This window comes from Flavobacterium sp. Sd200 (genome assembly GCF_009826935.1).
In the GTDB taxonomy this organism is placed as follows: domain Bacteria; phylum Bacteroidota; class Bacteroidia; order Flavobacteriales; family Flavobacteriaceae; genus Flavobacterium.
On the sequence record NZ_WUMN01000006.1, the window covers coordinates 115,344 to 222,211 of the forward strand.

Annotated in this window: 88 protein-coding genes and 2 tRNA genes (1 of these 90 only partly in view); 44 read left to right on the top strand and 46 right to left on the bottom strand. The window is 40.0% G+C overall.

Annotation, left to right across the window (positions count from 1 at the left end; translation table 11 throughout):
• The 3 genes from rnr to GR160_RS15475 all read left to right on the top strand — a co-directional run.
• Positions 1-827, top strand: partial view of a ribonuclease R gene (gene rnr / locus GR160_RS15465; RefSeq protein ID WP_160750795.1) — the 3' end only. The gene continues 1,360 nt to the left of window position 1, outside the view; only the last 827 of its 2,187 coding nucleotides appear in the window; its start codon lies off the left edge, out of view; its stop codon occupies positions 825-827.
• Positions 828-903: 76 nt separating this feature from the next.
• The gene (locus GR160_RS15470; protein ID WP_160750796.1) at positions 904-1,572 is read left to right on the top strand and encodes a head GIN domain-containing protein; all 669 of its coding nucleotides are present in this window, start codon (positions 904-906) and stop codon (positions 1,570-1,572) included.
• Between the two features lie 53 nt (positions 1,573-1,625).
• On the top strand, positions 1,626-2,306 hold the full coding sequence (locus GR160_RS15475; RefSeq protein WP_160750797.1) for a LysE family translocator: 681 nt from the start codon (positions 1,626-1,628) through the stop codon (positions 2,304-2,306).
• A gap of 59 nt (positions 2,307-2,365) precedes the next feature.
• Here GR160_RS15475 and GR160_RS15480 read toward each other — a convergent pair.
• Together GR160_RS15480 and folB are read right to left on the bottom strand one after the other, a co-directional pair.
• Positions 2,366-2,436, bottom strand: a tRNA-Cys gene (locus tag GR160_RS15480).
• Between the two features lie 76 nt (positions 2,437-2,512).
• Positions 2,513-2,872, bottom strand: coding sequence for a dihydroneopterin aldolase (gene folB / locus GR160_RS15485; protein WP_160750798.1), 360 nt, complete (start codon positions 2,870-2,872; stop codon positions 2,513-2,515).
• Between the two features lie 151 nt (positions 2,873-3,023).
• Here folB and GR160_RS15490 point away from each other — a divergent pair, with 151 nt between their 5' ends.
• The 7 genes from GR160_RS15490 (at position 3,024) to GR160_RS15520 (ending at position 10,698) form a co-directional block, all read left to right on the top strand.
• Entirely contained in the window at positions 3,024-4,298 is a 1,275-nt protein-coding gene (locus tag GR160_RS15490; protein ID WP_160750799.1) for a hypothetical protein, read from the top strand.
• 27 nt (positions 4,299-4,325) lie between these two features.
• Entirely contained in the window at positions 4,326-5,576 is a 1,251-nt protein-coding gene (locus GR160_RS15495) for a hypothetical protein (RefSeq protein WP_160750800.1), read from the top strand.
• Positions 5,577-5,738: 162 nt separating this feature from the next.
• Positions 5,739-7,424 (top strand): glutamine--tRNA ligase/YqeY domain fusion protein, encoded by a 1,686-nt coding sequence (locus GR160_RS15500; protein WP_160750801.1) that lies wholly within the window; start codon positions 5,739-5,741, stop codon positions 7,422-7,424.
• Between the two features lie 321 nt (positions 7,425-7,745).
• On the top strand, positions 7,746-9,407 hold the full coding sequence (locus tag GR160_RS15505) for a family 43 glycosylhydrolase (protein ID WP_160750802.1): 1,662 nt from the start codon (positions 7,746-7,748) through the stop codon (positions 9,405-9,407).
• A 335-nt stretch (positions 9,408-9,742) separates the two neighbouring features.
• Complete coding sequence (locus tag GR160_RS15510) at positions 9,743-10,084, top strand: YtxH domain-containing protein (protein WP_160750803.1); 342 nt, start codon at positions 9,743-9,745, stop codon at positions 10,082-10,084.
• 17 nt (positions 10,085-10,101) lie between these two features.
• Positions 10,102-10,455, top strand: coding sequence for a competence protein (locus tag GR160_RS15515; RefSeq protein WP_160750804.1), 354 nt, complete (start codon positions 10,102-10,104; stop codon positions 10,453-10,455).
• Between the two features lie 3 nt (positions 10,456-10,458).
• A complete protein-coding gene (locus GR160_RS15520; RefSeq protein WP_160750805.1) occupies positions 10,459-10,698 on the top strand; it encodes a DUF6327 family protein in 240 nt (79 codons plus the stop codon).
• Positions 10,699-10,752: 54 nt separating this feature from the next.
• On the opposite strand, the gene GR160_RS15525 is transcribed toward GR160_RS15520, so the two are convergent.
• The 3 genes from GR160_RS15525 to gltX form a co-directional block, all read right to left on the bottom strand.
• A complete protein-coding gene (locus tag GR160_RS15525) occupies positions 10,753-11,049 on the bottom strand; it encodes an EF-hand domain-containing protein (RefSeq protein WP_160750883.1) in 297 nt (98 codons plus the stop codon).
• Between the two features lie 154 nt (positions 11,050-11,203).
• Complete coding sequence (locus GR160_RS15530; protein WP_160750806.1) at positions 11,204-12,199, bottom strand: SPFH domain-containing protein; 996 nt, start codon at positions 12,197-12,199, stop codon at positions 11,204-11,206.
• Between the two features lie 83 nt (positions 12,200-12,282).
• Positions 12,283-13,791: a glutamate--tRNA ligase gene (gene gltX / locus GR160_RS15535; RefSeq protein ID WP_160750807.1), complete on the bottom strand. Its 1,509-nt coding sequence runs from the start codon at positions 13,789-13,791 to the stop codon at positions 12,283-12,285.
• Positions 13,792-14,016: 225 nt separating this feature from the next.
• On the opposite strand from gltX, the gene GR160_RS15540 reads away from it, so the two are divergent.
• The 9 genes from GR160_RS15540 to GR160_RS15580 all read left to right on the top strand — a co-directional run bounded on the left by GR160_RS15540 (position 14,017) and on the right by GR160_RS15580 (position 25,542).
• The gene (locus tag GR160_RS15540; RefSeq protein ID WP_160750808.1) at positions 14,017-17,394 is read left to right on the top strand and encodes a DUF4175 family protein; all 3,378 of its coding nucleotides are present in this window, start codon (positions 14,017-14,019) and stop codon (positions 17,392-17,394) included.
• Positions 17,387-17,806: an rRNA maturation RNase YbeY gene (gene ybeY / locus GR160_RS15545; protein WP_160750809.1), complete on the top strand. Its 420-nt coding sequence runs from the start codon at positions 17,387-17,389 to the stop codon at positions 17,804-17,806. Before GR160_RS15540 ends, ybeY begins: the two co-directional genes overlap by 8 nt.
• Positions 17,807-17,931: 125 nt before the next feature.
• Positions 17,932-19,803 (top strand): tRNA uridine-5-carboxymethylaminomethyl(34) synthesis enzyme MnmG, encoded by a 1,872-nt coding sequence (gene mnmG / locus GR160_RS15550; RefSeq protein ID WP_160750810.1) that lies wholly within the window; start codon positions 17,932-17,934, stop codon positions 19,801-19,803.
• A gap of 104 nt (positions 19,804-19,907) precedes the next feature.
• Complete coding sequence (locus GR160_RS15555; protein WP_237421236.1) at positions 19,908-20,324, top strand: hypothetical protein; 417 nt, start codon at positions 19,908-19,910, stop codon at positions 20,322-20,324.
• Positions 20,324-21,178, top strand: coding sequence for a bifunctional 2-polyprenyl-6-hydroxyphenol methylase/3-demethylubiquinol 3-O-methyltransferase UbiG (locus GR160_RS15560; RefSeq protein WP_160750812.1), 855 nt, complete (start codon positions 20,324-20,326; stop codon positions 21,176-21,178). The genes GR160_RS15555 and GR160_RS15560 overlap by 1 nt, the downstream gene beginning before the upstream one ends.
• A gap of 230 nt (positions 21,179-21,408) precedes the next feature.
• Positions 21,409-21,996: an OmpH family outer membrane protein gene (locus GR160_RS15565; RefSeq protein WP_160750813.1), complete on the top strand. Its 588-nt coding sequence runs from the start codon at positions 21,409-21,411 to the stop codon at positions 21,994-21,996.
• A 107-nt stretch (positions 21,997-22,103) separates the two neighbouring features.
• Positions 22,104-24,377, top strand: a complete 2,274-nt coding sequence (locus tag GR160_RS15570; protein ID WP_160750814.1) for a helix-turn-helix domain-containing protein — start codon at positions 22,104-22,106, stop codon at positions 24,375-24,377.
• A gap of 181 nt (positions 24,378-24,558) precedes the next feature.
• Positions 24,559-24,804: an FUSC family protein gene (locus GR160_RS15575; protein WP_160750815.1), complete on the top strand. Its 246-nt coding sequence runs from the start codon at positions 24,559-24,561 to the stop codon at positions 24,802-24,804.
• Positions 24,805-24,807: 3 nt separating this feature from the next.
• The gene (locus GR160_RS15580) at positions 24,808-25,542 is read left to right on the top strand and encodes a DUF3667 domain-containing protein (RefSeq protein WP_160750816.1); all 735 of its coding nucleotides are present in this window, start codon (positions 24,808-24,810) and stop codon (positions 25,540-25,542) included.
• Between the two features lie 26 nt (positions 25,543-25,568).
• Here the strand turns inward: GR160_RS15580 and GR160_RS15585 are convergent, their stop codons facing one another.
• Both GR160_RS15585 and yiaA read right to left on the bottom strand, forming a co-directional pair.
• Positions 25,569-26,999 carry a hypothetical protein gene (locus GR160_RS15585; protein WP_160750817.1) on the bottom strand — a complete coding sequence of 477 codons (1,431 nt, stop codon included), beginning with the start codon at positions 26,997-26,999 and terminating at the stop codon, positions 25,569-25,571.
• A gap of 160 nt (positions 27,000-27,159) precedes the next feature.
• Complete coding sequence (gene yiaA / locus GR160_RS15590) at positions 27,160-27,621, bottom strand: inner membrane protein YiaA (RefSeq protein WP_160750818.1); 462 nt, start codon at positions 27,619-27,621, stop codon at positions 27,160-27,162.
• 131 nt (positions 27,622-27,752) lie between these two features.
• On the opposite strand from yiaA, the gene GR160_RS15595 reads away from it, so the two are divergent.
• The gene (locus GR160_RS15595; RefSeq protein ID WP_160750819.1) at positions 27,753-29,237 is read left to right on the top strand and encodes a hypothetical protein; all 1,485 of its coding nucleotides are present in this window, start codon (positions 27,753-27,755) and stop codon (positions 29,235-29,237) included.
• 3 nt (positions 29,238-29,240) lie between these two features.
• Here the strand turns inward: GR160_RS15595 and GR160_RS15600 are convergent, their stop codons facing one another.
• The 4 genes from GR160_RS15600 to GR160_RS15615 all read right to left on the bottom strand — a co-directional run bounded on the left by GR160_RS15600 (position 29,241) and on the right by GR160_RS15615 (position 33,881).
• Positions 29,241-30,335 (bottom strand): MBL fold metallo-hydrolase, encoded by a 1,095-nt coding sequence (locus GR160_RS15600; RefSeq protein WP_160750820.1) that lies wholly within the window; start codon positions 30,333-30,335, stop codon positions 29,241-29,243.
• Positions 30,336-30,478: 143 nt separating this feature from the next.
• Entirely contained in the window at positions 30,479-32,617 is a 2,139-nt protein-coding gene (locus tag GR160_RS15605; RefSeq protein WP_160750821.1) for a M12 family metallo-peptidase, read from the bottom strand.
• A gap of 163 nt (positions 32,618-32,780) precedes the next feature.
• Positions 32,781-33,443 (bottom strand): aspartate kinase, encoded by a 663-nt coding sequence (locus GR160_RS15610; protein WP_160750822.1) that lies wholly within the window; start codon positions 33,441-33,443, stop codon positions 32,781-32,783.
• A gap of 78 nt (positions 33,444-33,521) precedes the next feature.
• Positions 33,522-33,881 carry a YraN family protein gene (locus GR160_RS15615; protein ID WP_160750823.1) on the bottom strand — a complete coding sequence of 120 codons (360 nt, stop codon included), beginning with the start codon at positions 33,879-33,881 and terminating at the stop codon, positions 33,522-33,524.
• 107 nt (positions 33,882-33,988) lie between these two features.
• On the opposite strand from GR160_RS15615, the gene GR160_RS15620 reads away from it, so the two are divergent.
• Positions 33,989-34,450, top strand: coding sequence for an SRPBCC domain-containing protein (locus tag GR160_RS15620; RefSeq protein ID WP_160750824.1), 462 nt, complete (start codon positions 33,989-33,991; stop codon positions 34,448-34,450).
• A gap of 1 nt (position 34,451) precedes the next feature.
• Here the strand turns inward: GR160_RS15620 and GR160_RS15625 are convergent, their stop codons facing one another.
• On the bottom strand, positions 34,452-35,411 hold the full coding sequence (locus tag GR160_RS15625; RefSeq protein ID WP_160750825.1) for an LD-carboxypeptidase: 960 nt from the start codon (positions 35,409-35,411) through the stop codon (positions 34,452-34,454).
• A gap of 180 nt (positions 35,412-35,591) precedes the next feature.
• Here GR160_RS15625 and GR160_RS15630 point away from each other — a divergent pair, with 180 nt between their 5' ends.
• The 5 genes from GR160_RS15630 (at position 35,592) to GR160_RS15650 (ending at position 42,555) form a co-directional block, all read left to right on the top strand.
• Positions 35,592-37,184, top strand: coding sequence for a T9SS type A sorting domain-containing protein (locus GR160_RS15630; RefSeq protein WP_160750826.1), 1,593 nt, complete (start codon positions 35,592-35,594; stop codon positions 37,182-37,184).
• Positions 37,185-37,330: 146 nt separating this feature from the next.
• Positions 37,331-39,463, top strand: coding sequence for a methionine--tRNA ligase (gene metG / locus GR160_RS15635; protein WP_160750827.1), 2,133 nt, complete (start codon positions 37,331-37,333; stop codon positions 39,461-39,463).
• A 111-nt stretch (positions 39,464-39,574) separates the two neighbouring features.
• Positions 39,575-40,954 carry a hypothetical protein gene (locus GR160_RS15640; protein WP_160750828.1) on the top strand — a complete coding sequence of 460 codons (1,380 nt, stop codon included), beginning with the start codon at positions 39,575-39,577 and terminating at the stop codon, positions 40,952-40,954.
• 56 nt (positions 40,955-41,010) lie between these two features.
• Complete coding sequence (locus GR160_RS15645) at positions 41,011-41,646, top strand: chloramphenicol acetyltransferase (protein ID WP_160750829.1); 636 nt, start codon at positions 41,011-41,013, stop codon at positions 41,644-41,646.
• Positions 41,647-41,652: 6 nt separating this feature from the next.
• Complete coding sequence (locus GR160_RS15650) at positions 41,653-42,555, top strand: histone deacetylase (protein WP_160750830.1); 903 nt, start codon at positions 41,653-41,655, stop codon at positions 42,553-42,555.
• Between the two features lie 57 nt (positions 42,556-42,612).
• On the opposite strand, the gene GR160_RS15655 is transcribed toward GR160_RS15650, so the two are convergent.
• Both GR160_RS15655 and GR160_RS15660 read right to left on the bottom strand, forming a co-directional pair.
• Positions 42,613-43,596, bottom strand: coding sequence for a YpdA family putative bacillithiol disulfide reductase (locus tag GR160_RS15655; RefSeq protein ID WP_160750831.1), 984 nt, complete (start codon positions 43,594-43,596; stop codon positions 42,613-42,615).
• Positions 43,587-44,057 carry a CYTH domain-containing protein gene (locus tag GR160_RS15660; RefSeq protein ID WP_160750832.1) on the bottom strand — a complete coding sequence of 157 codons (471 nt, stop codon included), beginning with the start codon at positions 44,055-44,057 and terminating at the stop codon, positions 43,587-43,589. Before GR160_RS15660 ends, GR160_RS15655 begins: the two co-directional genes overlap by 10 nt.
• Positions 44,058-44,147: 90 nt before the next feature.
• On the opposite strand from GR160_RS15660, the gene GR160_RS15665 reads away from it, so the two are divergent.
• From GR160_RS15665 to GR160_RS15685, 5 genes are all read left to right on the top strand, one after another.
• Entirely contained in the window at positions 44,148-44,864 is a 717-nt protein-coding gene (locus tag GR160_RS15665; protein ID WP_160750833.1) for a hypothetical protein, read from the top strand.
• A gap of 111 nt (positions 44,865-44,975) precedes the next feature.
• On the top strand, positions 44,976-47,015 hold the full coding sequence (locus GR160_RS15670; RefSeq protein WP_160750834.1) for a site-specific recombinase: 2,040 nt from the start codon (positions 44,976-44,978) through the stop codon (positions 47,013-47,015).
• A gap of 295 nt (positions 47,016-47,310) precedes the next feature.
• Positions 47,311-48,009, top strand: coding sequence for a hypothetical protein (locus tag GR160_RS15675; protein ID WP_160750835.1), 699 nt, complete (start codon positions 47,311-47,313; stop codon positions 48,007-48,009).
• Positions 48,010-48,038: 29 nt separating this feature from the next.
• Positions 48,039-51,365, top strand: coding sequence for a transcription-repair coupling factor (mfd, locus tag GR160_RS15680; protein WP_370519229.1), 3,327 nt, complete (start codon positions 48,039-48,041; stop codon positions 51,363-51,365).
• Between the two features lie 240 nt (positions 51,366-51,605).
• On the top strand, positions 51,606-52,040 hold the full coding sequence (locus GR160_RS15685; protein ID WP_160750837.1) for a VOC family protein: 435 nt from the start codon (positions 51,606-51,608) through the stop codon (positions 52,038-52,040).
• Positions 52,041-52,150: 110 nt separating this feature from the next.
• Here the strand turns inward: GR160_RS15685 and GR160_RS15690 are convergent, their stop codons facing one another.
• From GR160_RS15690 to GR160_RS15755, 14 genes are all read right to left on the bottom strand, one after another.
• Positions 52,151-53,791: a S41 family peptidase gene (locus GR160_RS15690; RefSeq protein WP_160750838.1), complete on the bottom strand. Its 1,641-nt coding sequence runs from the start codon at positions 53,789-53,791 to the stop codon at positions 52,151-52,153.
• On the bottom strand, positions 53,784-54,632 hold the full coding sequence (locus tag GR160_RS15695; RefSeq protein WP_160750839.1) for a DUF4349 domain-containing protein: 849 nt from the start codon (positions 54,630-54,632) through the stop codon (positions 53,784-53,786). Before GR160_RS15695 ends, GR160_RS15690 begins: the two co-directional genes overlap by 8 nt.
• Before the next feature lie 67 nt (positions 54,633-54,699).
• Entirely contained in the window at positions 54,700-55,086 is a 387-nt protein-coding gene (rnpA, locus tag GR160_RS15700) for a ribonuclease P protein component (protein ID WP_160750840.1), read from the bottom strand.
• A gap of 98 nt (positions 55,087-55,184) precedes the next feature.
• Positions 55,185-56,582, bottom strand: a complete 1,398-nt coding sequence (locus GR160_RS15705; RefSeq protein WP_160750841.1) for an HmuY family protein — start codon at positions 56,580-56,582, stop codon at positions 55,185-55,187.
• Between the two features lie 10 nt (positions 56,583-56,592).
• Entirely contained in the window at positions 56,593-58,737 is a 2,145-nt protein-coding gene (locus GR160_RS15710; protein WP_160750842.1) for a TonB-dependent siderophore receptor, read from the bottom strand.
• A gap of 213 nt (positions 58,738-58,950) precedes the next feature.
• Positions 58,951-60,267: a Fe-S cluster assembly protein SufD gene (sufD, locus tag GR160_RS15715; protein ID WP_160750843.1), complete on the bottom strand. Its 1,317-nt coding sequence runs from the start codon at positions 60,265-60,267 to the stop codon at positions 58,951-58,953.
• Between the two features lie 51 nt (positions 60,268-60,318).
• Complete coding sequence (locus GR160_RS15720) at positions 60,319-60,681, bottom strand: four helix bundle protein (RefSeq protein WP_160750844.1); 363 nt, start codon at positions 60,679-60,681, stop codon at positions 60,319-60,321.
• A 44-nt stretch (positions 60,682-60,725) separates the two neighbouring features.
• Positions 60,726-61,472, bottom strand: a complete 747-nt coding sequence (gene sufC / locus GR160_RS15725) for a Fe-S cluster assembly ATPase SufC (RefSeq protein ID WP_160750845.1) — start codon at positions 61,470-61,472, stop codon at positions 60,726-60,728.
• 44 nt (positions 61,473-61,516) lie between these two features.
• The gene (locus tag GR160_RS15730; RefSeq protein ID WP_160750846.1) at positions 61,517-61,864 is read right to left on the bottom strand and encodes a four helix bundle protein; all 348 of its coding nucleotides are present in this window, start codon (positions 61,862-61,864) and stop codon (positions 61,517-61,519) included.
• 41 nt (positions 61,865-61,905) lie between these two features.
• Positions 61,906-63,354 (bottom strand): Fe-S cluster assembly protein SufB, encoded by a 1,449-nt coding sequence (gene sufB, locus GR160_RS15735; protein ID WP_160750847.1) that lies wholly within the window; start codon positions 63,352-63,354, stop codon positions 61,906-61,908.
• A gap of 30 nt (positions 63,355-63,384) precedes the next feature.
• Positions 63,385-63,756: a four helix bundle protein gene (locus GR160_RS15740; RefSeq protein ID WP_160750848.1), complete on the bottom strand. Its 372-nt coding sequence runs from the start codon at positions 63,754-63,756 to the stop codon at positions 63,385-63,387.
• Between the two features lie 38 nt (positions 63,757-63,794).
• The gene (locus GR160_RS15745; RefSeq protein ID WP_160750849.1) at positions 63,795-64,124 is read right to left on the bottom strand and encodes an iron-sulfur cluster assembly accessory protein; all 330 of its coding nucleotides are present in this window, start codon (positions 64,122-64,124) and stop codon (positions 63,795-63,797) included.
• Between the two features lie 206 nt (positions 64,125-64,330).
• Positions 64,331-65,113: an alpha/beta fold hydrolase gene (locus GR160_RS15750; protein ID WP_160750850.1), complete on the bottom strand. Its 783-nt coding sequence runs from the start codon at positions 65,111-65,113 to the stop codon at positions 64,331-64,333.
• Between the two features lie 86 nt (positions 65,114-65,199).
• The gene (locus tag GR160_RS15755; protein ID WP_160750851.1) at positions 65,200-65,799 is read right to left on the bottom strand and encodes an FMN-dependent NADH-azoreductase; all 600 of its coding nucleotides are present in this window, start codon (positions 65,797-65,799) and stop codon (positions 65,200-65,202) included.
• A 106-nt stretch (positions 65,800-65,905) separates the two neighbouring features.
• Here GR160_RS15755 and GR160_RS15760 point away from each other — a divergent pair, with 106 nt between their 5' ends.
• From GR160_RS15760 to dcm, 4 genes are all read left to right on the top strand, one after another.
• Positions 65,906-66,274 (top strand): helix-turn-helix domain-containing protein, encoded by a 369-nt coding sequence (locus GR160_RS15760; RefSeq protein ID WP_202390801.1) that lies wholly within the window; start codon positions 65,906-65,908, stop codon positions 66,272-66,274.
• Positions 66,275-66,375: 101 nt separating this feature from the next.
• The gene (locus GR160_RS15765; protein ID WP_160750852.1) at positions 66,376-67,203 is read left to right on the top strand and encodes an HAEPLYID family protein; all 828 of its coding nucleotides are present in this window, start codon (positions 66,376-66,378) and stop codon (positions 67,201-67,203) included.
• Positions 67,191-67,697, top strand: a complete 507-nt coding sequence (locus GR160_RS15770) for a very short patch repair endonuclease (RefSeq protein ID WP_237421237.1) — start codon at positions 67,191-67,193, stop codon at positions 67,695-67,697. Before GR160_RS15765 ends, GR160_RS15770 begins: the two co-directional genes overlap by 13 nt.
• Before the next feature lie 64 nt (positions 67,698-67,761).
• Complete coding sequence (gene dcm / locus GR160_RS15775; RefSeq protein ID WP_160750853.1) at positions 67,762-69,030, top strand: DNA (cytosine-5-)-methyltransferase; 1,269 nt, start codon at positions 67,762-67,764, stop codon at positions 69,028-69,030.
• Here the strand turns inward: dcm and GR160_RS15780 are convergent.
• Positions 68,976-69,701: a PmeII family type II restriction endonuclease gene (locus GR160_RS15780; RefSeq protein WP_160750854.1), complete on the bottom strand. Its 726-nt coding sequence runs from the start codon at positions 69,699-69,701 to the stop codon at positions 68,976-68,978. The two genes, dcm and GR160_RS15780, sit on opposite strands and share 55 nt — an antisense overlap.
• Positions 69,702-69,878: 177 nt before the next feature.
• Here GR160_RS15780 and GR160_RS15785 point away from each other — a divergent pair, with 177 nt between their 5' ends.
• Complete coding sequence (locus GR160_RS15785; RefSeq protein WP_160750855.1) at positions 69,879-70,076, top strand: hypothetical protein; 198 nt, start codon at positions 69,879-69,881, stop codon at positions 70,074-70,076.
• On the opposite strand, the gene GR160_RS15790 is transcribed toward GR160_RS15785, so the two are convergent.
• Complete coding sequence (locus GR160_RS15790; RefSeq protein ID WP_160750856.1) at positions 70,077-70,316, bottom strand: hypothetical protein; 240 nt, start codon at positions 70,314-70,316, stop codon at positions 70,077-70,079.
• Between the two features lie 283 nt (positions 70,317-70,599).
• Here GR160_RS15790 and GR160_RS15795 point away from each other — a divergent pair, with 283 nt between their 5' ends.
• Positions 70,600-71,949 (top strand): ammonium transporter, encoded by a 1,350-nt coding sequence (locus tag GR160_RS15795; protein ID WP_160750857.1) that lies wholly within the window; start codon positions 70,600-70,602, stop codon positions 71,947-71,949.
• 69 nt (positions 71,950-72,018) lie between these two features.
• Here GR160_RS15795 and GR160_RS15800 read toward each other — a convergent pair whose 3' ends face one another.
• Both GR160_RS15800 and GR160_RS15805 read right to left on the bottom strand, forming a co-directional pair.
• Entirely contained in the window at positions 72,019-73,317 is a 1,299-nt protein-coding gene (locus GR160_RS15800; protein ID WP_160750858.1) for a 3-coathanger stack domain-containing protein, read from the bottom strand.
• Between the two features lie 28 nt (positions 73,318-73,345).
• On the bottom strand, positions 73,346-74,383 hold the full coding sequence (locus tag GR160_RS15805) for a DUF3450 domain-containing protein (RefSeq protein ID WP_160750859.1): 1,038 nt from the start codon (positions 74,381-74,383) through the stop codon (positions 73,346-73,348).
• 107 nt (positions 74,384-74,490) lie between these two features.
• Between GR160_RS15805 and GR160_RS15810 the strand changes: the two genes are divergently transcribed.
• Complete coding sequence (locus tag GR160_RS15810) at positions 74,491-75,009, top strand: nuclear transport factor 2 family protein (RefSeq protein ID WP_160750860.1); 519 nt, start codon at positions 74,491-74,493, stop codon at positions 75,007-75,009.
• 97 nt (positions 75,010-75,106) lie between these two features.
• Here GR160_RS15810 and GR160_RS15815 read toward each other — a convergent pair whose 3' ends face one another.
• The 9 genes from GR160_RS15815 to dinB form a co-directional block, all read right to left on the bottom strand.
• Entirely contained in the window at positions 75,107-76,042 is a 936-nt protein-coding gene (locus GR160_RS15815; RefSeq protein WP_160750861.1) for an L-threonine 3-dehydrogenase, read from the bottom strand.
• A gap of 146 nt (positions 76,043-76,188) precedes the next feature.
• The gene (locus GR160_RS15820; RefSeq protein WP_160750862.1) at positions 76,189-76,848 is read right to left on the bottom strand and encodes an NAD(P)H-binding protein; all 660 of its coding nucleotides are present in this window, start codon (positions 76,846-76,848) and stop codon (positions 76,189-76,191) included.
• A 178-nt stretch (positions 76,849-77,026) separates the two neighbouring features.
• Positions 77,027-77,440 (bottom strand): response regulator, encoded by a 414-nt coding sequence (locus GR160_RS15825; protein WP_160750863.1) that lies wholly within the window; start codon positions 77,438-77,440, stop codon positions 77,027-77,029.
• Positions 77,441-77,634: 194 nt separating this feature from the next.
• Complete coding sequence (locus GR160_RS15830) at positions 77,635-78,384, bottom strand: LytTR family DNA-binding domain-containing protein (RefSeq protein WP_160750864.1); 750 nt, start codon at positions 78,382-78,384, stop codon at positions 77,635-77,637.
• Between the two features lie 16 nt (positions 78,385-78,400).
• Positions 78,401-78,718: an Hpt domain-containing protein gene (locus GR160_RS15835; protein ID WP_160750865.1), complete on the bottom strand. Its 318-nt coding sequence runs from the start codon at positions 78,716-78,718 to the stop codon at positions 78,401-78,403.
• Between the two features lie 64 nt (positions 78,719-78,782).
• Complete coding sequence (locus GR160_RS15840) at positions 78,783-80,705, bottom strand: PAS domain S-box protein (RefSeq protein ID WP_160750866.1); 1,923 nt, start codon at positions 80,703-80,705, stop codon at positions 78,783-78,785.
• Positions 80,706-80,709: 4 nt separating this feature from the next.
• Positions 80,710-81,252: a heme NO-binding domain-containing protein gene (locus GR160_RS15845; RefSeq protein ID WP_160750867.1), complete on the bottom strand. Its 543-nt coding sequence runs from the start codon at positions 81,250-81,252 to the stop codon at positions 80,710-80,712.
• 18 nt (positions 81,253-81,270) lie between these two features.
• Positions 81,271-81,684: a response regulator gene (locus GR160_RS15850; RefSeq protein ID WP_160750868.1), complete on the bottom strand. Its 414-nt coding sequence runs from the start codon at positions 81,682-81,684 to the stop codon at positions 81,271-81,273.
• Between the two features lie 539 nt (positions 81,685-82,223).
• Entirely contained in the window at positions 82,224-83,309 is a 1,086-nt protein-coding gene (dinB, locus tag GR160_RS15855) for a DNA polymerase IV (protein WP_160750869.1), read from the bottom strand.
• 108 nt (positions 83,310-83,417) lie between these two features.
• On the opposite strand from dinB, the gene GR160_RS15860 reads away from it, so the two are divergent.
• Positions 83,418-85,988: a glycosyl hydrolase 115 family protein gene (locus GR160_RS15860; protein WP_202390802.1), complete on the top strand. Its 2,571-nt coding sequence runs from the start codon at positions 83,418-83,420 to the stop codon at positions 85,986-85,988.
• Positions 85,989-86,735: 747 nt separating this feature from the next.
• Here the strand turns inward: GR160_RS15860 and lepA are convergent.
• The 3 genes from lepA to GR160_RS15875 form a co-directional block, all read right to left on the bottom strand.
• Positions 86,736-88,532 (bottom strand): translation elongation factor 4, encoded by a 1,797-nt coding sequence (gene lepA / locus GR160_RS15865; RefSeq protein ID WP_160750870.1) that lies wholly within the window; start codon positions 88,530-88,532, stop codon positions 86,736-86,738.
• Between the two features lie 186 nt (positions 88,533-88,718).
• On the bottom strand, positions 88,719-93,293 hold the full coding sequence (locus GR160_RS15870) for a GEVED domain-containing protein (RefSeq protein WP_160750871.1): 4,575 nt from the start codon (positions 93,291-93,293) through the stop codon (positions 88,719-88,721).
• A 370-nt stretch (positions 93,294-93,663) separates the two neighbouring features.
• The gene (locus tag GR160_RS15875; protein ID WP_160750872.1) at positions 93,664-98,877 is read right to left on the bottom strand and encodes a GEVED domain-containing protein; all 5,214 of its coding nucleotides are present in this window, start codon (positions 98,875-98,877) and stop codon (positions 93,664-93,666) included.
• Positions 98,878-99,308: 431 nt separating this feature from the next.
• Between GR160_RS15875 and GR160_RS15880 the strand changes: the two genes are divergently transcribed.
• From GR160_RS15880 to GR160_RS15895, 4 genes are all read left to right on the top strand, one after another.
• Entirely contained in the window at positions 99,309-100,874 is a 1,566-nt protein-coding gene (locus GR160_RS15880) for a hypothetical protein (protein WP_160750873.1), read from the top strand.
• Positions 100,875-101,238: 364 nt separating this feature from the next.
• Positions 101,239-101,892, top strand: coding sequence for an HD domain-containing protein (locus tag GR160_RS15885; RefSeq protein ID WP_160750874.1), 654 nt, complete (start codon positions 101,239-101,241; stop codon positions 101,890-101,892).
• Between the two features lie 371 nt (positions 101,893-102,263).
• The gene (locus GR160_RS15890; protein ID WP_160750875.1) at positions 102,264-102,917 is read left to right on the top strand and encodes a metal-dependent transcriptional regulator; all 654 of its coding nucleotides are present in this window, start codon (positions 102,264-102,266) and stop codon (positions 102,915-102,917) included.
• A gap of 2 nt (positions 102,918-102,919) precedes the next feature.
• Entirely contained in the window at positions 102,920-104,800 is a 1,881-nt protein-coding gene (locus tag GR160_RS15895) for an Nramp family divalent metal transporter (RefSeq protein ID WP_160750876.1), read from the top strand.
• An 81-nt stretch (positions 104,801-104,881) separates the two neighbouring features.
• Here GR160_RS15895 and GR160_RS15900 read toward each other — a convergent pair whose 3' ends face one another.
• Complete coding sequence (locus GR160_RS15900; RefSeq protein WP_160750877.1) at positions 104,882-105,493, bottom strand: 50S ribosomal protein L25/general stress protein Ctc; 612 nt, start codon at positions 105,491-105,493, stop codon at positions 104,882-104,884.
• Positions 105,494-105,527: 34 nt separating this feature from the next.
• The gene (locus GR160_RS15905; protein WP_160750878.1) at positions 105,528-106,469 is read right to left on the bottom strand and encodes a ribose-phosphate pyrophosphokinase; all 942 of its coding nucleotides are present in this window, start codon (positions 106,467-106,469) and stop codon (positions 105,528-105,530) included.
• A 157-nt stretch (positions 106,470-106,626) separates the two neighbouring features.
• Between GR160_RS15905 and GR160_RS15910 the strand changes: the two genes are divergently transcribed.
• Positions 106,627-106,706 (top strand) — tRNA-Leu (locus GR160_RS15910).
• Positions 106,707-106,868 lie beyond the last annotated feature (162 nt).

Sequence of the window (106,868 nt, forward strand, 5' to 3'; positions counted from 1 at the left end):
GGGTGTACTTTAAAGTGGCTAAGGATGCCAACCACCTTATTGAAGAATTTATGTTATTGGCTAACCGAAAGGTTGCCGAATTTATTGGTAAGCAAAGACCTGAAAAAACCTTTGTGTACCGTATTCATGATGAGCCGGATCAGGATAAGCTAATCAATATGCAAACGGTTATTGCTAAGTTTGGCTATAAAATAGATTTAAGGTCTAAAGGAGATATATCTAAATCGTTGAATAGCTTATTATCTGATGTTCAGGGAAAAAAAGAGCAAAACCTTGTAGATACTCTTGCCATACGTACTATGAGCAAGGCCAAATATAGTACAGACAATATTGGCCACTATGGCCTTGCTTTTGATTACTATTCGCATTTTACATCGCCCATTCGCCGTTATCCGGATGTTATGGCGCACAGGTTGTTACAGCATTATCTTGATGGCGGTACATCTGCAGATAAGGATGTTTACGAGGAGCAGTGTTCTCATTCTTCTACCATGGAAGCCCTTGCTGCCAATGCCGAGCGAGACAGCATTAAATACATGCAGGTTAAGTATATGCTCGATCATAAAGATGAAGAGTTCCTTGGAGTAATATCTGGTGTTACAGAGTGGGGTATTTATGTAGAGATCGTATCTAACAAATGTGAAGGTATGTGCCGCATACGCGAAATTAAGGACGACTACTACACCTTTGATGAAAAACAATATGCACTGGTAGGCGAGGTTAGCAAAAACCTGCTGCAGCTAGGTGATGAAGTATTTGTAAAGGTAAAAAATGCTGACTTGGTTAAAAAGCAGCTTGACTTTACTTTTTTAAGAAAGAACGCGTAGTACTGTAACAAATGGCATGGTTTTTATGTCTTTTTAAAAGTTAAGATCATCAAACAATCATAAATAAAACCAAATCATGAAAAAAGTAATTCTATTAGCCTTTTTAGGCATAAGTCAGTTTATATCGGCACAGGTAACTAAAAATATTGGAGATTTTACTACTATAAGAGTGTTCGACAAAATAAGTGTAACACTCGAAAAATCTACAGAAAATAAGATAGTTATTAAAGGAACCAAGGCCAATGATGTAGAGGTATTGACAAAAAATAATGAACTTACTGTGCGAATGAAATTCTCTAAACTATTACAGGGAGAGAATATCGAAGCAGTGGTTTATTACAAAAATATAGACCAGGTAGAAGCCAGTGAGGGTTCTTATGTAGGATCGGCCGATACTTTTACAGCAACATCTTTTGAAGCTTACAGCAAAGAGGGAGCGATTATCAAGCTTATTCTTGACGTGAAAAAATTAAAGTCTAAGGCTACATCTGGCAGTACATTACAGCTTAGCGGAAAGGCTACCAACCACGACAACAGTGTACTATCTGGCGGTAGTTTAAAAGCTAAGGAGCTGATTACAGAGCAAACAACGGTTAGTATTAGTGCCGGTGGAGATGCGTCTGTTTATGCGTCTGATTTTGTTGATGCACGCACAAAAGCCGGAGGAACCATAAACATTTACGGAAGCCCTAAGCAGGTTAATCAAAAAACGCTTGCCGGTGGAAGCATTAACCTTAAAGGTTAACAATTTTTTAAAATTAGATTATAAATGGTAACTTGCCACATTAATTTTAGTTAATGTTACAGGATATTTTAAGTGCCATACCGTTAGGTTTTTTTTTAAGCATTATGCCCGGCGCTGTTTTTTTTGTGCTGCTGGAAACCAGTGTGCTTAAAGGCTTTAAAGCGGCTATAGCCTTTGATCTGGGTGCTATAACATCTGATGTTGTTTTTATACTTATAGCCTATTTTAGCAGCTATCAGGTGCTAAATAAAATAAAAGATGAGCCTGCCTTATTTATATTTGGCGGGCTCATTATGTTAGTATATGGGTTTATTTCGCTTATAAGCGTTACCAGAGCCTCTAAAAAGCAATTGGTGGGCAATGCTGCCAAAGACATTTTAAAAAGAGATTACTTTAGCCTGTTTGCAAAGGGTTTCCTGCTTAATTTTATAAACATTGGGGTATTGGCCTTCTGGCTCGGTATTATTATTACCTGGGGCCCTAAATTAGATATGAACCCACACCGCATGATTACTTTTTTTACAGCAGTGGTAATAGCCTATTTTGTGGTAGACCTTGGCAAGATAATGCTGGCAAAACAGCTTAGAAGCAAACTTACAAGCAACAATATTGTAAAAATTAAAAAAGGTATAAACCTTATAATAATTGTTTTTGGGGTGGTGCTTTTATTGCAGGGAATTTTTCCTGAAGAGGTTAATAAAACCATAGATAAAATAGAACATCCTGTAAAATAGCAATTTGCATTTAAGGGATATAAAAAAAGCTATCAGATTTCTGATAGCTTTTTTTGTTGAGGCATCTAGCGGATTCGAACCGCTGTAGCAGGTTTTGCAGACCTGAGCCTAGCCACTCGGCCAAGATGCCCTTTATTACGGTTGGCAAATTTACATATATTTTACACTAACACAAGAAAAAAATGTATAAAGTATAAAATATTAGCCTATGTGCGGTATTCTTCTACCTCGATAGCTACTGAGGCTACATCGCCGCCTATAGGTGGGTTTATCTTGGCTACCGATAACTTTATACGCGAAACTTCGGGCAGTTCTGCAAAGGTTCTTACTACAATGCGCTGGGCCACATGTTCTAACAGTTTAGAGCGTATTGCCATTTCTTCCATAACAATTTTATTGAGGTGTACATAATCTACAGTATCGGCCAGCTCATCGGTTTGCATCGATTTTCTAAGGTCGGCTTTAATTTCAAGGTCTACTCTGTAGTCGCTTCCAATTTTACTTTCTTCTACTAAGCAGCCGTGGTATGAAAAAGTGCGGATATTCTTAAGTTTTATGGTTCCCATAGTGTTTTAATTTCAAGTGTAAAAGTAGCTTTTTTAGTTCTCAATTGATTTTAATTCTAATGATTTAAAACCTCAATTTTTTTAAATGTTAAAATTTAATATTCTTTTGTAGTTTTGGCACTTTTAAAAACACCACTTAAGTTTATTACATATGCCAACAATTCAGCATCAAATTAAGAATGCCTTATTTGTTTTTTGTTTCTTTTTTTCTGTTTCCTTAACCGCTCAGGTTACTTTTATGAAAGGAAACTTTGTTAACAGCCAGAATGTAAAAGTAGAATGTCTTATTAAGAATTATGACTGGAATAATTATCCATCAGAAATTGAATATAAGCTTAATGACAGTGAGGTAGTAGAGAAAATATACACTGCTCAGCTACAATCTTTTTATATTTATGAAACCCCTCATTATTATAAAAAATATGATGTAGCCTCAATACCGCAACAACCTGGTGGTTATAGTTTAAAATCAGGTTTACAACTACTTAAAGTTTTACTAGAGGGTAAAGTTTCACTTCTTAGAAATACTGATGATGTTTACTTTTTAGGTGTCGAAGATCAATCACCAATACCTCTAATAAACTATAAATACATAAACGATCAAACACAAAGAGTTGAAAGGAATAATAGTTTTCGCTTAGAACTGCTGAATAATCTTAAATGCCATACTATAACATCTGACGATATCAGAAAGGTTAGTTATGGTGAGAAAGATCTGGTAAAAATAGTTTCTCTTTACAATGCTTGTGTTAATTCTGAATCTAAAAATTACACATCCAAAAAAGCTAAAGCGGAATTTAATATTAAATTGGTTGGTGGTGTAAATTTATATACGACTAATCTTGATCTAAAATTTATTTCACCACGTAACGCTGACAGGATGGTAGATTTATCAGATGAAATTACTTTACAGAGTGGTTCCGAAAGTAATTTTGTTGCGGGATTTGAGGCGGAAGTTCGCTTACCCTTTAATCATAAAAAATGGGCATTGTTTATTGTTCCTACTTACAATAAGCAAAAGGGATTTACGGTTTATCAACCATTATCCCACCTTTTTTCAGCAAACAACTATGAAACGGGTTATAGAGGTGATGTAATTTTTAATGGCTATTCTTATATAGAGATACCTCTTGGTTTAAGACGTTATTTTTACCTCAATAAAAATTCTTTGATTAATCTTAATCTATCATATGGGTTATCTGTAACTGCGGGTTCAGATCCGAGTATTACCGTTAACTGGAATGAAAATTCTGTTAGGTTATTACATGAAGATACAACAAGTAACAGCTCTTTACTTAGAATTGGTGCAGGGTATACTTTTAAAGATAAATATACTTTAGGAGTTAATTATTATGCCATCAAGTCACTATCAAAGAGTAATACAAACGGTTCTTTATCAGTTATTTTAGGTTACAAAATTTTATAAATAATATTAAACCAATAATAAAACACCATGAAAAAAACGTTCTTATTTTTATCCTTTCTTTTAAGTATGGTAGCAACCGCCCAAGTTACTTTTATGAAAGGAAACTTTGTTAACAGCCAGAATGTAAAAGTAGAATGTCTTATTAAGAATTATGACTGGAATAATTATCCATCAGAAATTGAATATAAGCTTAATGATAGTGACGTAGTAGAGAAAATATACACTGCCCAGCTACAATCTTTTTATATTTATGAAACATCGCATTTTTACAAAAAGTATGATGTGCCTGCCATACCACAACAGCCAGGCGATTTTATTTTAAAATCAGGTTTACAACTACTTAAAGTTTTGGTTGAAGGAAAAATATCGTTGTTAAAAAATAATGACGATGTTTATTTACTTGAAACCGAAGGTATATTAGTTCCGTTATTGCATTATAAATACATTAGCCGTTCTACTAATATTGCTGAAGAGAACAACAGCTATCGTTTAGAATTATTTAATAGGCTTAAGTGCGAGGGTATTGAGCCGGAAAGTATTCGGAAGGTAAGTTACACCCAAAAAAGCCTTACAAAGCTTGTAAACAATTATAATGCATGCGCTGAAGGTACATCAAAAGATTTTACTGAAAATAAAACCAAAGCAGAATTAAACTTTAAGATTATTGCAGGGATGAATTTTTATACACCTGAAGTCGATGCCATACTATTCGCAGACAGGACAGAAACTCAACCTGAAATTGATGACGCAGTGAGCAAAAAGGGACAATCAAAAAGCAATTTTGCGGTTGGGTTTGAAGCTGAAGTTAAACTTCCTTTTAACCATAAAAAATGGGCATTATTTATTGCCCCTACATACAACAAGCAGGAAGCTTTTTCTGTAAATGCTTCTAAAAGTTTTGGTGGATATCCATCTCAATATTACTTAAATTGGGGATATAAAGGTATAATTGATGTAAGTGAATATTCATACATTGAAGTTCCAATAGGTATAAGACGCTATTTTTATTTAGGGAAAAATTCTTTATTAAACCTAAATTTAGCTTACGGAGTATCATTAGGTGTTGGTGATAATGCAAATGCTGAATATATTAGAAATGAAAATACTAGAAATGTGAGATATGATGATAATGTCACAGGCTTTTCTTTGCTAAGGCTTGGTGCCGGATATACTTACAAAAGATATAACTTAGGAGTTAACTATTATGTTGTTAAGTTTTTGGGAGCAAGTAAAGCAAATGGCTCAGTATCCGTAATGTTAGGATATAAAATATTATAAGCAGTTAATCACCAATTTTAAAACGGTCTTTAAACCTTTAAAAGTTTATAGACCGTTTTTTATTTTTAGAATGTATGCTTTATTAACTTTCTACTTTATAACTTTCCACTTTACAGACTTTACCACTATTTAATTACCTTTGCAATCTTACTTAAATAAGCTATGTTAACCGAAGAGCGATCACTGAATTTTATTGAGCAGATCATAGAAGAAGATCTTGCCAACGGCTTTCCAAAAGACAAATTACGTTTCCGTTTTCCGCCGGAACCAAACGGTTACCTGCACATAGGTCATGCCAGTTCCATATGCCTTAATTTTGGGCTTGGACTGCGTTACAATGCACCTGTAAACCTGCGTTTTGACGACACTAACCCTGCCAAAGAAGAGCAGGAATATGTTGATGCTATTAAACGCGATGTAGAGTGGCTGGGTTACAAGTGGGCTGAAGAACGTTATGCATCTGATTATTTTCAGGAGCTGTATGACTGGGCTATAGAATTTATAAGGAAAGGTAAAGCTTATGTAGACAGCCAGAGCAGCGAAGACATGGCCAAACAAAAAGGAACTCCGAGCCAGCCGGGTACACATAGCCCGTACAGGGACCGTTCGGTTGAAGAGAACCTTGACCTTTTTGAGAAAATGAAAAAAGGCGAATTTGCCGAAGGTACGCATGTGCTTAGGGCTAAGATAGATATGGCAAGTGGCAACATGCTTATGCGCGATCCTATTATGTATCGCATACTGCACAAGCACCACCACCGCACGGCTAACAACTGGTTTATATATCCTATGTATGATTGGGCCCATGGCGAAAGCGACTATCTTGAGCAGGTATCGCATTCATTGTGTACGCTTGAGTTTGCCATGCACAGAGAGCTGTACGACTGGTTTTTAGACCAGATATATGACAATAATATTACGCGTCCTAAACAACGCGAATTTGCCCGTCGTAATCTTAGCCATACTGTAGTGAGTAAACGTAAACTATTGCAGTTGGTGCAGGAAAACTATGTTACCGGATGGGATGACCCACGCATGAGCACCATTAGCGGAATGAGGAGGAGAGGCTATACGCCGGCTGCCATTCGTAACTTTGCCGATACTATTGGTATTGCAAAACGCCTTAATCTTATAGATGTTTCGTTATTAGAGTTTTGCGTTCGCGAAGATCTTAATAAAACTGCCCCGCGCGTAATGGCGGTTCTTGATCCGGTTAAGCTTGTAATTACAAACTATCCTGAAGGTAAGGAAGAATGGCTTGAAGCAGAGAACAATCCTGAAGATGAAAGTGCGGGAAATCGTGAAGTACCTTTTAGTCGTGAGCTGTACATTGAGCGTGAAGACTTTATGGAGAATGCTAACAGCAAATATTTCCGTTTAACGCTTGGTAAAGAAGTTAGGCTTAAAAATGCTTATATTATTAAAGGTGAAAGTGTTGTAAAAGATGCCGATGGAAACATTACCGAAATACATGCTACGTATGATACCGACAGTAAGAGCGGCAGCGGAACTGAAGCGAGCCTTCGCAAAATAAAAGGCACCATTCACTGGGTATCTATACCACATGCCATAAAAGCAGAAGTAAGGATATATGACAGGCTGTTTACACACGAAAACCCTGATGGCGATAAAGAGGTAGACTTTAAAGAATATATTAACCCTGATTCTTTAAAAGTAATTACCGGATATTTAGAGCCAAGCCTTAAGAGTGCTGAGGCAGGGGAGAGGTTTCAATTTCAGCGACTTGGATATTTTTGCGTTGACAGAGATACCAATGCAGAGCAAATTGTATTCAATAAAACTGTTGGCCTTAGAGATACCTGGGCAAAAGTTGAAAATAAAGAATAATTACTTCTTACATATTTATCTTAAAACTCCCGAAAATACTCGGGAGTTTTTTATTTATATAATGTATTGATAATATTTATTTTAAAATATTATCGAATAATGTTTTTTGTATTATATAATTTATTAATTTCACAAATGTAAAATATACACTTATTAGTGTGTTTTTATGATGATATAAAAATGAAGAGGTTGTTTTAATGACGATTTGAGTAGTTGTAATACCCATTGCCCCTCAATTATCCCATTTATTGCCCGAATGTCTTTCCTTTTCCCAAAGAAGGAATTTTTGAGTCTTGAATGTAAACCAAACTTTTTTATATTATGAATTCTACATTTTACACCATCCGCAGGGCTATTAATGCCTTTATTTATTGTTTATTACTTTCGGCTACAGCCGTTTGGGCACAACCGGGAATACACGATCCATCAAGTACGGTGCGCAATAACGACGGGCGCTACTGGCACTTTGCTACAGGCAATGGCATTTATGCCATATCATCTAGTTCTACTAATTTTTCGAGTTGGCAAACCGAGAATACTGTATTTCCCGTAGGCACATGGCCCAGCTGGATTGCCAACTATGTTACAGGATTCCAGGGGCATTTCTGGGCTCCGGAAGTTATTAAAATGGGCAGTACTTACTACTGTTATTACTCCTGCGCAGGTACAGGTGCACCGGCTGCTATAGGGCTTGCGACAGCCTCAAACCTTGCCGGACCATGGACAGATAAAGGCATGATAGTGGCAGCGAATAATGCCATAGATCCTTCTATTTTAATAGATGGTTCTAATATGTATATGACTTACGGAAACTGGCAAACAGGTATAGACCTTATACAATTAAACCCAAGTAATGGTCTACGGCAGGGCACCAGCCGCTGGGATATTGTGGCAGGGCAGGTAGAGGCACCTTTTATAATGAAAAGGGGCAGTTATTACTACATGTTCTTTCAGCGTGGGTTGTGTTGTAGTGGCGTAAACTCTGGCTATTATACTCAGGTTGGTCGTGCTACGAGCGTTACAGGGCCTTATTATGACCAAAACGGCATAAGCCTTATGAGTGATGGAGGTACTACATTTTTACCTAATAAAAATGGCCGTTACATAGGCCCGGGGCATATTGGATATGGTGAATCTACCTTGAGTTATCACTTTTATGACGGTAATGATAATGGTGTTGCCAAGCTTATGACTACTTCTTTAGGTTGGAGTAACGATTGGCCTGTGGCAGGAACGGCAAGCCAGATCGTACCTAATGGAACTTATAGGTTAAGACACCGTGTATCGGGCAGATATCTTGACAATCTTGGTGCTACGACCGATGGTGCACAGGTGGTACAATGGGATAACAGCCCCTCATTAAACCAACGCTGGGTAATAACTTATTCTGGTAGCGGCTATTTTAAATTAAAGGCTGTTACGGGTGGCAAATACCTTGATAATGTAAATGCTACGGCCGATGGCAGTCCTGTTGCACAGTGGACCAGCAGCCCTTCTTACAATCAGCAATGGGCTATTTCGGCAGCAGGACCATACTATAAAATAACCAACCGTTCTAATGGTAAATGTGTAGATAGTGGAGGACTTACTGCCAACGGTTCGGTATTGCAGTTTTGGTACAGTAATACGAGTATTAACCAACAATGGGAACTCGAATATGTTAGCAATTCTACAGCAAGGATGGCAGGAACTATGGAAGTTGAGGAGCTGGAAGAAGAATCTTCAATTGATCGTTTTTATGGCTCTCCAAACCCTGTAAACGGTTCTTCGTTCGAGCTTGTGGCCTATAACAAAATGGCATCAGATGTAAAAATATCTATAGTCAATATATCAGGCCAGATTGTTTATAATAAAGATATGGGCAGGCAGCAGGCAGGCGAATTTAAACACAGTATAAATGTGTCTTCATTAAGTGCAGGTGTGTACATTGTAACTATGAACAGCGGAGGCGGACCCAAAAGCTTCAAGCTGATCAAAAATTAGGACTTTCTTCATTTTTTATTTTGTGTATAGAACTTTCTTATGGTTAGCTTATTTTAACCATAGGAAAGTTTATTATTTATAATAATTATAGTTTTTTTATTTTTTATAGTTGATTACTATTAAAAGTGACCTCTATAAATTGTTTCTTATCAATTATTTTTTTGTAGGAATACAAATCCTTATCTAATACTTCAAAACCCTGTAAAAACAGCTTATTTTAAATTTCACATTCTTTGGCTTTGAATTAACTACACCTTAACATCCTACAAATGTTAAAAAGCCTTACCTTTATGTTTATAAAGAAAAAAAGATTATTAATTTTAAAAATTATAGTTATGGCTGGTAAAACAGGAACCGTAGTAGCAGTACTTGCAGGTGCTGCAATTGGAGCTGCATTAGGAATTTTATTTGCGCCAGACGAAGGTGCTAAAACACGCAAAAAAATTAAAGACTCTGCAACAAATAAAGCAGACGAGATCAAAGATAAGATCGCTGAGCTTACTGAAACAGTAAAAAGCAAATTTAGCGGTACTAAGCATGATCTTGAAAGTGGCCTTGATAATTTGGTAGCTAACGTTGAAGACAAAGCTGACGATATTATTGCTACACTGGAAAAGAAACTTGAAGCACTTAAAAAAGGTGCTAAGCAAACAGTAAAAGATACTGCTGAGGCTTAATATATAAACTATTGCTCATGGCATTTGAAGAACTAAAAGAAAACGCAGAAGACCTTAAAAACGAGGCCAAAAGGCTTATAGATGCTAATGTAGCCTACTATAAACTTTGGGGCTTTAAGCTGGCTATGAAGTCTACAGCTATGATGCTCAAACTTTTCCTGCTGGCCACCATGCTCATTATCGTTACTTTGTTCTTGTCTATTGCCCTGGCATTAGCCTTTGGTTACTGGTTTGATAATTTTGCTTACGGCTTTTTAACCGTTGGTTTTATTTATCTTATACTTGCAATTGTGGTGTACAAAGTTCAGGACAAAATTATTGAAGGCCCTATGCTTGCTCAATTTTCGAGGATATTTTTAAAAAAATACTAAACTATGGCTACCACTAAGATATACAAGTCTTTTGACGAGATAAATAAGGAACTGGAAATACTGAAGGTAGAGAAAGACCTGGCCTATGCACGTTTTAAACGCGACCTTGAAGAAACTAAAGAAAGCCTGCAACCTGGTAACCTGATAGGGGAGACTCCTAAAAAGGTATTGAGTGTGCTGAGTACTTTTAGTGGTCCTTTAAAAAGTGCTGCCCTGACTTTTTTATTTAAAAAGTTATTTTAATTGCACATATTCAAAAGAAGAAGTAAGGCTGCCTGAATGGGCAGCCTTAGTTTTTTATTTTCTGTTCTGTTTTCTTTCGCTTCTGCGTTTTTCTCTAAAAGCTTTAAGTTCATCTTTGTCAATAAACTTGTCTTTGTTGGTGTCAATTTCAGCAAAGTTTTCTTTTAGTCTGCCGCGTTGTGCTTTTTCTACTTCTGCTTCGCTAAGCTTTCCATCGGCATCTGTATCAAGAGCCTTAAACATTTGTTCAGGATCCTGTCTTGGCCTTTCCTGTTTGCCTTCCTGTGCAAAGCTTTGCGCTGTTGTAAATATGCCTGCAAGCATAAATACCATTAACCATTTTTTGTTCATAACGTTTAGTTTTTAATTTACAGGTAAGACTTTAGTGAACATAAAAGGTTTAAAGCCAATGCTATATTTAACAAAAATGAGCTATCCATTTACAGATAGCCCATTGTTTTTAATTGTAAAATAAGATTTTTTAATAGAGAGAAGTTAAATAAAATTAATCATTACGTTCTCCATCTTTGTTGTAATCCGCATCCGGGTTTTGATAGTATTTTCTTTCCTGATCCGGTTTATTGTTTTTCTTCTTGGCATCTTTAATAGCCTCTCCCACCTGGTTAGATGCTGTAAACGATGCCACCATGTTGTTTAGCATATCGCTTCCTGCTTGTGGCGAGTTTGGTAACAGTATAAGGTTAGAGTTAGTATCTGCACCAATGGCCTGCAATGTATCATAATGTTGTGTAACCACAATAAGTGCTGATGCTTCCTGGCTGTTTATGCCAACATTATTAAGTACTTCTACACTTTCTACAAGACCACGGGCAATTTCACGTCGCTGATCTGCAATACCCTGGCCCTGAAGTTTTTTACTTTCTGCTTCAGCCTCTGCTTTTTTAACAATGCGAATGCGTTGTGCCTCTGCCTCAAACTCTGCCGCCGATTTTTCCCTATCGGCAGCATTAATACGGTTCATAGCATTTTTAACCTGTGGATCCGGGTCAATATCTGTTATTAGTGTGTTTATAATGTCATAGCCATAGGTAGTCATAGCTTCGTTAAGCTCGCGTTTAACAGCAATTGCTATATCATCTTTACGCTCAAAAACATCATCCAGTTTAAGCTTAGGTACTTCCGCTCTTACCACATCAAACACATAGCTGGTTATCTGGTCGTGCGGATATTCCAGTTTGTAAAAAGCATCATATACATTGGTTTGAATAACCTTAAACTGTACCGATACCTTCATTTTTACAAACACATTTTCTTTGGTCTTGGTTTCTATAATAACATCCAACTGTTGTATTTTAAGGTTTATCCTGCCTGCAATTTTATCTATAACAGGTATTTTAAGGCTAAGTCCTGCATGACGTATGCCCTGAAATTTGCCAAAACGTTCTACAATTACTGCACTTTGCTGCTTTACGGTAAAAAATGAGGAAAGAAAAATAAATACTCCAAAAAACAGGAGTACATAAATAAAAATTGATCCCATGGTTAATTGTTTTTTATTGATTAGGGGTAAGATACAAATTTTTGTTACATAAAAAAACCTCCCGGTTAGGGGAGGTTTAAATCTTAAAGCGTTTGGACTGCTTTATTTATACGACTAATGGTTTCTTCTTTACCTATCAGTTCCATAATGTCAAACAGGTGTGGGCCTTTTAAAGAGCCTACAAGGCTTATTCTTAGCGGTTGCATTACTTTACCCATGCCAACACCTTTTTCCTCAATCCAGGCCTTTACAACGCTTTCTGTATTGGCAGATGTAAAGTCTAAGGTATTTTCTAAAACAACAGTTAGCTCTTTCAGTAGTTCATTGGTTTCAGGCTTCCAGTTTTTAAGGGCTTTTTCGTCATATTCTGCCGGAGCCACAAAAAAGTAATCGCTTAAATCCCAAAGTTCGCTTGCAAATGTTGCGCGTTCTTTTACCAAACCTACAACTTTGGTAATAGTTTCAATAGACTTGTTTATACCTTTTTGAAGCAGGATGTGCGACAGCTGTGTTGCAAGTGTTGCATTATCCTGGCGGCCAAAATACTGGTGGTTGAACCATTTGTTCTTTTCAGGATCAAATTTAGCTCCGGCTTTATGCACACGCTCCAGGTCAAAAATGTTAACAAGTTCATCAAGTGTAAACAACTCCTGGTCAGTGCCCGGATTCCATCCTAACAAGGCAAGGAAATTAACCACAGCTTCGGGCAAAAAGCCCTGTTCGCGATATCCCATAGATTTTGTACCGTCGGGGTTTGTCCACTCTAACGGGAACACCGGGAAACCAAGCTTATCGCCATCGCGTTTAGAAAGCTTACCGTTGCCTACAGGTTTAAGTATTAGTGGAAGGTGGGCAAACTTAGGGGCTTCCCAACCAAAGGCTTTATACAACAGTTCGTGCAGCGGCATAGAAGGTAACCATTCCTCACCACGAATAACATGGCTGGTTTCCATTAAATGGTCGTCTACAATATTAGCAAGGTGGTAGGTAGGCATGCCATCGCTTTTAAACAACACCTTATCGTCTAAAAGATTGGTGTCAAACTTAATATCACCACGAATAATGTCGTGAAGGAACAACGTTTCGCCAACAGGTATTTTAAAACGGATAACATATTCTTCGCCATTGGCAATGCGTTGTGCGGTTTCTTCAGCAGGAATGTTAAGCGAATTATCTAATGTTCCACGATTGGCATGGTTATAAATAAACGTTTTTCCGGCGGCTTCTTCGGTTTTGCGAAGCTCATCTAAAGCTTCGGCTGTATCAAACGCATAATACGCCCAACCGCTGTTAATAAGCTGCTGTGCATACTGTACATAAATTTCTTTACGTTCGCTCTGGCGGTACGGGCCAAACTTTTCGTTCTTTCCCACGCCTTCATCAAACGGAATGCCGCACCAGTTAAGCGCTTCAATTATATATTCTTCTGCACCGGCAACGTAGCGGTTTTGGTCGGTATCCTCTATACGCAGGTAAAAGGTACCGCCATGTTTTTTGGCAAATAAATAATTAAACAAGGCTGTTCTTACACCGCCTATGTGTAAAGGCCCTGTGGGGCTGGGTGCAAAACGCACGCGAACTGGCTTAGACATGCTCATAAATTTTAATAGTACAAAGATAGCGGTTTAATAATTTGGAAATTTGATAATTTGAAAATGTGACAATTCGTTATTGTAGCTCTAAAACCAAGAACCAAGAACTATCAACTGACAACCAATAACATTATCAACAATGTGGCATAATATTTTACGTTTATCCTATCAATAGAATTTGTATTTTTATCGGTTATTAACAACATTCGCTATTTTATAAACATTTTGGAAGCAAAAAATATCATATACGCCAAGCTGGAGAGCTTTATAAAGAAGTATTATACCAACGAGCTTATTAAAGGTAGCCTCTTTTTTGTGGCCATTGGCCTGCTGTATTTTATAGCCACTACGCTGGTAGAATATTTTTTATGGCTGCCTACTAAAGGCAGGGTTGCCCTTTTTTGGGTATTTATAGGTGTTGAGCTTTTTTTACTCTTCAGGTTTATACTGTTCCCGGTGTTCAAATTATTCAAGCTGCAAAAGGGGATTGATTACAAACAGGCATCGGCTATTATTGGCAGTCACTTTAGCGAAGTGGGAGATAAGCTGACTAATTTTTTACAGTTATCTGCAGCTACAGAGCAGTCAGAACTATTACTGGCTTCTATAGACCAAAAGGCAAACAACCTGCAACCAATACCGTTTAGCAATGCGGTTAATTTTAAAAAGAATTTAAAATTTGTTCCCTATGCTGCTGTACCGTTACTACTGATTTTGTTTTTCCTTATAAGCGGTAACTCGGCTGTACTCACTAAAAGTTTCGATAGGGTAGTGCATTATGATACGCACTTTGCACCGCCTGCTCCATTTGAATTTATCATTACAAATAAATCGCTCATGGCGCAGCAGGATACTGATTTTTTACTTGAGGTGCATACTCAGGGAAGTGTAGTGCCAGAGAATGCCATGATAACTATTGGGGAAGAGAATTATTATTTAGAGAATGTAAAGCCGGGTGTTTTTCAGTACCGTTTTGAAAAGCCCACAAAAGATATTTCTTTTCAGTTAAAGGCTAACGAAGTTACTTCCCAGCCTTATGAACTGGATGTTGTTGCTGTACCTACCATTGCTAATTTTGAAATGTTGTTGCAATTCCCGTCTTATCTTGGCCGTAAAGCAGAAGTTGTACAGGGAACAGGTAATGCCATAGTGCCTGAGGGTACTAAAGTGACCTGGAAAGTAAACGCCCTTGCCACTAAAAATATACAATGGAGCAGTAATGGGGCGGTTACTTCGTTCACATCTGACGAAAATGTGTTTACAGTATCTAAAAATATAATTCAAAACACAGATTATCAAATTATTACCTCTAATGATAAGGTAAAAAACCACGAAAAACTGCAATATCAGATAAATACCATCAAAGACCAGTACCCAACCATTACTGTTGAGAACGCACCCGACAGTTTAAAGCTTAAAAAGGACATTATTCTTGGGCAGGTTTCAGACGATTACGGTTTGACAAAACTACAGGTGGTGTATTATCCGCAGGATAACCCTGATGCTGCCAAGCGTGGAACATTAGCAATTAAAAAGCAGGCTTACGATAGGTTTTACTATTCGTTTCCTACAGGCTTATCCATTCAGGAGGGTGTCAACTACGAATATTATTTTGAGGTTTTTGATAATGATGCCGTGCACAATTATAAGAGTGCAAAGTCGTCTGTTTTTTCTCATAGAGAACTTACTGCCGATGAAAAACAGGATAATGTTTTACAGGAGCAGAACAGCAACATCAACAGCTTAGAAAAGTCAATCAAAAATCAGGAGAAGCAAAACAGCGAATTAGACAAGCTTCAAAAAATGGGTAAAGAGAAGACCAATCTTGATTTTAAAGACCAGAAGAAAATTCAGGATTTCATTAACCGCCAAAAGCAGCAGGATGAAATGATGAAGGAATATTCTAAAAAACTTCAGGATAACCTGGAGCAGTTTAATCCTGAAAAGAAAGATGAGTTTAAAGAGGAACTGATGCAGCGCCTTGAAAAGAATGAAAAGGAGGCAGAGAAAAACCAAAAACTTTTAGACCAGTTAAAGGAACTTACCAATAAACTTAAAGAGGAGGAGCTGTTTGATAAGGTAGACCAATTTAAACAGCAAAGCAAAAACAGCACTAAAAACCTGGAGCAGCTGGTAGAACTTACCAAGCGTTTTTATGTTGAGAAGAAAGCAGAACAGGTTGCCGAAAAATTAGAAAAGCTTTCCGAAAAGCAGGAGCAGCTTTCTGAAAATAAAGACAACAATGCTCAAAAGCAGGATGCCATAAACAAGGAGTTTGACAAGCTGCAGGATGAGATGCGTGAGCTGGATAAGCAAAACAAGGAACTTAAAAAGCCTATGGATATTCCTGTTGATGAGAAGCAGGAGAAGAGTATAGATGAAGATATGAACAAAGCCGAAGAAGAATTGAGCAAACCCGGTGACGATAAAAATAAGCAGAGCAAGGCCAAACCCAAACAAAAAAGTGCTGCCCAAAAGATGAAGCAAATGGGCGAGAAGATGCAAATGCAAATGGAGGGTGGCGAGCAGGAACAGCTTGAAGAAGATGTAAAGATGCTTCGACAGATACTGGATAACCTTTTGGCTTATTCATTTTCTCAGGAAGATGTTATGAAACAGTTTAAAGGTTCGAATACCCGCGCTGCAAATTTTGCCAAATATTTGAAAAGACAACAGGATCTTAAACTACAATTTGGTCATGTAGACGACAGCCTTTTTGCCATGTCTTTGCGTAACCCAAAAATATCTGAAAATATTACAAAGGAAGTTGGCAATGTACACTATTATGTAGACAAAGCATTGTCTGACCTTGCCGATAATGTGGTGCCAAGAGGGGTCAGCAATCAGCAATATGCCATTACCTCTGCTAATAAACTTGCCGATTTTTTAAGTGATGCACTTAACAATATGCAAATGGAAATGAATATGTCTGGATCAGGTTCGGGTAAAGGTAAAGGCAAAAGTCAGGGTAGTGATGTGCAACTTTCAGATATAATTAAAAAGCAGGAAGGCTTATCTAAAAAGATGCAGGAAGGTATGAAAGGCAAGAAGCCGGGTGAAGGCAAAGAAGGAAGCCAGAGTGGCGAGGGTCAAGGTGAAGGAGAAGGCCAGGGCAAGGACGGTAAAGGTCAGAAGTCAGGCGGAAAACAAAAAGGCGGTCAACAAGGCGAAGGTGATGGACAGGATGGTGAAGGTGATGCCGGAGAATTGCTTGAAATTTATAAAGAGCAGCAAAAGCTAAGGGAGCAGTTACAACAAATGCTTGATAAGAAAGGTATGGGCGGTAATGGGCAGGCTGCAGCAAGACAAATGAAGGAAATAGAAAAGCAGTTGTTGAATAAAGGTTTCCGTAATGAGACCATGCAGAAGATGCTAAACTTAAAACAGGAGTTGCTAAAGCTTGATAAAGCGATGCAGCAGCAAGGCGAGGAAAACAAAAGACAAAGTCAAACTAATAAAAAGGACTTTAATAATACGACAAACGAATTGCCTGCTTCTTTAAAAGAATATTTAAACAGCGTAGAGATTTTGAACAGACAAACACTACCTTTGCGCCCTAATTTTAATCAAAAGGTTCAAACCTATTTTAGAAAAGATGATTGAGTTTAATTACGAGACCGATTTTGAGCTTAGCAACGAAGTAAAGTATGCTGAATGGTTGGGTGAAGTTATAGACAGTGAAGATAAAACGGAAGGGGAGATCAATTATATTTTTTGCGATGATGAGTATCTTTTGCAAAAAAATATAGAGTTTTTAAACCACGATACACTTACCGATATTATCAGTTTTGACTATACAATGGGAAATCTTATAAGTGGTGATATATTTATCTCTATAGAGCGTGTTAAAGAAAATGCTGCTGATTTTAGAGTAGCATTTGAAGAAGAATTAAAGCGTGTTATGTGCCATGGTATTTTGCACTATTGTGGATATAAAGACAAGACTCAAGAAGACGAGCAATTGATGCGTGCAAAAGAGGAAGAAAAGATTGCTTTGTTCCACGTGGAACCTTAAACAGTTTTTTATCCACTCAAAACGTTCCACGTGAAACATAAGTTTATTTAATATTTATGTTCCACGTGAAACAAAGTAAAAAAAATAAATAATACGTTCCACGTGGAACGTTAGAAAGGAATACAATGTTCAACGAAGTTTATGATGTAATTGTGGTGGGCGCAGGGCACGCAGGCAGCGAAGCTGCTGCGGCAGCCGCAAACATGGGCTCCAAAACACTTTTGGTTACCATGAGTCTGCAAAACATAGCCCAAATGTCGTGCAACCCTGCAATGGGTGGTATAGCGAAGGGGCAAATTGTGCGTGAAATTGATGCCCTTGGCGGATATTCGGGTATTGTGAGTGACAAGACGGCGATTCAATTCAGGATGCTTAACAAGAGTAAAGGTCCTGCAATGTGGAGCCCACGCGTGCAAAGCGATCGCATGCGTTTTGCTGAAGAGTGGCGCTTAATGCTGGAGCGCACTCCAAATTTGGATTTTTATCAGGAAATGGTTTCGGGTATTCTTATCCAAAATGATAAAATTGTTGGTGTCCGTACGTCGTTGGGAATCGAGATCAAGGCCAAGGCTGTAGTGCTGACCAACGGAACTTTTTTGAATGGTTTGATCCATATTGGGGAAAAACAATTTGGAGGAGGCAGGGCAGGCGAGGGTGCTGCCTATGGAATTACCGAAGACCTGGTTCGTGCAGGTTTTACTTCAGGCAGGATGAAAACCGGAACACCACCGCGCGTAGACGGGCGCTCGCTTGATTATTCTAAGATGATAGAACAGCCAGGAGACGAAAACCCTGATAAGTTTTCTTATATGGATATCACGCAGCCGCTAAAGCATCAGCGTTCGTGCCACATGACATACACTTCGCTCGATGTACACGATATTTTAAGAGAAGGCTTTGATCGTTCACCTATGTTCAACGGGCGAATTAAAAGCCTAGGTCCACGCTACTGCCCATCTATCGAAGATAAAATTAACCGTTTTGCAGATAAAGACAGGCATCAGCTTTTTGTAGAGCCTGAAGGATGGGATACTGTTGAGGTGTATGTAAATGGTTTCTCCACATCACTTCCGGAAGATGTACAGTTTAAAGCACTGCGTTCTGTGGCTGGTTTCGAGAACGTAAAATTCTTCCGTCCCGGCTATGCTATAGAGTACGATTATTTTCCACCTACGCAATTAAAGCATACGCTTGAAACAAAACTCGTAGACGGATTGTTTTTTGCAGGGCAGATAAACGGAACTACAGGCTATGAAGAAGCAGCATCGCAGGGATTGATGGCAGGGATTAATGCCAGTCTTAAAGTTCAGGACAAAGATCCTTTTATATTAAAACGTAGTGAAGCTTACATAGGCGTTTTAATAGATGACCTTATTACAAAAGGAACCGAGGAACCATACCGCATGTTTACGTCGCGCGCAGAGTACCGTACCTTATTACGCCAGGATAATGCTGATTTCAGGTTAACACCAATGGCTCATGAAATTGGACTTGCTAAAGAAGAACGCCTGCGTCGTATGGAAAAGAAACGCGATGAGAGCGATGCCTTTGTAAATTTCTTTAAAGAAACAAGTGTTACCGTTGCTGAGGCAAACCCAATACTGGAAGCTAAAGAATCTGCACCAATGCAACAGCCCGATAAAATGTTTAAAGTTTTCTCGCGACCTCAAATAGAGTTGGAGGATATTTTGAAGTTTGATAAAGTTAAGGAATATGTTTCTGAACATAATTTGGACAGAGAAGTTATAGAGCAGGCAGAGATTCAGGTAAAATACTCCGGTTATATTGAAAAGGAAAAAAATAATGCCGATAAATTAAACAGGCTTGAAGACATCAGGATCCCTGAAAACTATGATTATGATAAAATCAAATCATTATCGTATGAAGCCCGTGAAAAGATGAAAAAAATACGTCCGGTTACCATTTCTCAGGCATCGCGTATCAGTGGAGTATCGCCTAGCGATATTTCAGTACTTTTAATACACATGGGCCGATGAGAATGTTTCACGTGGAACCCAAATTAAAAACCCTTCTACAAGGGTTTTTGGTGTTTATAGGTATTACTGTTTTAATGGTGTCTTGTATAAAACCACAACACACAGTGGAAATTGAAGATTATGTGTTGCTAGAAAATGGTAAACCTGTTTTAGGAAAAGAAAACGGCTTAACAGCATTTATGTTTGAAAATAATTTGCGTAAGATACCTTTTCAGCAGTTTATTGCAGAAAAATATAATTTGGGTAACTATGTTGATGTAAGCTATGATGTAACTGTTGAAGGGTACAGGTTTAAAGTTTTTTTATATGAGAATGCTGAAGTTGAAAAATATTTTAATACTTCTCAGTTTATGGTTACCATGAACGAAACGGAGCCAAATATTAAAGGAAGTACTGCAAAATTTATCGCATTGTCGGTTATCAATAACACCAACGAAGACTGCCTTGCAGAAGGTTCGCTGTTTCAGCAAATCGCAATTAAATATCTTAAAAGTTTAAAAGACGAATATTACAGTTTATAATGAACAGCAAAAGCCAAACGGTCTATCTTACCGTAAAAGATCATTCTGTTTCACATGAAACATTTGAATTATTGCTTGATGAAGATCTACAACTGCTTAAAACGCATCCACAGCCAGCACCCAATGCTATAGGCCGTTATTATGAAAGTGACGATTATATTTCGCATACCGATGGTAAGCGTTCATTATTTGAAAAACTTTATCATACAGTAAAACAAAAGGCATTAAGAGATAAGATCAGGCTTATACAAGGATTTAAACCCGAAAAAGGTAATTTATTGGATATAGGTGCCGGCACCGGAGATTTTTTGGTAGAGGCTAAAAATAGTGGCTGGAAAATTATGGGTATAGAACCCAGTGAAAAAGCTAAAACAATTGCAGTAAACAAAGGAATTCGTTTTGCCGAGGGTTTACAGTCTATAGAGAGCCATAGCCAGGATGTAATAACTATGTGGCATGTTTTGGAACACGTTCCGGATGTAGACGCTCAGATAAAGGAGTTGAAGCGAATTTTAAAACCTGACGGTGTGCTTATTGTGGCTGTTCCTAATTTTAAAAGTTATGATGCACAATATTATGGTGTTTATTGGGCGGCTTATGACGTTCCAAGACATTTATGGCATTTTAGCAAAACGTCTATAAAAAAACTTTTTGCGGCACAAAAAATGAATTTAATAAAAGTACTGCCCATGAAATTTGACAGTTTTTATGTAAGCCTTCTTTCTGAAAAATATAAAAACGGGAAAATGAATTTTATAGGCGGATTCCTGACCGGATTAAAGAGCAATCTTAAGGCAGCTAAAAATATGGAATATTCATCGCACATTTATGTCATAAAAAACGCTAAAAACTAATTTAAGGCGTTTTATTGGTGTTTTTCGCTTGTAAATATGCTGTTGGGTAGCCATTTTTAAAAGATGTCTTAAATCGCTTTATTTTGAGTCGGTTTTAATTTAGATTATTTATCGCTTGATATGTATTGATAAGAAAAATTTATAAAGCTAAAAACCTAAAATAAAACTCTGTTTTGGTAGGTTGAGAGGAATTATTACATTTACAAAAATTTTAAACAGAAAATCAGGAAATGAAAAAATCATTAGTAATACTTGGGTTTGCATTTGCACTATTATCATGTAATAACGATAAGGCAACAACTGCCTCAGGTTTTAAGACAGCTTATGTAGATACACAAAAGCTAATGGAAAAATCAGAAGAGATAAAAGACCTTGATGATAAAAGAAAAGTTAAGACTGAAGAAATGGGTCGTGAACTTGACGAAAAAGTACAGCAATTAAAACTTGACTATGCAAGTGCACAGGGCGAGGCTAACGCTAAAGGGCCACAATGGGCTCAACTTAAAGCTCAGGAGTTACAGAAAAGAGAGCGTGAACTTGGCATGCTTCAGGAGTCTATGGCTAAGCAGTTACAGGACGAATTTGGTGTTAAAAGAGATACCGTTGTAAGCCAGATCAAGAAGGTTATTAAAGAATTCGGTAAGAAAAAAGGCTATGATTATGTGTATGGAACAGGCGATGCTGCCAGTATTTTATATGCAAAAGACAGCTATGATGTTACTGAAGAGATACTTAAAGAACTAAACGATAAGTTTAAAGGATCGGCTAAGGCAGAACCTGCAAAAGAAGATACGGCTAAAGCTGAAGAGAAAAAATAATCCGGCTTACAGACATAAAATGATGCTTCCCGTAAAAAGGAAGCATTTTTTTTGGCTATACTTGTCTATATAATTAATAATCAGTACTTTAAATATAATTAACTGATATGCAGGAAGTTACACCAGCAGCGCAGTTTGCCCTCAAATTTATCAATCAAACTAACCGTTCAGTTTTCCTTACAGGCAAAGCAGGGACAGGCAAAACCACGCTGCTTAAAGAGATCATTAAAACCACCCACAAAAATGTTGTGGTGGTGGCTCCTACAGGCATAGCCGCTTTAAATGCAGGTGGGGTGACCATACACTCTATGTTCCAATTGCCGTTTGGAGGCTTTTTACCAACGCACAGCCAACCTCCGCATATCTCTGATTACGTGAAGTTTGAGACCAAAGATAGCCTTCGAAGGCATTTTAATATGCGTGCCGAAAAAAAATCGGTTATCCTCAATATGGAATTGCTGGTAATAGACGAGGTGAGTATGCTGCGTGCCGATTTGCTTGATGCGATTGATTATATGCTTCGTACGGTTCGCCGTAAAAACGAGGCTTTTGGAGGCGTTCAGGTACTTTATATTGGCGATTTGCTGCAGCTTCCGCCAGTGGTGCGCAATGAGGAATGGGAGGTACTGAAGCATCATTACAGGGGCAAATTCTTCTTCCATTCGCAGGTGGTGCAGCAGCATCCTCCCGTGTATATAGAGCTTGACAAAATTTACCGTCAAACCGATTCCCGTTTTATAAATGTACTCAACAATTTGAGAAACAACATTATAACTTCGGATGACCTTAAAGTGCTCAATGAGTTTGTAAATCCTGCATTCGACCTAAATGTAAATCCCGGATACATTACGCTAACCACGCACAATGCAAAGGCCGATAATATGAATGCCAATTCTTTACAGGACCTAAAAGGTAAAGAATACAGCTACTTGCCTGATATAGTAGATGATTTTCCTGAAAAGATGTATCCGGTAGAGCCTGTGTTAAAACTTAAAGTTGGTGCTCAGGTAATGTTCATTAAAAACGACCTTTCGCCCGAAAAGAAATATTTTAACGGAAAGATTGGCATTGTTAAGTCATTGTCAGACGGTGAGATAATGGTGCATTTTCCAGAAGAGGGCGTTACAATCGAGGCCACAAAATATGAATGGCAAAACGTGCGCTATCAGGTAGACGAACTTACTAAAGAAATAAAAGAGGAGGTTTTGGGCACCTTTGTGCACTATCCGCTCAAACTTGCCTGGGCCATTACAGTACACAAAAGCCAGGGTCTGACGTTTGACAAAGCTGTGCTCGATGTATCGCAGGTTTTTATGCCGGGACAGGCGTATGTGGCTTTATCGCGTTTGCGTTCGTTAGAAGGCCTCGTATTGCTTTCTGCGATGCGTATGAACGGCATTAGCAACGATGCTGACGTTATGGACTATGCCAGCGGACAGGGCGGAGAAGATGAAATGGTAAGGTCGCTGGAACGTGAAACGCTAAATTTTGTATGCAATTTTTTAAAGGAAAGTTTCTCATGGGGTGCGCTGGCCGCACAGTGGCAACGCCATAAAATGAGCTATCTACAGGATGGGGAGAAGGCACTGAAGCAACGGTACCGTGAATGGGCTGCCAAGCAGGAAGACATTATACACAAACAACTCGATGCTTCGGGCAAGTTTATCAGGCAGTTAGATGCGCTTTTTAGCCGTGAGCCTGCCGACCTGAAATTTATACACGAGCGAGTTACGGCTGCGGTTAATTATTTTTTTCCGGCTATGGACAGCATGGCTACCAGCCTGTACAGCAAGATAGAAGAGGTTAGGAGGCTTAAACGGGCGCGTGCTTTTTTTGAAGAATTGAGCGAACTGGAAGAAATGCAGACTGCCGTGATACTTCGGCTTTACAAGGCTACAAAAATTGTAGAAGTGGTAATGGCAGGGGAGGAGATTACCCGTGACAGCCTTATTACCAAACAGATGCTGGATTATAAATCTGATAAAATAGATGCCATTAGGGAGATAATGAAACTCAACCCGGTTACCATTATTGAAGATGACGACGATGATTTTGAGCATTATGCGTCCAAAAAGAAAAAAACTGCAGCTCCTAAAAAGTCTACATTACAGGAAACTTTTGAGCTTTGGGAGCAAAAGCTGTCAGTTAAACAGATAGCCGAACAAAGGAAACTGACCGAGGCAACCATTTTGAGCCACTTTGCAGGCCTTATACAGGGCGGAAAGCTAAATGTTGAAGATGTGTTGCCGGAAGAAAAAATAACAGCGCTAACCGAAGCTTTTAAAGGTTTTGAGGGCGACTCGCTCAAGGAGCTCAAAGAAAAGTATGGCGAAGCCTTTACCTGGGGCGAACTGAGGATATTTAAGGCAACGGTGGAGTAGGGGTTAGATTGAAAAATTCTTTGGAATATCTTTACAACGTGTGGGATTTTGTTCGACCAATTACCGATTTTGATGTGCTTTTTTTCTGGGTTGATCTATTACTTTCTTATGAAAGTATGGTACTAAAATAAAATATGCTAAATTTCCGGACAAAAATAAAACATTAAAAATTTTACAGTAAATGGAACTAAGAGAGATGACCGATGAACAACTACTAAAGGAAGAAAAAGAACTGAGATCATTCTCTATCATGAATGCCTTTCTTATCGGGTTTTTATTATCGATCATCTTTATCAGTATTTACTATAGCGCCTACGGTGTGGGCTTTGTAATAGCTCTTTTCCTGATATATAGATTGGTGAAAGATCCCAAGAATAAAAGGGCTAAAGAACTCAAAGCGATACTGAAAGAACGAAATTTAAAATAGGGAATGGAAGTAAATTGTCAAAACTGCGGATATGCCGTTACCGGGAATTATTGTGCTGACTGCGGGCATAGTCAGGAACTGAAAAGAATTGACAAAAATTATGCATTTGAAGAGTTTTTAAACATCGTTGGTTTTGAGAAAGGCTTTATTTTTACCTGTAAAGAGCTGCTCATAAATCCCGGGGCAACAATCCGGGAATACATAAATAAAAACAGGCAACGGGTAACCAAACCTATTACTTTCCTGTTCCTCACTTCGGTAATCTATACCCTGATCTCTCAATACTTTAAAACGGAAAATCCTTATGCCGATATGGCTCAGGCAGTCTATGGAGATTCGAGTTTAAACAGTATAATGAATTGGGTTCAGGATAATTATGGCTATGCCAATTTATTAATGATCTTGCCGATTACATTATGGGCCAAGTTGTTTTTTAAAAGATACAAATACAATTTTTATGAAACCTTTGTAGTCATTTCTTTCGTAATGGCCTTCGGGATGCTGCTCTTTTCTGTAGAGCCGGTGCTTAACAGGTTTTTTACTGATACCTTTATGCTTAACGAAACGATTACCATTTGTTTGGTAATGCTCTATGTTAGTTGGGCAATAGGGCAATTTTATGAAAGGAAATTAAGCAATTACGTTAAAGGTTTTTGTGCTTATTTTTTTGGTTTTCTAACCTTCCAAATTGTAATGGTTTTGATTGGAATAACTTATGATGTAGTGGTTGGGAGATAGAGAGATTATTTTAGGGATAAACTACTCTATGGTTTAAACTTACGGAATGCCTGTATCATTTCGTAGATGCCGAAGGCGATAACTATTTTGCCGAGGATAAATATGAGCCAGCCTATTGTATTTGTATTGTCGATATAATCTCTGCCGGTCGCTAAAGGATTATAAAAATCTGTAACAAGCAGAAACCTGAAATAGCCTGAACAAAAGGTTTTCCATTCAGATAGGTCCGGAATGAGCATATAATTTTCGGAGATAAAGAACAAGCTGTAAAATAACCATCCGTTAACAAGAGTAAAAAATAATGCTCTGCGCCAGCTGTGGTCAAAGCCTGTTACAAGCCAAGTAGAACCTAAAATAAATTTATCTTTTCCGTCTTTCCAGTTCCATTTTAGTTCTCTATAGTAAGCTTCCATTTCATAAGCTCTAAAACGGTTATAATCTATTTTGTTATCAGTTTTTTGGAGCTCTTGTTTGATTGTTCTTAATGAGATCCGATCGCATTTACGTATATCTTTAATTTCTAATCCGTCAAAATATGTAATCTTATTTAATATATTTCTGTGCAAGATAAATGTATCAACAGAAGTATTTGAAAAAGACACGTTTTGCTCGAATTTTGATAATTTAAAGTTTAGGTTTTTTACTCTTGCATATTCAAAATTTGCTCTTTCACTAAAATTACATTCATAAAAGGATAAATCTCCTATATGATAATTATTCATGTTATAAAAACTAACGGCTCCTTTAAAATCACATTGATTAAAGTTTGCATACTCATAGAAATTTACATTTTCAAAATTTACTTCTGAGAAAACATTCTCTGAAAATACGTTAACATTGTAAAAAGTTACAGTAAAATATTTACTTTTCGGAATAAAAACACTCCTGAAAAAATATGTTTTTTCGTTGAAAAGATTGTTCTCAAATACAGCGTTTGTAATCCACAAATTTTGAAACGATTGTGAGCGATAAGATTTTTTTGGTTCTTTAGTGCCTAAAATATTGTTTTTAAAAATAAAATAAGGCCCAATATGATTTATGTTAAAGAAATCAAATGATTCAAAATCACAATTTTCAATTTGAATTTTTATATCTAGTGGATTCTCCTTTCTTTTTCCATCGTTGGTAAATACGAAGCTGCTAATCTTTACTTTTCTCCTTTCATTACCATCAATATAGAGACCATCTAATGAATTTATATTGCTAAATGACAATCTATTTAATGAACAATTTGTGATTCTGATTTGGCCAAAAAAATTACAGTTACTGAATTCTATAGACACATTGTTTTCATTGTCAGTTATATGTAGAATTACTACTTTAAATTTACAATTTATAAATGAGATGTCTTTTGTCAATCTTTTTAATTCAATTTCTGGGATATCAATAATACTATTATTTATCACTCCGTACGTTTGAATATGATTAATTAAAATTTCTATCTGCTGATAAACCATGATTTGGAAATAATTTAAGCCTTAAATCTACAAAAAATCCCCACCCATCGTAATTCGTAATTTGCAATTCGTCATTTGCAATTCGTCATTAACTTCAAATAGCGAAACCCCACAGCTACACGAAGGCAACCATGAGGAATCCGCTAAGGGTTTATGTGTTTTATTCCTTTAGGTCTCGGGTATTTTTTTGTACGGCTATGGCAGCAAAAAGGCTCAATGTAAACGACATACCGAAAAATCCTTTTTCGCTAAGCAGTAAATCGGCATTCCAAAGCCCTACCACCAGCAAGGCTACCGATGCCAGTGTGGTAAACCAGCTTATGCCATAATACAGGTCGGTTACCGGTATGCCTTCCATCCTGTCCCTTACGCTTTTTTGTACGGATATTACAGAGAATAACCCAAAAAGCAGTATAGTAAAATAATAGCCTTTTTCGTTAAGCATCATTTCGGCATTAAAAAGCCCTATGCAATAGGCTACTGCACCTATTAGCAATGCTGCCCAGGACGCACCCACAAAGGCACCGGATGGTTTTATTGGGCCATTGCCTCTATTGTTTTTTTCAGTTTCTTTTACTGTTGGTTTACTTTCGTTTGATTCAAATGGTTTTAGCGGTTCCATAATTTTTGATTGTTTAATTATTATGAGGCAAATCTCCGCCAAAAAGTATAGCCATAAAAACCAATATTCATACAAAACTGACGATATAAAATGTAATTTTATATCTTTATTTCTTTCTAAAATAAAAGGATATGAATGCGGTAAGCGAAGTTATTGGTTTAATGAATTTATCTGATAAAAAGGATTTTGAAAACTACATTAAACAAAAAAATAAGCGAAATGATACTCAAAACCTAAAATTGTTCAGATTACTTGAAACTGACGATATAAATACCATAAATAAAATTTACGGCACCAATAATGCTGCCTACCATGCGCTAAACAAGCGGTTGTATGACAACCTGGTTTCTTTTATGGCCAACCGCACGTTTGTTAATGCTACCGGAGAAGCACATGAGGTACTGCGCCTGTTAGTAGTAAGCCGATTTTTTTTAGAGCACAAACTAACAAAGGCTGCCTTTAAGTGTCTTGCCAAGGCAGAAGCTAAAGCTAACGACTTGGGGCATTTTAGCCTGCTTAACGAAATTTATCATACCCAAATACAGTTTTCACACCTCGAACCGCTTGTAAATCTTGAGGCACTTATAGAAAAATTTACAGCTAACGCTGCAAACATGCAAAAGGAAGAAAAGCTTAATATGGCCTATGCCCTGCTAAGGAACGAGCTGGCCGATGTTATGTATAAAGGCAAAGTAATTGTTTTTAAAGATCTTATAAAGAGTACCCTTAAGAGGCTTACTATCTCTTTAAAAGATGTGCTTACGTTTAAATCACTGTATCAAATGCTGTATATAGCTAACGAATATGCGTCTTTAAACAGCAACTTTGCCATGATAGAACCTTTTGTACAAAAGAGCTATAGCTTTATTGCTGCAAGGCAGGATACGGCAGGCAACCAATTGTATTACCACATTTACATTTTGTATTTTATGGCTAATATTCACTTCCGCAACCGCAGGTTCGCCGAAAGTGAAGCCGTATTGCAAACCATGCACGAACAAATGCGGGAGCAAAACGGCAGGTATTATTCACTTTTCTGCCTGCGCTATTTTCTCATACTATCGCTCACTAAAAATTACGGGGGTTACCCAATTGAGGCTCTTTCGATTGCCCAAAAAGCACTAAAAGATCATGGCAACAAAGCCGATGCGAGCGATGTGCACGACATTCGCCTGGCCATTATTGTTTTTTGCCTCTTGCAGGAAGACCGGACGGTTAGCCAATACATGAAGGATTATAAACATACCGACAGTTGGTATGAAAAAAAACTGGGAATGCTTTATGCCATTCGCAGATGCCTTGTAGAAATACTTATGCATATTCAGTTTGAAAATACCGAACTTGCCCTTTCGCGCATTAAAAGTTTTAAGCGGCGTTATAAAAAATACCTCAACAACGTAAATGAGGCTCGTGTAATGGATTATGTGTTGCTTTTGGAACACTATGTGCTGAAACCCGAAATTACGGCTACAACACGTTTTAAACAGGCTTTAGAGGCATTGTTGCATACGCCGGCTCAGGAAGATATTTTTGTGTTGAGTTTTATTGGCTGGCTTAAGGCACGTTTTACTAAAAAAACACCCTATGATGAAACGCTCATCCTCATGAATTCATGAACGTTATTCTAAACCCTCCCACCAATGGTCATATTTTTTTCCGATGGCATTTAGGTTTACTTTTTCGCCTATCATTGGGGTAGTGGTTGGCATGTTTTGTTTTTCGGCTTCTTTGGTAACACGTTTTATGGGTTCGTCCCAGCTGTGCACACTTAACGAAAATTTGGCCCAATGCACCGGCATCAGGTTTTGCGCCTTAAGATCCTGTGCGGCAGTAACCACCTCTTCGGGCATCATGTGTATGTATTTCCAGTATTCGTTATATTGGCCGCATTCCAACAATGCAAGATCAAAAGGGCCAAAAGCATTGCCTATAGCTTTAAAATGCGTGTCGTAGCCGGAGTCTCCGCCTAAAAACATTTTAAATGATGGTGTTTGAAGTACAAAAGACACCCATAGCGCAGTATTACGTTTTAATCCGCGGCCCGAAAAGTGCCTGCCCGGAGTAATGTTCACTACAAAACCGTTGTCTAAAACCAGTTCATCGTGCCAGTTGCCTTCCTTTATAATTTTAGGGTCATAGCCCCAGCGTTCTAAATGTTCGCCTGTACCTAAACCCGTAATTACCTTTTTTACTTTGGTTTTTAGCTTAAGCACAGTTTCATAGTCAAGATGGTCCCAATGATCGTGCGTAATGAACAGGTAATCAATTTCAGGAAGATCGTCTGTTGTATAGGCATCAGATCCGGCAAAGGCCTTTGTAGTAAAACTTATGGGAGATGCGCTACCGCTAAAAACAGGGTCTACCAGCATGGTTTTGCCGTCGGCCTGAATAAAGTAAGACGAATGCCCAAACCATACCAATATGTTTTCGTTAGGGTTAAGATTTTTGAGATCTGTTTTTACAGATGGCAACGGGTTTTTAGGCGCGTTGGTTTTGCTCTTTCCAAAAAAGAATTTGGTAAATACTTTGTAGTAAGTGGCTCCCTCGGCAAGATCGGGTGTAAAGTGCTCATTTTGAAATTGCCCATCTTTATAATTCGATGCCTGTTGTATTTTACTGAGCCTGCCTGCACCGGGTTTACGGCCAAATTTTGGGTGGTATAAAAAAAGGGTTACGCTAACAGCTATAACCACAAGTACAATAAGAAACCTCATGGAGTTGAATAAATATCTTACAAAGGTATGCAAAATTCATGCCGCCATACTTAAACGTGCTCCTATACAAAAAGTTAGTGTATGCTAAAACAAAAAAAGCAGGTCTTGTAGACCTGCTTTTTTAATTTGGATTTAGAACAAAATTATTGTTTTACTATCCTGAAATGTGCTGTTTTAGTACCGTTAGTAACTTTAAACAGATAAATGCCGTTAGCAAAAGATGCAATGTTAGCATCTGCAGTAGTGCCGCTCACCTTTTTATCCATTAGTAACTGACCTGCCAGATTGTAAACAGTTATACCGGTTATACCCTCTGTAGATGATACAGTTACATTATTGTTTGTCGGGTTAGGATAATACTCTAAGTTAGCAAAAGTACTATCTTTTAAGCCCGCAGTGCTACAGGTTACAGTTGCGCTCCAACCTTCTCTTACAGTACCTTGGTCTGATATAAACTCAAACGTAAGCGATCTGTCCGCTGCTGTGCTTGTAAACGGACCAGGGATTTCTGTACCGCTGTAAGAACCGATAAGCGGAGATGAAGTGTTAGGGCCGTTATAAACACTTAGTATATCAAAGCCTGACTCTGTATTAAAAGTATTAAAGGTAACTGTATATACTTCGTTGGCATTTTCCGGTTTAAGTGTGCGTATTACGCGCTGGCTGTCACGATAGTTCTCTGATGCACCTCCCGTATCATAGAATACAGCACCTGAACACCAATCGGCAGAAGTTGCTGCATTAAATACCAAAGCCTCTCCCTGCATTCCGGTATCACACAATGGCCTTATACCAAACCTGTAGTAAGTGTTTGGGGTTAGGTTCTCTATAGTTATAGAGTTTGTATCTACCCTCCTGTAATTTATCGGCGTGCCGTTTACACTGGTGTTGGCAACCTGCCAAGGGCCGTTTCCTGTGTCTTCCCATGTTAGTGTTACCGATGTTAAAGTACTGCTTACCGCTACAGAAGTCACAGTATTTATACAGGTAGTAATACAGTCTGTACCAAGGCATCGGGATGCGTTTATATGAGCAAGTATTCTTGCAAGAGGTTGAGGTCCAAATCCATTGGTAAAATTGATCCCTGCGCTCACAAGATGGCAATAGCTCATTATAGTTCCACTTGTTGGTATTGGCCCTACTGCACAGTTGCCCTCTACAAAACCTGCTGTTGTACCACAACCGTCTATTGAAGTGTTATTTCCATTCCAGTAACAACCGTGCGTGTGAGGAGATCCAAACACGTGGCCAAGTTCGTGAGTTATTACCTGAACCGTCCATGAATATGAAGGCACACTACTAAAACTCATGTTAACATCGCTAAAACTCATGTTTCTGGCAGTACATATACTCCCGATGCCTCCGGCAACCCCACCAAGGCCACCGCCGTTTGTAGTAATAAACTGGGCTACATCGGCATCAAAAACAGGACGTCTTACAATAAAGGCCTCCAGATAATCGGAAGAGCTTGATCCGGTGTAACCATCTTCTTCTGTCCACACAAATACAGATCGTAATGCTGTAGTAATACCATCATTAGCAAAAAGTGTTTGCGAGTTGTTAAATATAGATGTAATCCAGTTTGTAGCATTTTCAACACTCGAGTTGTTAGCTATATAGGCATCATAATCAAGTTCAAAATATAATGTCACACAACGCTCGCTAAGTGCGTCCTGCGGCATACGCGCATGGTTGTCAGGAAGTTCGTCACCGTCAGAAATTCCACATGAAAAATCAAAAGGAACCGTAAGCTGGGCATCGCTGTAAACAATATAATCAGATACGTTACCTGCTTTTTGCAATTTGCCTACTACAAGGTTATTAAGCTCTGCAGAAGATATTATACCGTTCATTTCTGAGTTAAAGAAGTTAAACGAGGCCAAAGAGTTAGTATCTCCGTTTATGATACCACGATAGAATACTCCTTTTACCTGAGCGGCATTTAATTGTTTATCAGTATCTACATGGAAATCATTGGTAGTGATTTCTACACGATAAAGCAAAACGTTTATAGTATTCCCATCATAAGGAATTCCAAGTTCAATGTAAGGATACTTGTTTGCAACAATGTTTTGAAGCACACGCTCGTTTAATGTGGCAAATGTTGCATTATTAACTACAGATGCGGCTTTGCTGTCAATAGTGTTAGAAACAGTAAGTGGCTCTACCCTTTTAAAGGGGGTTTTAGCCTCTGTAAGTTCGTTTACACGGGCGGCTATTTTTTGTTGCCCGTAAAAAGACATAGCACTTAGCAATGCTATTAGAAGAGTAATTTTTTTCATGAATAAAAAGGTAATTTAAAACTAAAACGCATAGTATGTTTATGTATTGTTAAACAATGTTACAAAAAATGATGGTTAACAGCATTTTAAAAATGCCTGTATAACTTATATTTTAAAATTTAACCTGCCGAAACCTTTATAGATGATGCGGCAGGTAAACTATTTAGTTAAGACTTTTAAGGTCTTTTATAACTTTAAATGCAAGGTCTACTTCCTGCTCGCTTACCAGTATGGTAAATTCAAAAGAGGTAGATATAACTTCTACAATAATTATGCCCTCCCAGGCAAGCCTTTGGAAAATATAGTAATAAACCCCCGGAGTAGATATATTATCTTTAGGCAGTTTTACTGTTATAGAGGCTAAGTTGTTGTTGCGCTCTATAAGTTTTTCATCGGCAAAAAGACGGTCAACCACATTGCTCATGGTATTGCTAACCACAATATTGGTTTCGTTTACACCTCTTGATGAGGTATAAAAAACATCGGGGTTGGCATTAATGCTTGTAATAAGCTCTGCCTGTTTGTTAAGGATAGTGTCAGAAACGGCAAAAGTATAATCAGTAAGGGATGATCTTACGGTTATTTCGCCAATAGCTTTTAAAACTTTAACAATCTTGTGGTTAACCCTGAAATCAAGGTCTTCGCTAAGTCTTTTTAAAGACATAACAACAGCTCCCTGCTTTACATCTTTGCCCAGTTCCTGTTCCAGTTCGGGCATCATGTTGCGGGCAAGCGACGTAAGGTTAATAATTCCCTGCGAAAGGGCGCTCAGTAAAAATGGCTTGGTTTTAATGTAGTGCTCTACTACACTCGAAATCGTTTTCATGCTAAATAGTTGTGTTTGTTGTTGTTCTGTGGGAAGCAAATATAACACAATTCAACAAATTGTTAAATATTTAACAATTTAAAAATGATAAAAAGCGTCTTCAAGATGCTCAATATCATAACTGTCCCCGTTTTTCTGCACGGCTATAATATCAAACCGTGCTTCAATATCAAGGTCATTTATAATAATGTACTCATTTACAGCCTTAACCAGCAATTGTATTTTTTTTGGTTTTACAAAATCCTGTGGGAGGCCAAAATCAGCCGTAGAGCGTGTTTTAACCTCTACAATTGCAAGTATATTGTCTTTTTGGGCAATAATGTCTATTTCTGCTTTTTGATATACCCAATTTGTTTCGAGCACATCATACCCTGCCTTTTCTAAAAAAGCAACAGCCAGTTCTTCGCCAAGTTTGCCTAAATCGTTATGTTCTGCCATTGTTTGATAAGTAGCGCATCTAAGTTAAACTATTTTTAAACAGCATGGCAGATATTTTGAATGGGGCAATATTTTGTAAATTTGAATATAACCAACACATCACAATTATGGATGCACTTATAGCCAAAGCCGCCCTGCAAATAAATAAACCTATAGACAAAGTTTTTGAAGCTGTTATAAACCCCAACATAATGGCTAATTATTTTATATCTAAAGGATCAGGCAGGATGGAGCAGGGGCAAACCCTGCAATGGAGTTTCCCGGAGTTTGAAGGCAGTTTTCCTGTGCGTGTGGGTGCTGTTGAGCCTAACCAAAAAATTGTTTTTTACTGGGATCATGAGGGTAATGAGCACGAGGTAACATTAATTTTTAAAGCTTACAAACAGTCTACAGTGATAAAGATAACTGAAAGCAGCGAACCTGTTACCGAGGGCGGACTTGCATGGGCTATTGGCAACACCGAAGGCTGGGCAGGATTTTTATTGTGTATGAAAGCCTGGCTGGAATATGGCATACACCTGCGCCCAGGTGCTTATGACTGGCGTTTTGATGCAAATGCCAATATATAACCTAATTAAAAGTTACTTTAGTTCCGGTCGAAGATACCGCAAGTGTTACCTGCCTGCCAAAAACCAGTGTACGGTTGTCCTGAATATGCCCGGCCGGGAAGTTAAAGCAAATGGGTATGTTGTATTCTTTTGTAATATCCTGAATTATCTGCAATGCATCGTGCCCCCACGGAATGTCGTTGTCGCGCATTTTGCTCATCGCACCAACAATAATGCCCTTTACATTTTTAAAATAGTCGTTGCGTTTAAGGTTCATCATCATACGATCTATGTGATACAGATATTCATCCAGATCTTCAATAAAAATTATTTTGCCTTTATAATCTGCCTCAGATGCGCTTCCCATAATGCTGTACAATACTGAAAGATTGCCGCCTACCAGCTCTCCTGTTGCCGTTCCTGTTTTATTGTAAGCATGTGCAGGCAGCGAGTAGCTTAGTTTTTCTCCAAACAATGCTTTTCTAAAACTCTCAATAGCCTCGGGTGTAGCCCGTGCAACACTAATGCTTACCAAAGCATGCATAGTGGCAATATCCATGTTGTTAATATGGCTGTGCAACACGGTGGCATCGCTAAAGCCTATAAACCATTTAGGTTTCTTTTTAAATTTTGTAAAGTTAAGTCGGTCAACAATTCGCACGGTGCCATAACCGCCCTTAGCACACCAAATGGCTTTTATTTTTGGGTCGTCCAGCATTTCCTGCAAATCGGTGGCGCGCTGCCAGTCCTGTCCGGCCAGTTGGTTGTTGTCCAGCCCAATTGTTTTACCCACCACAACATTAAGTCCCCAGCTTTTAAGCAATTTTATAGCAGGCTCTATAGGACCGTCGCTCACTTTGCGGGCTGTGGCTAATATGCCTATAGTGTCGCCCTTTTTTAAATAAGGCGGTATTTTGAGGGTAGATTGTGCCCCAGCCTGTGTTATTACAAGCAAAAAAGCCATTGTAACTAAAAACCGCATTTGTTTATGCATTGTATTATATCTTCTCAGGAACAAACATAATCATTTCTTACTTTATGCGTATATCCTCATAAAATTATAAATCAAATCACATAAAAAATGTGTTAAATCGTTGTAGCCCTATTTATTCAATGTGATTAAATGTTATATTGTAAGCTATAAATATTAACAATAAACATTATGAAAAATCTTTACGCTATTGTTTTTATGCTGGCACTGCTATTAGGGCACGAGGCAAATTCGCAATGCATCAGCCCGCCTCCGCCATCTGATGTTGTTGCAGAATCTACCTCAATATGTCTTACCGGAACAGTAGAGTTGTCTTTAAGTACAGGCTATAATGCATCTTATACTTACCAATGGCAAAACTCGCCTAATGGCGGTCAGTTTTTTGATATTGCCGGGCAAACAGGGCCTACACTTAGCAGGGCTCATAATGGAATTGCCTGGTACAGGTGTACCATTAGGTGTAACGGCGCAGGACAGCCTACCTATAGCTCATCTGTAAGGATAGAGGCTTCGGGAGAACCATGCAGCGGCATAGCCTGCGAAACTGCACCCGAAATGGCCACTGTTTTAGCAACATCGACATCTGTTTGCAGTGGTACAAATGTTCAGCTTAGTTTAAGCACCACATACAATAATGGCGAACTGATACAATGGCAATATGCAGGTTTTAATGGCTTTTTTATAAATATTGATGGAGCTACTAATCCTACACATACTGTAAATGTAAGCGAAACGTTTGTTTACAGGGCGGTTATTACCTGTGCGGCAGGCAATCTATCTACTACTACAGAAGCTGTGGAAATAGCCATTTCTAATGTGCCTCCGGTTTTGGCAGATGTAATGCCTGTATTTTGTTCGTCTTCTGTGGTTAACAGCCTTAACAGTGCACTGCAAGCTACAGATAATCCTGTTTTATGGTACGAAACTCCAACAATTAATACCCCACTCAATGGAAACGAGCTGTTAGTAAATAATATGACTTATTATGCGGCACAGGTGGTTGATGGGTGTGAAAGTATCATCAGGACGCCAGTTACTGTAACATTTACCGAAATTGCACTGCCTGCATTTGCAGATGTAAATGCCTGCGGAAATTATATACTTCCCGACTTGGATTTAGGAGATTATTACACACTTCCAGATGGTGGCGGAACAATGATACCTGCAGGGACAGTTATACAGGTAGATACAACAGTGTATGTGTACGTTAGTGCACAGGGCTGTAGCGCACAGCAGAGTTTCACAATAGATATTTCTGACATTCCGCCACCACCTACAGGAGCTACAGACCAAACCATGACATCGCCGCAAGGTGTTGTGGCAAGGGTGCTACACATACATGTTACCGGCACTAACGTGCAATGGTATGAATCTGCCGAAGATGCACAGGCAGGTATAAATGCGCTCGACCCGGAAACACCGCTTATTGATGGTGCTACCTATTATGCCACACAAACAATAAATGGATGTGCCAGTACCCGTATACATGCTGTATCTGTAACGGTTGTTGTATTAGGTACTAACGATTTCGATACTTTCCAGTTTAGTACTTATCCTAATCCGGTTACCGATGTTTTAAATATTTCGGGTAACAGTAATATTACATCGGTTAAAGTGCTTACACTTTTAGGCCAGGAGCTCATAAACCTTAAAGTAAATACGACCAATGCGGTTGTAAATATGGGCAGCCTTGCCAATGGCACTTATCTTGTAAATGTCGAAGCCGCTAATGGCACTAAAACAGCAAGAGTTGTAAAAAAATAATCAGTTCAAATAATTTTATTATATCCCGGCTTTGTTATGCAGCCGGGATTTTTTTATGCAATTCATTTAACAAATAGGCTTTTTGCGCAGCGAAAATTATTAGCGTAATATTTCGTACTTTTGCCTGTAAAATCAATACGCAAACAATGTCACAAAACCCAAAACGCTATACAGTTACTGCTGCACTGCCTTATACTAACGGTCCTATACACATTGGGCACCTTGCAGGTGTGTATGTACCCGGAGATATTTACTCACGCTACCTTAGATTGCAGGGGCGCGATGTTGCCTTTATTTGCGGAAGCGACGAGCACGGTGTAGCCATATCTATGAAGGCTAAAAAAGAGGGCATTACCCCGCAGGAAGTAATTGATAAATACCATGCGATAATCAAACAGAGCTTTGAAGATTTTGGGATATCTTTTGATAATTATTCGCGCACCTCTGCAAAGGTGCACCATGATACAGCATCGGCATTCTTTAAAAAAATGTATGATGCAGGCCAGTTTATAGAAGAAGTAACCGAGCAGCTTTATGATGCAGAGGCAAACCAGTTCCTTGCCGATCGTTTTGTTATTGGCACCTGTCCTAAATGTGCTAACGAAGAGGCTTATGGAGACCAGTGCGAGCGCTGTGGAACATCGCTTAACGCAACCGACCTTATAAACCCTAAGAGTACCATTACCGGAAGCACGCCGGTATTAAAAAGCACCAAACACTGGTTTTTGCCTTTAGACCAGTATGATGCATTTCTTCGCGAATGGATATTGGAAGGCCACAAGAACGACTGGAAACCAAACGTTTTTGGTCAGGTAAAATCGTGGTTAGACGATGGGCTTAAACCCCGTGCCGTTACGCGCGACCTTGATTGGGGTATTCCTGTACCTGTAGAGGGAGCAGAAGGTAAAGTACTCTACGTTTGGTTTGATGCGCCTATTGGTTATATATCGTCTACCAAAGAATGGGCTGCGCGAGAAGGAAAGGATTGGGAACCATACTGGAAAAGCGATGACACTAAGCTGGTGCACTTTATAGGTAAAGACAATATTGTGTTCCATTGTGTAATATTCCCTGCCATGCTTAAAGCAGAGGGCAGCTACATTTTGCCCGATAACGTTCCGGCAAACGAGTTCCTTAACCTTGAAGGCAACAAGCTTTCTACATCTAAAAACTGGGCGGTGTGGTTGCACGAATATTTACAGGATTTCCCGGATCAGCAGGATGTACTGCGCTACTCTCTTACCGCCACAGCACCGGAAACGAAGGATAACGATTTTACATGGAAAGATTTTCAGGCACGCAACAACAACGAACTGGTTGCCATTTTTGGTAACTTTATAAACCGTGTGGTTGTGCTTACCAATAAATATTACAACGGAGTAGTGCCCCAGCCTAATGCTTTTAGCGCTGTAGATGAGGCTACGCTGACCGAAATGCGTGCCTACCCTGCCGTGATTGCAAGTTCTATAGAGCGCTACCGCTTTAGGGAAGCCCTTACCGAACTTATGAACCTTGCGCGCCTAGGCAACAAGTATCTTGCCGACGAGGAGCCTTGGAAAATGATCAAAACCGATGAGGAGCGCGTAAAAACCCAGATGTATGTAGCCCTGCAAATAGCGGCTGCATTGGCAGTATTGAGCGAACCTTTCCTGCCGTTTACTGCGGCTAAGCTTAAAGGTATTTTAAAGCTGGATGAAAGACCGGAATCGGTTATAACATTAGGTATTGTTGATGAGACATTAAGCGCTAACGATGCCAAAGTTTCGCACAAAACTGTGTGGGACGATGTTGCTGTTAAACACGAACTTTTACCTGCCAACCACCTGATAGGCCAGGCCGAACTGTTGTTTGCTAAAATTGAAGATGAAGAAATTCAGAAACAGATAGATAAGCTGGAAGCTACCAAAACTGCTAACCTGGCCGCTACCAAAACTGCTGAGCCTCAAAAAGAGCTTATACAGTATGACGACTTTGCCAAAATGGATATCCGTACGGGTACTATTCTTGAAGCCGAAAAAATGCCAAAAGCAAATAAGCTTTTAGTACTTAAGGTAGACACAGGCATTGATGTGCGCACTATTGTGAGCGGCATTGCCGAAAGCTTTAAGCCCGAAGAAATTATTGGCAGGCGCGTTAGCGTACTGGTTAACCTTGCCCCCCGCAACCTGCGTGGTGTAGAAAGCCAGGGAATGATACTTATGACCCAAAATGCCGAAGGCAAACTGGTGTTTATTAACCCGGATGCTGAGGGCGTTGATAACGGTGTAGTGATTAGTTAATAATAATACTATTAAAATAAGAAATGCGTGATTTAGTCTAAATCACGCATTTCTTATTTTAGGTTTTTTCTGGCTCAAAAATTGCTAACTTAAACTAAAAATTAGCGGGCTATGATCCTTAAAAAAATACTTCCTTTATTCGTGTTTATCCACAGCGTGGTGTTTGGTCAAAGTTTACTGTCTGAACATAACCTCGACCTTAAAAGAGGGGAGATGTATCATGAGATACTGACAGCACCAAAGGCCAGTGCCCGTGGGCTTACGGTTTTTGCTGCAGATAAAATAACACTAACGGCCCTGCGCTACACCAGTGTGCTGTATTATGCCGATAGTCTTGTGGCAGACAGGCCTGATATTTATGAGTATAACCAAATGGCAGGCTATAGTTATAGTGCAAATGGACAACCGTCTGTATACTGGGTAGGCCGCGATTACAAAAAAATACAGGAAGTTTATTTCGATTTTGAGACGAAAAAGGTAAGTGATTATTTTTATGAACTTCCGTTTAAGGACGAAGAGATACTGACGACCTTTAGCGAAAACAATTCATTTTATATAGTTACATTGCCCAAGCTTGGCTCTAGGTTAAAGTTTTATATTTTTAACGAGGGCAAATATATACAGCGCACGCTTGATTTCTCTAAATTCAATTTTACCGATGCAAAAGACAGGCCAATAAGTTTTAACAGGCTGCTGGAAAGCTATCCACTGCAAAAAACAGATGAGAACAGTTACATGCAGTTGCCCGATGTTGCTGCAAAGTTAAAGTTTTATGTCAGCAACAAAGCCATTGTTTTTACATTCGACCAAAATCCGGCGTTTACACAAATAATTTCCATAGATACCGATACATTTACTATTGCAGAGAAAAAAGTTTCTCAAACAGCCTTAAATGATGCTAAAACAAATTCTTTTATGCTGTATGGGCAGCTCTATCAGCTTGCACTCAATAAAGACGAACTGGTGCTCTCATGTACCGGGCTCGATTCTGTTTCGCAAACAAAGATCTTAAAGGTTGAGGCAGAGGAGGCCATTGCATTTAAAAACTCGCCTTTATTGTTACAAACTGATAGGCAGATCGAGATCAAGGATACTAAAAAATTTCTCCGCAGGGCCAACAGCGGCAATGCCGCAATATCGGTTTACAGAACTCCAAATGACTTGCTTGTTGTGGCAGGTGCTGTGCGCTATATAGCTTCTTCCGGATATATAATGGGCTTGAGTGATGCAGGCATAGACCCGTCCGACATGTTTCCTCCCGAGGTGCAAACGGTTTATTTTGAAAGTCTTTTTGATGATGGTTTTGTTCATAAAGATGTACCCCAGCAAAGACTTGCCGCTGATTATATGGGACAGTTTATGGCACAAAATGAGCGCAGTATATCATTTCAAAGTATTTTTAAGTACGATTATTATTATGTTTTGGGTTTTTATGATGCCCGCCAAAAGAAATATGTCCTGTTGAGGTTTGAAGACGATTTTGTGAGATAAGAGCCCGTTCGTTTTTTTAGCAATGGTTACCTTTGCAGGATTAATTTTTGAAACAAATGCCTGTTAAACTAAACCTTGATACCTGGCCACGTAAAGAACACTTTGAATTTTTCAGTAAATTCGACGAGCCTTTTTTTGGGCTTGTAGCCACTGTAGATGTTACTAAAGCCTACATTGCAGCTAAGCAAAAAGGGATTCCGTTTTTTATTTATTACCTGCATAAAACACTGATGGCGGTTAACAGTATAGAGGCATTTAGATATCGAATTGCCAACAATGAGGTCGTGGTGCATGATGTTGTAGATGTATCGTCTACCATAATGCGCGAGGATAAAAGTTTTGGTTTTTCATACATTCCTTTTAAAGAAGATATTAATCTTTTTACAGACGTAGCCCAAACTGAAATAGAGCGTGTGCGAAATACCCCGGGGCTTTTTACCCGAACGTTCGAACACGATAACCTTATCCATTTTTCGGCATTACCGTGGGTGGATTTTACCTCGCTGTCGCATGCGCGCAGTTTTACTTTTCCTGATAGTTGCCCTAAAATATCAGTAGGTAAAGTAACTATAGAAGAGAATGGAAACCGTAAAATGCCGGTATCGGTACATGTGCATCACGGGCTTATGGATGGTTACCATGTTGGGCTTTTTTATGAGGCACTGCAACAGGCTATGGATAGTGAAATATAGTTGACAATGCTTCCCATAGCTTACCACCCCATATACAAACACCCGTTGCCGGAAGGGCATCGTTTCCCTATGCTCAAATATGAGTTGCTGCCACAGCAGTTACTGCACGAAGGCATTGTTACTACACAGGATTTTTACACGCCCGCCCTGCCCGATATGCAGCATATAATGGCAGTGCACCATAAAAACTATGTAGACGATTTACTCAACCTTACACTAGACCCCCGGGCAGCACGAAAAACAGGATTTCCGTTAACGGCGGAGTTGGTAGAGCGTGAACTGCGTATTGCCCAAGGAACCATTTGGGGTAGCGAAGTGGCACTGCAAACAGGCATTGCCTTTAATATTGCAGGCGGAACCCACCATGCCTACAGCACCCACGGCGAAGCCTTTTGCCTGCTTAACGACCAAGCCATTGCTGCACAATATCTGCTTGATAATAAACTTGCAAAGAAAATATTGATAGTAGACCTTGATGTGCATCAGGGCAATGGCACTGCCGAAATATTTGCACGAAACAATGCGGTGTTTACCTTTTCTATACACGGTAAAACCAACTATCCGTTTAAAAAAGAAGTGTCTGACCTTGATATTGCCCTACCAGATAACACCGGGGATGACGAATATCTAAGTATTCTGGGCGATAGGTTGCCTAAACTTATTGATACTCAAAAACCCGACTTTGTTTTTTACCTGAGCGGTGTAGACATACTTGATACCGATAAATTGGGCAAGTTGGGTTGCAGTATTAATGGCTGCAAAGAGCGCGATGCCATAGTTTTAAGCCTGTGCCACAAGCTGGGCATACCCGTGCAGTGCAGCATGGGCGGCGGCTACAGCCCCGATATTAAAACCATAATAGAGGCACACACCAACACCTATAGGGTTGCCGCAGGAATATATCCATAGTTATTCAGTCAAATACCCAACAAACACCTAACACTCAACACCCATTACCCAAATACCTTAGACCTGTTTAGAAAGAATATCGGTAACTATCATCCCTGCATGAACGCGGGAGTTTTCTATAAACCATTTGTGGGTTTCCATACCACCGCAAACCACGCCTGCCAAATACAATCCGGCAACGTTAGTTTCCATGCTTTTGGGGTTGTATTGTGGGGTGCAAAGCAGGTCATCGCTAACAGCAATGCCTGATTTTTTAAGGAAATCAATATCAGGACGGTAGCCCGTCAGGGCCAGCACAAAATCATTTTCTATTGTAACTGTGCCGTTTGGTGTAAATATTTCCACCTCATTTTCACGTATTTCAGTTATCGAAGAATAAAAATACGCTTTAATGCTACCCTCGGCAATGCGGTTCTCAATATCGGGTTTTACCCAATATTTTACCCGATCGTTTATCTGGTCTTTTCTAATAACCATAGTAACCTCAGCTCCCTTGCGCCAGCATTCCAGTGCCGCATCTACCGATGAGTTATTGGCTCCCACCACCACCACTTTTCTAAAAGCATACTCATGTGCTTCCTGATAGTAGTGGCGCACCTTGGGCAGGTTTTCGCCAGGAACATCCATATAAACCGGAATGTCATAAAATCCGGTGGCAATAACCACGTTATTGGCACTATACCATCCTTTGTCAGAGTGTATTATAAAAAATCCGGACTCCTGTTTGTTTATAGAAAGCACTTTTTCGCTCAATTTTATGTTGAGGTTAAAGTGCCTCTGTATGTTGCGATAATATTCTAATGCCTCCTGGCGGCCGGGTTTTGGGGCAATACAGTTAAACGGAATGTTGCCAATTTCCAGCTTTTCGGCAGTAGAAAAAAACGTCATGTACAGCGGGTAGTTAAACAGGCTGTTTACCAACGCGCCTTTTTCGAGTATTAAGTAGCTCAGGCCTTTTTGCTGCGCTTCTATTGCACAGGCCATGCCAATGGGGCCGCCGCCTACAATTATAACGTCAAATAAAGTATCTTTTACTGCCATGTGTTGTAAGGGTTTCGGCTAAGGTAGGCATTGTAGTAACGTTCGCTTCCGGTTACTTCTTCGCCCAGCCACAGGGGTTTTTCAAAAGCTTCATTTTCTTCAGCCAGCTCCACCTCGGCAATAACAAGTCCGGCGTTGTCGCCAAAAAACTCATCCACTTCAAATATGTGGTTGCCTGCTTTAACCTCGTAGCGAATTTTGTCAATAGCGCCTTTTTCGCATAAGGCTAAAAGCTGTTCTGCATCAGCAACGGTTATTTCTTTTTCCCACTCCATACGGCTGGTGCCGCTCTCGTTGCTTTTGCCTTTTATGGTTAAAAATCCCTGTTCGCCTTTAATGCGCACACGCACCGTGCGCTCCGGAACCGAACTTAAATAGCCCTGCACTATGCGTTTTTGCACAAAAGCTTCGTGTTTGTAATTATCGTTAAGCACTAAAAACTTGCGTTCTGTCTCTATCATTGTGTACTAAAAAATGTAGTGGCAAGTTACGGAATTGTGTGGAGGGATTTTGTATTTTTAGCCAGTAAATTCTATATACCGGGTTTAAAAATGAAAAAGTACTTTTTCGATTATTTTGCTAAATGGTGGTATAGTGCAATCGGATTTCTATTGTCATTTTTTATTTTCATAATTGCACTAACAATCATTCGGCGAGAACTTTTTTTCGAGGCCAGTATAGGATTGATAACAGCATCAATCCTATCTGTTTTTATTTCAGCTATTGTACAACTTTTTAAGAGAAATTGGCTTATAAGTATAGTACAAATTATTGCTGCTATTATCATATTTAATTCACTTTCATTTTTTCTTCTTTATTTATCAGAGGATTTTTATGCTAATGGGTTAGAATTGCCTACTGATGTTAAATTAGAAAAACCAATAGATTTTAAAAATGGTATAGAGGATGAAATTGCCCTTCAAAATTCACGCCCTTATAATTTAAAGTTTGTGCTTGTTAATTCTTTTCAGCCAGGTATCTATAAATATTACTTTTGGTTCAAACCCAAAGAAAAAGGCACTGTATATCTCAAAGCTTTTGAGATCACTCAAAATGATCCACTTTCAGCCGAACGGTTAAAACAACGATCTGCTATTAAAGTAGATAAAGGATTATATAAAGTATATGATCAGGAATTTACCATTTACGAAGGAGATTGGGGACAACCTTATGGCGCAAGAATTGAAGTGTGGTTTAAGCCAGCAAGCGGTAAGGGCGATTATAAGTTGCTTCAAAAAAATTATAAAATTGAAGGTTGGATGCGATGAAGGCTGTGTATATAGATTGTTCCCCCTCCCAAACCTATATTAAAATAGCACCATTGTACTGCTAACTAAACTTCAATTTGTATTTTTACACTGTAACCCCGATATTGCCCCATGAAGTTTAGTAAAACCAAAGCTGTTATTACCCTGTCCGATTTCTTCAAACTTAATTTTGACGAGAACAGCCTTTGGGAATATAAAGCCGATGATACCGACCTGCTGACGGAACTTGTGGCGTTTTTTCGCCCGCGCGATGTTAATGCCGTGCCACAGGTTAGCCTTAAAGAGCTATTGCAACTGCTTACCGAAAATGATCGCTATTGCAATGGGCTGTCGTTATACTTAAAAGGAATTTTAAGCGATAAAAAATTCAGCCATATACTTACTGATGCCGGTATATTGACCGATGCCGTTTTTTTCTTCGAAGTACGCAAGAGGCTGTTTGCTAAACTATTGCCGGACCAGCCATTAAAAGATACTTTGGAGTATGTTCTTAACCAGGTGTTTTATGTAAAGACAGATCCCGTTTGGATAAACACCATTCCGCAGGAACAACTCGAAGAACTTTTCGATTTGCTGAAATTCCGAACCCTGTATGATTCTGCCGAAAGCAACAGTCCGCTTGCCGAACTGGTCTTTGCCATAGAGGTTCTTATAAACCGTATTACAGGCCGTGCGCTGGAGAGCGAGGTTATACAAATGGTGCCCGAATATGAAAACCTCGAAAGCCCGTTCCTTGCCCTGCAAAAAGAATTTGCTGCCATGTCGCAAAAGCTTTTGGAAGAAAACCGCAAATATGTATCGCCAAATGATATTGGTTACCGCCAGCTGCTTGTGCTGCGTGGTCAGTGTGCCGATTATGTAAAGGCAGCCTTTAAGAACAGTGAAAAATATGGTATATCTATCCGCGTAAATCAAAGCCTGCTTCGCATCCGCCAGCAGCTCGACCGTATTGCCGTGCTGCTTCCGCTGCTGGTTATAGACGAAACCGATGGTGCAAAAAAAGATACCATATCGCTGGCTTTCAATCTTATTACCTACAACTGCGATAAAAACAATGTTCGCAAACTGATAAACGAGAGTACACAGCTTATATCTTACGAAATTACACAGCATACCGCCGACACGGGCGAGCACTACATTACCAAAGACCGTAAAGAGTATTTCCGGATGTTTTGGAATGCTTCCGGTGGCGGTATTATAGTGGGCATATTGTGTATTATAAAAGTGCTGCTCTCTAAAATAGATACCAGCGCCTTTGGGCATGCGTTTTATTACAGCATGAACTATGCATTTGGTTTTATTGCCATATATGTGCTTGGATTTACACTGGCTACCAAACAGCCTGCCATGACGGCATCGGCACTGGTGCGTGCCCTCGAAAAAAGCCGCAAAATGCAGCAGGAAGGGGAGGAGGAAGGCCACCTTTCGTTCGCGATATTCTTTGCGCGTGTATTCCGTTCGCAGTTTATTGCCTTTGTGGGTAACGTTATTGTGGCCTTTCCGGTGTCTTTGCTGGGCATTTGGGCCATAGACAGGATCTTTAACTACAATATAGCTCTTACAAAGTGGTTCCATTTAATGGAAGACCTTAGCCCCGTGCATTCGCCGGCTATATTCCATTCTGCTATAGCAGGGGTATTCCTGTTCCTTTCGGGCATTATTGCGGGCAGTGTTGCCAACCGCGATAAATACCGCCATGTGTACTATCGCATACAGGAACACCCGTTGCTTAAAAAAAGTTTTGGGCGCATAAAGGCGCAAAAGTTTGCCAAACTGTATGAGCAAAAATATGCAGGTGTGGTGTCTAACTTTTGGTTTGGGGTTTTTATGGGCAGCACGGCATCTATAGGTTTCTTTTTAGGGCTGGATCTCGACATTCGTCACATTACCTTTGCCAGCGGCAACCTTGCTCTTGGGCTGTATGGTGCTAACTACAATGTTTCTACCGATATGATCGTGTGGGGAATAATAGGTATTGGCGTAATAGGCCTGGTTAACTTTTTGGTTAGTTTTGGCTTGTCTATGGGACTGGCATTCCGTTCCCGAAATATTCCGCTGTCCGAACTTCGGCCAATATCAAAAGCCATATGGTCGTATTTTAAGAAAAAGCCGGGTTCGTTTTTCTTTCCAAATTTCAGGGCTGCCAAATAATGCGCTGCGGCGGTTGCAATTTTCCAAATACATTTGCAGGCAAATGCATAATATGCGTTTTATAGAAATTTAGACACGAATTACACTAATTTTCACAAATTTCGGAATGTTAGATTAATGAGATTTTAAAAATCAATTAGAAGCAGATTACTATTAGGCAATTTGTGTAATTGCTTCGCCAGTTCGCATACGATCGGGACATGGCTAAAATTTATGGTTTGTTTATCCTGAATACATTTACAGGCTGTAAAACTTTGGCTTGAGATTTGTAAATTTGCTCTGCAATTATAAGAAAATGAAATACTTTAAAATACTGTTTTTTGTGGGTATGGCTTTGTGTGTTTTATCATGCGGTAACGATGAAGAACAGCGCATTGCCGAGACAAAGCGTGCTAAAAAACAAAACGATTCGATCATAAAAGTCATCAGCGATAACTGGAGGTTTGATGTGCCTGCCCCAACACAAAAAGTGGCAGAGCGCATAACCAGTTGGAACGAATGGGCACAATTTAATACAGAGTTGCGCCAGAAACCCGCGGGTACTGCAAAAAATGCCTATCTGCAAAAAACCAAAACACTGGTTAAAAGAGCCGATTTGCTAAAGAATAACATTCCTATGTTTTTTAATAAACCGCAGGTGCGCAGCCGTATGGGAGTACTTATTACCAAAATAAAATCGCTGTACACCTACATGAGCATTGAGACTATTCCGGCTAAAAAGGTAATTGCCATTATTGGCGAAATTACCCACGAAATGGATGCCCTGCAAAACCAGCTCGACGAGATAGTGCGCATTAGCGAAATACCTAAAGAACAGGGTGAGGAAGAAATGCTTCGCGCGCTCGACACTACCCGCATGGCCAACCCCGATGCTATGATGCCAAAATTAGACCAGCCACAGGACAACGAACCCAAACCGTGGCAAAAACCCGCTCCCACACAGCCGCAGGCGTCACCTGCCGGAAATGGGACATCTATTAAACAAAAAAATTGAAAAACGAAATATTACACATATACGGGCAACTGCCCAAGGTTAAACAAATTGCGGCTGCATTGCACACCCGCGAAGGCAAGTTTCATCTAAAAGGGTTGTTGGGTTCGTCATTGTCGTTCGTTGCCGACCCGCTTTTCCGCGAAAGCGAACTGCCTTTTTTACTTATTTTTAAAGATAAGGAAGAGGCAGCCTATTACCTTAACGACCTGGAGCAGATGGTAGGGCAGGAAGATGTATTGTTTTATCCGGGATCTTTCCGTCGTCCATACCAGATAGAAGATACCGATAATGCCAGCGTATTGCTTCGTGCAGAGGTGCTTAACCGAATTAACTCGCGTAAAAAGCCTGCCATTATAGTATCGTATCCCGAAGCCATTTTTGAGAAAGTGGTTACCCGAAAAGAACTCGACAAAAACACCCTAAAAATTGCGGTTAACGACCAGGTTTCTATCGACTTTATTAACGAGGTATTGTTTGAATACGAGTTCAGGAGGGTAGATTTTGTTACCGAACCGGGCGAATTTTCGGTTCGTGGGGGAATTGTGGATGTATTCTCTTTCAGTAATGATAACCCCTACCGCATAGAGTTTTTTGGCAACGAGGTAGACAGCATCCGTACGTTTGATGTAGCCTCGCAGCTGTCGTTAGAAATAAAGAAAAAAATATCGGTAATACCTAATGTAGAGAACAAAACGCTTAACGAAAAGCGCGAAAGCTTTTTAGACTACATTAGCGACCGCACCGTGATTTTCATCCAGAATACTGAGGCGTTATTATCTCAGCTCGATGTGATGTTTGGCAAGGCCGTTGAAGCTTTTGATAAACTGAGCAAAGACATTAAGCACGCTACCCCCGATGAGCTTTTTGTAAACCAGCAGGCTTTTGTAAAAAAAGCACTCGATTTTACCGTGGTGGAGCTGGGCACCAAGGCCATTTTCAGGACACAAAAAGAGTTTGAGTTTTATATACAGCCGCAGCCGTCGTTCAATAAACAGTTCGACCTGCTGCTCAACAACCTGAGTGACAACCACAGCAACGGCTACAAGAACTATATTTTTTGTGCCAATGAGGCGCAGGCATCGCGCTTTCATGATATTTTTGAAAGCCTTGACGAAGCCAGTCACGAAAACATACGCAAACAGTACAAAACCATTGTTTTCCCTATCTATGAAGGGTTTATAGACGAGGAGAACAGGATGGTTTGCTATACAGACCACCAGATTTTTGAGCGCTACCACAAATTCAGCATCAAAAACGGGTATTCTAAAAAGCAGACAATTACGCTTAAAGAGCTTAACTCGCTTTCGGTAGGCGACTATGTTACGCACATAGACCATGGTATAGGCAAGTTTGGTGGTTTGCAGAAAATTCAGGTTGAGGGCAAAACGCAGGAGGCCATAAAGCTGGTGTATGCCGATAATGATATAGTGTATGTAAGCATACACTCGCTGCACAAAATATCTAAATACAACGGTAAAGACGGTGCACCACCCAAAATATACAAGTTGGGTAGCGGTGCCTGGAAAGCTCTTAAGCAAAAAACCAAGGCACGGGTTAAGCACATTGCGTTTAACCTTATTCAGCTCTATGCCAAGCGCAGGCTGGAAAAAGGCTATAAATATGCACCCGATAGCTATTTGCAGGCCGAGCTGGAATCGTCTTTTATTTATGAAGATACGCCGGATCAAATGACCGCCACCCGAGATGTAAAGCAGGACATGGAAAGCGACCGCCCTATGGATCGCCTGGTGTGTGGCGACGTGGGCTTTGGCAAGACTGAAGTAGCCATACGTGCTGCCTTTAAAGCAGTAGACAACGGCAAGCAGGTGGCGGTGTTAGTACCTACAACCATACTGGCATTTCAACATTATAAAACATTCAGGGAGCGACTAAAAGACATGCCGGTAACGGTGAGCTACCTTAACCGTTTCCGTACGGCAAAACAAAAATCAGAAACGCTTGCGCAGCTTGCGGAGGGCAAGGTAGACATACTTATAGGCACGCACCAGCTGGTTAACAAAAGTGTTCAGTTTAAAGACCTGGGGCTGCTGATTGTAGACGAAGAGCAAAAGTTTGGCGTAAACGTAAAAGACAAGCTTAAAACCATAGCACATAATATTGACACGCTAACGCTAACGGCAACGCCTATACCCAGAACGTTGCAGTTTTCGCTTATGGCCGCGCGCGACCTTAGTGTTATTACCACTCCGCCGCCTAACCGCTACCCTATAGAGAGCCAGGTGGTAGGCTTTAACGAAGAGGTTATTCGTGATGCTATAGCTTACGAAATCCAGCGCAACGGGCAGGTATATTTTATACACAACCGTATAGAGAATATTAAAGAAGTAGCCGGCATGATACAGCGCCTGGTGCCGCATGCGCGTGTGGGCATAGGCCACGGGCAGATGGACGGTAAAAAGCTGGAAGAGCTAATGTTGTCATTTATGGAGGGTGATTTTGATGTGCTTGTTGCTACAACCATTATAGAAAGCGGACTCGATGTGCCTAATGCCAACACGATATTCATAAACAATGCCAATAACTTCGGGTTATCCGACCTGCACCAAATGCGTGGGCGCGTGGGGCGTAGCAACAAAAAGGCATTTTGTTATTTTATTACCCCGCCTTACAGTGCCATGACCGAAGAGGCACGCAAGCGCATACAGGCACTGGAGCAGTTTAGCGAACTGGGCAGCGGCTTTAATATCGCCATGAAAGACCTTGAAATTCGGGGAGCCGGAGACTTATTGGGTGGCGAGCAGAGCGGTTTTATCAATGAGATAGGTTTTGAAACCTACCAAAAGATAATGAACGAAGCCATAGACGAGCTTAAAGAAAATGAGTTTAAAGACCTGTATGAAGACGAGGCTGGCGATACCGAAAAAGAGTATGTAAAAGACCTGCAAATTGATACCGATTTTGAACTGTTGTTCCCCGATGAGTATGTAAACAGCGTTACCGAACGCCTCAACCTGTATAACGACCTCGCTGCCGTTAAAAACGAAGAAGAGCTTGTTGCCTTTGAAAATAAACTAATCGACCGTTTTGGTCCACTGCCTAAACCTGCACAGGCGCTAATGATAAGTATGCGCATTAAATGGCTGGCCACTAAAATGGGTATTGAGAAACTGGTGCTGAAACAGGGCAAAATGGTAGGCTATTTTGTGTCAGACCAGCAGTCGGATTACTACCAGTCGGCCGGGTTCAGGAATGTGCTTAAGTTTGTACAGCAATACCCTATGCTAAGCAAAATGAAAGAAAAACAAACCAAGAACGGCCTGCGCCTGCTGCTTACTTTTGAGAACATTAAAACGGTTAAAAAAGCTTACGATACTTTGCTGATGGTGTTTGAGTAGGGTTTAGTTTACAGTCGCAGTTTTCAGTTTTCAGGTGTTTGAGAGGAGGAACGACAAAGCAATCTAAGTCTATTATTTTCTATATAAATAAACCTAAAAGGTTGAAAAACCTTTCAGGTTGGCAAACGCACCGATTTATGGTCGTCTTCCTGCAAGGTCTTGAAGACCTTGCAGGTATAAATCTGAAAATCGGTTTTATATTTTTTGTAGTTTTATACAAACAAATCTAAAAACAAAACAATGGCACATTTAAATCCTTACATCCACTTTAATGGCAATGCCGAAGAAGCCTTTACGTTTTACAAATCGGTATTTGGCGGTGAGTTTGCGGCAGTAGTACGCTACAAAGATTTCCCAAACCCCGAGTTTCCTATATATGAAAAAGAAGAGAACAAAATAATCCATATTTCTTTGCCAATAAGTGCTACCAGTGTATTTATGGGCAGTGATGTACCCGATATGCTGGGACAGGTAAACGAGGAAGAAAATCGCAGTAAAATTTCGATAAGTGCAGAAAGTAGGGAAGAAGCCGATAAATTATACAACGGCCTTTCTGCAGGAGGAAAGGTAGAAATGCCTATTGGCGACAGCCCATGGGGGTCTTATTTTGCAATGTTCCGCGATAAATACGGCATTGAATGGATGATAGATTTCGATCCAAGACAGCACGGTTAAAAAACACGCCGGATTTCTAACCACGAAATAATAGAAAAAGCCACGAACTACAATTGTAATCCGTGGCTTTCTTATTTTATACAGCCTGAAACCGTGACCATGACTGTAAACTATTTCTTAGAAAGGATTTTGGTGTACTCTGCACTATTGTTTAGCAGGGCAACGGCTTTCTTAATTTCGCTGTTGCTCGTGGTATAATATTTATACAAACCTTCTTTATACTGGTAGCGTTTTATAAGCTCATCGGTAATAAGCTGTTTTATTTCCTGCTTGTGGGCAGTAAGTTCTTTCTCCTCGCTTCTTTGCAGGGCTGTTAAAAGCGTTTGGCACTCGGTTGCTATACTGGCATCCACTTTCTCTTTTTTAGCCACTTCAAGCGTCTCTTTTAAAGATTTCTCAGTTTCGGTATCAAACTCGAACTTCTCTTTTTTCAGGTACGCTTTAAATGCTTCAAAATCGGCATCGCTAATGTTTGGTATCGTTGTTCCCAAATTAGGGTTTTTGTAATAGTAGGTAGTGGCATAATTAAATATACCGTCTTTGCGAACAAGCGCATCGGCAATGGCACTTTGCTTACTTTCTTCAAGCTCCACATCGGGTAAAATACCCCCACCGTCATAAACTGTGCGACCGTTGCGGGTTTTAAACGCGTTATAGTTTTTCTTGTCTATGCGAATGGCTTTACCGTCGGCATCTTTGTGGGTATAGTCCAGTGCCTGTATGCCACGCCCTGACGGGGTATAGTAGCGCGAAATAGTTACTTTTACCTGTGTGCCATACGTCAGGTCCAGCGGACGCTGTACAAGCCCTTTGCCAAAGCTTCTGCTGCCCACAACAACGGCACGATCTAGATCCTGCAGGGCACCGCTCACGATCTCTGACGCTGATGCACTGTGACCGTCTACCAATACCACCAACGGAATATCCGTATCTACAGGGCTTTTAGGGGTTTTGTAAGTATTGTTATACTTATCGTTCTTAGATTTTGTGGTTACGATGGTCTCGCCCTCTTTTACAAAAAGGTTGCACACATTTACAGCCTCGTGCAGCAAACCTCCCGGATTGCCGCGCAAATCGAGTATAATATTCTTTGCGCCTTTGTCTTTAAGCTCTATTAATGCAGCTTTGGTTTCGCTCGATGCCTTGGTGTTAAACTGCGATAGTACTATATAGCCCGTATTGTTGCCCACAAGCGCATAATAAGGTACTGCCTTTACATCTACCTCGCTAAGCACTATTTGTGCCGGAGAAGTCTTCCCCTGACGTGTAAACTGTATATCTACCTTGGTGTTCTTGCTGCCTTTTAGGAGTTCGCCTGCATCTTCTTTAAAATCGGCCAGCAAAACATCGCCAATTTTAATAATTTCGTCGCCTGCTTTAAGTCCGGCTTTATCGGCAGGATAGTCTTTATACACCTCTTTTATAATAAGTTTTCCCTCTTTACGGGTAATAAGTGCGCCTATGCCTGTATATTCGCCTGTATTGTTAATTTTAAACTTGGCAACATCCTGCTCGTTAAAATAAACGGTGTAAGGGTCAAGGTCCTCAAGCATGCTCTTAATGGCTTTGTCCATAAGCTGCCCAGGGTTGGTTTCGTCTACATAGTTAGTATTAACGGTTTTATAGAGCGTGGTAAAAATTTCTATTTGCTTTGCTATTTCAAAAAAATCATCTTTAAAGCTTGCGCCCACAAACAGGAATCCCACAGCCACCGCCGGAACCACATATTTTTTCTTTACTGTTTTAAGCATTGGTATTTCTTTTCTTTTTAATTTTTTTACGAATGACGATGAACACAATTACGAAAATAAGGATAAATGGCCAAATGTATAGCAACTCTAACAGGAAAGTTGAAAGCGAATTGAAGCCTGATTTTATGGCATTGCCCATTTTAGAACCGTAAGAAACCGTAGTGCCGCCTCCTGTCTCTATATGTTTATAGAACACAAGATGTATAGTGCTCATCGCTACACGGCTTTTTATGTATCTCAACCTGCCTTCCTGTGATTCTATTTCTTCTCTCAGTTCTGATATCTGTTTTTCAATTTCGAGCATTTCCGATACTTTGTTCGCCTTTTTAAGTAACTCAAAATATCGCGCCTCCAATACTTTTTTTGCTTTAAGGCGTGCCTCGGTATCTATATATTCTTCGGTTACATCTTCACTGGATATTTCCTTTTCGTCAAAATGCTTAACTCCTGTGCTTATGTTGGCTATAAAATCTTCAAACCTGGCCGATGGAACACGCAATGTAAGGGTGCGGCTCAGGGCATAATTATCTCTTGTTTCGCTGTCGCTTTGTATTTGCCCTTTATATTTAGTTACAGCTTCTTTTACTTTTAAGGCTGTCGCTTCAAGATCATCGGTTTCAAACCTGAGATTACCATTCTTAATAATCTGCTGAGGTATGGTTATCTGCTCTGCATCTGTTGACTGATCAGAGGAATTATCTTCGAGAGGTTTAAACTTTACTTCTTCAACTATTGCTGCCGGAACTTCGCTAATAGCCATTTCTGAAGTTGATTCCTTGGCTTCTTCTTTGCACGATAAAACAGAAAGGGCAAGAATTAATGTATAAAACGTTGTTTTCATGGTGGTTGGGTTATACAACAACAACGTTAAATAATTGGGCGGTAGTATGTGTGTAAAGAATAATAATTTACAGCCCTTCCTGCGCTATAAATTTTTCAAAAAGCAATATGGTTTTAGCCGTAATTTCTTCATGAGTCAGCCTGTCTTTTGTTTGGTAAAAAAACATAAAGGCATAAGGTTTATCAAGCTTATCGGCTAGGATATGCTTATGGTGGCGGTATGCCTCGCGCAGTTGGCGTTTGAAGTAGTTGCGATCGTGTGCGCGCTTAAAATATTTTTTGGATACCGAAACCCCCATTTGTAGTTTACCTTCAATATCTGCGTCTTCCAAAGGCATATACACCAACCGTAACGGATATTTTGATACCGATTTTCCTTCGGTAAACAAATGTCCTATGGTGGTGCGGCTTTTAAGTTTTTCGGCTTTAGGGTATGTAAATCTTTTCGGTTCCATAAAGCTGCAAAGGTACAGGTTTTAAACAAAAAAAATCCCGGCAGTTAAAACACACACCTGCCGGGACAAATAAAACAAAAACTAACTTACAAAAACTACTATTGCAACAGAGCGTACTCAAAAGTAGGGTTGCCCCTTTCGCCCTGCTGGCTTAGCATTGCCGTAAAACGCAGCTTGTATATGTTGCCTGCTGCATCCTGTATTATATAAAACCTGTCGGTATATAGCTGTACCGGTACTACGTTGCGCCAGTTGGCACCTATTATTCTTTGATCCTGCTGTATTTCAGTTTTAAGCCTGCTGTCATCAGGAACGAGGTTTGCCCTTGTAAAGTCGTTATAGCTTACTTCACTTGTTCTTACTTCATAAGCCCTTGTGCCACCTTTAGCATTGGTAAGTACAAAATCAGAGTAAAAGTAAGACCCTGCACCTTCTATTATGTTGGTAAAGGTTGTAAAATTAAGATCCCATGAGGCTTTTGCAGGTTCTACATCTACAGTGGCTCCATTAGTCAGATTAAAGAACGTAAAATTATAGGCTTCATCTTTAGTAATGGCAACTTCGCTGTGTGTGGTAGATGCAAGATCGGCATATTGTAATGTGTACCCATTACCATTTTTAAGTACGCGGATTTTTTTCCATCCTCTTGGTGTACCTGCAACGTTTACACCACCGCCCAAAACAGGCACTGTTGGAACGTTCATGCCCAGGTTTACCAAATATACTTTGTTGTCGGCTTCGTTATCGCTAACCTCTGTAATTGCAGTTTGCTCAATAAAACCGTTAGGGTTATCTATATAAACCGTATTTGCAGGATCGAATGTACCAATAGCTACCGCAGCATTTGAAGTTTGAGGCAAATCTATGTTGGTAGTATTAAGAGCTTTTACAGCCATACCGATCGATCCGTTTATAACCACCCTGAATTTATCGCCTGAATAGAATCCAAGATCCCATGCAGCTCTGTGCGATGTTTTATACTCGCCCGAACTAAGGTCAAAATAAGCCTGGTTGGTTTGGTTAGAACCGCCAATTACAGGGCTTGCCTGCCCTCCTGTAGAAGGCATTTCGTTAAAGTTTAGCGTAATATTTTTATTGCCGGTAATTTCTACGTCGGCAATCGATATCTGATCGATTGTAAATACTACATTTTTAATTTCGCCCTCAACAGCATCGGCCAGTTTGTTAAAATCAAACTGTATTGCATATTCTCCTTTGCTAAATGGAAGTGTAAATGTGCCGCTCTCTGCCGCAACACTGGTTGTAAAATCGGTTCCGTAAACAACATTTTCTGTTGTATAGCTAATGGTTACAAAACCATTGTTCGGAGCACCGTTGTTAAACAATACCTTTACAGGCGTAACATTTTCCTGTATGTTTACAGCATCTGCCGCAAACGAAACCCCACGACGGTAAAAACCTTTATCGTCGTCTTCGCTACATGATATTGCAAAAAATGTGGTAGCCAGTACAAAGAGTAAAACTAATTTTTTCATGTCTGTACTTTTATAAGTTTAAGTTATAAGCCAGTCTAACAAAATAAGAACGACCGTATGCTTTATTAATAACATCGCTTCCTCCGCCGTGGCCCATAGTAGCCCCCTGGGTTAAAGAACTGCGTGTGTTTGTAATATCCAGTATGTTTCGGGCACCAACGGTAACCTCAAGCGTTTTTTTCAGGAATCTTTTTCTTACTGTGGCATCCATCCAGCTAAAAGAGTTAATTCTTGTTACTGCAAATATTGAATTATTGTTCTCATCTACAGTTTCTAACATTATAGGCTCCCTGCCGTTAAGTTTATAGAATAGCGAGAAATCAGTATCCCATTTAGGCACAACATAATTTAGGCTGCTGTTTAACTGAAAGGCCCATAAAAATGAATCGTCTGAAGTTACAGAACCGTTGCTCTTTTTTTGTGATGTACTTACTAAAGCAGCGCCTAATTTAAACGACAGGTTGTTATATTCAAACTGATGGCTTGTATTAAAGTTCAGCATTTTAAAGCTATCCGTATTTATATATTTGCTACGAAGTGGTGTAAAGCTTATTTGCACAAGGCTAATCCTATCAGTAACATCAATGTAGGTAGTCATTAAACTGTTAGTCATTTTTAAACCCGAAGCAAAATCAGTAGTTTTTTTAAGGTTTAGATCTATCGATATACTTTCTTCCGGCACGAGGTCTTCATTACCCTGAACATCATGGTTAGCATCTACCATGTAGGTATAAAGCTCGTCAAAATTTGGTGAACGGTATGATTTGCCTAACGATGTACGGGCTTCTATACCATGATCAAACAGGTAGCGAAGACCAACCGATGCGGCATATTGGTTGTCAAATTTATTCTGGAACGAATATCGTGCCCCGGCACGACCTGAAAAGCGCTCTGTAAAAGCGGTTTCAAGGGCGCTGTAAACATCATAGTTGCTTAGTGTGGCATTTCTGTCAACAGGCTGGTTGTCTTCATCTTTAAATATGCCTGTAGCGGCAGATGCAAAACCTTTTTCGTTTACAAGTTCATAACCCACCTGCAGGTTATATTTCTTGTTGTTGAGTATGTTGCTAAGACTACCGGTGCTGTAAAGTATTTCGGTACTTTGGTAGGTAAGTCTCTCATTATCTGCCTCGCGATGCTCTTCTATAAAATACCTGTAATTTTCAAAATCACGATTCTGTTTTTGATATGATGCAGATATGTTGAATGTTATATCGTTAACCAAATGCCCTGATGAATTTAAATGATGGTATTGCCTTTCGGTAATGTAACGTCTGTCGTTGCCAAATGGTTTTGGCTGAAAAGGATAATTCGGACTCAGGTTGACAATAGTATCATACGAATCTATATTTTCATGAAAATAGTCAAATTTATAGAAAGCGCGAACCCTGTTTTTCTTATAAGTAATCATACCGTTGCCCACATACTGCTCTTTTGGTCGCCATCTGTAGCCACGATCTCCTGTAACAGTAGAGTGTTCTCCTCCCATATCGTCTACAAAGCCTGCAAAATCGTTGCGGTTACCACCAACAGATACAAACCAGTTTTCTGATATATTGTGCGATATTTTTAATGACTGAATGTGTCTGCCCCTGTCGTCAAGATTATATTCGCTCCCTACAGTTTCTTCCTGCAAAGCGGCATCTATTTCCCACTTGTGCTTTGTAGCTTTTTTTGTAATGATGTTTATAATACCCGAAACAGCATTGGCACCATGTGTTACACCCATAGAACCCTCAATTATTTCTATCTGTTCAATATCATCGAGGTTTATTTGTGTAAGGTCGATATTGTTGCCAACACCGGTATCACTCACTAATGGTACATTATCAACAAGGATCTTAAGATACTGGCCGTCTAATCCAAACATAGACACTGTAGAGCGTCCTTGTCCTGTATCCTGGGTAACATTAATGTTGAGGTTGAAGTTTAAAAGATCGGCCATGTTATTAGCCGCCTGTCTTTCTATATCATCACGGGTAATTACTTTTACATTAAAAACTGATTTCCTTATAGATTGCGGTTCCGGTTGTCCGGTTACTACCACTTCATCAAGTTTTGTAGCGTGAATGGTGTCTTTGATTTTATCCTGCGAAACAGCACTTATTGTACATAGTGATGCCAGGCAGATAAATGATTTCGCTTGTTTGAGCATTATTAAACAACTTAGATTTATTCTAAATTGCAAAGCTAAGCTCCATGTTTTAGATATGCAAATTATTTACATTAATTCTAAATAAGAATTCATGTTAATAATTTTCATCGTGAGCTAGTTTAATAAACCTTAATGATTTGAAAAAGATATTAAGCAGACATAAAAAAACTGCCCCTAAAAAGAGGCAGTTTAAAAATATATCTTGTTTGAGGCTTATAGATCGAAACCTATATTTACTCCAAGTTTAGACGCTATAAGTTTGGTAATTCGGGCTTTAAGCTCCGGTATCCTGATGCTTTCTATAACCTCATTGCTAAAGGCATACATAAGCAATGCTTTTGCTTCTTTTTTAGGAATACCACGGCTTTGCATGTAGAACATGGCGCTTTCGTCAAGCTGGCCCACAGTACAACCGTGCGAACATTTAACATCGTCGGCAAATATCTCTAACTGCGGTTTTGCATTTATAGTTGCCTTCTCACTTATCAATATGTTGTTGTTTTGCTGGAAAGCATCGGTTTTTTGCGCTTCTTTCTCAACATATATCTTGCCGTTAAATACTCCTGTTGAATTACCGTCAAAAATACCTTTGTAGTTTTGGTGGCTTTCGCAGTTTGGCGAGGCATGCTGCACCAGCGTATAGTGGTCTACGTGCTGCTTATCGCCTATGAGGGTAATGCCTTTCAGCGTGCTTTCAATACGCTCGCCTTGGTGGTAAAAATTAAGGTTGTTCCTTGTAATGTTACCTCCAAACGAAAAAGTGTGCACAGATGCGTTGCTTTTGCCTTTTTGAGCTATATAGGTATTGTCTACCAGGTTTGCTGTTTGCTGGTCGTTCTGTATCTTATAGTAATCTACAATGGCACTTTCAGCCGCAAATATTTCAGTAACGCTGTTGGTAAGTACCGGATTGCTGTTAAGGCTTTGATGCCTTTCTATAATTTGCACTTGTGCATTTTCACCAACAATAACAAGATTGCGCGGCTGTACCATAAGGGCAGATTCGTTTCCGGTAGAAAAATACATTATTTCTACAGGTTTATCTGCTACCTTATTTTTTGGAATGTTAATAAAAGCACCCTCAATTGCAAATGCAGTGTTTAATGATGTAAGGCTTTCGTCTTTATTGGCAATTTTATTGAAGTATGCATCTATAACCTCTTTATACTTTGGTTTTGTAAGTGCCGACGACATTAGGCATATGTCCTGCCCGTCGTGAGTAGTTGACGATAGAAACGAACTGAAAATGCCATCAATAAACACCAGCTTGTAGGTGTCTATTTCGTGTAAAAAATATTTTTTTACATCGGCATAGTTCAGCACTGTGTCGTTTTTAGGGAACACTGTGTAATCGTTTTTAAGTACCGCATTTAACGATGTATACTTCCAGGCCTCTTCTTTTTTTGTAGGGAAGCCTTTATTTTCAAAATTCTTAAATGCCTCGGTGCGTATGTTATGCAGGTCTGCATTAACATCAATGCGCTCCTCAAAAGCCATAAAAGAAGATAATAGTTTTTCTTTTAAATCCATTACATCAGTCTAAAGTTTTAAAGTCTAAAGTCATAAAGGACTTAGCAAACTTTACTTATTAAGATATTTTATAAAACCGCTTAGCAGTCTCGATATTTCTGTTACTTCAGAAAGTAATTCATGGAAAACTTCCTGAGATATATAATTTAAATCCAATGCCAAGTACAATTGCGAACGAACTTCTGCCGCTGAACCTTTAGCTATATAAAGAAAATGTATAAATTCTTTATCTGTATTCCGCTCAAAACCCTCGGCAATGTTAGACGATATAGAAACAGAGCACCGCCTTATCTGTCTTGCCAGGTCAAAGTCTTTTCTGAGTGCTTCAGTATCAGTTATAAGATAAATTCTTTTATTAAGTACCCTGGCTCTTTGCCACGAATTAATTTCCTCGAAAGAATTAAATTTACCCATTTAATAACTTTATGACTTTCGACCTTTGACTTTAAGACAAATATTTAGTTCTCCGATTTAATCCAGTCGTAGCCTTTTTCCTCAAGTTCGTAGGCAAGTTCTTTACCGCCTGATTTTACTATTTTACCGTTGTAAAGTACGTGAACAAAATCCGGTACAATATAGTCAAGAAGCCTTTGATAGTGCGTAATCACAATAACGGCATTGTCTTCGTTACGCAGTTTGTTTACACCATTAGCCACAATACGAAGTGCATCAATGTCAAGACCTGAGTCAGTCTCGTCAAGAATAGCCACTTTAGGCTCCAGCATGGCCATCTGGAAAATTTCGTTACGTTTTTTCTCGCCACCCGAAAAACCCTCGTTAAGCGAACGCGAAAGGAACTTGCGGTCTATTTCTAAAAGTTCGCTTTTTTCGCGAATTAGCTTTAGCATTTCATTCGCCGGCATTTCTTCAAGACCGTTAGCTTTGCGGCTTTCATTAATGGCGGTTTTCATGAAGTTGGTTACCGATACTCCCGGTATCTCTACAGGATACTGGAATGACAGAAACACACCTTTGTGTGCTCTTTCTTCAGGAGCAAGTTCGCCGATGTCTTCGCCTTCAAGGATAATTTCGCCATCGGTTACCTCATAATTCTCATTACCGGCAATAACCGACGATAACGTACTTTTACCCGAACCGTTAGGTCCCATTATGGCATGAACTTCTCCGGCTTTAACCTCAAGGTTGATGCCTTTTAATATGTCTTTGTCTTCTACGCGTGCGTGTAGGTTTTTTATTGATAACATTAATTTGGAAATTTGTTAATTTGGAAATTTGAAAATTCCTGTACTTACTTTTGTTTTGATGTTATAATTATTTTATTCGCAATCCTTGATATATTTTGAAGTCTCGTAATTAAATCTTCCGGATTCGGATAATTTTCAGAGAATTTACATAATTCAAGCCAATAAAAAGTTTCCTCTATTTCTTTAGCTGCTATTTTAAATTTATGGATAAAATCAGCTTTACTTTCTGCATTTTGAGCTTCCCGTATATTTGCTCCGATGGATGTTCCCGATTTCAACAACTGATTTGCAATTACAAATTTTTTGTTGTCTTGTAGTAATTCACAATATTTTACTATAAACAATGCAAATTCAAATGTTTGCGTAACAATTATATTTTGTTTAACTTCCATTCAAGGCATTTTCAAACTTTCAAATTATCTCATTTTCAAATTTACCCTACAGATCCTTCCAAGCTTATCTCCAATAACTTCTGCGCCTCCACGGCAAATTCCATAGGCAGCTTGTTCAATACATCTTTGCTAAAGCCATTTACAATAAGGGCAATAGCTTTTTCTGTAGGAATGCCGCGCTGGTTACAGTAAAACACCTGGTCTTCGCCAATTTTACTGGTGGTAGCCTCATGTTCTATTTTTGCCGTCGTATTTTTCGACTCAATATAAGGGAAAGTATGCGCGCCACAGTTATTGCCCATAAGCAGCGAGTCGCACTGGCTAAAGTTGCGCGCATTCTCTGCACGGCTGCCTATTTGCACTAACCCTCGGTAACTGTTTTGCGACTTACCCGCACTGATACCTTTAGAAATAATAGTACTCTTAGTGTTTTTGCCAAGGTGTATCATTTTCGTGCCTGTATCGGCCTGCTGGTAGTTGTTGGTAACGGCAATAGAGTAAAACTCGCCTACCGAATTATCTCCTTTAAGCACGCAGCTCGGGTATTTCCAGGTAACGGCACTACCGGTTTCTACCTGTGTCCAGGATATTTTAGCGTTCTTTTCGCAAAGCCCGCGCTTGGTTACAAAGTTAAATACACCGCCTTTACCGTCTTTGTTCCCTGGGAACCAGTTTTGCACCGTGCTGTATTTAATCTCGGCATCATCCAGGGCAATAAGTTCTACTACGGCAGCGTGAAGCTGGTTCTCATCACGGCTTGGGGCAGTACAACCTTCAAGGTAGCTTACATAGCTTCCTTCATCGGCCACTACAAGCGTGCGCTCAAACTGACCCGTTCCGGCCTGGTTGATTCGGAAGTAAGTGCTTAGCTCCATAGGGCAGCGCACCCCCTTAGGGATATAGCAAAACGAACCGTCGCTAAACACAGCCGAGTTTAGGGCTGCATAAAAATTATCTTTTTGAGGCACCACAGTGCCCAAATATTTCTTAACCAACTCCGGATGCTCTTTTATAGCCTCAGATATTGAGCAGAAAATAATACCTTTTTCGGCAAGTGTTTTCTTAAATGTAGTGGCCACCGAAACAGAGTCCATTACAATATCAACCGCTACACCTGTCAGCTTTTTTTGTTCGTCTATAGAGATGCCCAGTTTTTTGAATGTTTCAAGCAACTCGGGGTCTACCTCGTCAAGGCTCTCATATTTTGCCTTTTTAAGCGGTGCCGAGTAATACGATATTGCCTGAAAATCAGGTTTTTCATAATGTACGTTTGCCCACTCCGGCTCAATCATCTGCACCCATGCACGATATGCTTCAAGGCGCCATTCGGTCATCCACTCAGGTTCTTCTTTCTTTTTAGAAAGGGCACGCACAATGTCTTCACTCAACCCGTTAGGGAAAGTGTCACTCTCTATATCAGTATAAAAACCGTACTCATACTCTTTGGTCTCGAGTTCGATCTTTAATTCCTCTTCTGTGTATTTGCTCATTTTTTAGTTTAAATGTTTAAAGTTTAAATGTTATAAAGTACTTAGCAGGTACTTTATAAAACCACTTAATAACTTTGATATATCACTCACCTTTAAACTCAGATTGTCAAATTCTTCATTAGAAATATAACCTAAATCTGAAGCTAAATAAAGTTGTGAACGAAATTCTCCGGCTGATGCCTTTGCAATGTAAAGAAACCTGATAAACTCTTTAGCTGTCTCTCTTTCAAAACCTTCGGCAATATTAGAAGAAATTGATACGCTTGATCTCCGCATTTGGTCTCTCAAACCATAATCTTTTGCAAAAATCTCATTATTATTAGTAACCCTGTAAATTTCTGTGTTAAGTTCTCTTGCTTTTTGCCAGGCAATAATTTCTTCGAAAGAATTTAATTTAGCCATGTCGGAACTTTAAAAACATTGAACATTTTCACTTTCAACTAGAGAGAGAAACTCTCCCCACACCCACAGGTTCTGCTGGCGTTAGGGTTGTTAAAAACAAAGCCTTTGCCGTTAAGTCCGCCGCTAAACTCCAGTATAGTACCGGCAAGGTAAAGCACACTTTTTTTGTCTACGGCTATTTTAACGCCATTATCTTCAAATACCTTATCGCTTTCGTTAACCGCATTGTCAAATTTCAGTTCGTATGACAGGCCGGAACACCCGCCGCTTTTTACCCCTACCCTTATATAATCGGTAGCAGCATTAAAGCCATCATCTTCCATAAGCATAATAGCCCTTTTCTTTGCTGAATCAGATACTTTTATCATAATTTCAATCCTTTACAATTAGTGTAAATTTAGTGCAAAGATACCACATTTTTGCGTAAAGCAATAAGCGGTACCTTATTTATGTATATAGCAGTATAAGCAATAGTTATACCACACTATTAATATTTATTGTCTAAAGAAATTTATAATGAAATAAAAAGATTTAAATGCCATAAGGAACCTAATAGCACAAAGCGAATAAATTCTTAGCACTCTTTAAAGAAAGCGAGCGTTTCTTTAAGCAATGCTTCCCGGTTTTCTATATGACTCATGTGGCCATGAGGGTAGGTAACCAATTTCACGTCGGTGCCCTCTGCCTGGTCGGCATGTTCGGCATATATAAGGCTTTGGTCTTTTTGACCCAAAACCAGCAGTTTGGCATAAGGCCCAAAATGGAGTAGCACTTCTCTGTCTTTTCTGATTTTCATGCCTTCGAGCGCAGCAACAATGCCCTGCAAAGGAGTTTTTAGAGCTTCTTCGCGAAGTGCCTCAATATCAGCAGCAAATTTTTCTCGATTCTCTTCGCTGAATAAATTAGCTATAGACATACGCACAAAAGCAGTGTGGTTTTGTTTAACGGCAGCAATCGCACGGTCGCGGTTGATTTTACGCTCGTCGCTGTCGGCTCTCGAAGTCGAGTTTTGAAGCACGATACCCTTAACTGTGTCGGCATACAGTTCGGCATAGGCCAAAGCCACGTAGCCTCCCATTGAATGCCCCATTAAAATGGCCTTGCGAATGCGAAGGTGGCTTAGCACCGCCTGAACAGCATCGGCCATATCTTCCATAGTGTGCACATAGCCCAGGCATCCGGTTTGACCATGGCCTAAAAGATCTATGGTAATAACCCTGTATTTTTTGGCATATTCTTCTGTAAAAACATTCCACATACTGCTGTTTTCTAAAAAACCGTGCAAAAGCACTATCGCAGTGCCTTTGCCGGTTTCGTTATAGGCTATGTTAATGTTTTTGTATTGAAGCTGTTTCATGTTTTTTAATACACACCCTGTGTGCTACAGGCGTACATTTGCAAAAATAAATCATCTGTGCCAATACAGCAATATGTACCTCTTAATTATATGCTAATACTCTCAATAGCTTTTTGTAGCGAGGTTTCCTGTATGCCCGGTATTTTTGTTCCTTCGGCACGAATAACCTCTACATCGGTAACGCCAATAAACCACAGTACGTTTTTTAGATATGGGGTTGCATGGTCATAAGCTGCCATTGGCCCGTCTGAATATACACCTCCTGATGCCAGTGCTATATAAACTTTTTTGCCTTGTACTAAGCCTTCAGGTCCGTTGGCACTATAGCTAAATGTTACTCCTGCCTGTACAATATTGTCTAACCACACTTTTAACGATGAGGGCACCCCGAAGTTTATAAACGGCAGGCTTATAACAACAATATCTGAAGCCAAAAGCTGTTCAACAGCTTTGGTAGCATGTGCCAATTCGGAAATTTCCTGTTCAGTTCGCAAATGTAATGGTGTCATGAGTGCATTAGTGCGGCTTTCGTTTAAGTGCAAAAGCGGATCGGTTTCAAGGTTGAGCGTAGTAACCGTACTGCCGGGGTTGGTATTGGTTACACGGTTGATTATTTCGTTGCCCAACCGGGTACTTACAGATTCTGCGCCTCTTGTACTGCTGATAATGTGCAGGATATTTTTCATTCGGTTAATTTTAAAATTGTTAATTGGTCAAAATTATTTATATTTACTTTCAAAAAGTTAGTAGTTTACTATAGGTTAGTAGTAACATAAAAGTTAGTGATCTTAAATGATGGAAGAGCCAATAACATTTCCGGGAGTAAATACACAAGCCTGCAGCGTAAGACTTAATGCCGTGGGCGATGCTTTGTATGTAATAGGGGGCAAGTGGAAACTGCGTATTATAATAGCATTATCTGAAGGGCACAGGCGATTTAACGAGTTGCAAAGAGCTATAGAAGGTATATCTGCAAAGGTGCTGAGCAACGAATTAAAAGACCTTGAAATAAACGGTTTTGTAAAACGTACCGTTCATACTGGCACTCCTGTGGTGGTAGAATATGAACCCACCGCCTATACCGGAAGCCTGCACAATGTGCTTACAGCCCTTGCCGAGTGGGGGATGATGCACCGCGAAAAACTGAGAAGAGAAGGGTAAATCAATTAATAAATCTTTAACGCTCAAAATAACTTTACATACCCGTCTTTCCTAATTGTTTCCTATTTGCGCAAATAGTTTTGTGGGCAAATAGAACAATTATGAAGAAGATATTTGCCCTTACTGCCCTTGTTTTTGCATTTTGTGTTGCAAACGCACAATCATTATCCGATACTATTCCTAAAACCGATGTGCCCAAAAAGCCATTAAAGCTTAGTCATGCCGAGCCATTGTATATAGACCTTATCCGCGATCTTGGAGCGTGCAAAGGTGAACGAGAACTGAACCTTGGCTTTGGTATTAACAACGAAAAAGAATATGTTACCTACAGCGGTTTTGCCGAATATGAATTTGCCATTGCCAACAGGCTGGGACTGGAGGTTGAAGTTCCGTTCGAAATGTATTCGCATACCAATTCACATCCGCAGGGTTCGCTTCCGGCTAATAGGGTAGAGGGTATAAAGCTGGCTACCCAATATACTTTTTTAGTGTCGGCAAAGTACCAAACTTCTATGGCGGTGGGTTATATTCAGGAAATGGAATTCTCGTCGCTACCCGACATAGACCATCATGGCAAATTGTTTGAAGGCACTGTTTACAACCCCATTTTTATTGCGGCCAAACGGCTTACACCACACATACATACTTTGTTGTACACCGGCCCCATGATTCGTCAAACTTTTGAAACCAACGAGTGGAACACGTCGTTAGACGTTAATGCTAACCTTCACTATGTATTTACTAACGGCAACTTTGCAGGTTTGGAAACCAACATGGAGTTTTTAGACGGCAAACCCTCTTTTGTGCTGCATCCGCAATTTAAGGTAGCATTTTCTAAAAAAGTTAGTTTAGGCATTGTAGCGGGGTTACCACTATCGGGCAATAATCATACTATTAGCGGAATGACAAGGATGATATGGGTGCCGTGATGGATAAATTTGGTACAAGATTTGTGTTTTTCAAAGATATGGACGATTTGATGAAGAAGGAGCAACGAAGCAAAATGATGCGAGCTATTAAAAGTAAAAACACAGCAATAGAAGTCCGTTTAGCTAAAGCATTATGGCACAAAGGCTATAGGTATAGGAAAAATGATAAATCGGTTTTTGGGACACCAGATCTTGTGTTTAAAAAATATAAGATTGCTGTTTTTGTCGATGGAGAATTTTTTCACGGTCACGATTGGGAAACAAAGAAAACAAAACTCAAAGAAAACCGGGATTATTGGATTTCAAAAATAGAGAGAAATATGGAACGTGACAGGCAAGTTAATGAATATCTATTGTCAAAAGGATGGAAAGTATTACGCTTTTGGGGAAAGGATATTAAATCGAATCTGTCTGTTTGTGTTAAAGTCATTGTAAATGAGATTGATGAAATGAGGTGCAAAATTTTTTATTTAGATGCTATAAAAAATCTATGAGAGATTCCTTTTTTTCTTGAATTATATACTTTAGATTTGTAACCAATGCATAAGGTTACACAATATGGTTATAAAAGATTATTATACATTAGCGGAGGCTTCTGAACTTATCGGAAAAGACAAGAGTACATTGAGAAGGTGGGATAATGAGGGTAAGTTACCTGCTGTACGCGAACCGATGAGCAACTATCGTGTTTACAGAAGAGAGGATTTGTTGCCTTTTAAAGAGTTTTATTCTGACATTTCGGAGACGATCTCAAATTTTGTTGAACCTAAAGGTCTATATACTGTTTTAGAACTTTTTGCTGGAGCAGGCGGCCTTGCTATTGGTTTGGAACAGGCTGGAATTAAATGTGTTGCGTTAAATGAAATCGATAAATGGGCGTGTGAAACGTTACGTGCTAATCGCCCAAACTGGAAAGTGCTGGAAGGTGATGTAAGGAACTTTGATTTTAAAAAATATGAAAATCAAGTTGATGTCGTTACCGGCGGATTTCCCTGTCAGTCATTTAGCTATGCAGGCAAAAGACTTGGTTTAGAAGATGCACGCGGAACATTATTTTATGAATTTGCTCGAGCTGTAAAGGAGGTAAAACCACTGATATGTGTTGGAGAGAATGTAAAAGGCTTACTTAACCACGATGGTGGTAAAACACTTGAAGGAATGATATCTATTCTAGATGAGATTGGCTATAAAGTAGTGCCTGTAGAGGTATTAAAAGCCATTAAATATAATGTTCCTCAAAAAAGAGAGCGATTGATTTTGGTGGGAGTGCGCAAGGATGTTGAGGTTCAATATGAATATCCTAAGCCCTACAAAAAAATCTACACGCTTGCAGATGCCTTGAAAAAAGGCACGCTTTATAATTCAGATGTTCCATATTCTGTTGGTGCTAAATACCCTAATAGCAAGAAAGAAGTTTTAGACCTAGTCCCACAGAAAGGATATTGGAGGGATTTACCTATTGAAATACAAAAAAGCTTTATGGGTAAAAGTTTTTATTTAGGCGGTGGAAAAACAGGAATGGCTAGACGTATAGGATGGGATGAACCTTGTCTAACCTTAACCTGCAGCCCTGCACAAAAACAAACGGAACGTTGCCATCCTGAAGAAACAAGGCCGTTTACCGTACGCGAATATGCAAGGATACAAACATTTCCAGATGAATGGCAATTTAAAGGATCATCTGCACATCAATACAAACAGATAGGAAATGCTGTGCCTGTTAATTTAGGCAAAGAGATTGGGTATTCTATTGTAAGTTTTTTGAATAAGGTTTACAATTTATCAAATTCAAACAAATCGGATTTAGTAACTTCATCGGTAAGTTGATTAAGACCTTCATTAAAGAAGTCATTGGCTTCTAAGTTTGAAATAGTAATATGTAGTGCGACGACTAACTTATCGTAGAATTCTTGAAATCCAGTTAATCGATACCAAAAATCCCTGCCTATAAATACTGGGTGGATATCATTAATTATTTTATAATGTCTACTTAACTGACTTGTATCTCCATAAAGAACCCCAACAACAAAATCATTATTACTTACACCTTGTAGCGCAGTATTCGTCCTAGCGAGTCTAATTGTTTTAGAGAATTCTTCAATCATTGGTTTCACATCTCCAGAATTGATTGTATTAGGGCCTGATTTTAATTGACACCATTTTTTTCTACCATCAATTTTATCAATGAATTCTATATCCATGCCTGGTATAACTGATCCTTCTGCTATTCCGAGTATAACAAACATTTTTTGTATTGATGTTCCAAATGATGTATTGATTGATGTTCCTAATACACGAGGATAGTATAGTGCTTTTGCCACAGCCTCTGGAGTATAATCATTAACTAATACTTTTGATAAATACTTAACAACAATTGGATTAATTTTGTATTCTCGTAATTTTGAGTGCTTACGTATCACAGCAGCCATATGTTGTTTAAAAATATTTTTTTCTATGTATTCTGTAATAATGTTTAAAAGTGTTTCTTCACTCATCATTTTGTTTTTGAGTTCAAATATACTATTAAGAGCTTAAAGTAGATATAATATAAATTCTTAATTACCAATTATACCAACAAACATAAAATTCAATTATATGTATAGAAATGCTGCCACTATAAACAGTTTGGAATGTTGTGCTATTGAATCCGAATGGCTTGTCAAAAAAAATTAATAATGGACATCATTAAGAAGGAACTAATTGATGGAGAATTTTTTGAAGCTGAAAAATGGGGTATACCGCAATTGTTTTTTGATAAACTTAATCAGGACGATCATGAATGGCATGAATTTCAAAGTATAGAAATAACAACCGAACCAGCTTATTCTATTATGCTTATTGAAGAGTTGCTAAATAAAGTTCTAATAAGCTAACTACTCCACCCCAATCCTAAGTTTATTAAGCGTAAAAGCCTCAATGGTATCTATGTAGTCTATTTCGTCCCAGTCGGTTTCGTCATGAATGGCCTCAAACTCCTTGGCCCACACAATAAACTCGGCAATATCATTACGGGAGTTGCCTGAAAAAAATCCTTTTTGCCCGGCAAGGTAAGCAATATCGGCAAGTGCTTCAAAAAGGCGGTTATCTTGTATTGTGTAAGGTAAATCGTTCATACAAAAATGGTTATAAATACAACAAAAAAGTGTTGCAATATTGTAATTTTTTTGTTTCAAAACATAATGAATATGTTAAGTTATCAACTTTTTTATGCACGCATATTATAACAGGATCTATCTTACAACATTCAGTTTTAAATTATGGCCGCCAAAATTAGAAATATTATTTGTGGACAACTTAAAAATATTGTCAAACAACTGTTACCCTCTAAATTTTAATGTGCTTAACTTTAATATAACTTAAATTTTATATTTTTGACCCCATAAATTATAGGGTATAATGGAAAAAACTATTGAAAAACGCTGGATAGCTGCTTTTGCAATTACCGCAGCGGTTGCCTTAACCGGACTTTTTTGGGATCATGCACATGTTGACACTCCCAACACACAGTTTAACTCTACCGATGCTATAGTGCCTGCCGATGTGGCTTGGTTGCTAACCGCTTCGTGCCTCGTGTTGCTCATGACACCCGGGCTTGCCTTTTTTTATGGCGGTATGGTGGGACGCAAAAACGTAATAAGCACCATGCTTAAAAGTTTTATTTGTCTTGGTGTTATTAGTCTGCTGTGGGTAACAGTGGGATTCAGTCTTTCTTTTGGCAGTCCGTTGGGCATTGATATAGACGGTACTCATTATGGCCTTATAGGAAACCCGCTCGATTTTGCTTTTTTCGATTATGTAGACGAGCACCCTAACGCCACTATGGCCACTACCATTCCGTTTATACTGTTTGCTCTTTTCCAAATGAAGTTTGCCATTATAACTCCGGCCATCATTACCGGTGCCCTGGCAGAGCGTATACGTTTTGTGTCGTTCCTGCTGTTTATTTGCCTTTTTTCTTTATTAATATACACTCCGCTGTGCCACATGGTGTGGCATCCTAACGGACTTTTGGGCAGTTATTTTCATGTAAAAGATTTTGCCGGAGGTACAGTAGTACACATGAGTGCGGGTTTTGCTGCCATTGCAGGAGTACTTGTAATTGGTAAGCGTAAGCATTTAGAATATATACCCACTAACATTCCGTTTGTGCTTTTGGGCACAGGACTGTTGTGGTTTGGCTGGTTTGGCTTTAATGCCGGTTCATCATTAGCTGCAAATCACACTGCTGCTATGGCTTTTGCTACTACGAGTGTGGCATCGGCATCAGCAATGCTAACGTGGGTGTTCTTTGACCGCTTAAACGGACGCAAAGTATCGGCTTTAGGAGCCTGTATAGGCGCAGTTGTAGGACTTGTAGCTATTACACCTGCCGCAGGGTTTGTATCGGTGCCTAAGAGCATGTTTTTTGGCTTTATAGCGGCTATTGTTAGTAACGCTATGGTAAACTGGAAAAGCCTTAAGCGTTTTGACGATACACTCGATGTTTTTGCCTGCCATGGTGTAGGCGGTATTATGGGTATGATCCTGACTGCAATTTTTGCCGAAGGCGAAAACGCCAGCCTTTTACACGGCGGCTGGGGCATTTTTAGCCACCATATGATTGCTTTGGTGTTGGTTGCAGCTTTCTCGTTCTTTGGTGCTATTGTGCTTTATAAAATAACTAACCTGTTTATACCGTTACGCGTTAGCGAAGAAGCCGAAGTTCAGGGTCTGGATATGTCACAGCATAATGAGACTATAGGATAAAACCAAAATATTATAAATAGTTAAGGCTGCCCATCGGCAGCCTTAATTGTTTTAAACGAATATGTAACCTTAATTTTTAATAAGCTTTTGGGTTTGGGTTTCGCCGGTTTCTGTTAAAACCGTAACGCTGTAAATACCCTGAGTGTAGCTTCCTGCATCTATAGTATATGAAGTTGCTTTACCCCTTACGTCTCCGTTATACATTACCCTGCCATCTAACGATGTTACAGTAATGTGTTTTATGTTTACAGTAGATTGTATTGTAAAAACGCTTGTTGCAGGGTTTGGTGAAATAGAGAAGAGGTTTGTTTCAAGATTCTTTTCTTTTCTAATTTCATCATTTGTTAAAGTTGTTCTCATCTCAATAAGAGGAGCATCACAACCCTCAATATACCCCCTGAATTTTGAACCGTTTGCAGAATGAAAGCCTGGTTTTAATACAACAGTTTCTCCCGCATGATAATAACCAACAGCATTGGATACAATTGTGTTTGATGCGGTAATACTATATTCAGCCTGTCTGTTGTCCTGAGTAGTGCTCACATCATCTGTTGGCGATGTTAGCACCAAATTGGTAGTACACGAACAAATAAAATTAGTAAGTGTATTTATTTGTGTTGACGAGAGATTAAATCCCGTTATTAGTTTCCTACCAAGGGTAGTAGCCGCATCAGGATCATTTGGATAAGATTCTACTGTACCTGTATAAGGGCCATTTGCACTTGCAATCCCTGCTGCTGCTTGGATTTGTTCCGCCTGTAATGAAACAATTGGCAAAGGTTCTAAAACAACTACAAATTTCGATAAATGACTGTTCTTTAGACTTGTATAAGCAGAGAACCTATTGGGGTTATTGGTGTTTGCAGTATTGTCTAACAAATCATTATTTCTTGGAGAATTGGTAAATAAAAAAACCGTCAAAGCATTTCCTGGCGTCCTGCTCAGCGTATAGCTACCCTGAATTGTTCCATCAGGCGGAGTAGTTCCATTTAGAGCTGATGATATTAAATTGACAGACTCCCAAACACTTCCACCACTGCCATAATATCTTCTTGTAAAAGAGAAAGAAGAACTCGTGAAATTTGATTCAATATAGATTCCCGGACCAGTTCCTATTCCATTAAATTGAGCTACAGTAACTTTATTTAAAGGATTGCAGCCAAGCACTTCTGTCATAATTGCCTGAACAGAATTATATATATTATTATATTGTGAACCGGGAAGCCCGATAGTTCCTACAGGGGTTGAACCAGTACCGCTTGAAATTGAATTTGTATTATCAATCAAAAATATCACATCTGTTCCCTGACCATAAACTTTTATGCTTAATAGCACAAAAAGCCACATATATAAAAATACGTTTTTCATAATTTTAAAATTTAAGTTAAACGTATAATTACTTTTTGCCCATTAAAGTTTCAACGGCTGCTTTAAGTTGATCTATTTCTTTTTGCTGTTGTTCCAGTTGAGCTTTTTGGCTCTCTATTTGCTTATTTTGTTCTATAGCATACAGGGTAAGCTCTTCAATTTTTTCCTGGTGAATTTTAGCCATGTTACCCACTTCTATACCATCAGCTTCTACACTACTTGCCGATGGCACATTTGGTAAATGCCCGTTCGTGTTTATATATTGCTCGACTTCTGTAAGGGTTGGCAGTTTATAATCTTTAGCAAAAACATAGTCGGCCCAGCCTGTAGCTAAATGAACCCTTACCTCTTCGGTAAGTATGCCGCCTTTCACAAATAATTTGTATGCAGAAACATTTACGGTACCTGCTGTAGTAGGGAAGCTTGTAACACCTCCAATGCCTACTTTACCATTAAGTTTTAAAAGATCATTTGCGAAATCACCCCAAATCAGTGGTGTTGATGAAAAACTATTTTCTATATATAGTTTATTATTTGTATTTTCTTCTAAAGCCCCTGCATACATACCTAAAAAGATATTTCCCGATCCATTATTTAATTCGCCGGCGTTGTTACCTATGAATACATTGTCGTTTCCACTTTGATTATTTGCTCCTGCAGCTACTCCAATAAATACATTTTGTTGTCCAGTAATGTTACTTTGTCCCGACCCATTTCCGGTAAATGTATTAGAATGTCCTGTTGTATTTATAATTCCTGCTCCTAAGCCATTAAAGGTATTAGAATATCCAGTTGTATTTGAAAATCCTGCTGATGTACCAACGAAAGAATTGCCATCCCCAATGGTATTAGAAGCTCCAGCCTGATGACCTATAAATGTGTTCCCTCCTGATGGTACTATACTCGCTTTTCCAGTTTGATAACCAAAAAATACACTTTGCTGACCAGCTGTTCCCGCTTCTAATCCTCTGCTTGTTAATGTAGATGTTGCAACGTTAGTTTGTCCATTTACCTGCATTGCACCGATTAGCAGGAGACCTGCTACTAAAAATTTTGTCGTTTTCATAAAAAAATTGATTAAATTGTATTTTTTGTAAGTTAACTTTTATTTACAAGAAAAAGCTTGCCAAAAAAGTTAATTTTACAACGCTAAAACATCAATTTTGTTATTTCATGAAAAAGTTACTCCTTCTTTGCTCTTCACTTTCTTTAGCGGCAACAATATATTTTAATATGCCTGTTACAATAAACACTATTGAAGAAACTGCTACCCTCAACACGTTTTTAAATGAATGGCATGAAGCCGCCGCTAAGGTGGACTATCAGGGGTATTTTGACAAAATTGCTAATGATGGGCATTATATGGGCACTGATGCGGCAGAGAATTGGGATAAGGCCGCATTTGAAGTTTTTTCAAAGCCGTATTTTGATAAAGGCAAGGCTTGGAATTTTAAAACACTGGAACGGCACATTTATTTTAGTAAAGACGGCAAAACGGCATGGTTCGACGAGTTGCTCGACACCCAAATGAAAATATGCCGCGGTAGCGGAGTACTCCAAAAAGAAGGTAAAGAATGGAAAATTAAACACTATGTCCTTTCAATGACAGTGCCTAACGAGGTTGTAAAACAGGTTGTGCCCATCAAATCACAAAAAGAAGAGGTGCTCATCGAAAAACTACGCGTAAAATAGCATAAAAACATAAATGACACGGATGAAGAAATTATCTTTATCCGTGTCATTTTCGTTGAGTATAATTTAGCCTGAAAACCGCGACTGTGCCTGAAAACTATTTAAGGTGCTCCAGCATATCTTTAGTCATAGTGTCGAGATCAAACTCATGTTTCCAGCCCCAGTCGGTGCGGGCGTTAGAGTCGTCTATACTTTGCGGCCAGCTGTCTGCAATTTTCTGACGGAAATCGGGTGCATAGTCAATAGTAAAATCAGGCATTTCTTTTTGTATTGATGCAGTGATCTCTATTGGTGTAAAATCTATTGCCGAAAGGTTATATGCCGAACGTATTTTTATATTCTCTGCCGGGGCCTGCATAATTTCTACAGTGGCACGTATGGCATCGTCCATATACATCATGGGCAGGCGGGTATCTTCGCTCAAAAAGCAGGTATATTTTCCATCGCTCAGTGCTTTGTGGTAAATATCCACAGCATAATCAGTAGTGCCGCCACCCGGGGGTGTGCTCCAGCTTATCAGACCCGGATAGCGCAGGCTGCGCACGTCTACGCCATATATGTTATGGTAGTATTCGCACCAGCGCTCGCCGCTTTGTTTAGATATGCCATACACGGTGCTGGGCTCCATAACCGTATATTGAGGTGTATTTTGCTTAGGTGTTGTAGGGCCAAAAACAGCTATACTGCTGGGCCAGAATATTTTTTTTATTTTATCTGCTTTGGCAAGGTTCAGTACATGAAAAAGAGAGTTCATGTTGAGGTCCCACGCAAAGGCTGGATTTTTTTCGGCAGTGGCCGAAAGCAAAGCCGCCATTAAATATACCTCTTCTATGCCATGTTTTTCTATTACATGCTCTACCTGATTATAATCGAGCGCATTTACTACCTCAAACGGACCCGAGTTTACAAACTCAGGATCGCCTTTTCTAACGTCTCCGGCAATAACATTGTTGGTGCCATAAATGCTTCGCAGTTTTTTGGTAAGCTCGGTGCCTATCTGTCCGCAGGCTCCAATAATAAAAATTTTAGGCATAGTAGTGGTTGTGTGTGTTTTAATGCTGCAAATATAATGGATTATAATTGTCAAATTCATTTATTTTCAATGCTATTATAACACTACATTGAAAGATTGTGACGAAAAATCGCCTAAACAAAATAATTGTATAATTTGCTGGCTGTTTAAACCGATCCCAGCCTCCTTATTTCATCAGATGCAATTATGCCTTTGTCATACTTGTTGTTGGCGAGCCATACCATGGCTTTGGCAATTGTTTTGGCATGTATGCTTTTATATTTTGCCGCTCCGCCCCAAAGTAATGGATTGAGCAGTTTCATGAAACCTATGGCAAGCTTCTCTGCAATGCGCTTATCTTTCCTGTCGGCCACTATTAACGATGGTTGTAAAATATACGTGTTGGGTATATTTTGTGCCAAAACCGCTTCTTCCATTTCGCCTTTGGTACGATTGTAAAAAATACTACTGTTTTTATCTGCCCCAATGGCCGATACTACAACAAAAGTATCTATGCCATTTGCCTTTGCGAGTTTGGCGGCAGTGGCAGGTATGCCGAAATCTATTTTACGGTAAGTTTCTTCATTGGGTGTTTTGGCCTTTGTAGTTCCTATGCAGCAAAACACCTCGTTTGCAGTAAAATCAGCAGCATAATTGTCCAACTCGAACAGGTTAATAATATGCTCCTCTATTTTTGAATGGGCAATGTTCATGCTGTTTCTCGAAAACAGTTTTACTGTGCTGTAGCGGCTGTCAGCTAAGAGCAGTTGTAAAAGTTCGCTCCCCGTAGCACCGGTGGCACCCAATAGTATGGCTGTTTTTTGCATGGCTGATTTTATTTAGCCAAAAGGTACAAAGAAAACAAAAGCGCACCAATGCATCATTGCAAATTTATCATGCTGTAAGCTAAAGGTATAAAAGCAAAAAACCTCCCGCCGAACCTCGTTTTCGGCAGAAGGTATTTCTTTCGAACCCTCATTCGTGCATCATCACACGTCATTATCTTTATTGATACAAAAACTCATTTTTAGTCCAGTACCCAATCATTCTTTTAATATTATCTTCATACTCGGCATAGTGCAACGGCTTTACAAAATAGCCTGCAACACCGTTATTATAGCAGGCTGCAACATCTTTATGGTTGTTAGAGGTTGTAAGCACTACAGTAGGGATATATTTAAGATCGTTATCGTTTTTAATGATGTTTAAAAATTCCAGCCCGTTTATTTTGGGCATGTTAAGGTCGAGCACAATAATATCTGTGCTTACCTCCCTGTCTTTTAAAGCAAACAGAGCCTCTTCGCCATTACTTGCTTCAGTAATTTTATGGTTATGCCCCATACCTTTAAGCACACGGGTAAATTTCATTACCTCTATGGCATCGTCTTCAACAAGTAGTATATTTAGTAGCTGTGACATTGTAGTATGTGTTATTTTGTTGAGTCAAAAGTACAACACATATACAGGCAGCAGCTTGGGTTTTCGATTAGGAAACCCCTACATTCGTCGAACGGCAATCGAATGGGTACGAATGGTATTCATCGATTCATTTTTAAACAAAAAGCCCCGCCAGTATAAACCGGCAGGGCTGTTAATGTATGTTATTAGCCATTTTAAAGCATGTTAAGACGTTTCATGAGCTCGGGCCTGTTGGCGCGGCTAACAGGTATTACATCTTTGCCTATAAGCACGCTGTTATCTTCTATATCTACAATCTTTTTGGTGTTGATAATGTAGGTGCGGTGCACTTTTAAAAACAGCGACGCAGGCAGTTTTTCCTCTATCTTTTTCAGGGTAGAGTGCACTATGTAGTTTTTCTGTTCGGTTTTTATATGAATGTAGTCTCCTTTGGCTTCTACCACATTTACCGATGCTATGTCTATTTTAATGAGCCTACGGTCTATGTTTACATAAAACTCTGTAGCGGTATCCTGCGGCTTGGCAGTTTCGGCCTCTGTCTGTACAGGGGAATGAACCGGAACAGCCGCCGGGACTGCAACGTCTAAAGAGCGGTGTGCCTTGGCCTTACGCACTGCGCGTAAAAAACGTTCTTCGGTAATAGGTTTAACTATATAGTCTACAATACAATCATACTCAAAAGCATCGGTAGCAAAGTTTTTATCAGATGTTATCAGTATAACCGCCGGAGGGTTTTTAATGGTTTGTATAAAATCGAACCCTGTAAAATCGGGCATGTGTATATCTAGAAAAATAAGGTCTACCGGGCTGTCCTGGTTTAAAAATTTAATGGCCGAAATGGCATTGCTAAATTCCTGAGCCAGTACAAGCTCGCTGTCTTTAGATATCATTTGGGCTATAATTGCCCTTGCCATTGCCTCGTCGTCTATAATAATACAGTTCATAATGCCGGTTTGTGTTTTATAAAGATGCTGCAAAGTTTTGCATAGCCTGTAAAAGCCCATCAAACTCTTCTGCCTGTTGGGTATTGTTTTCTTTTAAGCTATTTTCAAATGATTCAGCAAGGTAATAACTTTTTTCCATTCCCATAACACTAATTTTATGCTTTAGCTTGTGCACGTTGTTAGCTGCGGCTAAGTAGTTTTGAGAGGCAAGGTTACTTTTGTATTCTGCTATTTCTGCCGGAAGTTCGTTTTTTATAACAGCAATAAGCTTTGCACGGAAAGCATCATCGTCTCCGGCAAGGTCATTTATATAGTTTAAGTTAGGCTGTTCCATATGGGGTGTAAAAGTAAAATTTTTTGCACCAAATATAGTAAACCTATGGTATGAAAGTTATCGGTTATTTTGGTAATTGGACGTAAAAAGTTGTGCCCGTACCTTTTTCGCTTTCTATCCAGATCTTTCCTTTGTAATTGTCTATGATCTTTTTAACTATAGAAAGCCCCAAACCTGTAGCTTTTTCATTCTTGGCAAGCGACTGGAATATTTTAAAAACTTTTTCGTGGTTTTCTTTGGCAATACCCATACCGTTGTCTTTTACATAAAAAACAAAGCATTTTTTCTCTTCTTTACATCCTACTTCTACATAGCCCTGTGGCTTATCTATGTAGTTTACAGCATTGCTGATGAGGTTTTGAAACAATTGCTGTGTCCTGAAACGGTCTGCGCGTATAACCGGCAACTGCCCTGTTACGCTTACCTGAATATGCGACGGTATGTGTATAATGTTGATAATGTTTGCAATGATCTCATGCGTATCAACATTTTCTTTAGCAATGTCGGTTTTGTCTATTTTAGAATAGGTAAGCACACCCTGTATAAGGTGTTCCATTTTTTCGAGCTTGTTGTCTATCATAGCAAAATACTGGATAGAGGTTTCTGCCAGCCTGCCCTCGTTCTCCTCCTTTATCCAGGCCATGAGCGAGTTGATGCTTCGCAACGGCGATTTAAGGTCGTGCGATACTATTTGGGCATAGTCTTCAAGCTCTTTATTGCTCTTTTCAAGGCTCTCTAGAAGCTCCTGTTTTTGGCGTTCTAACTGTTTCCTGTTAGTAATGTTCTCTATAATGGCAAAAAAGCGGCTGTAGTCTCCGTTGCTGTCATATAAAGCCTGTCCCTGTATGTTTACCCAGTATTTTTTTCCTGCTTTGTTATAGTGTATCAGTTCGCAGCTGTAAGGTTCGCCTTTACTAACCTGGTCAGATACATATTGAAGGGTTTCCTTGCTGGTTTCGGGTCCATGCAGCAATGCCACCGGATCCTGGCCTATAAGCTCTGCATTGCTGTAGCCGCTTAAGGCATTAAAGCTTGGGTTTACCCACTCGATCTTACCTTCTTTATCGCAAATAAGCACGGCATTCATGTTTTTTTGCGCAATTAAAGAAAGTAGTTTGAGTTGTTCTTCCTGTTCTTTTTCTTCAGTTTTGTCCTGTACCATGGCAAAGTACTGTGTAACATTGCCCTCCTGGTCATATATGGGTTGCCCCTGTGTGCGTGTCCAAAAATAGCCACCGTCTTTAGTGCCGTGTGCTATTTCCACATCAAACGATTCGCCTCTGTAAAAATGTCCAACCATTTCATTTAGCGCATCATCATCAGTAAGTGCCGTGCGGCCTATTTCTACCGGGGTTTTGCCAATAATTTCCTGTTTGCTAAAGCCTGTCAGTTTTACATAAGCATCATTACACCAAAATATCTCTGCATTAGGATGTGTAAAAACTATGGCATTATCATTAGCACTTGCTACCAGCGAAAGGCGGTTAAGCTCTTCTCTGTCGCGTTTTAATTCTTCTTTTTGGTCGGTATTAATTTTTAGCTGTTCTTTTAGCTCCAGTGTGGTTAGTTCCTGCTTCCTTAAAATTTGGAGGAGGTCTAGCTGAGGGTCGTAGTTGGCAAAGTCAAAAATAGTAAGATTGCGCTGTTTTACCTCTTCTACAGAAAAAAGCCATGGCGATCCGACAAACAAAAAGTTGTCACCCATGGTTTCAAATTGTCCGCGCAGCACAATATCTTCGTGATTATTGCACTGTAAAATGGTAAGCTGGTTAAGTATTTCTGATAACGAAGCAGCTGTGAAAGCATCTACAAAAGGGCGTTTTATAAAAAAATGCCCTGTAAAATTCTCTCCTGCCTGTAATGACGGATAAAATTTTGCCACACTTTTGCCCTGAGACAACACCGTTAGGTTTTGATCGAGCAAAATGTAAAAGGGAAAAACCTGGCTAAAATTGTCTTCGTTAAAAGTAAACTTAAAATCACCCATATAGCTACCAGCTTATTTTAAATATATCCTGTTGCCTGCCGTTAGTAACAGACTCTAAAAACGTAACAGTTGCCTGTGGCTCATTAAATAATTTTGTAAGCCCTATAAGGTAGCCTTTTATAAATGGCGAAATGCCCTTTGTTTGAGACACATAGTGCATATGCAGGCTGTCGTCTTCTACGTGGCTTACCTTAAACTGCGGAGCATTTAACTCCGGGTATATCATGGCGATCCTGTTATGAAAATTGGGTAAATTTACAAGATAATCTTTTAAGGTGTCTCCTCTTGAGTCTATAAAACTGTTAAACTTTGTGCTTGTGGTGTATATAACGTTCTCTCCTAATTCCTGGAGCACCACATTGGCATCAAGGTTCATTTCGTTTGCGGTTGCCTGGGCAATTTTGTAGGCAACAGTGTCGCTATAAACGTTGTCTGTAAGCGAAAAATCAATATCAACACCGCTATCCTGCTTTATAACGTCCCATTTTTCCTGGCCAAAATTTGCTAAAGCATAATCCTGTATTGCCACATTAATAATTCCGTACATTGGTAAAGGGTGTTATTTTTATTGCGATATCAACTCATTAGTACTCCAGTATTCTATAAGTTTTTTTATACGGGTAACATAGTCTTCATACTTTAGCGGCTTTATAATATAGCCGGCAATGCCCAGCCTGTAGCACTCCATTACATCTTTATGGTTGTTAGATGTTGTAAGTATTATGGCCGGTATATATTTTAGTACGTCGTCTTCTTTTAAAATGCCTAAAAATTCTATTCCGTTTATTTTTGGCATGTTAAGGTCGAGTATAATAATATCAGGAATAATCTCCCTGTCTTTTAGTACTTCTATGGCTTCTTCGCCGTTATTTGCCTCAACAATTTTATGGCTTAATTCCATAGATGCAAGAACCCTGTTGAATTTCATTACTTCAATAGCGTCGTCTTCAATCAATAATATATTAAGCGGTTTTGGCATTTACTGTATAGATATGGATGTGTTTTATATACAAAATTAGTAGGCTAATCGAGTTTTTGACTGTGTTTTTCGTTTAAGGGTATAATTACGTTCGGTAAATGACGCTTAAGTGTCGACGAATGGTTTTTTGTAGGTTAAAATCTATTAAGTGTCGGTAAACGGATGTTTGTGCCATAAAATGTTTGTACAGTATTTGCGTTTAATAATCAGTAAGTTGATAAAAATACTGCTGTAATCAAATAGTATTTGGTAAGTTTTAACATACAATTGCAGTTTGTCGATACTAAATAGCAATTGGTCTATCAAAACAATGCAGTTGGCTAAAAATGCTAAATAGTGTTTTGTTACTGTCCTATATTTGCAGCATAATAACACTACGGTTGTTGTTTATATAATTTTATAACTATTTTAAAATATACACATTTACTACTGCTATTTTGGCATCGATTTTTCCCTTTTTTGGTCCCCTCCAAAATATACTGCTAACTCAAATTTAAATGCCATACAAAACCTGCCCAACCCCTAAGGCAGGTTTTTTATTAGAAGTCGAATTTTAACTGTACTGCAATAGTTTTGCGTTCGCCGGCCTCATTGTTTAGGTTAGATAACGATATTCCCAGCAGCCGCACAGAGTCTTTTGGTTTTTCCTGATACAGCAGTTCTTTTGCAGTTTCCAGCATCAAACTCCTGTCTGATATAAAATAAGGGAGGGTTTTGCTTCGGGTTTGAATGCTAAAGTCAGAATATTTTATTTTTAGGGTTACTGTTTTGCCTGCAATTTTTTTCTTTTCCAGCCGTCTGTGAAGTTCGTTGGCAATACCTTCCAGCTTTTCGAGCATAAAAACTTCCGATACCAGGTTTTCATTAAACGTATGCTCTGTCCCTACAGATTTTACTGTTCTGTCCGACCGCACTTCGCTGTTGTGTATGCCCCGCACCACATAATAGTAAAAAGCACCTGCTTTGCCAAAATGCTCTGTTAGATATTCTATTGTTTTTTGTTTTAGGTCTTTTCCGGTAAAAATTCCCAACTGATACATGCGCTCAGTAGTAACCTTGCCAACACCATAAAATTTGCCGATGGCAAGATCTTCAAGAAATGGAAGTACTTCGTCAGGGTTTACCGTTTTTTGCCCATTAGGTTTGTTGTAATCACTGGCAACCTTGGCAATAAATTTGTTTATTGATATTCCTGCTGATGCCGTTAGCCCAGTTTCCTCTAATATGCGCTGCCTTATCTCTGAAGCAACAAGTGTGGCACTCGGGTTCCCTTTTTTGTTGTGTGTAACATCAAGATAAGCCTCGTCTAAAGACAGGGGTTCTACCTTATCGGTATATTCATAGAAAATCTCGCGGATTTTACGGGATATCTCAGTGTAACGGTCAAACCTAGGGCGCACAAAAATAAGCTCGGGGCAACGTTTTTTTGCAAGGTATCCGCTCATGGCACTGCGAACACCAAATTTGCGTGCCTCATAGCTTGCTGCTGCCACTACACCACGTGTTTCGCCACCACCCACGGCAAGAGCTTTGCCCCGCAATGCAGGGTTGTCCAGCTGCTCTACAGAGGCATAAAATGCATCCATATCTACATGAATTATTTTGCGCAGTGCCGGTTGTTCCATACTGTAAAATTAGCGCATTTTGGTTTTATAAATGCTGTTGTTTTAAAGAGCATTACTATTGTTACACTATTTTAAGACATCATCAAACTAAAACGTTTTAGTTAAAACATGCTGTTATTTTGTGCATTACAATCCCGTGCCTATATATTTGCAACAATCAAAATAGTATCTATGCGCACCAAAGCCTTTATTTTCGTCGTTTTTTTCATTTCATGTTGCTTAAACGGGCATGCCCAAAGCGGCAGTTTACTGTGGTATGACGGTACAGCACCCATTACATATTCGGCACCAAAAAGTATAGAGCCTGTGGTTAAAACAGCTTTGGGTATGTTTGCAGAAGACATGCAAATGGTTACAGGGAAGCTGCCACAACAGGTAACTGAAAATAAAGCGGGCATCCGCATTTTGCAATACGATAAAAAGCTCGCCAAAGAGCTTGCAAAACTTGGCGCTCCTGTAGACAGCCTTGCCATAAAGCCCGATGCCTTTTTTATAAAAGCAACCGGAAAACAAATACTGGTAGTGGGCAGCAATGCAAGAGGCACTGCCTATGGTATTTTAGAACTTTCGCGCATGGCAGGTGTTTCGCCATGGGTGTGGTGGGGCGACAGCACACCGCAAAAACAAAACAAACTAACCATTCCTGCTAATTTTACTACGTTTCAGGCACCGTCTGTAGAGTATCGCGGAATTTTCCTTAACGACGAAGACTGGTCTTTGCAGCCCTGGAGCTGGAAACATTTTGACCCTCAGCCAAAAGACGGACTTATATCTGCCAAAGCTTATAAAGAGGTGTTTAAGTTGCTTATGCGTTTAAGGGCAAATGCAATATGGCCGGCTATGCATGGCGTTACGGTTGCTTTTTATAAAGTGCCGGGGGCTAAAGAAGCTGCGGACGAGTGCGGAATTGTTATTGGCACCTCGCATTGCGAGCCATTAATGCGTAATAACGTAGGCGAATGGGACGAAAATGTGCGCGGGCATTTTAATTTTATTGATAATCATGATAATGTAATCGATTACTGGACCGAGCGGTTAAAACAAGTACACAACCTGCAAAACATTTATACCATTGGCATGCGCGGCATACACGACGGTTCTATGGAGGGGGTTAAAACCATGGAAGAAAAAACCACGGCCCTTCAAAAGGTTATTTATGAGCAGCGCGAACTTTTAGGCAAGTATGTAAATAAGGATGTTACTAAAATTCCGCAGCAGTTTGTGCCCTATAAAGAAGTTCTTGAGATTTATGAGAATGGCCTTGATGTGCCGGAGGATATTACACTTACATGGTGCGACGATAACTATGGCTACCTTACCCGCCTTAGCAATACTGAACAACAAAAGCGCAGCGGTGGGGCAGGGGTGTACTACCACCTGAGCTACTGGGGACGTCCTCATGATTATTTGTGGCTTACAGCCACACAGCCGGGATTAATTTATAACGAAATGCGCGAAGCATACAACCATAACGCAAAACGTCTGTGGATTGTTAATGTGCACGATATTAAGCCTGCGATTTATCATTTAGAGTTCTTTTTAGACCTTGCGTGGAATATAAACTCAATAGCCCCGTCAACCGTTAGTGCGCACAGGGAAAACTGGCTAAAACGCGAGTTTGGCACAAACGCAGCAAAAAAACTGTATCCTGCCATGCTTGAATTTGACAGGCTTGCCGGAATTAGGAGGCCTGAGTTTATGGGATGGAGCAAGGTAGAGGAAGACAAGGCAAAATATAAGCGTGGATGGACTCCTGTTGTAGACACCGATTTCAGCCTTACAGAATTTGGAGGTGAGTTAGATCGTTACCTGTCTGATTATGATAAGATAAAATCTGTGGTGGCAACCGTTGAGAAAGATATACCTGCTGAACGTAAGGATGCTTTTTTTGCAGCTATAAAATATCCCGTTTTTGGGGCAGCAGCTATGGCAACAAAACAGCTTGAGGCACAAAGGGCACGTTCTATTGCAGCAGCAACTCCAAAGACGCAGTGGAACAGTAATGCGCAATTAGTATCGGCAGCGGCAAAAAGCACCAATGCCTACAATGAAATACAGCAGCTAACCGATTATTACAACAACACACTGGCCGGAGGCAAATGGAAATATTCTATGAATGCCAATCCGCGCGATTTGCCTGTTTTTGAAAAGCCAACTTTGCCGGAACTTTCTGTGCCATTGGTTAGCACTGATGCAAAAGCTCCGGAGGCGGTACCTTATAATCTTAAAGGGGTAATTGCAAAAAATGCCAGCCAGTACACTAAGGCTACTAAAGGGGCACAGGCCATACAGTCGTTAGGGCATAGCATGAAAGCCGTTGCGTTACCGAAAGACGGCTCGCTGGTATATGAATTTGATGCCGATTTTGATGGTCCTGTAGTGCTGCGAACGGCCCTTATACCTACACAACCTAACGATAAAGGAGGCGATCTTCGTTTTAGTGTACAGATAGATAATGAGACACCACAGGTATGCTCGCTTAAAGAGCCTTTTAGAAGCGAGACCTGGAAAAAGAATGTGCTGCGCGGTCAGGCTGTTAAAGAGACCAAACACAGCCTTACAAAAGGCAAACACAAGCTAACCATTACGGCATTAGACAACCACATTGTAGTAGACCAATGGATGCTGGACACGAATGCTGACAGGCAGTTTTATGTGTTTCCTGTAAGTGTAAAATAATCAGGAATTACAACAGATATGCTTACTGCAAGATTTTAAGAGCTTGCAGTAAGCAACACAGATTTGAATTTGGTTTATTTAACCTGTGGGGTTTTTAATTCCGCAGGTTTTTTTATGCTTTAAATTTACCGAAGGCTTGTATCATTATTAATATTTAATTTATATTGATTTTATTAAATTCCATTTTTGTAAAAATGTTGATAATTTAAAATGATAGAAAATTTATAAATGTTTATTGATGAGGAATTTAATATGCTTAATAGTGACTTTATTAATTGTAATCAGTAATGGCTTTATTGGACATTATTTTCCTCCGAAAGGAATTACATTTACCCCAGTTGTAATTTCAGCAACATGTGCTATAACAATATATTGCACTAATTTTAAATTGCTTTATAAAAGTGTTCTTGTATATCTATTTATTGCTTTAAATGATATTTCTATAAAATTATATTCAGGAGGAAGTCATGATAATGAAGGGCTGGGCTGGATCATATTATTCATGTTTATTGGTCTTGTGCCCGCATTTATAATGCTGCTAATAGAAATCATTACAAAAAAGAATGAAACTATATCGAGTAGGACAATTTCCGGAATTCTGTTTGTAATACTAATAAGTCTTCATCTCCATTTCTTAAAGCATTTAGGAATAGGGAAGGCCTATTAAACAAAAACCCGGCGCATTAGCACCGGGTCTATTATCTTTAGTCTAAAGTCTTAATACTTTGTACTCAATACTTAGTAGTTCTAATCATTAAGTTTAAGTACTGCCATAAACGCTTCCTGAGGTATCTCTACGTTACCTACCTGGCGCATACGTTTTTTACCTTTTTTCTGTTTTTCAAGAAGCTTACGCTTACGCGAAATATCACCACCATAACATTTTGCAGTAACGTCTTTACGTAAAGCTTTAACGGTTTCACGGCTAATTACCTTAACGCCAATTGCGGCCTGGATTGGAATATCAAATTGCTGGCGCGGGATAAGCTCTTTAAGCTTTTCGCACATCTTTTTACCAATGTTGTAGGCGTTGTCAGCGTGTATAAGTGCACTAAGTGCATCTACAGGCTGGGCGTTAAGCAGTATGTCTACCTTAACAAGGTTAGAGGTACGCATTCCAATAGGGCTATAATCGAATGAGGCATAACCTTTAGAAACGGTTTTTAAACGGTCGTAAAAGTCGAATACGATCTCTGCAAGCGGCATATCAAAGTTAAGTTCAACACGCTCTGTAGTCAGGTAAGTTTGGTTGGTAATAATACCGCGCTTTTCTATACACAGGCTCATTACCTGGCCAACAAAGTCGGCTTTGGTAATAATGGTAGCCTTAATATACGGCTCCTCTACATGGTCCAGCTTGCTTGGCTCCGGCAGGTCGCTTGGGTTATTTACAATAATAGCTTTTTCCGGTTCTTTTTTGGTGTAAGCGTAATAGGATACGTTGGGAACGGTTGTAATAACCGTCATGTCGAACTCGCGCTCTAAACGCTCCTGAATGATCTCCATGTGCAGCATACCCAGGAATCCACAACGGAAACCAAAGCCCAGTGCCGCCGAACTCTCAGCCGCAAATACAAGAGAGGCATCGTTTAGCTGCAGTTTTTCCATACTGTTGCGCAGCTCTTCATAGTCCTCTGTATCTACCGGGTAGATACCTGCAAATACCATCGGTTTAACATCTTCAAAACCGCTTACCATGTTTTGGGTAGGGTTTTTAGCATCGGTAAGCGTGTCGCCCACCTTAACCTCTTTTGCCTCTTTAATACCCGATATTAAGTACCCTACATCGCCTGCGCTAACCACCTGCTTTGGCACCTGGTTAAGCTTAAGCGTACCAATTTCATCGGCAAAATATTCGTTGCCAGTAGCCATAAATTTAATTTTCTGGCCTTTTGTTATCGTGCCGTTTATAACACGGAAGATAACCTCTATTCCCCTGAACGGGTTATAAACAGAGTCAAATATAAGTGCCTGTAGCGGTTCGGAAGGGTCTCCTTTTGGTGGTGGTATACGCTCTATAATTGCAGCAAGTATAGCTTCTACACCAAGGCCTGTTTTACCACTGGCAGGTATAATATCTTCCAGTTTGCATCCTAAAAGGTCTACAATATCATCGCTCACCTCTTCGGGGTTTGCGCTTGGAAGGTCTATTTTATTAAGTACCGGAATAATTTCAAGGTCGTTTTCCAGCGCAAGATACAGGTTGCTTATGGTTTGCGCCTGTATGCTCTGGGCTGCATCTACAATTAGCAAGGCACCTTCGCATGCCGCAATAGAACGCGATACCTCATAGCTAAAATCTACGTGGCCCGGAGTATCTATAAGGTTAAGTATATATTGCTCTCCCTTATAGGTGTATTCCATTTGTATAGCATGGCTCTTAATGGTAATGCCGCGTTCGCGCTCAAGATCCATATTGTCAAGCAACTGTGCCTGACTTTCGCGTTTGGTTACCGTTTGAGTGGCATCCAACAGTCGGTCAGCCAAAGTACTCTTACCGTGGTCGATATGCGCAATAATGCAAAAATTCCTAATGTGTTTCATCTTCTTCCTTATATCATTTTTAAGGCATTGCGCCTTTCTTGCTCACGTATATGTTACCATGTTAAAGGTACGCGATTTAATCGGCAAATATAGTTAAAGTTAGCGGGTTTCAAATAGCCTGCATATTAAATAAAAAAATCGGCACGCTATGCGTGCCGATGTATATAAAAAGAGCTTTAAAAACGATTAATAAACTATCCTTTTGCTCACTTTGCCTTTTGCAGTAAGTACTTCTATGATAAGCACCTGTTGCTGCACCTGCAGGCCTGTAATTGCTGTATTGGTAGCATTAATGTTGCTTTGTGTATAAAGCTTAGCCCCACGAATGTCATATACGTTAACGGCTGTCATTAAAGCTGTTCCGGTTTCAACATTTATAGCGTTACCCTGTTTGTAAACCAGTACGCTGTTTTTATCGAATTGCGGCACGTTTGTATCCAGTATAGAAGCGGTTTCCCATGTACTGAACTCGCCATCGCCACAAATACTGCGCACAAACAAATAAACAGACGCTTCTGAATTATAAGGAACCGCTTCTACAAATATAGCTGTTGTTGGTGTTCCGCTGCCTGTTGGAGCGGTTGACGATGTGCTTAACACATATTCATACCCCTGTGGGAAATCGCCCAAAATTGGCGGACTCCAGCGCAGGTTGGCACTTGTAGCATCTACAGGTTCTATTGACGGTGCAAACGGAGGGAAACATGTAGGTGTTGGGCCAACAATAAGTGTATAATCTTCTGCTTCGCCATTTGCTTCACCGCATGGTGCTATTACTGCGGCATTAACGGCATTGCGAATCCTCATCCTGTAGCTGCCCTCGGCAGTCCCTGCTGGTACAGATACGCTACCCAAGTTAGCAGGAGATGCTAAAAAGTTAGTGTTCAGCACTCGTTCGTTGTCTGAAAACTCATAATCGTTATTCCAATCCACCCATGCATAATACATGTTCTCTGCTCCCCTGTGTGTTGCAGTAATGGCAAATGAGCCACCTGCATAGGTTGAAACGCTGTGCGTTGCAGTATAATCAGTATATGCACTAAAACCTGTACCTGTGTTTGAAAAGTTGGTTTCGGCGCCTGTTGTGGTAATTCCTGTTATGTAGCTGTCCGGGTTAGTATTTTCCGGAATACAGTAACCAACAAAGAACTCATATGTTACCCAAACACTGTTGCCATCATTGCCGCAAACAGAACGAACGTGCAGGTAGCTGGTGGTGTTTAGTGTAATAGTAACATCAGGAATGCTAAGAGCTGTTGTATATTCTCCACTTTCAGGTGCTTCGCGAGAAGTTGTAACAGCATATTCATACCCTTCCGGAGTGCCAAGGTTAGGGACTTCCCAGCTAACTGTTACTGTGTTAGCCGATGTAACCTCACTGCTAAGCCTGCGCGGCCTGTCGCACGCTGCAGGTTCTGTAAACGACCACTCAAAAGTATAGTTACCTGCATAAGTATCATAGCCGTCCATTACCCAATATACGGTTTGTGTCTGGCCTGTAGTATTTTCCCAGGATGTGCTTCGTGCCTCATCAAAAGTTGTAGTACAAAATACTATAGTGCTGTTGTTTGGCTCGCAACCACCGTAGAACAGTGTGCTTATAAAGTCGTAGTTGGTAGAAGTAAGTTCAATGTTAAAAGTATAACCGTTAGGAACTTCCACTTTATAGAAAATATCCGGAGCATCGCCAAAGCCACAACCTGGTGTAGACTCGTTGCCTGCATTAAGTGTACTGAATGAATATGGGCTTGTAAGTGTAGCAAGGTCTACTGCTGTGCTGCATATATCGCCCGGCAGGTACCTGAACCTTTCAGAAATTACCCAGTTGCTGTAATCTCCGTCACCACAGTTTGTGCGCACGTGCAAGTAGTAGTATGTGTTGTTCTCCTCAAAAGTATAACCTGTTACAGTAGTTTCTGATGTTGCTGTTCCGGATGCAGGCGGTGTTGTGCTTGTTGTTACAGCATACTCATATCCTGTTGGGGCATTGCCGTTGCGTGGGGCGTCCCAGCTAAGTGTTGCGGTTAGCGGTGCTGTTACGGTTGCTACAGGGCTTTCAGGAGTATAGCAGGTTGGCGGAGTTGTAATGTTAACAGTATAGTCCTCATAAGATGCGCCATACCTTGAATCGCAGGTAGTAACATCATACCATGGCGATACGGCTGCTATCCTCAAACGGTGGTTGCCCAATTCTGCGTTTTCAGGAATGGTAAACAGTCCTAAAATGTTTGTTGGGTTATTTTCAAGCGGCGCGCCACTGTAAACTTCCTCGGTTTCTTCAAAAACAAGGTTGTCGTTAAAGTCGATCCATATTTTTACATTGTAAATTACAGGAGTCACCAATGAGATGCTGAATTGCTGCGTTACACCCTGACCAATGTTTGCCACCTGCGCTGAATAATCGCCATAATGGGTTTCTTCATCTCCGGTAGTATTGTTTATGCTGCCAATGGTAACGTTTGTAATACCCTCGCCATCTGTAAATTCCGGAGCAGGCACACAATAGCCGTTATACAGTTCTATAGTAACCCACTCGCTATAACCGTCGTTACCGCAATTAGTTCTTACATGCAGATAGTTTAAAGCATTTAGCGTAACTGCAACATTGTTAACAGAAGTTTGGGTAGTTTCGGTTCCGCTTTCAGGCGCATCAGGCGTAGTCGTTACAGCATATTCGTATCCTGCAGGCGTACCGCCAAGTTGTGGAGCTGTCCATGATAAAGAGGCAAGTCCTGCGCTTTCTGTAGCCGCCTCGAAACCATCGGGTGTATAACAGCCTGGAGGCGTAGTAACGTTTACAGTGTAATCTTCATAAACGCCATATTCGTCAAAATCACAAGGCACAGCATTGCCATAGTTTGTAGGGTTTGCACCTATTCTTAGACGGTGGTTGCCTAATGGTGCTGTTAATGGCACGCTAAGGTACCCTCTCAGTACAGCCGTTACATCTGCAATGCTGGTACCTGTAAACACCTGTTCGTTCTCATCGTTAAAATCAAGGTCATCATTCCAGTCTACCCATATGCCTGTATTATAAGGTAGTCCGCTTGTGTTAAACGTAATGCTGAATTGTTTGTTAACACCTTGGCCAATGTTTACTACCTGTGCAGAATAATCGGCATAGTTACCTTCCTCAGCTTCGGTAGTATTGTTAATTGTACCTATTGTAAAGTTGATGATGCCGTTGCCATCTACACCACGTGGTGTAGAAATACAGTAACCATTATAATAAGGCTCTGTAAACCACTCGCTGTAATCTCCATTACCACAGTTTGTCCTTACGTGTATGTAGTTTGTGGTGTTTGCTGTAACTGCTACACCCGTTATGATCGTTTCGTTTTCTACAGTTCCGCTTGCCGGTGGTGTTGGCGTTGTTGTAATGGCATATTCATATCCTGCCGGAGCTGTACCAAGCCTTGAAGGGTCCCAGCTTATATCGGCAATGCCCGCAGTAACGGTTGTTGCCAGTATGCTAACCGGAGCAAAACAGGTTGGTGCATCGACAACGTTAAGCGTATAATCTTCATAAGCACCAAGGTCCTGTCCGCATGGAGAGAATGTCTGGCCTATAAATACAAGAGCCCCGCCAACTCTCATGCGGTGTGTACCCAAAGCTGCATTGGCAGGAACGGAAAAACTTCCTCTAAGGGTTTCTACAGCACGTCCTTCAGATCTTGAAAGATATACCTGCTCGCCATCGTCGTCAAAATCAAGGTCGTTATTCCAGTCTATCCATATAGATGTTTGGTATGAACTGCCTGTAGACAGCGTAATGCTGAATTGCTGCGTTGCGCCCTGGCCTACACTAACCTGCTGGGTGGTAAAATCGCCATAGTTGTTTTCTTCGGCACTTGTTTCGTTGTTAATAGAGCCTATAGTAACGTTTGTAATGCCTGTGCCGTTAAGCAATGGAGGCTGTGGAATGCAGTAACCATTGTAATAAGTTCCGGCAGACCATTCGCTGTAGTTGCCGTTACCACAGTTAGATCTAACAAAAATATAACCGGGAGCATTGGTTGGCACTTCAATATCGGTAACAGATGTTCCGGTAACAGCGGTGCCTGATGCCGGCGGCGTACTGGAACTTGTAACCGCATATTCGTAGCCCGATGGCGTACCTGCCAAAGGAGCTGCCCAACGCACGTTTACCGTTCCGGATGCTGCATTGTCTACAATTGGTGTTCCTGGTATTAAACAAGTAGGAGGTGTTGTTACATTAACGGTATAATCTTCATAAGCTGCAGAATCGAATTCGCCCGGACAAGGCTGCACTATCCCGGCCCATTGCACTAAAGCACCTACCCTCATGCGGTGGTTGCCAAGAGTTGCCCCAGCAGGAACCGTGAAGTTGCCGCTAACTACATCTGAAGGCACATCCCCCGAAATACTTGTAAAAACTTGTTCACTGTTCTCAAAAACAAAGTTGTTGTTCCAGTCAATCCAAACCTTTACACTATAAGCTATCGTGGTTTCGAGGCGTATACTTACATTATAAGTGGCACCTCGGCCAATGTTTACTACCTGATCGGTATAATCGCCATAATTATCCCTTTCTATTCCGGTGTTGTTGTTAATACTGCCAATGGTTACATTGGTAATTCCCTGACCGTCTACATAGGTTGTGGCGGCATTACAATAATCTTCCTGTGCAAAACCTGCGGCAGAGCCGAGGACAAGGAAAAGCGTTGCGAAAAAATTGCCCCGTGACCGATGTAAACATCCATTTGCCGCGTGCAATAATTGTGAGTACGTTTTTGTCATTTAAAAGTGTTTATTGTTGTGTTCTTAAAAATACAAATTATAGCTACGGTTGTTTATAACCCTTATTTAATTAATAAATACAAAACAGTACACTTAAAAACCGACTTTATTGATATTGTAAATCGCCTAAAAACGTTTTTAGAATAAGATATTGTCATTTTTTTAAGAATTATGGAACAATTCGATTTTATGAATTTTTATCAAAAAACATGGTAAAAACGCGAGTTGTAGTAGGATTAGTTGTTTTTAATATTAAAAAAATATGATTTTTATTTAAAATTTATATAACATTCCTTATGGTGTTTATAGTTATATATAACAAAAAGCCCCATGCAACGCATGGAGCTTTTAGAGAACACATCACAAATATTTAAAAAACTATTTTTTTACTTATTTTGCCTTTGGCAGTGTTTATCTCTACAATAATAACCTGCTGCTGTACCTGCAGGCCTGCTATAGCAGCCTCGGTAGCATTAATGTTATTCTGGGTATAGATTTTACTGCCGCGAACATCATAAATTGTAACGCCTGTCATTAACGTTGTGCCTGTTGCAATGTTTATAGTGTTACCATCTTTATAAACCAGTACACTGTTTTTATCCAGTTGCGGAACGTCGGTATCCAGTATAGCGGTGCTTTCCCAATCGCTGTATTCACCCTCGCCACAAACGCTGCGCACAAAAAGGTAGGCAGATACAGCAGGATTGTAAGGAGCAGCCTCTATAAATATAGCCGTTGTTGGAGTTCCGCTGCCTGTTGGAGCAGTTGCCGATGTGCTTAACACATATTCATAACCCTGAGGGAAATCGCCTAATATTGGCGGGCTCCAGCGCAGGTTGGCACTTGTAGCATCTACAGGCTCTATAGACGGTGCAAATGGAGGGAAACATGTTGGTGCCGGGCCAACAATAAGTGTATAATCTTCTGCTTCTCCCGATACTGCGTCACACACTGGTATAGGCGATCCTGTCAGTGCATTACGTATCCTCATCCTGTACGTACCTTCAGGAGTACCCAGAGGCACAGCGATGTTTCCAAGGTTTGCTGGCGATGCCAGGAACGGAAGGCTTGCAACCCTTTCTCCGGCATCAGAGAAATCGAAGTTATTGTTCCAGTCTATCCATACACTGTATAGGTATTCTCCTGTAGAGTGTGTAGCTGTAATGGCAAACGAACCTCCTGCATAAGTAGTTACATAGAACTCGTTTGTATAGTCAGTATAAGATCCTCCACCAGTACCTGTATTGCTAAAGTTAACCTGGGCACCTGTAGTAGTAATACCGCTTATGTAATTTCCTGCACTGTTACTTACAGGAACACAGTAGCCGCTATAGAATGCATAGGTTACCCATTCGCTAAACTCATCATCGCCACAGGCAGAACGCACGTGCAGGTAAGAATCTGTGTTTGCAGTAAGAGCTACACCTGTTGCAGTAAATGCTGTAGTATAGGTACCACTTTCGGGCGCCGTTTGAGATGTTGTAACTGCATACTCATATCCGGCAGGTAATCCTGTATTAGGAGCTGTCCAGCTAACGTTGGCTGTTGTAAGCGATGTTTGGAACACATCTAAGTTGCGCGGAAGATCGCAGCTTGCAGGAGCAATTAAAGTCCACTCTAAAGTAAATGCACCAGAGTTAGTGCCCCATCCGTCCTGTACAAAATATACAGTTTGGGTGCTGCCTGTAAGGTTTTCCCATATCACACCTCCAATGTTGTTATCCGTACATACTAAAGACACCCTTGTGTTTTCTTCGCAGCTGCCGTAGAATATAGACTGATATGAATCGTAGGCGTTCTGCGTTTGGTTTATATCTAAAGTATAACCGTTTGGTACTTCAATTTTATAGAAAAGATCGGGCGCAGAACTGTTTGTAGCACAGGCAGGCATATAATCATTACCTGCACCTACAGTTGTAGAGCTGTATGGGCTTGTTTGTGTAGCAAGATCTATTGCGGTAGCGCAAGTATCTCCTTCAAGATACCTAAACCTTGCCGATGCTATCCATTCGCTGTAATCGCCTTCGCCACAATTAGTGCGCACAAATAATGTATAATATACATTGTTTTCTAATCCTGTGTAACCATTTACGAACGTACTGGTTACAGGTGTTCCGCTTGCAGGAGGGTTTTGCTCGGTTGTAACAGCATATTCATAGCCCTGCGGCGTGCCAAGTTGAGGTGCTGTCCAGCTTAGGTTAGCGGTACTTGCGGCCACTACAACTCCTGCCGGAGCAGTTGGCGTAGAACAAGATGGCGGTAATGTTACGTTTACAGTATAGTCTTCAAAAGCACCTGTATATATAGTGCTGCATGGTGTAGGCAGTGCATTGTAGCTTGGTGCACCACCAATTCTTAAACGGTGCTGTCCAAGTGGTGCTGTTGCAGGTACAAGGAACGTTCCTGTTAGAACACCTGTTTGCGTGTTTGGAGAAACACCGCTATACACCTCTTCGTTAGCGTCAAAAACAAGATTGTCATTCCAGTCTACCCAAATTTTAATGTTATAGGCATTGTAAGTAAACAGGCTGATGCTGAATGGCTGTGAAACACCCTGGCCAATGTTTACAATTTGTGCCGAATAATCGCCATACTGGTTTGTTTCGGCAACGGTAGTATTATTTATACTGCCAATAGTAACGTTTGTTATACCCTGTCCGTCGCCATAGTTAGTAGTTGGTATACAGATACCATTGTAAACAGAGATAACTGCCCATTCGCTAAAATCGCCATTGCCACAGTTAGTGCGAACGTGAATATAGTTAACTGTATTTGGTGTAACTGCTACACCAGTAAGCGATGTTGAGGTTGTTGCTGTACCCGATTCCGGAGCTTCCTCTGTTGTTGTAACGGCATACTCATATCCGGCAGGTGTTCCGCCAAGAGATGGTGCAGTAAAGCTAAGGCTTATAATGCCGGCTGATGTTGAAGTGCCTGCTAAGTTTGTAGGTGCATAGCATGATGGTGCAGGCGCAACATTTATAGTGTAATCTTCAAAAGAACCCATGCCAATAAAATAGCATGGTGTAGCGTTGCCCACACTGTTTGGTACTGAACCAACCCTCATGCGGTGGTTACCTACAGCTGCTGTTAACGGTACAGTTATAGTACCTGTAACTGTTGCCCTTGTAGTAGCCGGAGATACTATAGAATAAACCTCTTCGCCCTCGTCGTCAAAATCAAGGTCGTTGTTCCAGTCTACCCAAACTTTAGTACTGTAAGCATCATAAACAAAAAGGCTAATGCTCAATGGTTGGGTTACACCCTGGCCTATTGTAGCTACCTGGTCTGTATAGTTTTCATAAGCAGTAGCACCACTTGTAGTATTGTTTATAGAACCAAGTGTTACGTTAGTAATACCTGAACCACCCTGAAACGTTGGTGCCGGAGTACAATATCCGTTAAAGAATGTGGCTGTTGTCCAGGCACTGAAATCGCCATTGCCACAGTTGGTGCGCACGTGCAGGTAGTTTACAGCATTAGCAGTAACTGCAACGTTGGTAGCTGTTGTAGTAGTATTTGCTGTACCGCTTGCCGGTGGTGTTGCAGTAGAAGTAACTGCATATTCATATCCTGACGGCGTAGTACCAAATTCAGGGGCTGTCCATGTAATATTGGCTGTACCAAGGTTTACCGACTGTCCTGTTACAGCAGTTGGGGCAAAGCATGTAGGAGCAGGGGTAATATTAAGAGTATAGTCTTCATAAGTACCGTTAGCACCAGTGTAGCATGCAGTTGTAGGGCCATTGTAAGTAGATGTTGCACCTACTCTTAAACGGTACTGACCCACAGGTGTATTTAATGGAACTGTAAACGATCCTGTTAGTACAGATACGTTTAATGTATTCGATGCACCTGAATATATTTCTTCGCCTTCATCATCAAAATCAAGGTCGTTGTTCCAGTCTACCCATATTTTAGTATTGTAAACAGTATAAGTTGTAAGGCTAATGCTGAATGGCTGTGTAACTCCCTGGCCAATATTTGCAATTTGCGCAGAGTAGTTGCTATAGTTGCCCGGTTCTGCAACAGTAGTGTTGTTTATAGAGCCAATAGTAACATTTACAATACCGCTACCGTTAACGCTTGTAGGTGCCGGTATACAAACCCCGTTGTAAAAAGGAGCTGCTATCCATTCACTATAATCGCCGTTGCCACAGTTGCTCCTTACCTGCAGGTAAAAAGTAGTGTTGGTAGGAACAGTTACACCTTCTACAGATGTTTCTGTTACAGCAGTGCCACTTGCAGGTGTTGTTCTTGTAGCTGTTATGGCATATTCATATCCTGATGGGGCAGTGCCCTGTGCAGGTGCTGTCCAGCTAACGTTGGCAATGCCTGCACCTGCGTTTACCGCTGTAGGAGCTACAGGTATAAAACACGTTGGTGCTGCAGTAACATTAATAGTATAATCTTCAAAGCTCCCGCCATAGTTGTTAAAACAAGGAACTATAGGATTCCACGTAGCTACAGCACCCACCCTCATGCGGTGGTTGCCCAAAATGGCATCTGCCGGTACAGTTATAGTTCCTGTGGCAGTGGCGGTGCGTGTAGCTGCTGTTGTAGCTGCAAATACCTCTTCGTTAGCATCAAAAGTAAGGTTGTCGTTCCAGTCTACCCATACTTTAATGTTGTAGGCAGAGTTTGTTGTAAGCGTAACACTTATAGGTAGGGTAACACCCTGACCGATATTTACTGTCTGATCTTCAAAAAAGTTGTATCGGTTAGGCTCAGCACCTGTGGTGTTATCAATAGTGCCTAAAGTTACATTGGTAATACCGCTTCCGTCTACACTTAAAGGTGTTGGAATACAGATACCCGAATAGAACGAATAGGTAGCCCATTCGCTGTAACCATCTGTAGTGCCGCAATTGGTGCGCACATGAAGGTAGTTGGTTGTGTTTACAGTTACAGGAACCGCATTAACAGAAGTTACTATGGTCCTGGTGCCGCTAGTTGGCGGTGTAGCCAATGTTGTTAAGGCATACTCATAGCTTTCAACAGCACCTGTTGCAGGAACAGCCCAGCTAATATTTGCAGCTGTTGCCGATGTTAATGCCGCAGCAAGTGTTCTTGGAACATTACATGCCGGAGGGGCAACAAGGCTCCATGCAAGGGTATAGGTACCCTGATTGGCATTCCATCCATCCTGTACATAATATAAGTTTTGAGTGCTGCCTGTAGTGTTCTCCCATGTGGTCGTACCTATTTCAGGAAAATCTACACAGCCTATTGGCGTTTGAGAATCGCACGATCCGTAAAATATAGAACGGATAGAGTCATAATTACTGGCAGTTTGCCCTATTGTCAGGGTATAGCCATTTGGCACAGCAATGTAATAAAAAACATCTGCTGCTGTTCCGCCCGTGTTGCACGTTGGCGTGTTGTTGTTTGCAAAGCCCGCAGTAGTGCCGCTGTAAGGGCTTGTAAGCGTGGCAAGGTTTATGGCGGTTGCGCAGGTGTCGCCATTTTGTGCAAATGCATTGCCTGTGCCTAAAATAAGCAGGCAAAACGCCAACACAAAAGCTTCCCTGCAACAGCGCCATTTAGACCCATAGCCGGAATTGTAGTTGTAAGTTTTTTTCATTTAGAAATAAGTAATTTGATTGTGTGTAAAAAAAATATAATAGTGGAATTAATAGCAGAATATTTGGTAACACAGGCTTAATATTGAGTAAAACCAGCGGGTTTATATTCAGGTTTTTGCCTGATTTGTTGTTTTTTGCCCTTTTGCAGCCCTGCGTTTTTATGCGCGTTGGAGAAAAAATCTTTAAACGCGATTTATTTTCATAATTTGTTGTATTTTAAAGAAAATCAAATGTATGACCGGTAAAAAGACCACACGAAAAAAAGCACCTTACAATTCATTTACATTATTACATTTGTACCTTACATTTTATATACATTTTTTGTATATATTTGAACTTTAGAATTTTGAGGTTTTTTATTTGCGGGTTTTTACGAATGATTTTTTTACCTTTTTTTAATAGAATATTAGCGTTCAGGAGTGTTTTAAAAGTGCTTATCCTTTACATTTTATTAATATTCGCAACCCATTCATTTGCCCAAAACAGCAAACAAAAAACCACCTCAGAGACAGTTGTTCAAGAATTACTCGAAAAAGCAAATAGCCTTACTCATACAGACCCGGCACAATCGCTCGCTTATCTCAACAGGGCTTTAAAACATAAAGACGAGATTAGCGATGCGCAACTTTTGTTCCTTTACAAAATTGGTACTGTGGCATGCATCAACCAGCAGTCTAACATGCAGGCCTTAGATTATGGCTACAAAGCCCTTGCGCTTCAAAAAAAGATAGACCCCTCGCAAATGCATTTTATATACAACAATATTGGGTGTGTATATATGCAGCTAAGTGATACAGAGAAATCGCGCGAGCTTTTAAATTTATCGCTCAAAGGTTTAAAGGAGTCTATTGCAAACGGCACGCTTAAAGAAAAAGAGGTAGAGGCCTACCTGGTGTACAGCAATCTTGCCGTTATAGAAATAGAAAGTAAAAACTATGTAAAAGCCTTAGAGATGCTCCATATTTACAAAAAGCAAAGCATCAGGCTAAAAGATACTGCCGGGATTATAATTACGTATCAAAACCTGTCTAATGTACTTTACAATTTAAAGCAGCCCGACAGTTCAAGGTATTATTCTGACAGGGGTATTGAGCTTTCTAAGAAAAAAAACAGCCGCGACGACCTTGCCTACCTTTACTACTATCGGGGATATAATAACAGGGAGACCGCAAAAGATACTGCAGTGTATTACCTGGAAGAGTCTTTTAAACTGGGAGAAGAGTTAAACCTTAGCGATGTAAAACTATCAACCTCTAAAGCCCTTGCCAATCTTTATGAGGGCAATAACGATTACAAAAGATCCAACTACTATTTGCGCATTGCAAACACGCTTTCAGAAAAAAACATCAGCGAGCAGAACAAGAAAAAAACCGAATTGCTTGAGTTTGAGAATGAGCAAAAAATAAAACAACAGGAAGCACTATTAGAAACTCAAAAGAGGGAGAATTTGTTGCTTTTTGGGTTTATATTGCTTGTGCCTGTATCTGTAATTGGGTTTTTAATGTACAGGTTGCAGCGCATAAAGGCCATACAGCGCAAGGTAGAAAATGAGCTGCTGGTGCAAAAAATGGAAAGCAAGAATAAAGAACTTACCAGCAACGCTATACAAATATTGCAGGCCAACGAAATTATAGACTACACCCAAAAGGGGTTAAGCCAGCTTAAAACCAGTGCCGATACCCCCGCCAACAGGATGCTTACGCAAATTATATCCGACCTTAAGAATGGTAACCAGTCGTTTAATAAAAAGGAATTTGAGAAGCTTTTCATTGAGACCGACGAGGACTTTTATAAAAAACTATTGCACAAATATCCTACACTTACCAAAAACGAAATAAGGCTGTGTGCCTTTGCCAAGATGAATTTTTCTACCAAAGAAATTTCGGCAATAACGCAGCAAAGCAGCAACAGTATTTTGGTGGCGCGTTCCAGGCTTCGCAAAAAAATAGGTCTGGAAGAAAACCAAAGTCTTACAGTTTTTTTCAGGAGTTTTTAGAATGTTGTCTATGCCACAGGGTTTTGTAAAAAAGGCTCAAAGATGCGCTAAGCAAAATTATACATCGAATTTAAATAGATGCCTGTGGTTCGCTACGCTAAGGTTGACATATAAGAATATTATTTTCACGCCAAGGCGCAGAGGCGCAAAGTTATTTCTCGATTATTTTGCTCAAAAGCGACGAAAGTCGCGAAGCCTTGCGACTTTCGTCGCTTCAATGGAACTCCTTATGTTAGTTTCAAACTTTGCGCCTCTGCGCCTTGGCGTGAAATTTAAAATATATCTATATATTCACTCACACTAAAAATAACAACCAACCAATAAACCACAAACCACTGTATCTTTGTAATTCAACAAAACAGCAATGAATACTACCCAGATAATAGAGAACACCAAAAAATTCGTTCAACAGCAGCTACAGGGAGCCGAAGGCGGCCACGACTGGTTTCATATAGAGCGCGTATATAAAAACGCCTTACTTATTGCAAAAGGGGAGGAGTGCAACCTGTTTGTGGTAGAGCTTGGTGCACTGCTGCACGATGTAGCCGACAGTAAATTCCATAACGGCGACGAAACCGTAGGGCCAAAACTGGCATGGCAATTTTTAGAGTCGCAATCTGTGCCCGAAGATGTAATACTTCATGTTGTAAATATTATTGAGAACATTTCGTTTAAAGGCGGTAATTTTGAGAAGAAGTTCCACTCACCGGAGCTTGCCATTGTTCAGGATGCTGACAGGCTCGATGCCATTGGAGCCATTGGCATAGCGCGCACGTTTAACTATGGTGGGTTTAAAAACCGCCCTATGTATGACCCTGCCATTGCTCCGAACCTGCATATGACCAAAGAAGAGTATAAAGCCAGTAATGCACCTACCATTAACCACTTTTATGAGAAACTGCTGCTGCTTAAAGATAAAATGAATACCACTACCGGAAAGCAAATTGCGCAACAACGCCATAAGTATATGGAAGGCTTTTTAGCGCAGTTTTATGCTGAGTGGGATGGGGAGTTATAGGGCGGTAAGTGTCGTGCAGCTCTACTGTATTTCGCACAACATCAACTATACTAGAAGTGATGAATGAAAAAATAAAAAAGAACACCGTCAGATTATCATCAAAGCGAAAACTTATTCATTGTATTAAAGACCCCGCCAATATATTTATGTTATTTGTATTATTAACGGTAACTATAGTTGGAGTTGTAGATGAAAATTTAGATATTATAATTATTGTATATATTGGAGCGATTCTGTACGGATTTATTGTAAGAGTGTTCATTTTCTTAATAAACAAAATCAAAAACACAATTAAGTTTTAGTCTTCCCTAAAAATACTTTTACCTAAACGGAATATTTTAGTATCTTTGTAGATATCACTACGTTGTATAATGACATATTCTGAAGAAAACTACCTTAAGGTTATTTACCATTTATCGCATAACTCAGATAAGGGCATCAGTACCAATGCCATTGCAAAGGTTATGGAGAGCAAGCCTTCATCGGTTACCGATATGGTACAGAAACTGGCCGATAAAGAACTGGTAGAATACATAAAATATCAAGGCGTAACCCTTACCGATAAAGGCATGTTCATGGCACTTATGATAGTGCGCAAACACCGTCTTTGGGAAGTTTTTTTGGTGGAAAAACTTGATTTTTCATGGGATGAGGTGCACGATATTGCCGAACAATTAGAACATATAAAATCAGAAAAACTCATTAATAAGCTCGATGAGTTTTTAGGTTTTCCTACCGAAGACCCCCATGGCGATCCTATACCCGATGCCTCGGGCAATATAGAAAGCATCGACAAAAAACTGCTCAGCGAGGTAGCCATAGGCAAAAAAGTAATGTGCGTGGGCGTTAAAGACAGTTCACCACCATTCCTGCAATACCTCGACAAGCAGCAAATAGCCCTGGGTTCGGGCATCGAAGTTACCTCTAAAGAAGATTTCGACCATTCGCTCAACCTCCGTGTAAACGGCAAAGAGGTTACCGTATCGCACAAAATAGCCAGTAACCTTTTTGTAAAACCTGTATAGCCATGCCACACAACAATCATTCGCTCGAAGATGTGCATGAGTCGGTAACGGCTGGCGGTAATGGCACGGGCTGGAAAAAAATATTAGCCTTTTTTGGTCCGGCCTACATGATTAGTGTAGGCTACATGGATCCCGGTAACTGGGCTACCGATCTTGCCGGGGGAAGCCAGTTTGGCTACTCGCTGTTGTGGGTGCTGCTCATGAGCAACCTTATGGCATTGCTGCTACAGGGTCTCAGCGCACGTTTGGGCATTGTTACCCGCCGCGATCTGGCGCAGGCATCGCGCGAAACGTACCCTAAATACATCAATATTTTTTTATATGCTTTAGCAGAAGTTGCCATTGCTGCCTGCGACCTTGCCGAAGTGCTGGGCATGGCTATAGGGCTTAAGCTGTTGTTTGACCTGCCCATGCTGTGGGGCGTAAGCATTACCATGTTTGATACTTTTTTGTTGCTGTTCCTTATGAACAAAGGAATCCGCAAAATGGAGGCATTTATTATAGGACTTATTTCTATCATAGGACTGTCGTTTTTAGCAGAGATGTTTTTTGCCAAACCCGATATGGGCGAGGTGGTGCAGGGGCTTGTGCCTTCTGTTCCAACAGGTGCCGCACTGTATATTGCCATTGGTATTATTGGTGCTACGGTTATGCCGCACAACCTGTATTTGCATTCGTCTTTAGTACAAACCCGAAAATTCGACCGCTCTTTTAAAGGCATAAAGCAGGCCATCAGGTTTAACCTTATCGACTCTGTAATTGCCCTTAACCTTGCCTTTTTTGTAAATGCCGCTATATTGATTTTGGCTGCGGCAACTTTTTTTAAAGCAGGGCTTCATGAAGTGGCTGATATTCAGGATGCACATAAACTGTTAGAACCCATGCTGGGCAACTGGGCCGCCATATTGTTTGCGCTGGCACTAATTGCCGCCGGACAAAGCAGCACTATTACAGGCACGCTGGCCGGACAAATTGTTATGGAAGGCTACCTGAACCTGCGCATACAGCCGTGGGTAAGGCGCATTGTAACGCGTTTAATAGCTATTTTGCCGGCTTTCTTTACCATATTGTATTTTGGCGAAGATAGCACAGGAGAACTGCTTGTTTTAAGCCAGGTAATACTGAGTATGCAACTTGGATTTGCCATAATACCGCTTATACATTTTGTGAGTGATAAGAGCAAAATGCAGGATTTTGCTATTGGCATTTGGACAAAAATAGGTGCATGGACAATTGCATTGGTAATTGTAGCCCTCAATGCTAATTTGGTTTATGACGAAATTTCGGGGTGGATTAAAAACTCCGAAGACCCGTTTTACATATGGGCATTTGTCGTTCCGTTTGTAGTCATAGCCATAGCGGTTTTACTGTATATAACTATTGAGCCGTTTGTAATGAAGGGTAGGGCAGTTAAAAACCTCGTGCCACACCTTAGTCCGCAGTCGTTAAAAGAGCTGCCGCAAAAGCAGGTGTACAGTAATATTGCCATTGCGTTAGATTTTAGTAGGACCGATGGCAAAACACTGTCAAGTGCCATGCAGTTAGGTGGTGCTAATGCAAAATATACGCTTATACATGTGGTAGAAACCGTGGGTGCAATGCTCTATGGAGACCAGGCTCAGGATCATGAAACCACTACCGATATGGAGTATTTAAAAAAATACAAAACCAGCCTTGAAGAAATGGGCTTTAGTGTAGATATTCAGCTAAGTTTTGGCAGCCCTAAAAAACAGATACCCAAAATAGTAAATACCAATGGCACTTTTGATATTTTGATATTAGGAGCGCATGGCCACAACTTTTTTAAAGACCTGGTGCTTGGCACTACCGTAGATGCAGTGCGCCACAAAGTACACATTCCGGTGCTTATTATTAAAGATTAATAAACTTCTGATTCTTGTCAAAAGTCAATGCATAAAAAAAGCGCCCCGGTTGAGGGCGCTTTTTGCATATAGAAATAAAAATTATTTTTTCTTTCCTTTTGCTGGTGCTTTTGCAGCTTTTGCAGCTTCCTGAGCAGCTTTCATAGCAGCACGAGATATACGTACCTGAGCTACTACAGTGTTGTCTGGCTGAAGAAGTTTAAAGTTGTTTACAGGTAACTTAGTAATGTAAAGTTTGTTACCCATTTCAAGGTCTGTAATGTCAGCCTCAACAAAGTCAGGAAGGTTAGCAGGTAACGCCCTTACTTTTAGTTTGCGCTGGTTTAGACGAAGAACACCACCGGCCATAACACCTTTAGAGTTACCAACGATTTTTACCGGAACCTCCATAGTGATCTCTTTATCATCATGAAGTTGGTAGAAGTCGATGTGAAGGATTTTATCGCTTACCGGGTGAAACTGGATATCCTGAAGGATAGCGCTAAATTGTTTACCACCTGCAAGGTCAATTACCACAGTGTGTACGTTTGGAGTGTAAACTAAACCTTTAAATGCAGCTTCTTCTGCAGTAAAGTGAACTGGCTGATCTCCTCCGTATAACACGCAAGGAACCATTCCAGCATTACGTGCTGCACGCGTTGCCGCTTTGCCCACGCTTTCTCTTTCAGATCCTTTGATCGTAATTGATTTCATTTGAAATAATTAAATATAGTTAATAAATAAAATACTACTGTAAGAACTTGCCGCTAATAGAGTTGTTGTTCTGCACCATGTGCATTACCTCTGCAAACAAGCCTGCGCATGTTACCACTTTTATTTTAGAAGTTTCCTTCTTAAGCGGAATACTGTCGGTAACAATAAGTTCCTTTAGCTGCGACTTTTCAATTTTTTCATATGCCTCACCACTCAAAATAGGGTGGGTACATATTGCACGAACGCTTAACGCTCCTTTTTCCATCATCAGATCGGCTGCCTTTGCAAGCGTTCCGCCTGTATCTATCATGTCGTCTATAAGTATGATGTTCTTACCTGTAACATCTCCTATAAGCTCCATAGTTTCAATTTTGTTCGCCTCTTTGCGCTGTTTGTAGCATATAACCACATCACTGCCCAAAAACTTAGAGTAGGCATAGGCCCTTTTGCTTCCGCCCATATCCGGAGAGGCTATAGTAAGGTTCTCCAGGTTTAGCGATTTTATGTAAGGAACAAAAATTGTTGAGGCAAACAGGTGATCTACCGGTTTCTCAAAAAATCCCTGTATTTGGTCGGCATGCAAATCCATTGTCATTATACGGGTTGCACCTGCGCTTTCCAGTAATTTTGCCACGAGTTTAGCCCCTATCGGCACGCGTGGTTTATCCTTTCTGTCCTGTCTTGCCCAACCAAAGTAAGGAATTACAGCGGTTATGTGCCTTGCAGATGCCCTTTTTGCGGCATCTATCATTAGCAACAGTTCCATTAAATTATCTGCACTGGGAAAAGTAGAGCATACTAAAAATACCCTTAACCCCCTTATCGATTCTTCAAACGATGGCTGAAACTCGCCATCGCTGTAGTGCGATAATGTTACCTTGCCAAGAGGAATGCCATAATGATCGGCTATTTTCTCGGCCAGATATGTGCTTTTAGAACATGAAAATATCTTTGCTTCCGGTTCTGTATGCAACATTTTAATTAATTGCTTAGTAGTTAGTTAGTGTCGTGTTGTTGTAATAAGGGTGCAAATTTAGAAATTTAATTCTATACAAGCAGTAATTTATTGTGTTATTTTCCTGAAATTAAATATTATTTTTTACATTTGCACCGCTGAAAAGCAGTACACAACTGCCTGGATGGCGGAATTGGTAGACGCGCACGACTCAAACTCGTGTACTACGGTGTGTGGGTTCGATTCCCACTCCAGGTACTTTTAAAATCCCTAATTAATTTGTAAGTCAAATTGTTAGGGATTTTTTGTTTTTGAATCTTCCCCTATAAATAGAAAGCTATAGCCTTATCATGCGATTGAAAGATTCATTATATAGCTTTTAAGTCTATGTTTAAAAGCAACAAAAACGGCTCCTTTTTG

Bases quoted from the DNA above. Each gene is read 5' to 3' on its own strand.
- GR160_RS15470 (WP_160750796.1), top strand. From the start codon at position 904: ATGAAAAAAGTAATTCTATTAGCCTTTTTAGGCATAAGTCAGTTTATA.
- GR160_RS15475 (WP_160750797.1), top strand. From the start codon at position 1,626: ATGTTACAGGATATTTTAAGTGCCATACCGTTAGGTTTTTTTTTAAGC.
- folB (WP_160750798.1), bottom strand. From the start codon at position 2,872: ATGGGAACCATAAAACTTAAGAATATCCGCACTTTTTCATACCACGGC.
- GR160_RS15490 (WP_160750799.1), top strand. From the start codon at position 3,024: ATGCCAACAATTCAGCATCAAATTAAGAATGCCTTATTTGTTTTTTGT.
- GR160_RS15495 (WP_160750800.1), top strand. From the start codon at position 4,326: ATGAAAAAAACGTTCTTATTTTTATCCTTTCTTTTAAGTATGGTAGCA.
- GR160_RS15500 (WP_160750801.1), top strand. From the start codon at position 5,739: ATGTTAACCGAAGAGCGATCACTGAATTTTATTGAGCAGATCATAGAA.
- GR160_RS15505 (WP_160750802.1), top strand. From the start codon at position 7,746: ATGAATTCTACATTTTACACCATCCGCAGGGCTATTAATGCCTTTATT.
- GR160_RS15510 (WP_160750803.1), top strand. From the start codon at position 9,743: ATGGCTGGTAAAACAGGAACCGTAGTAGCAGTACTTGCAGGTGCTGCA.
- GR160_RS15515 (WP_160750804.1), top strand. From the start codon at position 10,102: ATGGCATTTGAAGAACTAAAAGAAAACGCAGAAGACCTTAAAAACGAG.
- GR160_RS15520 (WP_160750805.1), top strand. From the start codon at position 10,459: ATGGCTACCACTAAGATATACAAGTCTTTTGACGAGATAAATAAGGAA.
- GR160_RS15525 (WP_160750883.1), bottom strand. From the start codon at position 11,049: ATGAACAAAAAATGGTTAATGGTATTTATGCTTGCAGGCATATTTACA.
- GR160_RS15530 (WP_160750806.1), bottom strand. From the start codon at position 12,199: ATGGGATCAATTTTTATTTATGTACTCCTGTTTTTTGGAGTATTTATT.
- gltX (WP_160750807.1), bottom strand. From the start codon at position 13,791: ATGTCTAAGCCAGTTCGCGTGCGTTTTGCACCCAGCCCCACAGGGCCT.
- ybeY (WP_160750809.1), top strand. From the start codon at position 17,387: ATGATTGAGTTTAATTACGAGACCGATTTTGAGCTTAGCAACGAAGTA.
- mnmG (WP_160750810.1), top strand. From the start codon at position 17,932: ATGTTCAACGAAGTTTATGATGTAATTGTGGTGGGCGCAGGGCACGCA.
- GR160_RS15560 (WP_160750812.1), top strand. From the start codon at position 20,324: ATGAACAGCAAAAGCCAAACGGTCTATCTTACCGTAAAAGATCATTCT.
- GR160_RS15565 (WP_160750813.1), top strand. From the start codon at position 21,409: ATGAAAAAATCATTAGTAATACTTGGGTTTGCATTTGCACTATTATCA.
- GR160_RS15570 (WP_160750814.1), top strand. From the start codon at position 22,104: ATGCAGGAAGTTACACCAGCAGCGCAGTTTGCCCTCAAATTTATCAAT.
- GR160_RS15575 (WP_160750815.1), top strand. From the start codon at position 24,559: ATGGAACTAAGAGAGATGACCGATGAACAACTACTAAAGGAAGAAAAA.
- GR160_RS15580 (WP_160750816.1), top strand. From the start codon at position 24,808: ATGGAAGTAAATTGTCAAAACTGCGGATATGCCGTTACCGGGAATTAT.
- GR160_RS15585 (WP_160750817.1), bottom strand. From the start codon at position 26,999: ATGGTTTATCAGCAGATAGAAATTTTAATTAATCATATTCAAACGTAC.
- yiaA (WP_160750818.1), bottom strand. From the start codon at position 27,621: ATGGAACCGCTAAAACCATTTGAATCAAACGAAAGTAAACCAACAGTA.
- GR160_RS15595 (WP_160750819.1), top strand. From the start codon at position 27,753: ATGAATGCGGTAAGCGAAGTTATTGGTTTAATGAATTTATCTGATAAA.
- GR160_RS15600 (WP_160750820.1), bottom strand. From the start codon at position 30,335: ATGAGGTTTCTTATTGTACTTGTGGTTATAGCTGTTAGCGTAACCCTT.
- GR160_RS15605 (WP_160750821.1), bottom strand. From the start codon at position 32,617: ATGAAAAAAATTACTCTTCTAATAGCATTGCTAAGTGCTATGTCTTTT.
- GR160_RS15610 (WP_160750822.1), bottom strand. From the start codon at position 33,443: ATGAAAACGATTTCGAGTGTAGTAGAGCACTACATTAAAACCAAGCCA.
- GR160_RS15615 (WP_160750823.1), bottom strand. From the start codon at position 33,881: ATGGCAGAACATAACGATTTAGGCAAACTTGGCGAAGAACTGGCTGTT.
- GR160_RS15620 (WP_160750824.1), top strand. From the start codon at position 33,989: ATGGATGCACTTATAGCCAAAGCCGCCCTGCAAATAAATAAACCTATA.
- GR160_RS15625 (WP_160750825.1), bottom strand. From the start codon at position 35,411: ATGCGGTTTTTAGTTACAATGGCTTTTTTGCTTGTAATAACACAGGCT.
- GR160_RS15630 (WP_160750826.1), top strand. From the start codon at position 35,592: ATGAAAAATCTTTACGCTATTGTTTTTATGCTGGCACTGCTATTAGGG.
- metG (WP_160750827.1), top strand. From the start codon at position 37,331: ATGTCACAAAACCCAAAACGCTATACAGTTACTGCTGCACTGCCTTAT.
- GR160_RS15640 (WP_160750828.1), top strand. From the start codon at position 39,575: ATGATCCTTAAAAAAATACTTCCTTTATTCGTGTTTATCCACAGCGTG.
- GR160_RS15645 (WP_160750829.1), top strand. From the start codon at position 41,011: ATGCCTGTTAAACTAAACCTTGATACCTGGCCACGTAAAGAACACTTT.
- GR160_RS15650 (WP_160750830.1), top strand. From the start codon at position 41,653: ATGCTTCCCATAGCTTACCACCCCATATACAAACACCCGTTGCCGGAA.
- GR160_RS15655 (WP_160750831.1), bottom strand. From the start codon at position 43,596: ATGGCAGTAAAAGATACTTTATTTGACGTTATAATTGTAGGCGGCGGC.
- GR160_RS15660 (WP_160750832.1), bottom strand. From the start codon at position 44,057: ATGATAGAGACAGAACGCAAGTTTTTAGTGCTTAACGATAATTACAAA.
- GR160_RS15665 (WP_160750833.1), top strand. From the start codon at position 44,148: ATGAAAAAGTACTTTTTCGATTATTTTGCTAAATGGTGGTATAGTGCA.
- GR160_RS15670 (WP_160750834.1), top strand. From the start codon at position 44,976: ATGAAGTTTAGTAAAACCAAAGCTGTTATTACCCTGTCCGATTTCTTC.
- GR160_RS15675 (WP_160750835.1), top strand. From the start codon at position 47,311: ATGAAATACTTTAAAATACTGTTTTTTGTGGGTATGGCTTTGTGTGTT.
- GR160_RS15685 (WP_160750837.1), top strand. From the start codon at position 51,606: ATGGCACATTTAAATCCTTACATCCACTTTAATGGCAATGCCGAAGAA.
- GR160_RS15690 (WP_160750838.1), bottom strand. From the start codon at position 53,791: ATGCTTAAAACAGTAAAGAAAAAATATGTGGTTCCGGCGGTGGCTGTG.
- GR160_RS15695 (WP_160750839.1), bottom strand. From the start codon at position 54,632: ATGAAAACAACGTTTTATACATTAATTCTTGCCCTTTCTGTTTTATCG.
- rnpA (WP_160750840.1), bottom strand. From the start codon at position 55,086: ATGGAACCGAAAAGATTTACATACCCTAAAGCCGAAAAACTTAAAAGC.
- GR160_RS15705 (WP_160750841.1), bottom strand. From the start codon at position 56,582: ATGAAAAAATTAGTTTTACTCTTTGTACTGGCTACCACATTTTTTGCA.
- GR160_RS15710 (WP_160750842.1), bottom strand. From the start codon at position 58,737: ATGCTCAAACAAGCGAAATCATTTATCTGCCTGGCATCACTATGTACA.
- sufD (WP_160750843.1), bottom strand. From the start codon at position 60,267: ATGGATTTAAAAGAAAAACTATTATCTTCTTTTATGGCTTTTGAGGAG.
- GR160_RS15720 (WP_160750844.1), bottom strand. From the start codon at position 60,681: ATGGGTAAATTTAATTCTTTCGAGGAAATTAATTCGTGGCAAAGAGCC.
- sufC (WP_160750845.1), bottom strand. From the start codon at position 61,472: ATGTTATCAATAAAAAACCTACACGCACGCGTAGAAGACAAAGACATA.
- GR160_RS15730 (WP_160750846.1), bottom strand. From the start codon at position 61,864: ATGGAAGTTAAACAAAATATAATTGTTACGCAAACATTTGAATTTGCA.
- sufB (WP_160750847.1), bottom strand. From the start codon at position 63,354: ATGAGCAAATACACAGAAGAGGAATTAAAGATCGAACTCGAGACCAAA.
- GR160_RS15740 (WP_160750848.1), bottom strand. From the start codon at position 63,756: ATGGCTAAATTAAATTCTTTCGAAGAAATTATTGCCTGGCAAAAAGCA.
- GR160_RS15745 (WP_160750849.1), bottom strand. From the start codon at position 64,124: ATGATAAAAGTATCTGATTCAGCAAAGAAAAGGGCTATTATGCTTATG.
- GR160_RS15750 (WP_160750850.1), bottom strand. From the start codon at position 65,113: ATGAAACAGCTTCAATACAAAAACATTAACATAGCCTATAACGAAACC.
- GR160_RS15755 (WP_160750851.1), bottom strand. From the start codon at position 65,799: ATGAAAAATATCCTGCACATTATCAGCAGTACAAGAGGCGCAGAATCT.
- GR160_RS15760 (WP_202390801.1), top strand. From the start codon at position 65,906: ATGATGGAAGAGCCAATAACATTTCCGGGAGTAAATACACAAGCCTGC.
- GR160_RS15765 (WP_160750852.1), top strand. From the start codon at position 66,376: ATGAAGAAGATATTTGCCCTTACTGCCCTTGTTTTTGCATTTTGTGTT.
- GR160_RS15770 (WP_237421237.1), top strand. From the start codon at position 67,191: ATGGGTGCCGTGATGGATAAATTTGGTACAAGATTTGTGTTTTTCAAA.
- dcm (WP_160750853.1), top strand. From the start codon at position 67,762: ATGGTTATAAAAGATTATTATACATTAGCGGAGGCTTCTGAACTTATC.
- GR160_RS15780 (WP_160750854.1), bottom strand. From the start codon at position 69,701: ATGATGAGTGAAGAAACACTTTTAAACATTATTACAGAATACATAGAA.
- GR160_RS15785 (WP_160750855.1), top strand. From the start codon at position 69,879: ATGGACATCATTAAGAAGGAACTAATTGATGGAGAATTTTTTGAAGCT.
- GR160_RS15790 (WP_160750856.1), bottom strand. From the start codon at position 70,316: ATGAACGATTTACCTTACACAATACAAGATAACCGCCTTTTTGAAGCA.
- GR160_RS15795 (WP_160750857.1), top strand. From the start codon at position 70,600: ATGGAAAAAACTATTGAAAAACGCTGGATAGCTGCTTTTGCAATTACC.
- GR160_RS15800 (WP_160750858.1), bottom strand. From the start codon at position 73,317: ATGAAAAACGTATTTTTATATATGTGGCTTTTTGTGCTATTAAGCATA.
- GR160_RS15805 (WP_160750859.1), bottom strand. From the start codon at position 74,383: ATGAAAACGACAAAATTTTTAGTAGCAGGTCTCCTGCTAATCGGTGCA.
- GR160_RS15810 (WP_160750860.1), top strand. From the start codon at position 74,491: ATGAAAAAGTTACTCCTTCTTTGCTCTTCACTTTCTTTAGCGGCAACA.
- GR160_RS15815 (WP_160750861.1), bottom strand. From the start codon at position 76,042: ATGCCTAAAATTTTTATTATTGGAGCCTGCGGACAGATAGGCACCGAG.
- GR160_RS15820 (WP_160750862.1), bottom strand. From the start codon at position 76,848: ATGCAAAAAACAGCCATACTATTGGGTGCCACCGGTGCTACGGGGAGC.
- GR160_RS15825 (WP_160750863.1), bottom strand. From the start codon at position 77,440: ATGTCACAGCTACTAAATATACTACTTGTTGAAGACGATGCCATAGAG.
- GR160_RS15830 (WP_160750864.1), bottom strand. From the start codon at position 78,384: ATGAACTGTATTATTATAGACGACGAGGCAATGGCAAGGGCAATTATA.
- GR160_RS15835 (WP_160750865.1), bottom strand. From the start codon at position 78,718: ATGGAACAGCCTAACTTAAACTATATAAATGACCTTGCCGGAGACGAT.
- GR160_RS15840 (WP_160750866.1), bottom strand. From the start codon at position 80,705: ATGGGTGATTTTAAGTTTACTTTTAACGAAGACAATTTTAGCCAGGTT.
- GR160_RS15845 (WP_160750867.1), bottom strand. From the start codon at position 81,252: ATGTACGGAATTATTAATGTGGCAATACAGGATTATGCTTTAGCAAAT.
- GR160_RS15850 (WP_160750868.1), bottom strand. From the start codon at position 81,684: ATGCCAAAACCGCTTAATATATTATTGATTGAAGACGACGCTATTGAA.
- dinB (WP_160750869.1), bottom strand. From the start codon at position 83,309: ATGGAACAACCGGCACTGCGCAAAATAATTCATGTAGATATGGATGCA.
- GR160_RS15860 (WP_202390802.1), top strand. From the start codon at position 83,418: ATGCTGTTATTTTGTGCATTACAATCCCGTGCCTATATATTTGCAACA.
- lepA (WP_160750870.1), bottom strand. From the start codon at position 88,532: ATGAAACACATTAGGAATTTTTGCATTATTGCGCATATCGACCACGGT.
- GR160_RS15870 (WP_160750871.1), bottom strand. From the start codon at position 93,293: ATGACAAAAACGTACTCACAATTATTGCACGCGGCAAATGGATGTTTA.
- GR160_RS15875 (WP_160750872.1), bottom strand. From the start codon at position 98,877: ATGAAAAAAACTTACAACTACAATTCCGGCTATGGGTCTAAATGGCGC.
- GR160_RS15885 (WP_160750874.1), top strand. From the start codon at position 101,239: ATGAATACTACCCAGATAATAGAGAACACCAAAAAATTCGTTCAACAG.
- GR160_RS15890 (WP_160750875.1), top strand. From the start codon at position 102,264: ATGACATATTCTGAAGAAAACTACCTTAAGGTTATTTACCATTTATCG.
- GR160_RS15895 (WP_160750876.1), top strand. From the start codon at position 102,920: ATGCCACACAACAATCATTCGCTCGAAGATGTGCATGAGTCGGTAACG.
- GR160_RS15900 (WP_160750877.1), bottom strand. From the start codon at position 105,493: ATGAAATCAATTACGATCAAAGGATCTGAAAGAGAAAGCGTGGGCAAA.
- GR160_RS15905 (WP_160750878.1), bottom strand. From the start codon at position 106,469: ATGTTGCATACAGAACCGGAAGCAAAGATATTTTCATGTTCTAAAAGC.